At 42.0% G+C, this 115,343-nt stretch carries 100 protein-coding genes, 1 tRNA gene and 1 pseudogene (1 of these 102 cut by a window edge); 78 read left to right on the forward strand and 24 right to left on the reverse strand.

Features of this window, described 5'->3' with window-relative positions:
- The 3 genes in view from dnaB to AC1EKT_RS03155 are tightly spaced (at most 15 nt apart) and all read left to right on the forward strand, a layout consistent with a single transcriptional unit that may run on beyond the window.
- On the forward strand, positions 1-392 hold the final stretch of the coding sequence (gene dnaB, locus AC1EKT_RS03145; RefSeq protein ID WP_032835455.1) for a replicative DNA helicase. 1,069 nt of this gene lie to the left of the window's left edge; 392 of the gene's 1,461 nt are visible here — the last part of the coding sequence; its start codon lies beyond the left edge, outside the window; the stop codon is at positions 390-392.
- A 15-nt stretch (positions 393-407) separates the two neighbouring features.
- A complete protein-coding gene (locus tag AC1EKT_RS03150; protein WP_415688969.1) occupies positions 408-1,826 on the forward strand; it encodes a MurT ligase domain-containing protein in 1,419 nt (472 codons plus the stop codon).
- Between the two features lie 5 nt (positions 1,827-1,831).
- The gene (locus AC1EKT_RS03155) at positions 1,832-2,626 is read left to right on the forward strand and encodes a type 1 glutamine amidotransferase (RefSeq protein WP_415683176.1); all 795 of its coding nucleotides are present in this window, start codon (positions 1,832-1,834) and stop codon (positions 2,624-2,626) included.
- Positions 2,627-2,730: 104 nt separating this feature from the next.
- Here AC1EKT_RS03155 and upp read toward each other — a convergent pair whose 3' ends face one another.
- The 4 genes from upp to AC1EKT_RS03175 form a co-directional block, all read right to left on the reverse strand.
- Entirely contained in the window at positions 2,731-3,369 is a 639-nt protein-coding gene (gene upp, locus AC1EKT_RS03160) for a uracil phosphoribosyltransferase (RefSeq protein WP_004136544.1), read from the reverse strand.
- A gap of 313 nt (positions 3,370-3,682) precedes the next feature.
- On the reverse strand, positions 3,683-4,336 hold the full coding sequence (locus tag AC1EKT_RS03165) for a thymidine phosphorylase (protein ID WP_415683538.1): 654 nt from the start codon (positions 4,334-4,336) through the stop codon (positions 3,683-3,685).
- 46 nt (positions 4,337-4,382) lie between these two features.
- Positions 4,383-5,597, reverse strand: coding sequence for an NUDIX hydrolase (locus tag AC1EKT_RS03170; protein WP_415683177.1), 1,215 nt, complete (start codon positions 5,595-5,597; stop codon positions 4,383-4,385).
- A 298-nt stretch (positions 5,598-5,895) separates the two neighbouring features.
- Positions 5,896-8,133, reverse strand: a complete 2,238-nt coding sequence (locus AC1EKT_RS03175; RefSeq protein ID WP_004119572.1) for an RNA degradosome polyphosphate kinase — start codon at positions 8,131-8,133, stop codon at positions 5,896-5,898.
- Between the two features lie 640 nt (positions 8,134-8,773).
- Here AC1EKT_RS03175 and AC1EKT_RS03180 point away from each other — a divergent pair.
- The 3 genes from AC1EKT_RS03180 (at position 8,774) to AC1EKT_RS03190 (ending at position 11,566) form a co-directional block, all read left to right on the forward strand.
- Positions 8,774-9,505 (forward strand): MIP/aquaporin family protein, encoded by a 732-nt coding sequence (locus tag AC1EKT_RS03180; RefSeq protein WP_391496139.1) that lies wholly within the window; start codon positions 8,774-8,776, stop codon positions 9,503-9,505.
- A 175-nt stretch (positions 9,506-9,680) separates the two neighbouring features.
- The gene (locus AC1EKT_RS03185) at positions 9,681-10,730 is read left to right on the forward strand and encodes a glutamyl-Q tRNA(Asp) synthetase (protein ID WP_415689403.1); all 1,050 of its coding nucleotides are present in this window, start codon (positions 9,681-9,683) and stop codon (positions 10,728-10,730) included.
- 35 nt (positions 10,731-10,765) lie between these two features.
- Complete coding sequence (locus AC1EKT_RS03190; RefSeq protein ID WP_415688971.1) at positions 10,766-11,566, forward strand: YggS family pyridoxal phosphate-dependent enzyme; 801 nt, start codon at positions 10,766-10,768, stop codon at positions 11,564-11,566.
- Between the two features lie 25 nt (positions 11,567-11,591).
- Here the strand turns inward: AC1EKT_RS03190 and AC1EKT_RS03195 are convergent, their stop codons facing one another.
- Complete coding sequence (locus tag AC1EKT_RS03195; protein ID WP_415687075.1) at positions 11,592-12,407, reverse strand: fumarylacetoacetate hydrolase family protein; 816 nt, start codon at positions 12,405-12,407, stop codon at positions 11,592-11,594.
- 302 nt (positions 12,408-12,709) lie between these two features.
- Between AC1EKT_RS03195 and clpB the strand changes: the two genes are divergently transcribed.
- From clpB to AC1EKT_RS03225, 6 genes are all read left to right on the forward strand, one after another.
- Entirely contained in the window at positions 12,710-15,304 is a 2,595-nt protein-coding gene (gene clpB, locus AC1EKT_RS03200; protein ID WP_415688972.1) for an ATP-dependent chaperone ClpB, read from the forward strand.
- A 179-nt stretch (positions 15,305-15,483) separates the two neighbouring features.
- Positions 15,484-16,824 (forward strand): DNA recombination protein RmuC, encoded by a 1,341-nt coding sequence (locus AC1EKT_RS03205; RefSeq protein WP_415687077.1) that lies wholly within the window; start codon positions 15,484-15,486, stop codon positions 16,822-16,824.
- Between the two features lie 58 nt (positions 16,825-16,882).
- Complete coding sequence (locus tag AC1EKT_RS03210; RefSeq protein WP_103084431.1) at positions 16,883-17,731, forward strand: hypothetical protein; 849 nt, start codon at positions 16,883-16,885, stop codon at positions 17,729-17,731.
- Positions 17,732-17,788: 57 nt separating this feature from the next.
- Positions 17,789-18,595 carry a TrmH family RNA methyltransferase gene (locus tag AC1EKT_RS03215; protein ID WP_415687078.1) on the forward strand — a complete coding sequence of 269 codons (807 nt, stop codon included), beginning with the start codon at positions 17,789-17,791 and terminating at the stop codon, positions 18,593-18,595.
- A gap of 130 nt (positions 18,596-18,725) precedes the next feature.
- A complete protein-coding gene (locus AC1EKT_RS03220) occupies positions 18,726-19,718 on the forward strand; it encodes an ATP-binding cassette domain-containing protein (RefSeq protein ID WP_415687079.1) in 993 nt (330 codons plus the stop codon).
- Complete coding sequence (locus AC1EKT_RS03225; RefSeq protein WP_415687080.1) at positions 19,715-20,686, forward strand: ABC transporter permease subunit; 972 nt, start codon at positions 19,715-19,717, stop codon at positions 20,684-20,686. Before AC1EKT_RS03220 ends, AC1EKT_RS03225 begins: the two co-directional genes overlap by 4 nt.
- 203 nt (positions 20,687-20,889) lie before the next feature.
- Here AC1EKT_RS03225 and AC1EKT_RS03230 read toward each other — a convergent pair whose 3' ends face one another.
- From AC1EKT_RS03230 to vly, 4 genes are all read right to left on the reverse strand, one after another.
- Positions 20,890-23,208 carry an ATP-binding cassette domain-containing protein gene (locus AC1EKT_RS03230; RefSeq protein ID WP_415687081.1) on the reverse strand — a complete coding sequence of 773 codons (2,319 nt, stop codon included), beginning with the start codon at positions 23,206-23,208 and terminating at the stop codon, positions 20,890-20,892.
- Positions 23,209-23,354: 146 nt separating this feature from the next.
- On the reverse strand, positions 23,355-24,485 hold the full coding sequence (locus AC1EKT_RS03235; RefSeq protein WP_415687082.1) for a hypothetical protein: 1,131 nt from the start codon (positions 24,483-24,485) through the stop codon (positions 23,355-23,357).
- On the reverse strand, positions 24,482-25,660 hold the full coding sequence (locus AC1EKT_RS03240) for an ATP-binding cassette domain-containing protein (protein WP_481616222.1): 1,179 nt from the start codon (positions 25,658-25,660) through the stop codon (positions 24,482-24,484). Before AC1EKT_RS03240 ends, AC1EKT_RS03235 begins: the two co-directional genes overlap by 4 nt.
- Positions 25,661-25,824: 164 nt before the next feature.
- On the reverse strand, positions 25,825-27,375 hold the full coding sequence (vly, locus tag AC1EKT_RS03245; RefSeq protein ID WP_415683188.1) for a cholesterol-dependent cytolysin vaginolysin: 1,551 nt from the start codon (positions 27,373-27,375) through the stop codon (positions 25,825-25,827).
- A 497-nt stretch (positions 27,376-27,872) separates the two neighbouring features.
- Between vly and gatC the strand changes: the two genes are divergently transcribed.
- The 7 genes from gatC to rho all read left to right on the forward strand — a co-directional run bounded on the left by gatC (position 27,873) and on the right by rho (position 36,755).
- Positions 27,873-28,169, forward strand: coding sequence for an Asp-tRNA(Asn)/Glu-tRNA(Gln) amidotransferase subunit GatC (gene gatC / locus AC1EKT_RS03250; protein ID WP_391496148.1), 297 nt, complete (start codon positions 27,873-27,875; stop codon positions 28,167-28,169).
- 3 nt (positions 28,170-28,172) lie between these two features.
- Positions 28,173-29,714, forward strand: a complete 1,542-nt coding sequence (gatA, locus tag AC1EKT_RS03255; RefSeq protein WP_415683189.1) for an Asp-tRNA(Asn)/Glu-tRNA(Gln) amidotransferase subunit GatA — start codon at positions 28,173-28,175, stop codon at positions 29,712-29,714.
- A 33-nt stretch (positions 29,715-29,747) separates the two neighbouring features.
- A complete protein-coding gene (gene gatB, locus AC1EKT_RS03260; RefSeq protein ID WP_415683190.1) occupies positions 29,748-31,247 on the forward strand; it encodes an Asp-tRNA(Asn)/Glu-tRNA(Gln) amidotransferase subunit GatB in 1,500 nt (499 codons plus the stop codon).
- 256 nt (positions 31,248-31,503) lie between these two features.
- The gene (locus tag AC1EKT_RS03265) at positions 31,504-32,412 is read left to right on the forward strand and encodes a GNAT family N-acetyltransferase (RefSeq protein WP_391496150.1); all 909 of its coding nucleotides are present in this window, start codon (positions 31,504-31,506) and stop codon (positions 32,410-32,412) included.
- On the forward strand, positions 32,412-32,726 hold the full coding sequence (locus AC1EKT_RS03270) for a DUF2469 domain-containing protein (protein ID WP_004105898.1): 315 nt from the start codon (positions 32,412-32,414) through the stop codon (positions 32,724-32,726). The genes AC1EKT_RS03265 and AC1EKT_RS03270 overlap by 1 nt, the downstream gene beginning before the upstream one ends.
- Positions 32,727-32,817: 91 nt before the next feature.
- Positions 32,818-34,437 carry an NAD(P)/FAD-dependent oxidoreductase gene (locus AC1EKT_RS03275; RefSeq protein WP_032835339.1) on the forward strand — a complete coding sequence of 540 codons (1,620 nt, stop codon included), beginning with the start codon at positions 32,818-32,820 and terminating at the stop codon, positions 34,435-34,437.
- A gap of 338 nt (positions 34,438-34,775) precedes the next feature.
- Positions 34,776-36,755 (forward strand): transcription termination factor Rho, encoded by a 1,980-nt coding sequence (gene rho / locus AC1EKT_RS03280; protein ID WP_481616125.1) that lies wholly within the window; start codon positions 34,776-34,778, stop codon positions 36,753-36,755.
- A gap of 100 nt (positions 36,756-36,855) precedes the next feature.
- Here the strand turns inward: rho and AC1EKT_RS03285 are convergent, their stop codons facing one another.
- Entirely contained in the window at positions 36,856-38,061 is a 1,206-nt protein-coding gene (locus tag AC1EKT_RS03285) for a pyridoxal phosphate-dependent aminotransferase (RefSeq protein WP_415687534.1), read from the reverse strand.
- 299 nt (positions 38,062-38,360) lie between these two features.
- Between AC1EKT_RS03285 and AC1EKT_RS03290 the strand changes: the two genes are divergently transcribed.
- From AC1EKT_RS03290 to nucS, 24 genes are all read left to right on the forward strand, one after another.
- Positions 38,361-38,822, forward strand: coding sequence for an Lrp/AsnC family transcriptional regulator (locus AC1EKT_RS03290; protein WP_119527272.1), 462 nt, complete (start codon positions 38,361-38,363; stop codon positions 38,820-38,822).
- A 13-nt stretch (positions 38,823-38,835) separates the two neighbouring features.
- A complete protein-coding gene (locus AC1EKT_RS03295) occupies positions 38,836-39,177 on the forward strand; it encodes a chorismate mutase (RefSeq protein WP_415687089.1) in 342 nt (113 codons plus the stop codon).
- 147 nt (positions 39,178-39,324) lie between these two features.
- Positions 39,325-40,380, forward strand: coding sequence for a class II fructose-bisphosphate aldolase (fbaA, locus tag AC1EKT_RS03300; protein ID WP_415687090.1), 1,056 nt, complete (start codon positions 39,325-39,327; stop codon positions 40,378-40,380).
- A 117-nt stretch (positions 40,381-40,497) separates the two neighbouring features.
- Positions 40,498-41,799, forward strand: coding sequence for an adenylosuccinate synthase (locus AC1EKT_RS03305; protein WP_391496154.1), 1,302 nt, complete (start codon positions 40,498-40,500; stop codon positions 41,797-41,799).
- 95 nt (positions 41,800-41,894) lie between these two features.
- Entirely contained in the window at positions 41,895-42,398 is a 504-nt protein-coding gene (locus AC1EKT_RS03310) for a fluoride efflux transporter FluC (RefSeq protein WP_415687091.1), read from the forward strand.
- On the forward strand, positions 42,398-42,808 hold the full coding sequence (locus tag AC1EKT_RS03315) for a fluoride efflux transporter FluC (RefSeq protein ID WP_415687389.1): 411 nt from the start codon (positions 42,398-42,400) through the stop codon (positions 42,806-42,808). The genes AC1EKT_RS03310 and AC1EKT_RS03315 overlap by 1 nt, the downstream gene beginning before the upstream one ends.
- A 39-nt stretch (positions 42,809-42,847) precedes the next feature.
- Entirely contained in the window at positions 42,848-44,215 is a 1,368-nt protein-coding gene (locus tag AC1EKT_RS03320; protein ID WP_415687530.1) for a ClC family H(+)/Cl(-) exchange transporter, read from the forward strand.
- A gap of 122 nt (positions 44,216-44,337) precedes the next feature.
- Positions 44,338-45,513, forward strand: a complete 1,176-nt coding sequence (locus tag AC1EKT_RS03325) for a CpaE-like family protein (RefSeq protein WP_481616124.1) — start codon at positions 44,338-44,340, stop codon at positions 45,511-45,513.
- A complete protein-coding gene (locus AC1EKT_RS03330; RefSeq protein WP_415687094.1) occupies positions 45,500-46,576 on the forward strand; it encodes a TadA family conjugal transfer-associated ATPase in 1,077 nt (358 codons plus the stop codon). The genes AC1EKT_RS03325 and AC1EKT_RS03330 overlap by 14 nt, the downstream gene beginning before the upstream one ends.
- A gap of 29 nt (positions 46,577-46,605) precedes the next feature.
- Positions 46,606-47,181 (forward strand): type II secretion system F family protein, encoded by a 576-nt coding sequence (locus AC1EKT_RS03335; RefSeq protein WP_415687095.1) that lies wholly within the window; start codon positions 46,606-46,608, stop codon positions 47,179-47,181.
- A gap of 3 nt (positions 47,182-47,184) precedes the next feature.
- A complete protein-coding gene (locus AC1EKT_RS03340) occupies positions 47,185-47,832 on the forward strand; it encodes a type II secretion system F family protein (RefSeq protein ID WP_415687096.1) in 648 nt (215 codons plus the stop codon).
- Positions 47,833-47,970: 138 nt separating this feature from the next.
- On the forward strand, positions 47,971-48,246 hold the full coding sequence (locus AC1EKT_RS03345; protein WP_415687391.1) for a DUF4244 domain-containing protein: 276 nt from the start codon (positions 47,971-47,973) through the stop codon (positions 48,244-48,246).
- A 29-nt stretch (positions 48,247-48,275) separates the two neighbouring features.
- On the forward strand, positions 48,276-48,656 hold the full coding sequence (locus AC1EKT_RS03350) for a TadE/TadG family type IV pilus assembly protein (RefSeq protein ID WP_032835337.1): 381 nt from the start codon (positions 48,276-48,278) through the stop codon (positions 48,654-48,656).
- Positions 48,653-49,057, forward strand: a complete 405-nt coding sequence (locus AC1EKT_RS03355; protein WP_481616123.1) for an Rv3654c family TadE-like protein — start codon at positions 48,653-48,655, stop codon at positions 49,055-49,057. Before AC1EKT_RS03350 ends, AC1EKT_RS03355 begins: the two co-directional genes overlap by 4 nt.
- Before the next feature lie 105 nt (positions 49,058-49,162).
- Positions 49,163-51,568 carry a DNA polymerase III subunit gamma/tau gene (gene dnaX, locus AC1EKT_RS03360; protein WP_481616122.1) on the forward strand — a complete coding sequence of 802 codons (2,406 nt, stop codon included), beginning with the start codon at positions 49,163-49,165 and terminating at the stop codon, positions 51,566-51,568.
- Between the two features lie 6 nt (positions 51,569-51,574).
- A complete protein-coding gene (recR, locus tag AC1EKT_RS03365) occupies positions 51,575-52,183 on the forward strand; it encodes a recombination mediator RecR (RefSeq protein WP_391496164.1) in 609 nt (202 codons plus the stop codon).
- 128 nt (positions 52,184-52,311) lie between these two features.
- A complete protein-coding gene (locus AC1EKT_RS03370; protein WP_288230963.1) occupies positions 52,312-53,076 on the forward strand; it encodes an aspartate kinase in 765 nt (254 codons plus the stop codon).
- 63 nt (positions 53,077-53,139) lie between these two features.
- Positions 53,140-53,709, forward strand: coding sequence for an ACT domain-containing protein (locus tag AC1EKT_RS03375; protein ID WP_004105778.1), 570 nt, complete (start codon positions 53,140-53,142; stop codon positions 53,707-53,709).
- A gap of 100 nt (positions 53,710-53,809) precedes the next feature.
- Positions 53,810-54,877, forward strand: coding sequence for an aspartate-semialdehyde dehydrogenase (locus AC1EKT_RS03380; protein WP_421790361.1), 1,068 nt, complete (start codon positions 53,810-53,812; stop codon positions 54,875-54,877).
- Between the two features lie 52 nt (positions 54,878-54,929).
- Positions 54,930-55,550 (forward strand): DUF5701 family protein, encoded by a 621-nt coding sequence (locus tag AC1EKT_RS03385; protein ID WP_004574183.1) that lies wholly within the window; start codon positions 54,930-54,932, stop codon positions 55,548-55,550.
- 108 nt (positions 55,551-55,658) lie between these two features.
- Entirely contained in the window at positions 55,659-56,360 is a 702-nt protein-coding gene (locus AC1EKT_RS03390; RefSeq protein ID WP_116431974.1) for an ABC transporter ATP-binding protein, read from the forward strand.
- 85 nt (positions 56,361-56,445) lie between these two features.
- Positions 56,446-59,127: an ABC transporter permease gene (locus AC1EKT_RS03395; protein ID WP_415687393.1), complete on the forward strand. Its 2,682-nt coding sequence runs from the start codon at positions 56,446-56,448 to the stop codon at positions 59,125-59,127.
- A gap of 240 nt (positions 59,128-59,367) precedes the next feature.
- A complete protein-coding gene (locus tag AC1EKT_RS03400) occupies positions 59,368-60,801 on the forward strand; it encodes an amino acid permease (RefSeq protein ID WP_421790534.1) in 1,434 nt (477 codons plus the stop codon).
- Positions 60,802-60,837: 36 nt separating this feature from the next.
- Positions 60,838-61,545, forward strand: coding sequence for an endonuclease NucS (gene nucS, locus AC1EKT_RS03405; protein WP_415683203.1), 708 nt, complete (start codon positions 60,838-60,840; stop codon positions 61,543-61,545).
- 112 nt (positions 61,546-61,657) lie between these two features.
- Here the strand turns inward: nucS and AC1EKT_RS03410 are convergent, their stop codons facing one another.
- Positions 61,658-62,650: an FKBP-type peptidyl-prolyl cis-trans isomerase gene (locus AC1EKT_RS03410; protein ID WP_421784780.1), complete on the reverse strand. Its 993-nt coding sequence runs from the start codon at positions 62,648-62,650 to the stop codon at positions 61,658-61,660.
- A 79-nt stretch (positions 62,651-62,729) separates the two neighbouring features.
- Between AC1EKT_RS03410 and AC1EKT_RS03415 the strand changes: the two genes are divergently transcribed.
- From AC1EKT_RS03415 to AC1EKT_RS03425, 3 genes are read left to right on the forward strand one after another with little or no spacing between them, the layout of a single operon-like run.
- Positions 62,730-64,529: an amidase domain-containing protein gene (locus AC1EKT_RS03415; RefSeq protein WP_481616121.1), complete on the forward strand. Its 1,800-nt coding sequence runs from the start codon at positions 62,730-62,732 to the stop codon at positions 64,527-64,529.
- Positions 64,522-65,586 carry a DUF8094 domain-containing protein gene (locus AC1EKT_RS03420; RefSeq protein ID WP_481616120.1) on the forward strand — a complete coding sequence of 355 codons (1,065 nt, stop codon included), beginning with the start codon at positions 64,522-64,524 and terminating at the stop codon, positions 65,584-65,586. Before AC1EKT_RS03415 ends, AC1EKT_RS03420 begins: the two co-directional genes overlap by 8 nt.
- 41 nt (positions 65,587-65,627) lie before the next feature.
- The gene (locus AC1EKT_RS03425) at positions 65,628-66,653 is read left to right on the forward strand and encodes a tetratricopeptide repeat protein (protein WP_481616119.1); all 1,026 of its coding nucleotides are present in this window, start codon (positions 65,628-65,630) and stop codon (positions 66,651-66,653) included.
- Between the two features lie 100 nt (positions 66,654-66,753).
- Here the strand turns inward: AC1EKT_RS03425 and AC1EKT_RS03430 are convergent.
- Positions 66,754-66,827: transfer RNA gene (locus AC1EKT_RS03430), tRNA-Met, on the reverse strand.
- A gap of 155 nt (positions 66,828-66,982) precedes the next feature.
- On the opposite strand from AC1EKT_RS03430, the gene AC1EKT_RS03435 reads away from it, so the two are divergent.
- From AC1EKT_RS03435 to AC1EKT_RS03475, 9 genes are all read left to right on the forward strand, one after another.
- Positions 66,983-68,014 carry a homoserine O-succinyltransferase gene (locus AC1EKT_RS03435; RefSeq protein WP_481616118.1) on the forward strand — a complete coding sequence of 344 codons (1,032 nt, stop codon included), beginning with the start codon at positions 66,983-66,985 and terminating at the stop codon, positions 68,012-68,014.
- A gap of 223 nt (positions 68,015-68,237) precedes the next feature.
- The gene (gene atpB, locus AC1EKT_RS03440) at positions 68,238-69,092 is read left to right on the forward strand and encodes a F0F1 ATP synthase subunit A (protein WP_415683209.1); all 855 of its coding nucleotides are present in this window, start codon (positions 68,238-68,240) and stop codon (positions 69,090-69,092) included.
- Positions 69,093-69,169: 77 nt separating this feature from the next.
- Positions 69,170-69,403 carry an ATP synthase F0 subunit C gene (atpE, locus tag AC1EKT_RS03445; protein ID WP_004109950.1) on the forward strand — a complete coding sequence of 78 codons (234 nt, stop codon included), beginning with the start codon at positions 69,170-69,172 and terminating at the stop codon, positions 69,401-69,403.
- A gap of 55 nt (positions 69,404-69,458) precedes the next feature.
- Positions 69,459-70,001, forward strand: a complete 543-nt coding sequence (locus tag AC1EKT_RS03450; RefSeq protein WP_004109948.1) for a F0F1 ATP synthase subunit B — start codon at positions 69,459-69,461, stop codon at positions 69,999-70,001.
- Between the two features lie 98 nt (positions 70,002-70,099).
- Positions 70,100-70,681, forward strand: a complete 582-nt coding sequence (locus tag AC1EKT_RS03455; protein ID WP_415683547.1) for a F0F1 ATP synthase subunit delta — start codon at positions 70,100-70,102, stop codon at positions 70,679-70,681.
- A gap of 16 nt (positions 70,682-70,697) precedes the next feature.
- Positions 70,698-72,359: a F0F1 ATP synthase subunit alpha gene (atpA, locus tag AC1EKT_RS03460; protein WP_012913755.1), complete on the forward strand. Its 1,662-nt coding sequence runs from the start codon at positions 70,698-70,700 to the stop codon at positions 72,357-72,359.
- A gap of 3 nt (positions 72,360-72,362) precedes the next feature.
- Positions 72,363-73,367 carry a F0F1 ATP synthase subunit gamma gene (locus tag AC1EKT_RS03465; protein WP_004574170.1) on the forward strand — a complete coding sequence of 335 codons (1,005 nt, stop codon included), beginning with the start codon at positions 72,363-72,365 and terminating at the stop codon, positions 73,365-73,367.
- A 6-nt stretch (positions 73,368-73,373) separates the two neighbouring features.
- Complete coding sequence (gene atpD, locus AC1EKT_RS03470; RefSeq protein WP_415683210.1) at positions 73,374-74,861, forward strand: F0F1 ATP synthase subunit beta; 1,488 nt, start codon at positions 73,374-73,376, stop codon at positions 74,859-74,861.
- Between the two features lie 2 nt (positions 74,862-74,863).
- Complete coding sequence (locus AC1EKT_RS03475; RefSeq protein ID WP_032835331.1) at positions 74,864-75,178, forward strand: F0F1 ATP synthase subunit epsilon; 315 nt, start codon at positions 74,864-74,866, stop codon at positions 75,176-75,178.
- Positions 75,179-75,403: 225 nt separating this feature from the next.
- Here AC1EKT_RS03475 and AC1EKT_RS03480 read toward each other — a convergent pair whose 3' ends face one another.
- Both AC1EKT_RS03480 and AC1EKT_RS03485 read right to left on the reverse strand, forming a co-directional pair.
- A complete protein-coding gene (locus tag AC1EKT_RS03480; protein ID WP_481616223.1) occupies positions 75,404-75,673 on the reverse strand; it encodes a hypothetical protein in 270 nt (89 codons plus the stop codon).
- A gap of 209 nt (positions 75,674-75,882) precedes the next feature.
- A complete protein-coding gene (locus tag AC1EKT_RS03485; protein WP_415687492.1) occupies positions 75,883-77,166 on the reverse strand; it encodes an ATP-binding protein in 1,284 nt (427 codons plus the stop codon).
- Positions 77,167-77,507: 341 nt separating this feature from the next.
- On the opposite strand from AC1EKT_RS03485, the gene AC1EKT_RS03490 reads away from it, so the two are divergent.
- The 15 genes from AC1EKT_RS03490 to AC1EKT_RS03560 all read left to right on the forward strand — a co-directional run bounded on the left by AC1EKT_RS03490 (position 77,508) and on the right by AC1EKT_RS03560 (position 96,555).
- A complete protein-coding gene (locus tag AC1EKT_RS03490; RefSeq protein ID WP_481616117.1) occupies positions 77,508-77,864 on the forward strand; it encodes a hypothetical protein in 357 nt (118 codons plus the stop codon).
- A gap of 49 nt (positions 77,865-77,913) precedes the next feature.
- The gene (locus AC1EKT_RS03495; protein ID WP_481616116.1) at positions 77,914-78,798 is read left to right on the forward strand and encodes a hypothetical protein; all 885 of its coding nucleotides are present in this window, start codon (positions 77,914-77,916) and stop codon (positions 78,796-78,798) included.
- 395 nt (positions 78,799-79,193) lie between these two features.
- Positions 79,194-79,376 (forward strand): antitoxin VbhA family protein, encoded by a 183-nt coding sequence (locus AC1EKT_RS03500; protein ID WP_480033104.1) that lies wholly within the window; start codon positions 79,194-79,196, stop codon positions 79,374-79,376.
- 29 nt (positions 79,377-79,405) lie between these two features.
- Positions 79,406-80,128 (forward strand): Fic/DOC family protein, encoded by a 723-nt coding sequence (locus AC1EKT_RS03505; protein ID WP_415687395.1) that lies wholly within the window; start codon positions 79,406-79,408, stop codon positions 80,126-80,128.
- A gap of 323 nt (positions 80,129-80,451) precedes the next feature.
- The gene (locus tag AC1EKT_RS03510; RefSeq protein WP_415683215.1) at positions 80,452-81,555 is read left to right on the forward strand and encodes an FAD:protein FMN transferase; all 1,104 of its coding nucleotides are present in this window, start codon (positions 80,452-80,454) and stop codon (positions 81,553-81,555) included.
- A 537-nt stretch (positions 81,556-82,092) separates the two neighbouring features.
- On the forward strand, positions 82,093-83,697 hold the full coding sequence (locus AC1EKT_RS03515) for a type I restriction-modification system subunit M (protein WP_415683216.1): 1,605 nt from the start codon (positions 82,093-82,095) through the stop codon (positions 83,695-83,697).
- Positions 83,694-84,950, forward strand: coding sequence for a restriction endonuclease subunit S (locus AC1EKT_RS03520; RefSeq protein ID WP_415683217.1), 1,257 nt, complete (start codon positions 83,694-83,696; stop codon positions 84,948-84,950). The genes AC1EKT_RS03515 and AC1EKT_RS03520 overlap by 4 nt, the downstream gene beginning before the upstream one ends.
- Before the next feature lie 39 nt (positions 84,951-84,989).
- Complete coding sequence (locus AC1EKT_RS03525; protein ID WP_481616115.1) at positions 84,990-88,268, forward strand: type I restriction endonuclease subunit R; 3,279 nt, start codon at positions 84,990-84,992, stop codon at positions 88,266-88,268.
- A gap of 239 nt (positions 88,269-88,507) precedes the next feature.
- A complete protein-coding gene (locus tag AC1EKT_RS03530) occupies positions 88,508-90,226 on the forward strand; it encodes an FTR1 family iron permease (RefSeq protein ID WP_481616114.1) in 1,719 nt (572 codons plus the stop codon).
- A gap of 95 nt (positions 90,227-90,321) precedes the next feature.
- On the forward strand, positions 90,322-90,966 hold the full coding sequence (locus AC1EKT_RS03535; protein WP_415683220.1) for an iron transporter: 645 nt from the start codon (positions 90,322-90,324) through the stop codon (positions 90,964-90,966).
- Positions 90,967-91,038: 72 nt separating this feature from the next.
- Complete coding sequence (locus tag AC1EKT_RS03540) at positions 91,039-92,310, forward strand: Fe-S-containing protein (RefSeq protein ID WP_481616113.1); 1,272 nt, start codon at positions 91,039-91,041, stop codon at positions 92,308-92,310.
- A 12-nt stretch (positions 92,311-92,322) separates the two neighbouring features.
- On the forward strand, positions 92,323-93,657 hold the full coding sequence (locus tag AC1EKT_RS03545; protein WP_481616112.1) for an ABC transporter permease: 1,335 nt from the start codon (positions 92,323-92,325) through the stop codon (positions 93,655-93,657).
- Complete coding sequence (locus tag AC1EKT_RS03550) at positions 93,647-95,002, forward strand: ABC transporter permease (RefSeq protein WP_481616111.1); 1,356 nt, start codon at positions 93,647-93,649, stop codon at positions 95,000-95,002. Before AC1EKT_RS03545 ends, AC1EKT_RS03550 begins: the two co-directional genes overlap by 11 nt.
- A 63-nt stretch (positions 95,003-95,065) precedes the next feature.
- A complete protein-coding gene (locus AC1EKT_RS03555) occupies positions 95,066-95,911 on the forward strand; it encodes an ABC transporter ATP-binding protein (RefSeq protein WP_481616110.1) in 846 nt (281 codons plus the stop codon).
- Positions 95,912-95,955: 44 nt separating this feature from the next.
- Positions 95,956-96,555: an FMN-binding protein gene (locus tag AC1EKT_RS03560; protein ID WP_481616109.1), complete on the forward strand. Its 600-nt coding sequence runs from the start codon at positions 95,956-95,958 to the stop codon at positions 96,553-96,555.
- Between the two features lie 141 nt (positions 96,556-96,696).
- On the opposite strand, the gene AC1EKT_RS03565 is transcribed toward AC1EKT_RS03560, so the two are convergent.
- Positions 96,697-99,927 carry an InlB B-repeat-containing protein gene (locus AC1EKT_RS03565; RefSeq protein ID WP_481616108.1) on the reverse strand — a complete coding sequence of 1,077 codons (3,231 nt, stop codon included), beginning with the start codon at positions 99,925-99,927 and terminating at the stop codon, positions 96,697-96,699.
- Between the two features lie 297 nt (positions 99,928-100,224).
- Here AC1EKT_RS03565 and AC1EKT_RS03570 point away from each other — a divergent pair, with 297 nt between their 5' ends.
- Positions 100,225-100,995, forward strand: a complete 771-nt coding sequence (locus tag AC1EKT_RS03570; protein WP_481616107.1) for a DUF3800 domain-containing protein — start codon at positions 100,225-100,227, stop codon at positions 100,993-100,995.
- Between the two features lie 128 nt (positions 100,996-101,123).
- Here AC1EKT_RS03570 and AC1EKT_RS03575 read toward each other — a convergent pair.
- Positions 101,124-101,362 (reverse strand): annotated as a pseudogene (locus tag AC1EKT_RS03575) (hypothetical protein).
- A gap of 228 nt (positions 101,363-101,590) precedes the next feature.
- Between AC1EKT_RS03575 and AC1EKT_RS03580 the strand changes: the two are divergent.
- Positions 101,591-101,935: a hypothetical protein gene (locus AC1EKT_RS03580; protein WP_119527201.1), complete on the forward strand. Its 345-nt coding sequence runs from the start codon at positions 101,591-101,593 to the stop codon at positions 101,933-101,935.
- Positions 101,936-101,961: 26 nt separating this feature from the next.
- On the opposite strand, the gene AC1EKT_RS03585 is transcribed toward AC1EKT_RS03580, so the two are convergent.
- Entirely contained in the window at positions 101,962-102,465 is a 504-nt protein-coding gene (locus tag AC1EKT_RS03585) for a hypothetical protein (protein WP_481616106.1), read from the reverse strand.
- A gap of 193 nt (positions 102,466-102,658) precedes the next feature.
- Between AC1EKT_RS03585 and AC1EKT_RS03590 the strand changes: the two genes are divergently transcribed.
- Positions 102,659-103,399, forward strand: a complete 741-nt coding sequence (locus AC1EKT_RS03590) for a LuxR C-terminal-related transcriptional regulator (protein WP_481616105.1) — start codon at positions 102,659-102,661, stop codon at positions 103,397-103,399.
- Positions 103,393-104,616, forward strand: a complete 1,224-nt coding sequence (locus AC1EKT_RS03595) for a histidine kinase (RefSeq protein WP_415683230.1) — start codon at positions 103,393-103,395, stop codon at positions 104,614-104,616. The genes AC1EKT_RS03590 and AC1EKT_RS03595 overlap by 7 nt, the downstream gene beginning before the upstream one ends.
- A gap of 71 nt (positions 104,617-104,687) precedes the next feature.
- On the opposite strand, the gene AC1EKT_RS03600 is transcribed toward AC1EKT_RS03595, so the two are convergent.
- Entirely contained in the window at positions 104,688-104,975 is a 288-nt protein-coding gene (locus tag AC1EKT_RS03600) for an addiction module antidote protein (RefSeq protein WP_415689030.1), read from the reverse strand.
- Positions 104,969-105,280, reverse strand: a complete 312-nt coding sequence (locus AC1EKT_RS03605; RefSeq protein WP_415689031.1) for a type II toxin-antitoxin system RelE/ParE family toxin — start codon at positions 105,278-105,280, stop codon at positions 104,969-104,971. The genes AC1EKT_RS03600 and AC1EKT_RS03605 overlap by 7 nt, the downstream gene beginning before the upstream one ends.
- A 306-nt stretch (positions 105,281-105,586) precedes the next feature.
- Between AC1EKT_RS03605 and AC1EKT_RS03610 the strand changes: the two genes are divergently transcribed.
- The 4 genes from AC1EKT_RS03610 to AC1EKT_RS03625 all read left to right on the forward strand — a co-directional run bounded on the left by AC1EKT_RS03610 (position 105,587) and on the right by AC1EKT_RS03625 (position 109,750).
- On the forward strand, positions 105,587-106,048 hold the full coding sequence (locus AC1EKT_RS03610; RefSeq protein WP_415683232.1) for a hypothetical protein: 462 nt from the start codon (positions 105,587-105,589) through the stop codon (positions 106,046-106,048).
- A 34-nt stretch (positions 106,049-106,082) separates the two neighbouring features.
- Positions 106,083-106,736: a LuxR C-terminal-related transcriptional regulator gene (locus tag AC1EKT_RS03615; protein WP_481616104.1), complete on the forward strand. Its 654-nt coding sequence runs from the start codon at positions 106,083-106,085 to the stop codon at positions 106,734-106,736.
- A 34-nt stretch (positions 106,737-106,770) separates the two neighbouring features.
- Entirely contained in the window at positions 106,771-107,943 is a 1,173-nt protein-coding gene (locus tag AC1EKT_RS03620; RefSeq protein WP_481616103.1) for a sensor histidine kinase, read from the forward strand.
- Positions 107,944-108,298: 355 nt separating this feature from the next.
- Positions 108,299-109,750: an ATP-binding protein gene (locus tag AC1EKT_RS03625; protein WP_481616102.1), complete on the forward strand. Its 1,452-nt coding sequence runs from the start codon at positions 108,299-108,301 to the stop codon at positions 109,748-109,750.
- A gap of 252 nt (positions 109,751-110,002) precedes the next feature.
- Here AC1EKT_RS03625 and AC1EKT_RS03630 read toward each other — a convergent pair whose 3' ends face one another.
- The 5 genes from AC1EKT_RS03630 to nrdH all read right to left on the reverse strand — a co-directional run bounded on the left by AC1EKT_RS03630 (position 110,003) and on the right by nrdH (position 115,216).
- The gene (locus tag AC1EKT_RS03630) at positions 110,003-110,596 is read right to left on the reverse strand and encodes a hypothetical protein (RefSeq protein WP_415683236.1); all 594 of its coding nucleotides are present in this window, start codon (positions 110,594-110,596) and stop codon (positions 110,003-110,005) included.
- 351 nt (positions 110,597-110,947) lie between these two features.
- Complete coding sequence (nrdF, locus tag AC1EKT_RS03635; RefSeq protein WP_415683237.1) at positions 110,948-112,042, reverse strand: class 1b ribonucleoside-diphosphate reductase subunit beta; 1,095 nt, start codon at positions 112,040-112,042, stop codon at positions 110,948-110,950.
- A 95-nt stretch (positions 112,043-112,137) separates the two neighbouring features.
- Positions 112,138-114,375: a class 1b ribonucleoside-diphosphate reductase subunit alpha gene (gene nrdE / locus AC1EKT_RS03640; RefSeq protein ID WP_415683238.1), complete on the reverse strand. Its 2,238-nt coding sequence runs from the start codon at positions 114,373-114,375 to the stop codon at positions 112,138-112,140.
- Positions 114,376-114,451: 76 nt separating this feature from the next.
- Positions 114,452-114,952, reverse strand: coding sequence for a class Ib ribonucleoside-diphosphate reductase assembly flavoprotein NrdI (gene nrdI / locus AC1EKT_RS03645; protein WP_415683239.1), 501 nt, complete (start codon positions 114,950-114,952; stop codon positions 114,452-114,454).
- A 3-nt stretch (positions 114,953-114,955) separates the two neighbouring features.
- Entirely contained in the window at positions 114,956-115,216 is a 261-nt protein-coding gene (gene nrdH / locus AC1EKT_RS03650; protein ID WP_119527179.1) for a glutaredoxin-like protein NrdH, read from the reverse strand.
- Positions 115,217-115,343 lie beyond the last annotated feature (127 nt).

A 115,343-nucleotide genomic window follows, 5' to 3' on the forward strand; every position in this document is an offset into this window, starting at 1 on the left:
TGGTAGTTATTGATTACCTTCAGTTGATGAGTTCTGGCAAGCGCGTGGAAAGTCGTCAGCAGGAAGTTTCGGAATTCTCGCGTGCGCTGAAGCTTCTTGCTAAAGAGCTTGAAGTGCCAGTTGTGGCTTTAAGCCAGCTTAATCGTGGACCGGAAATGCGAAATGACAAGAAACCACAGCTTTCAGATTTGCGCGAATCTGGTTCTATTGAGCAGGATGCTGACGTGGTGTTCCTTGTGCATCGCCCTGATTTTTACAATAAGGAAGATCGCCCAGGCGAAGCCGATATTATTATGGCAAAGCATCGTAACGGCCCTACTGACACGTTTAATCTTGCCTTCTTGGGTGCAACTTCCAAGTTCATGGATATGCCGCAAGACTACCAGCAATAAGGGGTGTGATTTAGTATGTCAAGCCGCGACCATAAATCGCATAAAAAGTTGCGCCAAAATTTGCATAAGCATTGGTACAGTTTTGCAATGCCTGCTGTTGGTAAACTTGTTTGCGCGCTTTCTAGGCTGCTACATCATGGCGGAAGCGCATTGCCGGGTAAAGTTATTGAAAGCCTAGATTCCGGCTTTTTAGCACGCACTCTTGCCGCATTGCCGTACGGAATAGTTCTTATTTCCGGAACTAATGGCAAAACTACCACAACGCGTATGGTAACTTCTATGCTGCGCGACGCAGGGCTTAACGTATTTACTAATCCAACCGGTTCAAACTTTACTAGAGGAGTAGTGGCAGCTCTTGCAAAAACAATGCCGGCTTTTGGCACAAAACTAAATGCGGATATTGCAGTTTTAGAGCTCGACGAAGCGTACGCAGTACATTTTGTGAATCAAATCAAGCCTCGCTACTCTTTATTGCTAAACGTTATGCGAGATCAGCTTGACCGATTCGGCGAAATTGACACAACTGCAAAACTATTAAGCAATGTAGCTGCAGCAACTGAAGGAACGGTAGTGCTAAATCGCGAAGATCCACGTATTTGCGCGCTTGCGAAAGTTGTTCCTTCCGGGACTTGTGTGCGGTATTTTGGTTTGGATGACGCTGTAAAAAGCATGTTCCCAACGGATGATGATTTGCACAATACTGCCGAAAAAAGCGAAAATTGCGAAGATACTGCAGAAAGCAAGGCTAACAATCTTCCTAAAGCAGACGTTGTGCTTTCAAAAGTTGGAGACCATGAGGCTGAGCTTATACTTGATGGCAAGCGTAAAACCACATCTGTAAAACTCGACGGTGCTTACAACATTTTCAACGCTGCTGCTGCAGCAACAGTAGTTCGCGCTATCTTGGCGGACGCTAAAAAACAAAATTCTACGCTGCAAAAATTCGACGACGACGCGCTTATGGAAGCGATTTCGCACGTAACTCCTGCTTTTGGCAGAGGCGAAGTAATTGAAGTTAATGGCGTTCCTGTTGAGCTTGTTTTAGTGAAGAATCCTATTGGTTTTAGGCTTGCAATTGCTTCGGACCATCCGAAAAATCACGATACCATGATTGCAATTTGTGACGAATACGCGGACGGTAGAGACATGAGCTGGCTGTGGGACGTTGATTTTGCAAGCTTTAGCGGCACTGGAGTTGCGTGTGTTTCTGGTACTCGCGCATGGGATATGGCTTTGAGGCTGCAGTACGATAAAGTCTCGGCTCGCAATGTGAATACGGATTTAGAAGAAGATACTAAAGCTTTCGTAAACGGCGATTTTAGTGGCAATTCTAAAAACGCTAAGCGTATATATTGCACGTATACTGCAATGCTTCGCGTGCGCGCGGCTTTAGCGCAACTTGCGGAAGTTAAAGACGTTGGAGTTGGGAAGTAATAGTCATGAATGGTTCCAGTGATATTAGTAAAGCAAATGCTACTTTTGAAGAAAATCGCGTGCTAGATATTGTGTCGCTATATCCAAAAGACATGAATATTTACGGCGACTATGGCAATGTGCTTACGATTATGCGACGAGCGGAATTGTACGGTTACAAGCCTGTGCTACACGAGTACAATGTTGGCGATTTATGGCCAGAGCGCGTGGATATGATTCTTGGCGGCGGTGGTCAAGATCATGGTCAAAGCAGAGTCACGGAAGATTTATTTGCGCGCGCAGACGCGATTCGTGGGCTTGCAAAAGATGGTGTTCCAATGCTTATGATTTGTGGACTTTACCAGCTTTTTGGAGAGTATTTTGAAACCGTTGAGGGGCAAAAGCTTCAAGGAATTGGCGTGCTCGGCGAGCACACGGTTGGTCAAGACGTGCGTATGATTGGAAATCTTGTGGAGCATAGCGCCGATTTTGGCGATATTGTGGGATACGAGAACCATTCTGGGCGCACAAGCTTGGAAGATGGCACGCAGCCGCTTGGCTCGGTTAATAGTGAAAATTGCGGTAATAATGGCAAAGATCACACGGAAGGAGCGCGCAAATACAATGTTATTGGAACGTATATGCACGGCTCAGTTTTGCCGAAAAATCCGCGTCTGGCTGACTTTTTAATTCGTACTGCTGCGCAAAATCGTTACGGCGAATTTTCGCCAAGGCAAACTGATGCTCAACGCGCGGAGCTTGCGAAATTAGACGAATTGGCCGAGCGTGCTCGCGAAGTGGCCGTGACTCGTCCGCGCTAAACACAAAAGCCTGCTGAACTTGCAAAGTGTTGCAAATCAGCAGGCTTTTTGTAGTTTTGATTTTAGCTTTTATATTCTAGCTTTCGCTTGATTTGGTGAGTATATTAGTCAATCAAACCATACAAGCGATCGCCAGCGTCGCCAAGACCTGGCACGATATAAGCTTTGTCGTTCAAATGCTCGTCAACAGCGCAAACAACAACCTTAAAATCGATGGAAGGATCAAGTTCCTTCTCCAAGCGCTCTAAGCCTTCTGGGGCTGCCAAAATGTTAATAGCAGTAACATCCTTAGCGCCGCGCTCAGCTAAATAATGCGTAGCGGCAATAAGAGTGCCACCAGTGGCAAGCATTGGGTCAAGAAGGAAGCATTGACGACCGGTCAAATCTTCTGGCAAACGGTTGGCATAAGTGACAATGTCGAGCGTCTGCTCGTCGCGCTTCATGCCAAGGAATCCAACCTCAGCGGTTGGAAGAAGGCGAGTCATGCCATCGAGCATGCCAAGACCAGCGCGCAAAACCGGCACAACCATTGGGCGTGGGCGGTTTAAATGCTTGCCAGTCATCTTGCAAATAGGAGTTTCAATCTCGCGATCGCTAACTTCCAAATTGCGGGTTGCTTCGTATGCTTCGAGGGTTACCAATTCGGAAACCAACTCGCGGAAAATGTTAGAAGGTGTATTCTTATCACGCAAAACGGTGAGCTTGTGGTCCACCAGCGGATGATGTAAAACATGAAGATCCATACCTTCTAGGGTAATGCAAGCATGGCATGTTAAGCTATCGGCGTGCCGTTATTTTTGCGCGAAATATAAACAAATGTGAGTAAAAATATATATTTTATCTAAAATTAGCTAGCAAAATCTAAAATATAAAATCTAAAATATAAAATTCGAGATTCAGAGCAGAAACGATACTGACTTGCGAAAGCGCCTGTCGGCGCAAACGCCGCTCGCAGCGGCAAAAAATGGAGCCCGGGGCTTAAACACAAGCCAGCATCATTTTGAGTATACCTTGTTTTCTATTTTCACGCGCCGCACAATTTTAATCGCAAATAATTTATTCCAACTTTCCTGCGCGCCATAATTTCGCTCCATGAGCAAAAGATAACGAAAGTGCGTGCATATTTGCGGAGATATGCAAAACTTTTGCAATTTTCTGCGTGTGCATTGTATTTGCTTGTTCGTCTAATTTTTTTGCGTAAACTTGCATTCCGCGTGCAATAATCGAAGTAAAAGCTGAAGATCGGTAAAGCGCTACAGCAAAATCGCCTGTAAAAGCACCAGAAAGAATAGAATCTGCAAGTCGCGCAATATCCTCTCCTGTAGGAGCTTCGTCAATCCCTGTAATAGCGGATGCGCTTGTTGTTTCAGGTTCGCCAAGACTCCAATACTCAGCATAAGCTTCGCGCTGTTTTCGTAGCGACATTCGCAATAAATACAGTCGCCACAACATTCCAGGAATAGACTCTGCTTCCGCATGGCTCCACAAATCTGCAATAACTTCAATGCCCTCATTTTCAACCAAATTCAGCACGCGCTCAACGATTTCCGGCGACTGCGTTTTATGAACGCGGTTAAGCAGAACGGCAGCGGAAGTGTGACTAATTTCGTTTACAACCTGCGGATCTGTGCCGCCTTCAATCTGTGCGAGCATCGCAGGATCCATTTGTGCAGGCCGGCTTGGGCGGGCAGCTCCTGTAGGGCTTGGCATAAAAGCAGACCTGCTTGAATGAATAGAACTCGATTTTGAATTTAAACTAGTAGACACTTGGAAGAACCTTTTCAATATCGATAATGCGAGCACCTTTAGGTGTATTAATTATGTGCAAAACTATTGCGCTTCCTGTAGGCATGTATGGAGATTTTTGGCTGAGTATGCGCTTGTGTGCTCTAGGTTTTGTTATTTCGCGCAAATAATCGAAGAAAGTGCCAATAACAGGGCGATGTAGGCACATGATGGTTGCGTTGTTAATTGTGCTTACGTTGTTGGCTGTGCTTACATTGCTAGTTTCGCTTGCATTTTGTGCGTTGTGATCAAGATTTTGTATTTCTTTTGTAAGCACAGATAGCGTAGATTTTGGTTGTTTTTCGTGATGATCTTCAGTAAGTTCCGCAACCTGTTCTATTGGGAGTGAAGAGTCGTGCGCAAAAGCTGCAACCGTTTCTACGCAACGCTTCCAAGGAGACGATATGATTTTATTCGGCGCGTAGCAGGCAAGCTCGCGACCTAAAGCGTATGATGCAGCTGCTCCAAGGGGTGTGATTGGTCGAGTCGCTTCGCTTCCTTGCCAAGTTTTTCGAGACTCAGCTTTTCCGTGACGCACCAAAAGCAGCGTGCTATATTCTCCTTGACCCGCGTGGAGCTTCTCTAAGAAAGCATCTAGCACTTCGCGGTCGCTATCGTGCGTAAGTTTTTTGCGCGCTTGAGAAGGAGTAAGCCATAAAACATTTCCAATTTCAGTAGGCTTAGCTGGCTTAATTGGTCCGAAAGCTGGTAGACGCTTTGCTGCAGTTGGCTTGTCGATTAAGCGCATCATCCAGTAGTGGATTCGCTTTATTACTTCCGGCTGGGAATTGCGATTTTGGTTGCTATTTGATGAGCTGTTCTTGGAAGATTTTTTGCCTTCGCGCTCAAGCGGATACTCTATTTTGGCAATGTGTGGGCCTAGTGTGACTGAATATCCTGTTTCTTCTCCAACTTCGCGCACGGCCGTGTGGCGATGCGATTCTTTTGGCTCATTCTTTCCTTTTGGCCAGCTCCAATCGTCATATTTAGGACGGTAGACTAGGCAAAGCTCAAAATCATCGTCGCTAGACTTTATTGCGCTGATTGGCTTATTTGCATGGTTTGGATTTATTGCATTGCTGCCCGTTTTTGTATCTTCACCTGCGTTTGAGCTGTTTGTAGTATTGCGCTTGCGATAAATAATTCCGCCAGCTGCTTCAACGTATTGCGTCGTTACTGCACTCATATTCACTATTTTAGCGGTTTTCTTTCGCAAATTTTAGTTGTGCTGTAATCTTTTACTTTTGTCACAGTCATAGCATTAGCAAAAGAGCTGTTATTGTTTTATAATCCTTAAATTTGCTAAAACTGGCAAATTATGGCGTAAAAAACTTCCTAAAACTGGCAAACGGTGCTGTAGAAATTTCGGCTATTGCCGGCAACGCTTGAAATTTAGGCGGTTTAGAAGGAGTAATAAACACAACAAGAGCCAGAAACATGTTACTGAATCTGGCTCTTGCTTATTGTTTATTAGTTATTTGCGATTAATTCGCGCCGCGAGGCTTGCGCGTGTGAGTGTGAATCAAGTAAGCCTGGCTGTCCACGAGCGGACGGCCTTCCTTATCGCGAGAATGCAAGGTATACGTGCCGTCGCCATCCATCCACCACGAAACAGTAGAATCAGCCATTTGCAAATCAATGTACTGAATCAAAGCTTCAACCTGATCAGGCGCGCTGATACGAACCAGAGTTTCAACGCGGCGGTCAAGATTGCGGTGCATTAGATCAGCCGAGCCAATCCACACTTCTGGACCGCTTGCAGGACCGTCACCAATCTGCGGACCGCAAGAATTAGCGAACGCGTAAATACGGCTGTGTTCAAGGAATCGACCAAGAATAGAGCGCACGCGAATATTGTCGCTCAATCCCTCAATTCCAGGCTTAAGCGAGCAGATACCACGCTCAACAATATCAATCTTTACTCCAGCTTGAGAAGCTCGATACAAAGCGTCAATAGTCTGCTCGTCAACCACAGAATTGACCTTAATCTTAATCCAAGCTTCCTTGCCGGCAAGAGCTGCAGCTTCCTCGCGCTGAATTCGCGCAATAATACCAGTGCGAACTGTACGAGGAGCAACAAGCAGGCGGTGGAAACTAGACTTCGGTGCATAACCAGAAAGTTGATTAAACAAGCGAGTCAAATCCTGACCGACTACAGGATCGCAAGTAAGCAAACCCAAATCCGTGTAAAGGCGAGCAGTTTTAGGATTGTAATTACCTGTACCAACGTGGCAGTATCGGCGCAACCCTTCTGCTTCCTGACGAACCACAAGAGAAAGCTTACAGTGAGTCTTCAAACCAACAATGCCGTACACAACGTGAACGCCTGCGCGCTCAAGCTTACGAGCCCAAGCAATATTTGCGTCCTCGTCAAATCGTGCCTTAATCTCAACCAGCGCAAGCACCTGCTTGCCAGCGTGAGCCGCATCAACAAGAGCGTCAATAATTGGCGAATTGCTAGACGTACGATACAAAGTCTGCTTAATTGCAAGCACTTTTGGATCCGCAGCAGCCTGAGCAAGGAATGCCTGCACAGAAGTAGAGAACGAATCGTAAGGATGATGCAGCAAAATGTCATGCTCGCGAATCGAAGCGAAAATATCTTGCGCGTGGCTAGTTTCAACTTCCGCAATCTGACGGTTCGTAGTAGGAATGAACGGACGATACTTCAAATCTGGGCGGTCAAGCGCCTGCAATTCAAACAATACCGTCATATCAAGCGGCGAAGGCAAACGATAGACTTCCTCAGGGCTTACGCGAAGCTGATTTGCAAGCAACTGAGAAAGGAATGGGCTGGCCTCGTTAGAAATTTCCAAACGAATTGGAGGTCCAAAGCGGCGGCGAAGAAGTTCCTTCTCCATAGCATTGAGCAAGTTTTCTGCGTCATCTTCCTCAACATCAATATCCTCGTTACGTGTAACGCGGAAGGAGCGGGCTTCCTTAATAATCATGCCTGGGAAAAGCGATTCCAAGTGTGCTGCAATCAGCTTTTCCATTGTGATGAAGCCGTAGCGCTCTTCGCGACCTTCTTCGTCTGTTAAATCGTCAACTGGTACAAGGCGATTCAAATTATCTGGAATTTTTACGCGTGCAAAATGCGACTTTCCAGAATTTGGATTTTCGACGATAACAGCCAAGTTAATAGACTTGCCGGAAATGTATGGGAATGGGTGAGCAGGATCCACTGCAAGAGGCGTAAGAACAGGGAAAACTTGCTTTTTGTAGTAATCAGACAAACGCGCTTTTTCTGATTCTGTAAGCTTATCCCAGCTGAGCAAAACAATGCGCTGTTTGGCAAGCTCAGGAAGAATGTGCTCAATAACATAGTGAGCGTGCTCATCTTGGCGGCGGTGAGTTACCTCACTAATAGCGCGCAACTGCTGGCGAGGGCTTAAGCCGGATGCTGCAGTTACTGCTATTCCAGAATCTATTCTGCGCTTTAATCCTGCAACTCGAACCATAAAGAATTCGTCGAGATTTGACGCAAATATAGCAGCAAAATTAGCGCGTTCAAGAAGTGGCAAATCTGTATTCTGAGCCAACTCAAGCACGCGACGATTGAACTTCAACCAGCTTAATTCTCGGTCGAAGAAACGATCTTTTGGCAACGGTAGCTCACCCTCACGAGCTTCACGCTTTTCTGCCTTTTCATCTTCGGCGATATGCTCTGCAATTTGACCACGCAGAATCGCCTTTGAGGGAGCGTCAAAAATTTGTACCATATTCTGTAATTGTATGCGTTGCAAGGGAAGTGCGCGACTGAGTGTCGATTTTATTTGCTTGCTTTGCGCTCTAAAAATATCTTGCGACACGCCGGAGTATGTCTCATGCGAACGTAATTTAACATGACAACCTTTGCATGTTCACAAAATGCCGCAAGAGTTGCGATTTTTCGTGTGCAATTGAACAGTAGTGACAATATGTTAACAAAGGCTAATTTGCTCTTTACTATTAGGCAAAAAACGATGATAATAATAATTACAAAAACAAAAAAGAGATAGCGGTAACCCACAAAAGTGTATGGATATGAAATCCGTGGACGTTGGACGGGATATTTAAGACTTTAACCGTTGCAACGAGGATGTTGTGAAGATGAAACCGCAGATATTGTTTTTGTAGATAAGAGGCTCGCCAAAGTGGCGGGCCTCTTTTGATGTGAGTGCGATTTTACTGCTCACGCAGACTGTCGCGCGCATAAGGGAAACTATCAAAGAATAATTGTTGGAATTCATTTTCTTAGCTTCTTTGAAAATGAGAATATATTGTGTTCCATGCTGTGCTAATCGCAATTGCGAGTTGTGAATTTATTGACGCGTGATTACGTGTGTGGAGTTTGAAACAGGTAAGAAGGATCGAAGGACCATGCAACATTCGTTTATGGCAATGTTGGCTGCAGAATTTATTGGCACTGCTATTCTTATGATTTTTGGAAACGGTGCTGTGGCAAACGTTGAATTAAAAAATACTAAAGGACACCATGCAGGTTGGCTAAATATTGCTATGGGCTACGGTTTTGGCGTGATGTTCCCAGTGCTCATGTTTGGCGGAATTTCCGGCGCGCATATCAATCCTGCTATGACAATTGCGCAAGCTGTAAACGGCATGTTCCCGTGGAAGGATGTAGCTCCTTATATTGTCGCTCAGCTTTTGGGTGCGTTGGTTGGCCAGCTTATTGTGTACGTAACTTATTTGCCGCACTACAACGAAACTGAGGAGCCGGGAGCTATTCTTGGCACTTTCTGCACTACGGACGCTTATAACAACAAGCTTAATTACTTCCTTAACGAGTTCTTCGGCACGCTTGTGCTTGTTCTGGCTGCACTTTGCTGCCTAACTTCTCCATGGGGTGAGAAGAATTTGGCTGGCGCTTCAATCGTTGTTGGCTTTGTTGTGTGGGGCTTGGTAACTTCTATGGGTGGTCCAACTGGCCCTGCTTTGAATCCTGCTCGTGATCTTATGCCGCGTTTGCTTCACGCGATTTTGCCAATTCCGCACAAGGGCTCTTCTCGCTGGGGTGAAGCATGGATTCCAGTTATTGCTCCTATTGCCGGCGCAATCTTGGGCGTGGTTATGTACAAGTCGTTATTTGCATAAAACATTTGCTTTTAACCGCGATTGATTGCGGTTGATTGCGATTGTAAGAAGCGCGTAATGCTAGTATGAATGCGTTACGCGCTTTTTATTTTGCGAGCTTATGCTTTGCAAACTTGTGCTTATTAAGAAAGATATTGGAAAAGATATTAAGAAAAATTTTAAGAAAGACGAAATAATGTTTTCGAAGTCAACTATTGCAATTGGGCGTTTTGCGCCGACTCCTTCCGGGCGTATGCATATTGGCAATATGGTAGCAATGTTGGCTGCGTGGCTCTCTGCAAAATCGCAGGGCGGCCACATGCTTTTGCGTCTAGAAGATCTTGATATTGCGCGAATGCCGAAGGATGCTAGCGCGCGAGTTATTGAAGATTTGAAGTGGGCTGGTCTTGATTGGGGTGGCGAGCCAACTTATCAGCATGAGCGCACTGCAATCTACCAAGAAGCTCTTGATGCGCTAAAATCTTTGCAAGATGACGACGGAAATTCGTTAATCTACCCTTGTTTTTGCTCGCGTTCCGATATTCGTGCGATTGCAGCTCCGCAAGAAGGCGACGGTTTTATACGCTATCCGGGTACGTGCAGAAATCTTCGCAAAACTGCGCAAGGTTTGGCACAAATCGAAAAGCGTTTGCAAAATAATCAGCAACATTCTTTAAGGCTTGCTGTTCCCTCGGCTGATTCGCCGCAAGCAAATGTGAGTTTTGAAGACGCGATTTTTGGGGAGCAATCTTTTAATATTGACCGCGATTTGGGGGATATGGTGATTCGCCGAGCGGATGGCGTTTTTTCTTATCAGCTTGCTGTTGTTGTTGACGATGTTTTGAGCGGAGTAAATGATATTGTGCGCGGACGCGATTTGCTGCGTTCTGCAGCGCTTCAGATTTGGATTGGTGAGCTGCTTGAAAAATCGGGATTTTTTGCGGCTCACGGCGTGCGTTATGTGCGTCCGCAATTTGCGCATTTGCCGCTGATTGACAACGCACAAGGCGAGAGGCTTGCCAAAAGTAAGCACTCACTAGACGTCGGTGCGCTTCGTGAATCTGGCTGGAGCGCTGAGCGCATGATTGGCTATTGCATGTATCTTTTGGGATACAAAAAGCATGGTCAAAATCAGCCGGTAGATATGAGTGCTGCCGACGCGCTCGCGTTATTTAAAAGCCTTGACACGCCGTGGGATTCTGTTCGCGCAAACCTAGCTGACAAATCCGTGCCCTTCCTTGATTAAACTATGTAGTTAGGTTTGATAGATTGGGGCAATAAATGGCATATATGACGCAAAAAGATTTAGCGAATACTGAGGTCGATTGTGTTCGTGCGCGTCAAATTGCCGACGGCGTACACAGTGTGCAAGACGCCATTGTTCAAGCCGAATCGCATTATGGTCGCAAAGCTGAGTCGGTTACACTGCTTGCCGCAACTAAAACGCGAGATGTTGGCGAAATCATGGCAGCGCTCAGAGCAGGAGTGCGAGTAATTGGGGAAAATCGCCCACAAGAAATCGTTGCAAAAGCCGAGATTTTACGCGCACAAGCTGCTCGCGAGAATTTAAGCGTTGGTGTGAACGGCGAAATTCCGCTCTACTTAATAGGTCAGCTGCAAAGCAATAAAATAAACAAAGTTTTACCACTTGCAAATGGTATTCAGTCGGTTGACGGCATTGAACTTGCGCAAAAAATATCTGCTCGCGCGCAAAATTTGGGACTTTGCACAGACGTTATGTTGGAAGTGAACGTTTCGGGAGAATCTACAAAATCCGGGTGCGCTCCCGAACGTGCGATTGACGAAGCTCTCGCTATATCTAGCCTGCCTGCGCTTAATTTGCGCGGATTTATGACGCTTGGAGCGCGCGTGGATGATGAAAAAATAGTGAGAAGTGGTTTCGCAAAATTGCGAGAAATTAGAGATTGTGTGAGTGAACAACTCGCGCAGGATCATGATGGAAACTCTGCAAAACTAGAGCTTTCGATGGGAATGTCCGGCGATTTTGCGTGGGCGATTGCCGAAGGTTCAACAATGGTTAGAATCGGTTCGGCAATCTTTGGCCCACGCGCATTTGTGTAGTTTTAAGTCAAATTGATGATTTTAGTTACGCATGCACAATCACATTGCGCAGCGAGCCAATGCCATCTACGTGCACGATAGCTTCGTCACCAGCTCGCAAAGTTCCAGCCGGGTATGGAGTTCCTGTCAAAATCACATCTCCTGGAAGAAGCGTTGAGAAGCTTGAAATTGCGGCAATTTGCTCAGGAATACTGTGAATAAGTCGAGATGTAGTGCCGTCGGCTTCTGGCACATTTTCACCATTAAGCGTAAATGAAATATGTGCATCGCGCCAATTTAGCTCGGTTGTAATCCAAGGTCCAAGTGGGCAAGAAGTGTCGAAGCCCTTTGCGCGCGTCCACATTGGGTCGCTTCCTGCGCAATCTCGCAAAGTTACGTCGTTTACGCACGTAAAACCAAAAACGTAATTCATTGCGGTATCTGCCGTTACGTTTTTGGCGATTTTGCCCATAACGACTGCCACTTCTGGCTCAAAATTCATGTCGTTTGAGCAAGCAGGAATCACAATCGGATCGTCCGGACCAATCACAGAAGTACTCGGCTTTGTAAAAATCACCATGTCTGCAGCAGTATGCGAAGAAGCCGCAGAAGAGGTAGCGCGCTCGTCATCGGAACGAGTATCGTAATTTTTTGCCAATCCGTACACTTTTGACGGAATTACAGGCACAAGCAAGCGCACGCCATCGGCATCCAATGCGTAACGTTTACCAGTTGGCTTAACTCCTTGCGGGCTTAAAGGATGACCTTCAAGGGCTACTAAATAATCTTTACCGTCGGTTTCGTCTTTTTGAACGAAAGCGTATTGCGGAACTTCATTATACGAAAAACGTGCAATTCTCATGTTTTTAAGATTACGACATATTTGCTACTTAATTAAAACCTACTTACTCATTAACTAAACTTGATTGCTACTTAATTAAATTATCTGCGTAAATTATTTGCGATTGAAAGTTCTTGAAAACAAAACTTGAGTCTAGTACACTCAAGTTTTAGGAATAAAGTTATAGGAAAATCTGTTATACGTATCAGATACATGAAAGTGAAAGCTCGTTAGAACTCGAAAGTATTGTCAAAAAGCTTGAAGTTGCAGCGATTTGGCTTAACTGAAATGTGTTTTACAGCTTTCGTGGAAATGAGGTAGATATGGAACAAAAGTTTACAACCCTAGCACAAGACGCATTAAGCGACGCTGTGCAGAGCGCGGCGGCAGCTGGCAACGCGCAAGTTGACACCTTGCATTTGGCGGATGCTTTGCTTCGTCAAGAGCAGGGAGTGGTACGCGCGCTTATTGCGCAAACGGGGGCAGATGCGCAACAAATCGGTGCTGAAATTCGTAACGCATTAGTGGCATTGCCTTCATCTACTGGCTCAACTACAACTAAGCCAGATGCAAGTCGTCAGCTTTTGGCTGCGCTAAGCCAGGCAGAAAAAGAAATGCGCGCAATGGGAGACGAATACGTTTCTACGGAGCACATGCTTATTGGCATGGTTGCAAGCGAACCAAACGCTGTTGCGGATATTTTCAAAAAGCACAACGTTTCCGCAGATGCGTTGCGTAAGGCTGTGCCAACTGTGCGCGGTGGCGCAAAAGTGACAAGTCCGGATGCGGAAGGCAACTACAAAGCGCTCGAAAAGTATTCTGTTGATATGACTGCGCGCGCTCGCGAAGGAAAGCTCGACCCAGTAATTGGGCGCGATCAGGAAATTCGTCGCGTGATTCAGATTCTTTCTCGCCGCACGAAGAACAATCCTGTGCTAATTGGCGAGCCGGGCGTTGGTAAAACGGCAGTTGTAGAAGGATTGGCTCAGCGAATCGTTGCAGGGGATGTGCCTACGACTTTGCAAAACAAGCGTCTTATCAGTCTCGATTTGGCTTCGATGGTTGCAGGTTCGAAGTATCGCGGCGAGTTTGAGGAACGCTTAAAAGCAGTGTTGAAGGAAATTCAACAATCAGACGGTCAAATTATTACGTTTATTGATGAGATTCACACTGTTGTTGGCGCAGGATCTGCAGAAGGTTCAATGGATGCTGGCAATATGCTTAAGCCAATGCTTGCGCGCGGTGAGCTGCGCTTGGTTGGCGCAACTACGCTTAATGAGTATCGCGAGCATATTGAAAAGGATTCCGCGCTTGAACGCAGATTCCAGCAAGTGTTTGTTGGTGAACCGTCTGTTGAAGATACGGTGACGATTTTGCGCGGACTTAAACAGCGTTACGAAGCGCATCACAAGGTGACGATTAGTGACGATGCAATCGTAGCTGCAGCAACGCTTTCAAACCGCTATATTACTGGCAGACAGCTTCCAGATAAGGCGATTGATTTGGTGGATGAAGCGGCAGCTCACTTGCGTATGGAGCTTGATTCTCAGCCAGAAGAAATCGATGAATTGCAGCGCAAAGTTACGCGTCTTGAAATGGAAGAAATGCAATTAAAGAAAGCGGAAGATGCTGCTGCACGCGAACGCTTAGAAAAGTTGCAGGAAGAATTGGCAAACTCGCGCGAAAAGCTTGCTGGTTTGAAGGCGCGTTGGGATGCGGAAAAGGCTGGCCATAACAAGGTTGGTGATTTGCGAGCGCAACTCGACGCTAAGCGCGTAGAAGCCGACAAATTCACGCGTGAAGGCAACTTGGAGCAAGCAAGCCGTATTTTGTATGGCGAAATCCCAAGCATTCAAAAAGCTTTGGAAGAAGCGGAGTCTGAGGCTGCTAACGCTAAGAGTGAAGCGAAAGAGCCGATGGTTCCGGATCAGGTTGATGCTGATTCTATTGCTGGAGTCGTTAGCGAATGGACGGGTATTCCTGTTGGTCGCTTGATGCAAGGCGAAAATGAGAAGCTACTCAACATGGAAAAGGAGCTTTCTAAGCGTGTGGTTGGTCAAAGCGAAGCAATTCAGGCTATAGCGGATGCTGTGCGCAGAAGCCGTGCTGGAATTGCAGACCCGAATCGCCCGACTGGTTCGTTCCTATTCTTGGGTCCTACTGGCGTTGGTAAGACGGAGCTTGCGAAGGCTCTTGCTGACTTTTTGTTTGACGACGAGCGTGCAATGGTTCGAATTGATATGAGCGAGTACATGGAAAAGGCTTCCGTTTCGCGTCTAATCGGTGCTGCTCCTGGTTACATTGGCTATGAGGAAGGCGGCCAGCTTACTGAAGCTGTGCGTAGGCGTCCGTATTCTGTAGTGCTTTTTGACGAAGTTGAGAAGGCGCATCCAGAAGTATTCGACGTTTTGTTGCAGGTTTTGGATGATGGTCGTTTGACTGACGGTCAGGGTAGAACGGTTGATTTTACGAATACGATTTTGATTATGACATCAAACTTGGGTTCGCAATTCCTTGTGCAAGAAGGCTTGGACGATGCTGCTAAGCGTAAAGCTGTTATGAACGCTGTTCACGCTGAGTTTAAGCCAGAGTTCATTAACCGTTTGGATGAGCTTGTTATGTTCCATCCGCTTACTCGTGAAGAGCTTGGTGGAATTGTGGATATTCAAGTTCGTCAAGTGGCTGCACGCTTGAGTGACCGCCGTATTAGCTTGGATGTGAGTGACTCTGCTCGCGCTTGGCTTGCAGAGCATGGCTATGATCCAGTTTATGGCGCTCGTCCGTTGCGTAGATTGGTTCAAACGGAAATTGGCGATCAGCTTGCGCGATTGCTGCTTTCCGGCAAGGTGCATGATGGCGCTCGCGTAGTTGCGGATTGTGAGAATACTAGCGACCATGTGACACTAAAGATTGCGTAGTTCCTGCATTCTTCAATGTAGCCAAATAATGTAGTCAAATAAAACAAAGCGTGCTGTTTATTGGATTATTTTCCAGTATGCAGCGCGCTATTTTTGTTGCATAATGCTTATTTTTCTATGCAATAATGCGCGTGTTGAATTATGTTGATAAGTCAACTCAATAGTGTTTAATAGAACGTATGTTCGATAATATTGTGATGCTTGTTTTAATGGTGGTTGCTGTCGTAATAACCGCCATTGTTGTGCTGGCTATTGTTAAGCACAACTCTGGAACGCAAGGCGCTAATGGCGTAAACCAGCGCGAATTTAACGAATTGCGCTCGCAGTATGAACAAGCGCGCACTCAAGCGCAAGAAAATGGCAATCAGGCTATACGATATCGCACACAAGCAGAGCAGCTTGCTGAGCGATTGAAATTTGTGGAGTCTGAGCTGTTAAAAGCGCAGCAAGCAGAACAATTGCGAGTGAATCGCGAAGAACAATTGCGTGCAGAGCGAGAAGAACGCGAACGATTAAATCGTGAAAAAACTTTGAAAGAGCAAGGTAAAGTCTTGGAAGCTCTTGCTCCAGTAAAAGACAATCTTGAAGCTCTGAAGAATAAAGTTTCGCAGATTGAAGAAGGACGCAAACAAGAAATGGGTGTGCTGAGCACTCAGCTTAAAGGCTTAAGCGAGCAGCAAACAAGGCTTGACCGCGAAACAAGTTCGCTTTCTGCAGCATTGCGAAATAACAAGGTTCGCGGAGCTTGGGGCGAGGCTCAGCTAAAGAATATTGTGGAATCCGCAGGCTTGCTTGAACATGTTGATTTTGATACGCAGGTTGTTGTAACTGGAGTAAATGGCGAGCAGCAGAGGCCGGATATGGTTGTGCATCTGCCAGGAGGCAAAACAATTCCAGTTGATGCAAAAGTTCCGTATGCTGATTATCAACGCGCTTGTGAAATACCAGATAACGCAAGTGACGAAGAATTAGCTAGAAGAAGTGAGCTTCTAAAAGCGCACGCTAAGGCTTTGCGAGAGCACGTTAGAGTATTGGGAGCTAAAGCATATTGGCAGGCTTTTGAAACAGCACCAGATTTTGTAGTTGCATTTATTCCAAACGAAGCGTTGCTTCAGGCGGCTCTTGAAGCGGATCCAACGCTTATGGATGATGCTTTTGCGCAAAAAGTAGCACTCACTTCGCCAGTTACTTTGTGGGCCGTGCTTAAGTCTGTTGCGTACGCATGGCAGCAGCAAAGTCTTACAGATGATGCAAAAGAACTTTTCGATTTATCTCGAGAATTGTATGATCGCTTTGCAGTTCTTGGAGAAAATGCTTCAAAACTTGGCGTATCTTTGGCAAGAACAGTTGCAGCTTACAATAAGTTTGCTTCTTCGCTTGAGTCGCGAGTGTTGGTAACAGCGCGTAAACTTCAGAAGTTAGATCAAAGTAAAGTTATTGCTTCAATAGATCTTATAGATTCTGATAAAGCTGATGTTAAAGAGCTGAGCGCTCCGGAAGTATCAGTAGAAGATCGTTAAGCATAAAAACATCAAAGCATCAAAAATTGAAGAACTCTAAACGCTAAGGAGTGTAATAATGACGGAATTACAAGAGGAACGCGCGGAACTTAAGCGCATGCTTTGTGCGGATATGAGTGCGAAACCATTTAGTGAACTGTTTTCTGTTACATTTGTTCAGCGCGGCTCTAAGCTGGTTGGTGATGTTCTTTTTGATGCAATTGAGAAAGCTGGGTATTCGTTAGAACGCGATGTTGACGCTATTGGTGCGTTAACTGCTGCTGCAGTGCCTATGGTTTTTGCGCTTATTCATGCTGCAGAACGTAAAGGAATTGCACTCGACGGCTTCGTTATGGATTTTGTTTTTCCTGCAACAAAAGGTCCGTCAGTTAAAGGCAAGCGAGTATTGTTACTTGACTCTTGGCTTTCTGAAAAATCGTATGTTCAAACTTCTTCGCTTGTGACTTTACGACACGGCAATGAATTAAGTCTTGATTTTGGCATTGTTAATCAGCAAGGCGCGCAAATTCTTGCTATAGTTGCATTAATTGGTGGTGTTGACGCCGACGAACAAGGCACAAGGCATCTTCAATTAGTAAATCCAATAAGTGAGGAGAGTACTAAAATGGCATTTGTTCAAGCTTTCGATGAAGAAGAATTACGTGCAGATGCAGATCACGACGATTGCTGCAACGACAACTGCTGTGGCGGTCATTGCGAGGTTAAATGCACGGGTGATTGTGCTCATGATGGTTGCACTGAGCCTTGCTGTGAAGACAATTGCTGCGGTGGCCATTGCAAAGTAGAGTGCACTGGTGATTGTGCTAACGATGGTTGCACTGAGCCTTGCTGTGAAGATAACTGCTGTGGCGGTCACTGCAAGTCAGGTTGCACAGGCGATTGCGCAACTGACGGCTGCCAAGACTAGCTGCAATTACTAGCTGCCAATACTAAACAAAAGTATTAAACGGAGCAAAACTCACACATGCACGAACCGAATCCAATTACTTTGGCTGCAAAAGCTTCCGATGAGCCAGAATTCCGACCTATAGGAGTTGGCCCGTGGGAAGAAGAGCATCCAGGTGAACCTCGCCCAGATAATCCAGAATCGCCAAATTATGATGCGCGGTTTAGCACTGAATTACTAGACGAAGGCGACCAGCGTAACGTCCTAGACCGTTACCGGTACTGGAAAGTAGAATCCATAAAAGCGGATCTCGATTCTAAAGGCCGTCATGAGTTTGAAGTAGCTGTAGAAAATTGGACTCACGATTTCAACATAGGCTCTATGGTTCGTACTGCAAACGCGTTTACAGCGAAAAAAGTGTATATCGTAGGGCCTCATAAATGGAATCGCAAAGGCTCGTTAATGACCGAGCTTTACCAATACGTTGAGTGCTGTCCGACGATTGAAACTCTAGTAACTAATTGGCGCGAAAATATGCTTAAAGAAGCAGAAGAAGCGCATCAACTTTTGCTTAAAGCACAAGCAGAAGGCAATAAAGAAGCCGAAAAAATCGCAAATATTAAGGAACAAGACGCTAAAAACGCTCGCGTTATAGCGCTCGATATTATTCCAGGCGCTGTTGCTATGGAAAACTACAAGTTCCCTAAACGTTGCCTTATGCTTTTTGGTGCAGAAGGTCCAGGTCTTTCTAAAAAAGCGTTAGAAATGGCGGATGACGTTGTTTATATTTCGCAATTCGGCTCTGTTCGCTCGCTAAACGCAGGAGCTGCTGCGGCTGTTTCCATGCACGCGTGGATTGCGCAACATGCAGCACCAAATTGCTGATACAAGCTACAAACAGGCGAATATAAACAAACAATCGCAAACAAACAATCGTATTACAAAACGCAGCAGCCTGTACTCATAAACGCTTACATTTAATGTGTATTTTTTTTATTTGTGATACTGTTAAGCTATGTTAGAATTCCAACATATCACAAAGCGTTTCGGCGCAAAAACATCGCTTAACGACGTTTCTTTCGTCGCTGAAGACGGTAAAGTCACGGGCTTTTTAGGCCCTAATGGCGCTGGTAAATCTACTACCATGCGTTGCGCGTTAAATCTTATTCATGCCAATAGTGGCACTTCTCTTATTGACGGAAAACCTTACGCAAAAATCGCATCCCCAATGACAGAAGTTGGCGCAGTTCTTGACGCAAAGTCTGCCCACAGAGGTCGTTCTGCTTATAATCACTTGTATTCACTCGCTTTAACTCACGGAATATCAAAAAAGCGCGTTGACGAAGTGATTGATATTACTGGTTTAACTAGCGTAAAAACCCGCAAAGCGGGGTCCTTCTCGCTCGGTATGAGCCAGCGTCTTTCGATTGCGGCGGCACTTTTAGCAGATCCGCACAATCTTATTTTGGACGAGCCAATTAACGGTTTGGATCCAGAAGGCGTTAAGTGGGTTCGCGAATTGTGCAAGTATTACGCAAGCCAAGGTCGAGCAATACTACTTAGTTCGCACTTAATGAGCGAAGTTGCGCTTACTGCAGATAACTTGGTTATTATTGCGCATGGCGAAATTTTGAAGCGTACAACAGTACAAGATTTTGTTAATGCACATTCGCAGCACGCTGTGCGACTTGTGACTCCAGAAGGCGAAAAGCTAAAGTCTGTGCTTGCTCAAAATCATCCTGAATGCAAGATTTTGCAAGATGTTCGCACTCCTCAAGACGTTCAAGAAGGCGAGCTCCTCAGAATAACAGGATGCGAGCTTAATCAGCTTGCTCGCGAAATTGCAGATAATCAAATCATGGTTTATCAGCTGAATCAAGAGCATGCATCGCTTGAGGAAGCGTATTTGGCTCTTACACATGGCCAAGAGCAGTACGCAACAAAAGCATTGCCAAATGCTACTGCTGCGACTGAAACGCAATATGCAGATGGAGGAAGCGCAAAATGAGTGGGCAAATTAATCAATCTGTTAATCAAGAAACAAGCAGCTCTTACAAAACCGGCAGAAGCATGAACGCTCAGCACCTACGTCTTACATTTATGAACTCGCTTAAATCTGAGATGGTTAAGTTGCGCGGACTTGCATCAACATGGTGGTGCATGGCATTAACAGTTGTTTTGCCAGTAATTTTCAGCTTTATAATCGCGCTTGTGCAAAAAGCAATGTCTAAAGTTGACATTAAGAATGGAGCAAGTCAAAGTAAATCAAGCGCTGCAATTACTGTTGGGCCGAGCAATAAAAGTGACCTTATTGCATCTCAAGAAAGCATTTTCCGCTTGGTCATTAGCTTTGCTTCTGTATTTTTGATTGTTTTGTCGATTTTTGCAGTGCTCGCTGTAACCGCGGAGCATTCTACAACTTCGATTCAGGCTTCTCTTACTGCTGTACCTAGAAGGGGTATGTTTTTTACGGCTAAGTTTATTGCTGTTGCAATCTACGTTTTTGTGGTTCAACTTATTGCAATGGCAGTTTCGTTAGCTGCTGCAGAATTAGCTTTTATGGGAGATAACATTTCCGGATTATCGGGAAGCAACGTGTGGAAATTGCCGCTTACTCTGTTTCTTGGATCTCCTGCAATTATGGTTGTTGTAGCAGCAATGGCGTACGGTTTTGGCATGATTTGCAAGTCAACTGCTGGCGGAATTATGTGCGTTATTGGAGCCGTGATGATTTTGCCTAGTGTTCTTAGCATTATTATGTTTGCAAGCAATTTCGCGAAGTGGAATTCAATACTTATACAGCTTTTGCCAGCCACAGCGGTGGGGAAATTCTTGGGCGGCTCCCCTAATTCGGGTGCACAGCTTCCACCAAACGCATATGTTTTCACATGGTGGCAGTCCGGTTTAGTGGTTCTCGCTTGGGGCGTAGTTATGTACGTAATTGGCTACGTAATTGAAAAGCATCGCGATATTTAAACATAGTAAGTAAAATAAAAAATAATCCCCGTTCGATTGCAATCATTACTGAGCAAACGAGCGGGGTTTATTTATTGCAACTATTTGCTAATACTAGTTTTTCTAATTCTTCTTCTTGCTAGAAATAAAGCACCCAGCTGCAAATAGCACAATAGCCCAAGCAACCATAGCAATAATAGATGGCACTAATCCTGACACTAGACTTATTGCGCATTTCCATTAGCATCCTGATCATCTTGTTTCTTTTTAGCAAATTGAGGATGAGCATACTCTGGACCAATATATGAAGTATCAGGCAATGGCAGCTCGTTTGTAGGCTTAGCTTGCTGCGGTTGCGCATACTGAGGTTGTTGCGCGTATTGCTGCTCATAGTATGGTTGCTGACCGTATTGCTGATTGTAATATTGTGGTTGTGCGTACTGTTGTTGAGCGTACTGCTGACCGTATTGGATTTGTTGTGGTTGTTGTGCGTATTGCTGCTCATATTGTTGTTGCGCGTATGGTTGCTGAGCATACTGATTTTGTTGAGCGTACGGTTGCTGTGCATATTGCTGTTGCGCATACGGTTGCTGAGCATACTGATTTTGTTGTTCATACGGCTGTTGCGAGTACGACTGCTGAGCATACGGTTGCTGCTCGTATTGTTGTTGAGTGTATTGTTGTTGAGTGTACTGTTGTTGTGCGTACTGTTGTTGAGCGTACTGCTGACCGTATTGGATTTGTTGTGGTTGTTGAGCGTACGGTTGTTGCTCATATTGTTGCTGAGCGTACTGCTGTTGCGCGTACTGATTTTGTAAGTATTGTGGAGTCTCCTGCTGCGGTTGAATAGGTTGTGGCTTTTGAGCTGACAAGTCAGTTTGAGAGGCTTCTTCTATTACGTTGTCGTGTAGCACAGGTGCAGATTTGGCTTGAGGTTCAGGTTTTGCTTGTATCTCGGGTTCAGGTTGAGGTGCAGGTTGTGGCTCAGCTGGTGTCTCGGGTTCAGGCTCAGGTTCAGGCTCAGGTTCAGGCTCAGGCTCAGGTGTTACTCGCACAGCAGGCTCAGTATTTGCTTGCACTGCAGACTCAGGCGCTACATTTGTTTCATGCTCTGTCGTTGGCTGCGTATCAAGCTCAGGGGATACCTGTGCCTCAGGCTCAGTAGTCACATGCGTTTCAACCGCGATTGTTTCCTTAGGCTCAACTGCTTGAGGCTCAACTGCTTGAGGCTCTGCATATATATGAGATTCTTCCGTCAGCTGAGGCTCTACTTCTGCCTTTACTTCTGCCTCTACTTCTGCCTTTACAGTTGTATTTTCTGTTGTTAATTGAGTCTCAGGCTCAGGAGTTAATTGAGGCTCTGTTGTTAGTTGAGTCTCAGAAGTTAATTGAGTATCAGGCTCATTTTCAGGCATCAATTGAGTCTTAGGTTCAAGAGTTAATTGAGGCTCAGGCTCAGTTAATAATTGAGGCTCTACTGCCACATCTTGCGTTAATTGTTGTGCTGAATTTAGCTGAGTCGTTTCATTGTTGATATTATTAGGGATTTGTTCTTGAACATATACTCCTGTAGGATTCTGGTATTTTTGTTCATTGTTATAAACATATGGAGGTTTGGACACGTATGCTGCGTTGTCTCCTATTGTCGCCATATACGCATCTTCGAGTGAAACGCATTCTTTACTCAACTGATATGTAAGTAATTGTTTATCGTTAAAGAATTGCGCCAAATCTGCAATATTTGCATTATTTATAACGAAAGCTGCGCCTTCCTGCACGTCTTCGCTTTTGTGCTCAACTTGCATAATAGAGCATTCGCTATGCTGCGATTGCATAATGTCAAATAGCTTTTCTGGTTCAGGAGTAACAACTCGTACAGTGTTTTGAGAATATGCAGCAAGCAAATCTGCCACGCTTGTTTTTTGTAGAATTTTACCATGCGCAATAATAACAAGATCGTCTGCAATAAGAGAAAGCTCACTAATGTTATTAGTGCTGATAAGTACAGCACCACCGCGTTCTGCATAGTATTTGCAGATATCGCGCATCCATCTAACTCCTTCAACGTCTAAGCCATAGAATGGATTATCTAGTATAAGGTTATGAGGGTCTGCGAGAAGTGCTGTAGCAACCTCAAGTCGTTTGCGCATGCCGGTTGACATTTCTTTGATTTTCATATTCTGTATAGAGCTGATTCCAGCAATATCCAGAGCTTCTAATATGCGATTTTTTGGAATTTTACAATATTTCGCAACGAATGTGAGCTTTTTTATAGCACTAGTATTTCTGTAATTATCTTTTAAATCTAATACAGTGCCGACTGTTTCTATTGGGGACTTAAGCTTTTTGTATGGGACGCCGTCGAATAATGCTTCACCTTCATTGGATTTTATGAGTCCCAATGCGCAATATAGCGCAGTTGATTTTCCAGAACCGTTAGGTCCAACAAATCCTGTAACTTTACCATCTTCTGCTACAAAAGAAATATTATTTAGTACTTGCTGTTTTTTATAGTACTTGGATATATTTTGTATCTCTAACATAACTAAATCCTACTGCGTAATTTTAAATAAATCTATTATTATTGCTAAACCCCACCCGATTTTTTAGGTTCTTGTTGAACTCGCAACCGGATGGGGTTTATGCAATTAATGTTTTTAAATTTAATGTATTATCTAACTCATTAATATCATTTCATAATATTTCTCATTCTTTCTACGGTATGTCCGATTCCGTAGAATAATGCCGCCCAAATAATCATGTATAGAAGCGAAATCATGAAGTTTGGTATAAAAATAGTCCAATTACTTAAGTGTAATTCCGCATCTAATAAGAAATTACTTGCGGCATATGATGGCAACATTTGTAAAATATTCAAAGAACCTGTAACTGCAGGATTTGAAATAAGCAACATCAAAGGGTTGGACATGCCGTATGAACTGTATAAGGCATATGAATACATTGCAGAAAAATGTGTAACGCCATTAATTATGGTACTTATTAATGCGACAATAGTTATTAAAGCAATAGCCATCTGCGATAGTACAAGCCATAAAGTTCCAGCAGCTGCAGATTTGCATATTAAAGCTATTCCGTAGCCCATAATTGCAGACAAAACCATGCATATTGCTGAAAGAATCATCATTGCAATTGATACGCTAAATAGACATTTTCTTTGTGGGTCAAATGGCATATAAAAATCAGAGAACATAGCTGAAAGAGCTATATTTAATACAATCATAGAAATTATTTGCATAATGAATGCATAAAATACTACGACAGTTAATCTTGCAAATATAAGTAGGTTTCTTCGTGGGACTGCAATAACAGAGCTTCTTATCGATCCTCTTTTGCGATCTTGAGTTGCAGCTTTGCTTGCGAAAACAATGACGATTATAAGTGCAGATAGCGCGAGCGGAATGCAAAATAATGACGCGGCGTTTTTTACAGCGTCAATAAAATGTTGTTTTCCATTGCAGTCACTGGCAAGCATGAAACCATTTGATCTATACATTCCGCTGCATGATGGCGCAGATTGATATCCTTGAGCTAATAGTATAGACGGACTCATTCCTGCAGGAATAAACGCGTGAATAATAGATGACAGTAAGGATGCGGAAATAATTGGAAATATTATGAACAGTGCTGTGCACCACCATGTAAACTTTGCGTATGCTAACTTAATTGTTTCAGACTTAAGCACATTAGCAAAAGTTAAATGGTAGCGTGTGTTTCTTTTTAAAGATGCAGAAAATTGCATCTGTGCTTGCATTTGGTTCATATTTACTGCATTTTGGCTATTCATAGTTGATGCGTTCATCGTGCTTCTCCCTGAATGCTCTGTTGCGATTGTGGAATATATTGCGTTTTCTGTTCTTTTAGAGATTGCGCAAATTGTGGATGTGCATATTGTTGTTGATCGTATTGCGATTGCCTGTATTGTTGACTGTGTCGCGCTGTAGGTTGCGCAGGTTGCGCAGGTTGTGCAGGTTGCGTCTGAACATATTGCATCTGCTGTTGCTGCATATATTGAGTTTGAGCAGTCGCGCCGTTTTCCATACTCTTATATGCGCTAGTAGGAATGGATACGAATCTTGCATGCTTAGCAGTCATTGCTAAATAAGCGTCCTCTAAAGGAATGTGTTCATTATTTATTTGGTAAGTAATCAATTGTTTATTGGCAAAACTTTGAGATAAAGATGTAATATCTGCGTTATTTATAACAAAAGCCGTGCCTGCTTGAACATCATCGTTTTTGTGAACAACTTTAGTAACAGTGCACTCTCTATACTGTGACTGCATGATGTCAAGAAGCTTTTCAGGTTCTGGAGTTATAACTCTAACTGAAGCATATTGCGAATAAGATTCAATAAATTTTTTAGTAGTAGTTTGTTGCAAAATGTTGCCATGTGCAATAATAACCAAGTTGTCTGCTACGTTAGCAATTTCACTAATTGTGTTTGAACTTAGCAATACAGCTCCGCCGCGTCTTGCATAATATTTACACAAATCTCTCATCCATCTAACGCCGTCAGCATCTAACCCGTGGAAAGGCTCGTCTAGAATAAGGTTGTGAGGATCTGCTAATAACGCTGTCGCAACTGATAGTCGTTTACGCATGCCGGCTGACATTGATTTAATATCCATATTTTTTATAGAGCTGATTCCGGCAATATTCAGAACTTCTAATACGCGACTTTTTGGTATACCATAAACGGCTGCGAAAGCGTTGAGATGATTAATAGCGCTTCTGTTATAATCTTCAATCTTTATATCTAACACAGAACCGACTGTTTCAATTGGAGATTGAAGACCCTCATAAGGAATGCCATCAAAGTAGGCTCTGCCGCTATTGGTTTTCATTAGTCCCAATGCACAATACAGTGCAGTTGATTTTCCGGAACCGTTAGGTCCAACAAATCCTGTGACTTTACCATCTTCTGCTACAAAAGAAATATTATTTATTGCTAATTGTTCTCCGTAGCTTTTTGTCATATTTCTTATTTCTAACATAACTAAATTTTACTGCTAAAAATATAATAAAAAAATCCTATTTATATAAAAATTAAGGACTTTATCTTGTAACTGGCTACAGGATAAAGTCCTTAATTGTTTCATTTTTATTTATTTATTTATTTATGCTCAATTGCAATATGAGTTCAGTCATTCTTTACAGTCTCAGCAACGCGAGGCCACAAGGTTGTACCCCAGTTCTTGATTGTGCGCTGGCGAACCAACGGCAAATCGGTGCGGTTGTACACTGTACGCCATGGTTCCCATACCAAGCCGGTCTTTTCTTCCAACTTAATGCGAAGATTGCGCACATTGCCCTTGAACTGAATCGTTGTGCTGAAGTGAGCGGTACGATACTTGCCGTTTCCTTCCCAAGCGCGAGAACGTACGTATGGAGTTCCGTCGATATCAGTGCCGTACTCATCCCAGTAGACGTAGTAGCGAGCTACATAAGCTCCACGGTGATCCAAGGTCAAATAGCCGTCACGGTAAGAAGAAACCTTGGTTTCAACATAATCGCTGTTGCTCTGAAGAGTTGCTACTTCGTTATCTTTTACGAAGGAAGTAGTGTAAGCGATTGGAACAGCTGGGCTGGAGGTGCTCAAATTTGCACCTTCCTGAATCAAAGCCTTAAGCGTATCGATGTTGCCGGTAATAACCTTTGCTGCACCGTCAGCGCTGCCGCCGAGAATCACTGCAGTAACAGAAGTATTCTGGAGAATGCGATGGAACTCGGTGTTTGGCTTGATTTCTACGCCCTTAATTGCTGCTTCTACTGCAGCCTGGAAATCAGTGCTCTTGCTGGTGGTATCGAACTTTACATACATTGAGCGGCCATAAGCTACGTTTGACACGTAAACTGGTGGGCGCTTGCTGTCGACGCCGCGGTTCTTCAAGCTTTCTGGCGTAGTGCATGGAGCAAAGAAGTCTGCTGGGCTATCTGGAGCGTCAACGCTTACTGTGTAGTAAGTTTGCTTGAAGTTCACAATTTGAGTCTGCTTCTCACCCTTGTGTACTGCATCGAAATCAATCTTCAGCGGTACGCCAATCTTTGCAAAATCAGCACCAAACTTAGCTTTGAGCTGGTTCATGCTCTGTGCGCTTGCGGAATCATACTGCATACGAGCTGCCACATGATGGCTTGCTGCATATTGTGCATTCCACTTAGAAACTAAGCCGTTAACTGCTGAAGTAACGGAGCTCTTGGTTGGATGCTGCACAGTTACAGCACTCTCGCCGCCATGGAAGCCTGGCAAATCAATGCTCAAAGTTAATGGAGCACGATTTGCTGAAATCAAGCTTGGCATGTTATCCATCAAATTCTGGTCAGCGCGGAATAATGCACCAGGATATACGCGATCATTGTTGGCGGAAGTTACCGACAAGTTTGAAGTTGTATTTGTGATGTTCTTCTTCTGGTGTTCAACAACAACGAATTCGCCGTTATTGTTGAAGCTGTCGCTGGAGAATTTATTGTTAATTGTTTCGCCGTGACGTGCGAGAATATTTGTTTTATCGTAATGCAAATCCCACAAGTAGTTGTTCAGCGAGTCCTTGCTAGCTGCGCAAGATGCAGCTGGATCCGAAGGTTTTGCAGAAGAATCTGCCATTGCTGGAACTGCTAAGCATTGTGGAATAATAGTCGCGCCCGCGAGCAACAACATTGCTGCATTACGGTAGAACTTTGTGCTCTTCATATGTATCCTTCAATTTTTATTAGATTTTATTTCAAATTATTTTTTCAGTGAGATGCTGCAAATACGTGCTTCAGTGCATATATATGCTTCAGTGCATCAGCTTCAGCTTCTCACATCACATGATTATTACACACTTTTTATTTATGTGATAATTGTTTAAAATAATTTTTTAAGTTTCAAACAAAAGTTTAAATAATGCTGAAATACCAACACTTTTTGGTTACGTCAGTTTTGTCGTTTCGGCGTGTTGACAGGTAAAATGAGCGGATTTTACGTATTTTGATTTGTGATAATTTTGTGAAAATATAGGCAAAATATCTGTTCAAATATTATTTAGTGTTACGCATGAGCTTTTTAATTTCTGCAGTCTTAAAAAATTAATTCCTAACACTTTCTCAATAAAACAAAAATAATCAACAAATAACTCTAATAAAGCTTTTATCCACATTGCTTTTTTCTACTAACGAAGGTCACGTATCACACATATAGTTGAGGTTATGCCTACATTCACACGCGAAGAAATTGAGCATTTGGGCGTTTTGTCCCAGATTGCTTTAAGCGACGAAGAAATCAGTCGCTTGCAAGGCGAATTAAACGTCATTGCAGAATCTATTAATAAAGTGCAGGAAGTTGCTGGCGAAGATGTGCCGCCTACTGCAAATCCAGTTCCTTTGGAAGCTTATTTGCGCCCAGATGAGCCTGCTACACCTTTGACTCAAGAAGAAGCTCTTTCTGGTGCTCCTAAAAGTGAGTCTGGCATGTTTGTAGCGCCTCGAATTTTGGGGGAGGAATAAAACATGACTAATACTCAAGATTTAGTAAAACTTTCTGCTGCCGATATGGCAAAGGCTGTGAAAGCTAAAGAAGTTTCTAGCCGCGAACTTGTTGAAGCTCACTTGGCAGTCATTGAGTCTGCAGAGCCAGAAATTAAGGCATTCTTGCATGTTTCTGCAGATATTGCTCTTGAGCAGGCAGATGCTTTTGATGCCAAGAATGCTAAGGGCGAGACTGAAGGATTGCCTGAGTTGGCTGGTGTGCCAATTGCAATTAAGGACATGATTGTCACTAAGGGCATTCCTACTACTGCAGCATCTAAGATTCTCGAAGGCTGGGTTCCACCTTACGATGCTACTGTTATTGAAAAGCTCAAGGCAGCTGGTATGCCAATTCTTGGCAAGACTAATTTGGATGAGTTCGCTCAAGGTTCTTCTACAGAGCATTCGGCTTATCAAACTACTTGCAATCCTTGGGATACTGAGCGTGTTCCTGGCGGTTCTGGCGGCGGCTCTGCAGCTGCGGTTGCTGCATTCGAAGCTCCTATTGCTTTGGGTACAGATACTGGTGGCTCTATTCGTCAGCCAGGTGCTTTAACTGGTACAGTCGGCGCAAAGCCAACTTACGGTGGTGTTAGCCGTTTTGGTGCAATCGCTATGGCAAGCTCTCTCGACCAGATTGGACCTGTTTCTCGTACCGTTCTTGATTCTGCGCTTTTGCAGGAAATTATCGGCGGTAACGATAGGCGCGATTCCACTTCGATTCCAGCTCCTGTTCCTCCAATGGCTCAAGCTGCTCGTGAGGGCGCTCGCCGTGATTTGAAGGGCTTGAAGGTTGGTCTCGTTAAGGAGCTTAGTGGCGATGGTTTCCAGCCAGGCGTTGAAGCACGCTTTAATGAAGCTGTGCAATTGCTTAAGGATATGGGTGCAGAAGTAACAGAAGTTTCTTGCCCTCATTTCCCTTATTCTTTGGCTGCTTACTACATTATTATGCCTTCAGAAGTTAGCTCTAATTTGGCTCGCTATGACGGCATGCGCTACGGTTTGCGCGTGATGCCGCCAGCAGACAAGCCTCAGACGGCCGCAAATATGATGGCTGCAACTCGTGAAGCTGGTTTCGGTGACGAAGTAAAGCGTCGTATTATTCTCGGTACTTACGCGCTTTCTGCTGGCTATTACGACGCATGGTATGGTTCTGCACAAAAAGTTCGTACACTTATTATTCGCGATTTCGAAGAAGCGTTTAAGAAAGTAGATGTTCTTATTTCTCCAACAAGCCCTACAACGGCATTTAAGTTTGGTGAGAAGATGGATGATCCACTTTCTATGTACATGAACGATATTGCTACAATTCCTGCAAACATGGCTGGAGTTCCTGCTTTGAGCCTCCCTGCTGGCTTAAGCGACGACGGTTTGCCTGTTGGCATTCAGATTATTGCTCCGCAATGCCATGATGAAAAGATGTACAAGCCTGCAGCAGCGTTGGAAGCAGCGCTCGAAGAGCAGTGGGGCGGCCCAATCTGGAAGTCGCTTAAAGCTGGTTGGCTCGATTCATTGGCTAAGTAAAGTGAAGTAAAGCTTAAGTAAGAAGGATATCTAATGGCTGAAAAACTTATGAAATATGCCGATGCTGTTGAGCAATTCGATCCAGTATTCGGTTTGGAAACTCACGTTGAGCTTTGCACTCGTACGAAGCTGTTCTGCCCAGCAGAAGTATCTTTTGGTGGAGAGCCAAATACTCAGCTAACTTCTGTAAGCCTTGGTTTGCCAGGCTCTTTGCCGGTTTTAAACAAGACTGCGGTTGATTACGCTATTAAGCTCGGTTTGGCATTGCATTGCGAAATTGCCGAGTGGAGCCAGTTCGCTCGTAAGAACTACTTCTACCCAGATATGCCTCGCGATTACCAGATTTCCCAGTACGATAAGCCTACTAATGGCAACGGTTACTTGGATGTTGAGCTCGAAGATGGCACCGTGTTCCGCGTGCCGATTGAGCGTGCTCACATTGAGGATGACGCTGGTAAGAATACTCACGTTGGTGGTGCTGACGGTCGTATTGAAGGCGCAAATCATTCTTTGGTTGATTACAATCGCGCAGGCGTGCCTTTAATCGAGATTGTAACTAAGCCAATCGAAGGTGCAGGCAGCCGCGCTCCAGAAATTGCTGGCGCTTATATGCGTGCTATTCGCGATATTGTTCGCGCTCTCAACATTTCCCACGCTCGCATGGAGCAGGGCAATATGCGCGCTGACGTGAACGTTTCGCTTCGCAGAAAGCCAACCGATCCATTTGGTACGCGCTCTGAAACTAAGAATGTGAACACATTCCGTGGAATCGAAAAGACGCTCCAATATGAGATTCGTCGTCAGGCTGCTATTTTGAGCGAAGGCGGCGAGATTTTGCAGGAAACTCGTCACTGGGATGAGGCAACTCAGACTACTGCTGGCGGTCGTGTGAAGTCGGATGCTGACGATTATCGCTACTTCCCAGACCCTGATTTGGTTATGCTTCACATCACTAAAGAGCATATTGAGCGCATGAAGGCAGAAATGCCTGAAATGCCTCGCGAGCGCCGTAACCGTTTGCAAAGCGAATGGGGTGTTAGCGATCTTGAAATGCGCGATATTTTGAACGCGGATGCTCTTGATTTGGTTGAAGAAACCGTTAAGTCTGGCGCAACTGCAGCAGGTGCTAAGAAGTGGTGGCTTGGTGAGCTTGCTCGCGAAGCAAACACTCGTGGCGTGACTTTGGAAGAATTGCCTATTACTCCGCAAGATGTGGCTGAAGTTGAAAAGCTAATTGCAGACGGCAATCTTAACGATAAGCTCGCTAAGCAAACTGTTGCATGCGTTTTGGCTGGCGAGGGTAAGCCTGATGAAGTTGTTAAGAAGCACGGATTCAAGGTTATGAACGACGACGGTGCTTTGGAAGCTGCTGTTGACGCTGCTCTTGCTGCTGATCCTGAAGTTGCAGAAAAGCTTAAGGCTGGAAATATGAAGCCGATGGGTGCAATTATTGGTGCTGTTATGCGTGCAACTAAAGGTCAGGCTGATGCTAAGGCTGTTACTAAGATTGTGATGGCAAAAATCAAAGGCTGAAAAGTGCTGTAAAAGCTGAAAAATTTAATATTTGATAACGCCAATGTATAAATGCAAAAGCGTAATCAATATTCAAAAGTAAGTGCTGCGTACTTGCTACATATTCAAATCAAATTTGTTTGTGTAGCAGGTGCGCAGAATTTACTATTTATCGACATTGCAAGGCATTTTTCGTCTTCTGGATTATCATATATTATGCGACATGAGAATTATGCGAAGGGCTTAATTTTCAAAGGCACAATACAAGTAGGTGACTATGCAACAAACCAATGATGGTGTTATTAACTCTCGCGAGTTACCAAAATCTATAGTAATTCCTCAAATTCGTGGAGAGATGGCGCTCCTTCGTCCAGCTACGTGCGATGATTTGCAAAGAATGGATGATTTGTGCGCATTCGATGGTGCTGCAGTTATTACTGGAAAGGATGCTAATTCAGAGCGTTCTATGGTTCATTCGTGGGTTGAGAGATCAATGCAATGGACTAAAGATAATCTTATTGGCGAAAATCCTTCTGAATCTTGTCGTTTTGCTGGCGATGTTCAATTGCGTCACACTATTGCATGGGCGATTGTTCCTGATGTTTTGGATGATTCAAATAATGCTGCTGGTGACATTATTGGCATGATTTTCCTTATAGATATTGACGGATGGTCTCGCAGTGCTCGAATTCAAGTTGTTTTAGGCAAAAATTATCGAGGAAGAGGCTATTCGCGCGACGCAATGCCTAGAGTTATGACTTATGCTTTTGCATCAGAGCCGACTGGTCTAGGGTTGCATAGAATTTGGGTGGGAGTTCCGGCAACTAATACTCGCTCACTTTCTGTGTATCAATCTCTTGGATTTGTAAAAACAGGCACTGCGCGCGACGCATTATGGGATGCTCAAAATCAAAAATATCAAGATTTTGTTGTAATGGACACTCTTGTAGATGAGTATGATGCAATTCGCTCGCTAGATGCGTTTGGTCTACACGTTATTGAAGAAAATCCTGGTGTAGTTGAAGCTTTGAGCGCGCATGAGCATTCTGTGGCTATACCTGTGCATCGTGATAATCTTGATGAAGCATGGCCGTACAATGCAAACGTCTCTGAAGGAAGTTCATCAAAAAAAGCTTGGTGGCGCATTATAGGTCGTGGACGCAATCGTAATACGGAAGGTAAGTAATGAGCGCCGAAGATCTCGACAACTATGAAACCGATGCAGAACTTGCGTTATACAAAGAATACCGTGATGTTATTAAGCTTTTTACTTATGTTGTAGAAACAGAGCGACGATTTTATTTAGCCAATAAAGTCGATTTTAATGTGCGTTCAGCAGGTCAGGATGTTTATTTTGATGTTCAACTTACGGACGCTTGGGTATGGGATGTTTACCGCCCTTCGCGTTTTGTTAAAAATGTACGAATAGTGACTTTTAAAGATGTAAATGTTGAAGAAGTACAGAAAACAGACATTGACATTCCTGAATCTATCGCGTGATGCGCGTATGCTCAATAAGGATATATAGAAATTGCTTACCTAGCACGCAAAGTGTTTTCGTAAAAATTTGATGTATTAAGATGGAGGACAAGTGACGGATACACAATCCCCAAAGGAATCTGTGGTAATTATTGGTGGCGGTCCGGCAGGGTTGACGGCAGCCTGGGAACTCGTTAAGGATGGCGGATCTAGCCGCTACGACGTAACAGTACTCGAAGCCACGCGTGAATTTGGCGGTATTTCGCGTACTGTGAAGTATAACGGCAATCGTATGGACATCGGCGGTCATCGTTTCTTCTCAAAAGATGACCGTATTATGCAGTGGTGGCGTGAAATGCTGCCTCTACAGGGTGCGCCTTCATATGACGATAAAAAGCTTGGTCGTCATCACGATTTGGAAGCAGGTGGACCTGATCCTGAAGTTGAAGATGAAGTGATGTTGAAGCGTCATCGCGTTTCTCGTATTTTCTGGAATCATCATTTCTTTGATTATCCAATTTCTCTTTCTGCAGCAACCTTGCGCTCTATGGGCTTTATTTTGACAATGAAGGTTGGCTTCAGCTATTTGTGGTCTATGATTCACAAGTTGCCAGAAACTAATCTCGAGAACTTCTACATTAATCGTTTCGGCAAGAAGCTTTATTCCATGTTCTTTGAGGGTTATACCGAGAAGCTTTGGGGTAGGCATCCAAGCCAGATTTCTGCCGATTGGGGTGCTCAGCGCGTTAAGGGTTTGAGCATTGTGGAAGTGTTGAAGAACGCTTTTTCCAAGCTTTTCCCTAAGAAAAAAGGCAAGAAGAAGGAAGTAGAAACCTCATTAATTGAGGAATTCTGGTATCCAAAGCTTGGTCCTGGTCAGTTATGGGAAACTGTTGAGCGTCGTTGCCGCGAAAACGGTGCTACTGTGCGTACAGACGCAAAGGTAGTTGCTATTAAGCAAGCAGACGGAAAGATTTCCAGTGTTGTAGTTGAAGATGCAAATGGAGAGCGTTCAGAATTGCACGCCGACCAGTTTATATCTTCTATGCCAATTAAGGATTTGGTAGCTGCTCTTGAGCAGGGTGCAGATGGTGACGAAAAAGCTGAAGTTCCAGCAGAAATGCAGCGCGTTGCCAAAGGTTTGCCTTATCGCGATTTTGTGACTGTAGGCTTGCTTGTTAAGCGCGTGCGTCTGCGTAATACTACTACTATTCCAACGCTTGGTAATCCTCCTATTGTTCCTGATTGCTGGATTTACGTGCAGGATCCTGGATATAAAGTCGGACGTTTGCAAATCTTCAACAACTGGAGCCCATATCTCGTTAAGGATGTCGATAACACCGTTTGGATTGGTCTTGAGTACTTCTGCGAAGAAGGCGACGACTTCTGGAATATGAGTGATGATGATGCTCGCAAGATGGCTATTGACGAGTTGACTCGTATGCAGGTTATCAATGGTGAGGAAGACGTTCTTGATTCTCATCGTGAGCGAGTTCCAAAGGCATATCCTGCTTACTTTGACACATACGCTCAGATGCCTGAATTGATTGATTATCTTGATGGCTTCGGCAATTTGTATTGCGTTGGTCGTAATGGACAGCATCGTTACAATAACCAAGATCATTCAATGGCAACTGCTATTGAGGCTGTAGAAGATATCCGAACTGGAGAAACTTCTAAAAAGAACGTGTGGTCTGTTAATACTGAAAAGTCGTATCACGAAAAGAAGTAGTAATTAATTTTCGTATAAATTTGAGCGTTTGATTTTAAAGCGCAAATAATTTAGCGATATAGCGTCAATAATACTGGACATTGCCCATGTTATTGGCGCTTTTTGTTTATTCTAATATCGCTTTAAAAGCTTTATAAAAATTGTAATAAAAATACTAAATACTATGGCGCGCCGCGTTGTACAGCGTCGTATAGCTGTAGTAGCATACATAATGTTCGTTGTTATGTGCATATGAATTGTTATGAAATAGCAGCGAGTTCGTGACGGATTTTTCCGTAATCTTCCATGTAAAGACTTGCCGGGGCTCTATTCCGTGTGAGTTAAGGAAAGGTAAAATTGTGGCAACAGGCCAGAATCTTGAAAAAATGAAGCTTTCAGAATTGAAAGATCTTGCGAAACAAATGGGCTTGCGCGGAACATCTACAATGCGTAAGCCTGAGTTGGTGGCTACACTGACGGCTGCTCGTAATGGGGGAGAAGCGCCTGCAGGTGTAAGTGTTCGTGTTCCTCGTGATGTTGTGAATGCTAATAAAACTGCAGATATTAGTACAGATATAGAAGATGCTGAATCGTCGAAAGACAATAGTGATTTAGAAGCGTTAGAAGGTTTGGTTCCAAATACTACTTCAGATCGTCGCTATAGAGACGAAGAAGATTTTGGGAATAAAAATTATCGACGCGATGCGAATCGTAATAATACATTCCAGCGTCGCCGTTCTTCAGAAGATCGTGATGATAATCGCGATCGTAGAGAAGATGGCATGGATTCGCATGAGTTGGATCAAATTTTGGCAACATTGCCTGGCGAAGATTCTCATGCAGAGGGTGAACCGCGTCGTCAGCGTGTAGCTTCTCGTGACTTTGATAGAGAAGAACAGCAAAATCGTACTGATCGTTTCCAACGCCGTATGCGTGGTCGTGTGCGTGATTACGATGAGTCTCGTTCAGATTATTCAGATAGACAAAATCGTTCAGAACGCATGGATCGAGTAGAACGTGACGATCGTGATGAACGTCGTGCTGAGCGTGGAGAACGTCAAGATCGTAATGATCGTAATGATCGCAATGTTCGTCTTGATCGCGATGCCCGTGATGCGCGCGATGCTCGTGAAGAGCATGAGTTACGCGAGCCTCGTCGTGAAGAGCCTCAGGAAGAGCTCGTGCCAGTAGCTGGAATTGTTGATGTCTTAGAATCTTACGCATTCGTGCGCACTTCTGGTTATTTGCCTGGTCCTAACGATGTTTATGTTTCAATGAGCCAAATTAAAAAATATGGCTTACGCAAAGGTGATGCAGTTCAAGGCTCCATTCGTGCTCCTCGCGAAGGCGATCGTCGAAATCAGCGTCAAAAGTTTGTTCCTTTGCAAACAATCGATAGCATTAATGGAATGAGCGTTGAAGAAGCTCAATCTCGTCCGCAATTTGCTAAGTTGACGCCGTTATATCCGCAGGAGCGTTTAAAGCAAGAAACTACTCCGAATCGCATGTTGGGACGCGTTATTGATTTAGTTGCCCCAATTGGTAAAGGTCAGCGCGGTTTGATCGTGTCTCCGCCAAAGGCTGGTAAAACCATTACTCTTCAGAATATTGCAAATGCAATTACTACAAATAATCCTGAAGTGCATCTTATGGTTGTTCTTGTCGATGAGCGTCCAGAAGAAGTTACCGACATGGAACGCACTGTACAAGGTGAAGTGATTTCTTCTACATTTGATCGTCCTGCAACGGATCATACTACTGTTGCTGAGCTTGCTATTGAGCGTGCTAAGCGTTTGGTTGAGCTTGGCCAGGATGTTGTGGTTTTGCTTGATTCTATGACTCGTTTGGCTAGAGCCTACAATATTGCAGCTCCTGCTTCTGGTCGTATTCTTTCCGGTGGTGTTGATGCTCAAGCGTTGTACCCACCAAAGAAGTTCTTCGGTGCTGCTCGAAATATTGAAGACGGCGGCTCTTTGACGATTATTTCTTCTGCATTGGTTGAAACCGGCTCTAAGATGGATGAAGTAATCTTCGAAGAGTTTAAGGGCACTGGAAATATGGAATTGCGCTTGAGCAGAGATTTGGCTGATAAGCGTCTCTTCCCAGCAGTAGATATTAATGCTTCTGGAACTCGTCGCGAGGAGTTAATTACTCCAGCTGCAGATTTGCCAGTTATTTATCGTTTGCGCCGTCTTTTTGGTGGTCTTGAGGCAGAGCAAGCATATCAGACTTTGATTCCTCGATTGAAGAAAACTGCTTCAAATCGTGATTTCTTAACTGCTATAACTCAACAAACTGGCACTGCTACGAATAATTCTTCTTCTACGACTGTTGCGTAGTTTTTATTTCGTAAGGAATTAAAATTATTGCCCTTTGGATTATCTACCAAGGGGCAATAATTTTATTTATATTTATTAATATTTATTAATAACTAATACTTTATGCAGCATGTAAAGCTTGTTGCGCAAGTGCAAATTTGCTCATTCGAGCTACGCCTTCTTTAAGTTCTTCTGCTTTTCCAGCGTAAGATAGTCGCACGAATCCGCTTCCTTCTGCGCCAAATGCTTCTCCTGGCACAACAGCAACTTTTTCTTCATCTAAAAGTTTTTTGCTAAATTCTTCTGAACTTAAACCAGTTGGTCGAACGTCAACAAAAACGTAGAATGCACCTTGAGGCTCTATAAGACGCAATGCATTGCAATTTGCCAATCCGTCTATAACAAGCTGACGTTTTGCGCGATATTCTTCTCTCATTTCGCGCACGTGATCTTGCGGTCCTGTTAATGCAGTTACGCCGCCATATTGCGCGGTAGAATTTACAGAAGAATGCATCATTTCTGCAATTTTGCTGGTTTGCTCAATAACTTGGCTTGGTGCAAGAATATATCCAATTCTCCAGCCTGTCATTGCGTAAGTTTTCGATAAACTTTCTACAATAATTGTTCGTTCGTGCATCCCTTCAGCTGCTGCAATAGATGGCGCTACAGCATTTCCGCAAGGTTCAGTTTCTGGATTGCTTGCGAATACGAATGGATGGTAGACTTCGTCAGAAATTACCCAAAGATCAAATTCTTGGCATAATTTTGCAACTTCTTCGAGTTCTTCTGCGGTTGTTACAGCACCAGTTGGGTTGCATGGAGAATTGATAATGATGGCTTTAGTGCGCGGTGATATAGCTTTGCGTATTTCTTCCGCATTAATATGCATTCCATGTTCTGGCTTAAGTGCTACAGTTACTGGAATTCCTTCGCACATTAGAACTTCTGCATCGTACGACGTGAAGTATGGAGATGGAATAATGACCTCATCTCCAGGGTCTATTACTGATTTAATAGCTAAATATAATCCAATAGTAGCGCCGTCAACGGCTTGAATTTCTGTGTCTGCGTCGTAGTTTAGACCTTTTACTCTATTCGTATAATTTGCAGCTGCCTTGCGAAATTCTGGTATGCCTAAAACGTCTGTGTATTTTGTTTTTCCTTCTCGTAATGAGTTGCATGCAGCTTCAACAATGTGTGAGGAAGCAGTTTCGCCTGGCTCTCCTAGGCATAGTGAAATAGCGTCTGGTATTTGTTCTACACGGTCGAATACATCTCTAATACCTGAACGAGGTATTGAAATTGCATGTTTCGCTACTTTTGCCATGCTGTGCTCCTTTTTGATTGTTGGTTTTGATTATAGTTTTGCTTTGTTTTATAAGAATAATTTTTAAAGGTTATAGGTTTCGTTTATACGCTTATTATGCGAATTGTACAACACTATTCCTGATGATGTTAAAAGAAAAAATTATTTTTAACGTAATAATTTGTATTTTTTTATTATTTTTTGAATAAATTTGTTCTTTTTCTGTAAAAAATACTGTACCATAAAAGTGACTGCAATGTGGCGCTACATAGATTCGTTTTGGATTCTCGATTCAGCGTCGACTGGAGAATGGAGGACGTATGGCTGGAAATCCTCATAAAGCTGAAGCTAGTATAGCTATGGATTCAACTGATGCAATCATTGTTGATATTCTCGAACACGATGGTCGAGCGACGTTAACTCGTTTGGCGAAGGCCTCGGGTTTGTCTGTTTCTGCAGTTCAATCTCGAGTGCAAAAGCTTGAGCGTAAAGGTGTTATTACCGGTTATCGCGCATTAATTGATTATGAGCGCCGTGGTTTACCGGTAAGTGCATTTGTATCTGTTACACCGCTTGATTTTGGTCAGGAAGCTACAATACCTAATAAATTGCGTGATATTTCTGGTATTGAAGCTTGCTATTCGATTACTGGTAGTCCAAGTTTTATGCTGGTAGTGCGTGTTGCTACGCCAAGCAAATTAGAAGAACTTATTAATACCATTCATCGCATAGTTCCTGTCAGTACAGAAACAACTATGGTTTTGCAAACATATTTCGATTAAACGCCTTTTTGATATGTGTGATTTTTCTGAAACAACGGTTGACGCGCACGATACATCTCTTACAACATGTTGCAAAGTTGCTTCCGAAGAGATTATCGTGTTGCGTCAATCTGTTGATAATTTTGATAATGCAATAATTGCGCTGCTTGCTGAGCGGTTTAAAACTACGAAACGAATTGGTGAATTGAAGGCTAAAGCTGGATTTGCTCCTGAGGATTCTAAAAGAGAGCAGCAGCAAATAGAAAGTTTGCTAAATATTGCGAAAAATGCCGGATTAGATTCTTCGATTGCGTTGAAATATCATGAGTTTGTTGTTACTGAGGCTAAGAAGCGTCATAAGCAAATGCAATCTTGAGATTAGATATTTCTGTTATTTTAATTGCGTTGAAATATGGAATCACAATCAGTTTGTAGATTTTGAAGATAGATTTTCGCATACCAGTATGTAATGTTTTTGTGCATATGCGTGGCTATCTGAGTAATAAAGGCGGATAATACAAGTATGACTATTGCAACTGTTGAACGTTATGCGCATATGCTTGATGCTGCAAGTCGAGGTGGCTACGCATACCCTGCTATCAATGTTACTAGTACTCAAACTCTTAACGCAGCACTACAGGGATTTGCTCAAGCTGAATCTGATGGTATTATCCAAGTTTCTGTCGGTGGTTCTGCTTATTTTTCAGGTCAATCTCTTAATAATCGTGTTGTTGGTTCAATAGCATTTGCAAAGTTTGCGCACGAAGTGGCAGCTCAATATCCTAATATTACTATTGCGCTTCATACAGATCATTGCGCTGAGCAATATTTAGATGATTGGATTAAACCACTAATTTCTTATGAAGCAGAACAAGTCAAAAAAGGCGAAGAACCGTTATTCCAGTCGCACATGTGGGATGGTTCAACAGTGCCTTTGCAACATAATCTAGATGTTGCAGAACAGTTGCTTGAAGCTTCGCAAAAATCTCGCACAATTCTTGAAATTGAGATTGGTGCTGTTGGCGGAGAAGAAGACGGGCATCGTGCTGATATTGACGAAAGATTATATTCTACGCCTGAAGATGCTTTGCGCGTTGTAGATAAGCTTGGTTTGGGTGAGCGCGGTAGGTATATGGCAGCGTTTACTTTTGGCAACGTTCATGGAGCGTATAAACCTGGCGTTGTAAAATTGCATCCTAAATTATTGCAAGAAATTCAAAAAACCGTATATCAGAACTATCAAAATATTTGTGATACTCGCACCTTTGGTGCTTCTAAAAAGCCGTTCCTGCTTGTATTTCATGGCGGATCTGGTTCTACTGCTCAAGAGATTGCTGAAGCTGTGCGTTACGGCGTAATTAAAATGAATATAGATACCGACACTCAATACGCTTTTACTCGTGCAATTGCTGGTCACATGTTCAGCAATTATGATTCTGTTCTTAAAATAGACGGAGAAGTTGGCGAAAAGAAGTTATATGATCCTCGATCTTGGGGTCGTGAAGCCGAAAAAGCCATGGCTCAGCGTGTAGTAGAAGCCTGTGTGCAGTTAGGTTCTGCTGGTAAAGCACTGAAATAGTAAAATTTTTTAATTTTATATATTTCTTTTTCTTATTCGGTAGGGGCATAGAGATAGGCTTAACAGGTAAGAATTGTGCTTATTTGAGCAGCGTTAGCTCAAAAATGGAGGTGCGGCATGCCTGGTATTGTGCTTATTGGAGCTCAATGGGGTGACGAAGGTAAAGGCAAAGCAACAGATTTAATTGGTTCAAAGGTTGATATTGTCGCACGTTTTAATGGCGGTAATAATGCTGGACACACTGTTGTTGTTGGCGATAAATCTTATGCATTACATTTACTTCCAAGCGGAATTATCAGCCCTAATGTTACGCCTGTAATTGGTAATGGTGTTGTTGTTGACCCAGAGGTATTACTTGAAGAAATCGATGCTTTGGAATCTCGCGGTGTAGATTGCTCGCGCTTGCTTGTGAGCGAAGCTGCGCATGTTATTACTCCGTATCATCGAGTTATTGATAAAGTAACTGAGCGTTTTCTTGGCAAACACAAGATTGGCACGACTGGTCGTGGTATTGGACCTACTTACGCGGATAAAATTAATCGTGTTGGTATTCGAGTGCATGATTTATTTAATGCTGATCACTTGCGCGACAAAGTTGAAGCAAGTTTGCATCAAAAGAATCAAATGCTTGTAAAACTTTATAATCAACATCCTATTGATATTGATGCAGTTACTGCTCAACTTGTGGAGCTTGGCAAACGTTTGAAGAAATATGTTGCTGATACTTCATTAGTATTGAATAAAGCAATGGACGAGGGTAAGACTGTGCTGTTTGAAGGCGGACAAGCAACAATGCTTGACGTTGATCATGGCACTTATCCATTTGTAACTTCTTCAAACCCTACTGCTGGTGGCGCTTGCACGGGTACTGGTGTTGGTCCTACTCGTATTACGCGCGTAATTGGAGTAGCAAAAGCTTATATTACTCGTGTTGGTGAAGGTCCATTCCCAACTGAACTTTTGGATGAGCAGGGTGACTGGTTGCGTGAGCAAGGTCATGAATATGGTGTTACAACTGGTCGTCCTCGTCGTTGTGGATGGTTTGATTCTGTAGTAAGCCGTTATGCAACTCGCGTAAATGGTTTGACGGATATTGTTCTTACTAAGCTTGACGTTTTGACTGGTTTGAAGGAAATCCCAGTTTGCGTAGCTTATGATGTGACTTTGTCTGATGGCACAGTTCAGCGTATGGAAGAAATGCCTGTAGATCAAGCATTGTTTGCTTCTGCGAAACCAGTATACGAGATGCTTCCAGGCTGGAATGAGGATATTTCTCAAATTCATAAGTTTGAAGATTTGCCTCAAAATACGCAAAGTTATGTAAAGCGTTTGGAAGAGCTTTCTCATTGCCGTATTTCTGCTATTGGAACTGGTCCGCAGCGTGATCATATCATTAGTGTTCACTCACTAACTGACTGAAATCGTTTATTATTTTATGATCAAATTAGCAAAACGGCACTTCTCAATTGAGAGTGTCGTTTTGGTTTATGACGGTAATTTCAAAAAGAGTGAAAATGAGTAAAATAAGCGGAAAAAATAAAAAAAATAATTGCCGATTATACTTTTTAGTTTTTATTGGTGGTACATGTGGAGCTTTCGTGCGCGCAGTAATTTCTTCTTATGCGCACACTATTCACCAAGTAGACGGACAATCATTTATATTTGGTCAGCTTACTTTAGGCACTTTCTTGTCGAATATGATTGCGTGCTTTATTTTCGCTCTTGTTACTGCAATATCTGTTAAAGCGTTATCTAAAGAAAAGCAAACTTTGTATAAATATGCGCTAGGAACAGGATTTTGTGGCGGATTGTCTACTATGTCTACTTTCGCGTTTGAAAGTGCAATGTCTTTTATGGCTCCACGCATGACGCTTGTTGTTTTGGGCATGCTTTTTTCGCTGCTTTTTGGCGTTTTTATGGCTTTTGTTGGTAATTGGGTTGGAACAGGAATTGCGAATTGCATGAACAAAAAGCAAAGTCGATCTGTTGCGGAAGCTAATACTAAGGTGATGAAGTGATGAATTCTTTATACGTTTTTATTATGTTTATTTTGCCTTGCTTTTTTGGCGGTTTAGGTGCTGTTTTAAGATGCGCAATGACTAAAAAAATTTCAGCTGCCTACAAAAGCGAAGTTCCAGTTGCAACGCTATTTATCAATTGCATTGCTTCATTTGCTATAGGTGTTGTATCTAATGTTTTCATGGTTGCAGCTGCAATATGTGGAGTACGTTTTGCTTATTTGATGATTTTGGGATTTTTAGGTGGATTTTCCACGTTTTCTACTGCAATTTTTGAAGGTGTGGATCTTATTCAAAGAAAGCGCATAAAAGATGGAGTGTTCTTGCTTTTTGCAGAACTTATTGTCCCATTCTTTGCTGCTTCTGTTGGGTATATTGTTTCGCAAATATTGTTACTGTACGTAATTTAGTATTTAGAAGTTAAGTGTTGTGCGCAGAATCGAGTTGTAGTGAAGTTTAAGAATGCATTGAGCTTTTTGAGTAATAAGTTAAAGCAAATATCAAAAACTTTTTGCCAGCTTCGTTGGAAAGTAATATTAGCTGGAATATTTGTCGGCGCTGTTTCTGGTTCATTAGTAGCTTCTTACAGGCTTGGTATTGAACACGGTACGGATTTTGCGCGTTGGATGTATTTACAAATCCGGCATAACGTATGGTGGATTTTGCCATGCTTAATTTTTGCTGTAATTGCAGGTCTAATTATTGGCTGGATGAGTCGTAAAGAGAGTATGGCTTCTGGAAGTGGTATTCCTCAAGTCGTGGGCTATGTTAATCGCGGTTTGAATATGCGATGGCACACGATTCTGCCAGTGCGTTTTGTTGGCGGTTTACTTGGTTCTTTATTTGGATTGTCTCTTGGACGTGAAGGTCCATCTATTCAAATAGGTGCATGTGGTGCTCAGATGTTGTCTCGAATTTTACGTAAAGGTAGGCGTGACGATATTAAAGAGCATTATGTGGTAACTGCTGGAGCTGCAGCCGGTTTATCTGCTGCGTTTTCTGCGCCACTTTCTGGAGTTATGTTTGCTATGGAGGAGATTCAGCACGGCTTAACTTCAATTGTTCTTATAGGAGCTGCTGCAGCTGCTTTATGTGCTGATTTTGTTTCGCAAACTTGTTTCGGATTGCGTCCAGTTCTTGATTTTGGTCAGATTCCAGATTTGCCAATGAACTTGCATATTTGGCTTATTCCTCTTGGTATTTTTGCAGGTTTTGTAGGCTCGCTAATGAATCGTTCGTTACTTGGTTTGCAAACATTATACGGATATTTGCCAAAGTGGATTCCTGTTGCTGTTGCTTGCCTAATTGCAATACCAGTTGGCTTGTTCCTGCCTGAAGTTCTTGGTGGCGGATCTAATTTAGTGCAACTTTCTGAATATGGAAAAGCAAGTCTTGTAATGCTTTGTTTGCTATTTGTGGCAAAAATGTTGTTTACTTCTACGAGTTTTGGCTGTGGCGCTCCTGGTGGTATTTTTATGCCGATTCTTGCCGTAGGTGCGCTCGCAGGTGGTGTTGCTGCGCGCTGTATTACTAGCGTTTCAGCATTTGGCATTGATGCAAAATTTGTATCTGTGTTTGCAGTTTGCGTTATGGCTGGCACGTTGTCTGCATCTGTAAAAGCTCCACTCACTTCGATTTTGCTTACTGTTGAAATGTCTGGAACTATGATTCATACGCTCCCAGTTGCAGCTTCTGCATTTATTGCATTGCTTATTTCAGATATTCTAAAAACTAAGCCAATTTATGGTGAGTTACTTGAACGCTATATGAAAGTTAATAAAGATTTAGTATTGCCATCTGTAAATTCTGTAAAATAGATGTTTTTATAGATAATTTTGTGCAATATTTGCTTATTCTTAATATTTCCTGAGCTTTTAACCACATTGCATGAATATTGTTGAAAACTCATTGCTGTATGCGTTTCAATAGACGCATGAGTATGAATATGAGTGTAAGCAACAAATCAATTGGCGTTAAGCAGATTGATAAAAATTATAACAATGGCGAAGCTGTAGGCGCATTTAGAGATGTTAAACGTTATGTTTATCCTCCTCAAGTTGCAGATAAATCTATATACGAATCTGTATCTAATGGTGTAAAAAGCACGCCTTGTATAGCTGACGATCATACTGTTATGACTCTTTTGCCTAAGAGTTCTCAAGATGTGGAGAGTTTTCAAAATACTGAGCGCTCGCAAGATATTTCTATTAAGCATAAATCTCGTATGTTTAATAATGCTGAAGAAGATAATTTTATTGCGCGTGATTCTTTAGATCCGTTGCCTAAAAATATTTTGGTTGGAATGTCTGCTGCAGATGGCATTGGGCTAAGTACTTCGCTATCTATTCTTTCTCGCTATATAAGTGAACAAGGTCATAGTGTTGCTCTTGTAGATGCTGATTTGACTCATGGTGGTTTAGACGTTCTGCTTGGTTTGGAATCAGATGAAGGCCGCAGGTTGCAAGAAGTTGATGCTCCTTTAGGTAGATGTGATGGCTATGTGTTGCGCAATGAGCTATTGCATTGGGATAATGTGGATGTTTTAGCATTTTCTCCATGGCATGGTAAGTATCCTGAACCTTGGGTTTTAGAGGCTGCTATTAGAGGTTTAGCTGATGCTGTTGATGTAGTTATTGTAGATATAGGTTCTGGCGAGACTGCTATGAAGTCTTACCGTAATATTCCGCAATTTATTGACAGCGCAACTCTTGCTGCGGTTGAGCTATCTGTGCTCGATTTAGCAAGGCTTAGAGCGTTGCTACAAAAATTAGATACTTTGTGTGATTCTGGCGTAAAGTTTAATAAATTTGCTGTTGTTGGATTGTCTCCTCGCGGTTTAACGCAAAAATCTTATGTTTTAAGTATCGATGAAGCTTCTGAATATTTATCAACTACATTTCTTGGTTCTTTGCAACACGATGCTCGCATGTACACCGACATTATAGGGGGTTACGGTATTCGAAATGTGCCATTTTCAATGAAGGAAACTATGAAACGCATAAATAATTGGCTTATTGGAGATGTTATATCAAATACAAAAAATGCTGTAACTAAATATCGTCGTTCGCAATATCGTCGTTCGAAATATTCAAGAGGTAAATATGATCGTAAATAATATTCGTGATATTGATTTTGGCATTCTGCAGGAATTTGCCAATGATGTAAGAGTCACAGACATGGTTGTAAGTGAGTCCGGTCGTGTGTGGGTAGATTGTGGGCAAGGTCTTAAGGAACGCGCAACTCGAGTTCCGCTTAACAACCCTGCTTTGTTAAGAGAATATGCTGTATGGCTTTGTGCACAATTAGGCAAAAGACTGGATGATGCGTGTCCTATTGCTGATGCTTCAAGTACTTCTGGCATTCGCATACATGCTGTTTTAGCACCACTTGTATCTCAAGGAGCAGCATTGTCAATTCGTTTTCCTTCAATTAATCGTTATGATCTTGTTTCTTTAAGCGAGCAAGGCATGTTTCCAAAAGAATTGTCTTGTATTCTAAGCGTTTTAGTTAAAAAGCGAGCAAATATAATGATCACCGGAAGTACTGGATCCGGGAAAACTACACTTATGAAGGCTTTGTTGGCTGCTGCTGATTGCGAAGATCGTATTGTATCTGTTGAAGAAATTAGAGAGCTTGGCGAGTTGACACAAAATCATGTTTCGTTAAGTGCGCGAGAAGCAAATGTAGAAGGTGTAGGAGAAATTGGATTATCTCAATTAGTAAAAGCAACATTAAGAATGCGTCCGGATCGCATTATTCTTGGTGAATGTCGTGGGGAAGAAATTGCCGATTTATTGAGAGTATTTACTTCTGGTCATAAAGGTGGAATGACAACTCTTCATGCAGATGAAATAGAAAAAGTTCCCGCTCGTCTTATGGCATTAGGGTTATTGGCTGGGTTGGATCCTGCAGCTTTATGTGCTTTAGCTGCTGGAGCATTCGATGTCGTTATTCATGTAGAGAGATCTTCTAACGGGCGTCGAATGATCAAAGAACTCGGTATTTTGCAATACGCTTCTAGCACTTCGTTGCTGTGTGGCGTTCCAGTTTTGCAATTATCTTGTGGAATTGACGGCAGTATTGTAATGAAATTTTTGCCTGCATGGGTTAAGTTTTCAAAGTATTGGAATCTTCCCGAAAATATGGCAAGCGTATGTGTTGACAGTTCAAATAATTAGTAGTCGATTGTGTTGCTTGGAGCGTAAAAATGGATATTGAAGAAGTTCTTGCTGGAATGATTGCTGCATTACGTTCTGGTTCTACTTTTGCAATGATTGTTCACAGTGACTCTAAGTCTCAAAAATGTATTTGCAGTAGTGCAGTTAATACAAAAATTATTTATAAGTGGCTTTATGAACGTTGTTTTCCAAAGAACCGCAATATGAATAAGAATCAACGTCGTCAGCTTGAAAAACATATACATACTGTTTCTGAAAGTCTTATGGCTTCATATGAATTGAGTAATACTCTTGGTTGCGCTATGGCAGAATGTGTGGAAGCTACGGCAAAGTCATATCATGCTCAGAAGCGTGCAGAAGATTTACGTGCTGACGTAGCTGCAATGCCAAAAGCAACAATAAAATTACTTACTGCTCTGCCTATTTTGGCTCTTTTTGCTGGTGAATTACTAGGTGGGCATCCTATTTTGATGTTAATTACAACAGTAAATGGATGGATTTTATTAACAATAGGTGGAATATGTTATGGATTGGGTTTGGTATGGGTTAGTTCTATGTTGCAAATATCTCAGCATGCAATGGATGCTGCTTCGCTGGAAGGATGATTTATGGAATCCACAAAGCAGCTTTTGTTTATCGTTCCATTGTTCGTTGTAATTGTTTGGCAATGGGTGAGTTTGAGATTAGAGTGTGATTCATTAGATAATCGTATGCGTTTTAACAGCAAAATTATGCTAGTTAAATACGAATGGCGTAATTCCAAAGTTTCATATGTAGATCCTCTTCTTGGTTTACATATGATTATTGTTTCACTTCGTAGTGGTGTTGCTATTACTAGGGCTCTTAGTGCTGTTGGGCAAGTGTTTCCTTGTGGTCAAGGCATGTGGCTTTGCTCTGTTTCCAATGCTTTACTTGCAGGAGATACGTGGCATGAAGCATGGTCTTCTACTTATACTAAACAAGATAATTTTGAATTAGAAAATAAATCAAAATTTACTAATCGTAAAAACTTAGATTCTTCAGAAATATTAGCTAGATGGTTAATGACATCTTTAAAAGAATCATGGTGTTATGGTTCATCTCCAGTTCCTGTATTGTCTGCACTTGCTCAACATTATGAGAGAAATATGGCTAATATTGCGAGACAAGAAAGTTCTAGGTTGTCTGTGCGATTGCTGCTTCCTGTTGGATTATGTTTTTTGCCGTCTTTTATATGCATAGGAATTTTGCCAACAGTTATGTCGCTTATGCGCTAGCTTTTTAAAAATAAATTTCTAGAAAAATAAATTAGCTTTTATCCACAATGCAATTTTTTTATTTTCATTCGCAAAACAAGTTGTAATAATATTTCTATCCGAAAATTTCGGATAGTTTGAAGTGAAAGGTACAAGATGATGGTTGGGATAATGCAAAAACTTGTTGCACGATGCTCTGTGTCTATGCTTCAAGTAAATGAACAATTAGTGAATATTGAGTCATGTTTGTGTCAAAAAAGAAAGCTGTACGCTGAAGGTCTTAAAAATAAGGATTCTGGAGCTGTAACAGCTGAGTATGCAGTAGTTATTATTGCTGCCACTGGTTTCGCTGCGTTGCTAGTTGCTATTTTGAAATCAGATACGGTTCGCACAACGTTGACAAATTTAGTGCAAAAAGCATTGAAAATCGGCTAACGGCATGCTTTAGCAGATGAAATGAGCTTATGATGCGGAAAGTTATTGTGTGCAAAAGGTTGTTGCGCAAAATTAGTGATTATGACAGAGGGACGGTAACTGCTGAATTTTCTATTGTTTTGCCTTGCGCATTAATACTGTTATTTGTATTAATTGGCATAGGTAGAGCAGTTGTATGTACTATGAATTGTCATGATGCTGCTGCGCAAGTTGCGTATTATCTTGTGACTCATAAGGACGATAAAGCTGCCGCAAGTATTGTGCAGTCGGTCGCAGGTCAAGGAGCGTCGGTGAAAATAAGTCGTAGCAATAATATGGCGAATATTGTTGTTAAATGTCCTCTTATTCCTGATCCTCTTCATATTTTGCCGCCTCTAGTGGAAAGTCATGTAAGCCAGGTTTTAGTATGAGTAGGCGCAAGAATTTTGTGAAGCATTCAATAAATTTCATTCATAAGCGATGTAAGGGCATTGACTGCGGTTCTGGCACTATGCTTGGCATTATGCTAGTGATCGCAGTCTGCTCAATACTAGTGCTTTCTGCTATTTTATGTAATGTTCTCGGAGCTAAACATCAAGCTTATGCTGTTGCAACTTCCGCTGCTTTATCTGGTGCTTCTGCGTTGCAAAGGATGGAGGATAATGCGTGCGAGGCTGTTGCGCGTACTGTTGCTTCAAGCAATGCTTTTTTGAAATCTTGCAACTCTACTAGTAATGATGTAACTGTTCGTGTTTCTGTTGGGCTGAATATTCCATTTGCTTCTAACGTGGAAGTTTCTGCTAGAGCAGGGCTAGAAGATTGCAATAAGTAGTAAGTAGCAAAAACGAATATAAATATCAGCAGTCGGGTGGCGGCTGCTGATAGTCTTAACTAAGATATATCGGGGAAATAGTTAGGTCGCGGTAGGTTAGGAAACATGGCACTTGCACTGTATCGTAGATATCGTCCTGACACGTTTGATGGTGTTATTGGGCAGGATCAGGTTACCATACCTTTGTCTAGAGCATTAGACCAAGGAAAAATAACGCATGCATATTTATTTTCTGGTCCGCGTGGATGCGGTAAAACAAGTTCTGCGCGAATTTTAGCTCGCTGCATTAATTGCGAAAAAGGACCAACTTCGCACCCATGTGGAGAGTGCCAAAGCTGTAAAGATTTAGCTACTGGCGGTGCCGGTTCTATCGACGTTGTAGAGATTGATGCTGCAAGCCATAACGGTGTCGATGATGCTAGAGAGTTGCGTGAGCGTGCTGGCTTCGCTCCTGCTCGTGACCGTTATAAGATTTTTATTCTCGACGAAGCTCATATGGTTACACAGCAAGGTTTTAATGCTTTGCTTAAGATTGTAGAAGAGCCGCCTGAGCATGTAATGTTTATTTTTGCTACCACTGAGCCGGATAAAGTTATTGGCACTATTCGCTCACGTACACACCATTATCCTTTCAGACTTGTGCCTCCAGAAGTAATGTCTCCATATCTTGAAGATATTTGCAAAAAGGAAGGTATTCTGCCACAGCCGGGAGTTCTTCGTCTTGTTATGCGCGCTGGTGCAGGATCAATGCGAGATACGTTATCTGTGCTCGATCAGCTTATGGTGGGTGCTGTTGATGGTTCAATTTCTTTGGATTCTGCGGTTGCTTTATTAGGTTTTACGCCTAATTCATTGATTAGCGAATTCATTGACGATCTTATTAATCATGATGGCGCTTCGATATACGATGTAGTTCGTCGCGTTATTGTTGGGGGCTACGATACTCGCAAGTTTGTAGAAGATTTATTAGGTAGAGTTCGTGATTTGTTGCTTATGGTATCTGCAGGTCCTAAAGCGGCTTCAAGCTTACTTAATGATGTTTCTCTAGAAGATTTGGAAATATTGAATAAGCAATCTGCAAGCATGACATTGCATGATTTAGCACGTATGGCTCAAACAATTAATGATGCTTTAAGCGCAATGGCTAGTGCAATTTCTCCTCGAATGAATTTGGAAATTTTAGTTGCTCGTTTGCTTGCAGACAGCGAAACTTCAAATACTGTTGCAACTAATTTGCGCATTAATAACGTGCAACAACAAAATATTTCCACTTCTAAGCAGAATATTCAAAATAAAGTATCTTCTGGTGCTCATTTCGTAGGTTCTACAAGCAATAAGAAATATGTTTCTGCAGATAGTGAGAATAATATTACTTCAAATTCTTCGCTACCTTCTGAAACTACAGCATCTCCTATTGCTAAAGCAGAAACGCAATCTGCTACAAACACAAAAGAAATGGAATCTAAAAAAGCGTTTTTAAACGATGCACATAATGCTAATTCAAAGAATGATTCCGTGGATACCGATGCAATGTGGGATAAAGTAGTTTCAAAATTGCCTGATGACGTACGCGAGTATGTAACTCGTGAGTATGTTCCTACAGTGCAACTTACTTCAGCACAATCAGGTCGACAGCGTCTTATTTTGACTTTTAATGAGCCTATGAGTCAACATGCGTTTGCGCTCGCAGTATGCACTACTTCTCCATATGATGGACAAAAAGTGCCAAAAGTAGTAATGAATGAAGTGCATGAGGTGTTTGGAGCGCAAGTAATGATTGCTCCTGCACCAGTTGCTGCTAATGGTGAACAAGTAGAATCTGTTGCTCGAATGGATCCGCAAAAGCTTGCAAAAGTTAAGCGCGATATTTTATTGCGTAAAACTGGTATATCTGCTGGTTTTAGTAATAAAACTGATTCTGATAGCAACGGAATAAATAAAAATCCTATTAAAAAAGAATCTTCGGGTTTTAGTGGCGCTGATGGCTCCGCAGCATCAGTAGCTTCTGAAAATACTGCGGATGAATTAAGTGATATTGCAAATGCGGATGATGATGTTTGGGCAGACATGTCGTCTATGCCTATGTCGGATGTGATTGCAATGCCGGAAAACTCTTCTTCTGAAGAGTCTTCTTCTAAAGACTCTTATACTGAAGATGAGCCTGTGCCTCATGCAGCAGAGATTGCAATACAGAAGAGTTTGCATTCTCATAACCGAGATGAAGCTGTTTCTGGTGTCTTGGATCAAGCTAAACTACAGTCTCAAGTTCAGAATGCAACTAATACTTCAGAATTGTCTGCTGAATCAATTCAGACTACTGTTTCTCCTACGAATGGAGCTACTGCTGACGAATGTTCAATGGATGATGCTTCATTAGAATCAGCAACATCTGTAAGCACTGATGAGCTTAAACAAATTTTTGAAGTTAAATCTGTTGAAGAATTTGTTTCTAGTGATCCTAAAAATCCTAAAAATGCGATTATGAGCGTTAAGAAAAAGCAAGAGGAGTAGTTTACAGTGCATAATTCATCGTCATATGACGGAGCAATTGGTCGCTTAATTGAAGCATTTTCAAAGCTTCCAGGGATTGGACCTAAAGGCGCTCAGCGTATTGCGTTTTACTTACTTTCTTCCTCGGATAAAGATGTACAAGAGCTAATAGACGCAATTAATAACATGAAAGAAAGTGTGCGTTTTTGCGATGTATGCGGAAACGTATGTGAGCAGAGCCCTTGCATAGTATGCGCAGATCCTCGACGTGACCATAGCAAAATTTGCGTAGTTGAAGAACCTAAAGACATTATGAGCATTGAGCGCACTCATGAGTATTCAGGTGTTTATCATGTTCTTGGTGGTGCAATTAACCCAATGGCAAATGTTGGGCCGGGAGACTTAGCAATTACGCAATTACTTGAGCGTCTTAAAGATGAAAAAGTTCAAGAAATTATTCTTGCTCTTGATCCTGATATAGAAGGCGAAGCGACTGTTACGTATTTGGCTCGATTGCTCGATCCTCTAGGAATTAAAGTTACTCGCTTGGCAAGTGGATTGCCTGTTGGTGGAGATTTAGAGTATGCGGATGAGATCACTTTAGGTCGTGCATTTTCTGGTCGTCAATCTGTGTAATTTTGAATATTGTTTTTATGCGCGCATGTCATTATCAATAAATAGGGCATAGTTGGTAGTCTGATATTGAAGCCATTATTTGGCATATCCTGTGCGTTTATCAATTTGACATGAGCGAGGGGTAAAAATTGGCACTTATCGTACAGAAATACGGTGGTTCTTCTGTAGCAGATACAGATTCCATACAACGTGTTGCCAAACGCATTCTTTCTACAAAAGCAGCAGGAAATGATGTTGCTGTTGTAGTTTCAGCAATGGGCGATACAACTGACGATTTAATTGATCAAGCAATGAGTGTAAATACTCATCCTCCTGCTCGCGAAATGGATATGCTTATGACAGCAGGCGAACGAATTTCTATGAGTTTGCTTGCAATGGCTATTCACGCCCAAGGATCTCATGCTTATTCTTTTACTGGTTCTCAAGCTGGATTTATGACAGATACTCAGTTTGGAGCTGCGCATATTCGTGCGGTTAAGCCTGATCGTGTCAGAAGAGCTCTTAGCAAAGGCAGTGTTGCAATTGTTGCCGGGTTCCAAGGAATTAATGAAGTTGGAGATGACACAACTCTCGGTAGAGGCGGTTCGGATACTTCCGCTGTAGCGCTTGCGGTTGCTTTAGGTGCTGATGTATGTGAGATTTACACGGATGTAGATGGAGTATTTACTGCGGACCCACGTATTGTGCCAACTGCAAAACGTATTCCTGTAATCGATTATGATTCAATGCTTGAAATGTCATCTTGCGGTTCGCGCGTGCTTGCGTTGCGTTGTGTTGAGTACGCTCAGCGTTTTGGTATGCCTCTTCATGTTAGAAGTTCATTCTCGCATAGGAACGGAACGCTTATAGTTCCCAATAATATTAATCCGAACGATTTGCCTAATCTGAATTAGAAAATACAAAACTAAATATTAATAAATAATGTCAAATAATCTTCGAGCTTAAGGGCGGTAACAATGGTAAACCATGATATTCTTTCGACTATGGGCGATTTATTTCCTGATTTAGGTCCGGAAACTCCTGTTATTTCTGGCGTTGCTCATGATCGCAGTGAGGCAATGATTACTGTTCGCGGTATTCCAGATATTCCTGGCATGGCTGCGAAAGTATTTACAACTCTTGCAAAAGCAAATGTAAATATTGACATGATTGCGCAAGCAAGTGCTTCTACTGGTACAGCAGATATTTCTATTACTGCTCCAGGAGCGTCGATGGAAGCAGTGCGTAAAGTTCTAGAAGAAGCGCATGATGAATTGAAATTTACTTCTATGGATGTCGTTCCAGTAGTAGGAAAAGTAGCTGTTGTTGGCGTTGGTATGAAAACACATTCAGGATTGGCTGCTACCTTCTTCACTGCGCTAAGTGAGCATGGTATAAATACTTTGATGATTTCTACTTCGGAAATTCGTATTGCTGCCATGGTTCCTGTTGAACAAATTGATGAAGCTGTTCGCGCTTTGCATACTGCTTACGGTTTGGATGCAAGCCAAGTTGAAGCAGTAGTGTACGGCGGAAGCGGGCGCTGAAGCAATTTAAATTATTAAATTATTAAATTATTAAATTATTTGAATTGTAGAATTGTAAAAACTGTAGAAATTATACGTACTTACTTTTAAGGGAGTCTCGATGACAATTATCAACGAAAAAGGCGTGAACGTGGCAGTACTTGGCGCAACTGGCCAAGTTGGTATGGTAATGCGTCGAGTGCTTGACGAGCGCGATTTCCCAATAAAAGATTTACGGTTTATGGCTTCCGCTCATTCTGCTGGCACAGTTTTGCAATATCGTGGCAAAGACGTAGTCGTAGAAGATGTAGAAAAAGCAGATTTGCATGGAATTGACATAGCTATTTTTTCTGCAGGCGGCGGAACTTCAAAAATTTGGGCTCCGAAATTCGCTGAAGCCGGCGCAATTGTAGTAGATAATTCTTCGCAATGGCGTATGCATAACGACGTGCCTTTGGTGGTTGCGGAAGTAAACCCTGAAGATTTAGATACTATTCCAAGAGGAATAGTAGCAAATCCAAATTGCACAACTATGGCTTGCATGCCTGTATTAAAGCCGCTTGCTGATGCTTTTGGATTAAAACGTTTAATTGTTTCGTCTTATCAAGCTGTTTCTGGTGCCGGTCGAGCCGGTGCTTTGCAACTCATGAATGAGGCTCAAGCTGCATTAAACCAAGGAGCAGATAAACTCGTTTTCGACGGTAGTGCAATAGATTTCCCTGAACCTACAAAAGTTGCTCGTACTATTGCTTTTAATGTAGTGCCTTTTATCGGTTCAATAGTTGATGACGAATCTGAAGAAACTGACGAAGAACAAAAATTGCGCAATGAAAGCCGTAAGATTTTGCATTTGCCAAATCTTGCAGCCTCATGCACTTGTGTGCGCGTAGGTGTTTTCACTGGTCACGGCATGAGCGTAAACGCTGAGTTTGAGCACGATGTAACTCCAGACATGGCTCGCGAAGTATTGAGCAAGGCTCATGGAGTCGAGCTTAACGATATTCCTACTCCTCAGCTAGCATCCGGAAAATCTGCAAGTTATGTTGGAAGAATCAGGCAAGACCAAGCAGTCGATGGAAATAAGGGATTGGCACTTTTTATCACTAACGATAATTTGCGAAAAGGTGCTGCATTAAATGCTGTGCAATTGGCGGAAATTATTGCTAAAAAGCGTAATTTTCTAAATTAATTATGGTTATATTGCGCTCGCGATTATGTAAGATTTTGCGTAAACTGGAATTATGTCAATAGCGTCTGAAGAAATACAGCAGCAACTCGATCGTATAGTGGCACTTGGGTATCCAGATGTGGCTGATATGAGTGCCGATGCTTTTCGTAAGTTGGCAAATCCTATATTGTGTGCGCTTGAAAATAGTAGTTTAGGTGCGAATATTTTATTGGTTCCTACGCGTGAATTAGTTTCGCCTGAATCGTTGATTTCTCGTACTAGTATTAATCGCATGGCTGGATTCACCACTATGCCTCCGCGAGATATCATAAGTTTTCTTCCTAAAGACGGGTATGAGTTTCCTGAAGGCCCGTTCTATATAGTTGTCGATCCGCATACTGGCTCATCGTATTTGAATCGAGAGCCTGATGTTGCTCGTAAACTTATTGATTCTGATGAGCGTTTGCCTCTTACGCTGGAAGAAGGGCTTGCTATTGCAACACAACATCCAGATTGGCTTGAAAGCAAGAATGGATTTAATTTGCTTGGTTCGCAAAGCGCAGATGGGCGTGTGCCAAGTATATGGATGAGCCAATGTGCTCCTCGCTTAGGTGCTGTTTGGCCAAATTCTCGTCATACTTGGCTTGGTAATGCATATTGTATGGAAAGATGTGGAGTGTCGTCGCTGAAGTAAGTTAGCGAATTTTGCGCTCATTTAGTAAAATAGTACGAAATATAACGGTAGATAATACAAATAAATAGAAGTTGAATTTTATAGTTTCTCATATTGTGAAGGTGCGTTGTGGCATATATAACTTTTGATCATGTAGTGAAAGAATACCCATCAGGTTCTAGTGCTGTGCGAGCTTTAGATGATGCCAGTTTTACTGCGCAAAGTGGCGAGCTTACAGTAATTTTAGGTGCATCTGGCGCGGGAAAAACTACAGCATTAAATATTTTGGGCGGTATGGATACTGCAACAAGCGGTCGTGTTGTTGTTGGTGATTGCGATGTTACTAAGCTAAAAGGTCGTAATTTGGTGCGCTACCGCAGAGAAGACATTGGTTTTGTTTTCCAGTTTTATAATCTAGTTCCAAATTTAACTGCTCTTGAAAACGTAGAGTTAGCTTCGCAAATTTGTGCAGATCATTTTGACCCTGCTCAAACGCTTATTGATGTTGGCTTGAAAGAAAGGCTACATAATTTCCCAGCGCAACTTTCTGGCGGTGAGCAGCAACGCGTATCTATTGCGCGCGCTCTTGCTAAAAAACCTAAATTATTGCTATGTGACGAGCCTACTGGTGCTTTGGATTATGAAACAGGTAAGGCAGTATTGCAATTATTGCAAGACATTTGCCGAACTGAAGGCATGACAGTGCTGATTATTACTCATAATGCTGCAATTGCTCCTATGGCTCACAAAGTTGTTCGTTTCCGTTCTGGAAAAGTTGTAGACGAAACTGTGCAAGAACATCCTATGGCTATAGCCGATATTGAGTGGTGATTAGGTGGTTGTTATGCGGAAAGTAGCAGCAGTTTCAAAGCAATCTGATAATAAAAATGCCAATAATGGCAGTGAAGGTAAGCGCATGCATTCATTGCTGCCAATAGTATTTATTAGCGCAATTAGAATGTGGGTTCGCGAATGGCGCCGCTTTTGCGTTCTTGCGGTTATTGCAATGCTTGGCGTTGCTGTTATGACTGGTATTTATGCAGGATGCAACGACATGTTTCTTGCTACTAACGATATGTATGCGAAGTTGCATGCTTATGATTTGCAAATCGTATCTACTCTTGGTTTAACTAAAGACGATGTTGCAGCATTACGCGCGTTGCCAAGTGTGAGTGAAGTTGAAGCAGAGCGTTCTTGGAAAGCAACAGCGCACGCAACAGATGATACAAAGTCTTCATACGCAATGAATTTCGTGCATTATGTAGAATCGCAAAAAAATCTTAATCGTTTGCATTTGCTTAAGGGCAACATGCCTAAAAATAATAGTGAAGCTGTTGTAACTCAGCGATTTTTACACGATAGTGGCTTGAGCATTGGCAATGTGATAGTAGTCAATATGCGGCAAAATGCGGGCGTTGGAAGTCGTGATTCTTCCAATTCAAAGTCTAAAACTTATCGTTTGCGCATAACTGGTAGCGTGCTAGATAGCAACGATTTAAACAATCCTGATGGCTATCAATCTAAAGCATTTCGCAACTCTGTGACGTCTAGATATCCAATATTTACTTCTGCTGCTCCTGATAACGTGACTAGCTTGCCGTATACGGCAATATCGGTGCGTTTGAATGATGCTCAACATGTCAATGTTTTTTCTAAAGATTATCGTGGCATCGTCGACGATGCGTCTGAACAGATTCAAGAACGCGTGCAATCTAAACGCGAAAAAGCTCGACGTAATCAAATTATCGACAAACAAGTTAATTTAGAATTAAAAAATATTATTGCAAACGATCCCAGGCTTCAGCGCGCTCCAAATTTTGTTAAAGAGCAAGCAAAGGAGCAAATTCGTAAACAAATTAAGTCAGAGATTCAAAAACGTATTCCTCAAGCTCAATGGCATATATCTACTCGCATAGCTAACGACAGTTATGCTAGTTTGCGTTCTGACGTTGCTTCAATACAGTCACTTGGATACGCTTTCCCGGCAGTATTTCTTGTTGTAGCAATGATGATGAGTTTAACTGCTATGGCTCGTATGGTTGAAGAAGAGCGAGGGCTTATTGGAACTTACTTAAGTTTGGGATACGGTCGTTCTACTGCAGTAACAAGACATGCTTTCTTCGCAATATTCGCGTGCTTTGTTGGCGGCGGAATTGGCGATATTATGGGTTTTCTTGCAATCCCTTCACTTTTACTAAAAATCTTGCGTGGTTTATACGCTGTTCCAGACGTTAGTTTGAAGTATGACTGGCTATATGGCTCTTTGTGTGTGCTAGCATTTGTGATTCCTGTTGCAATATGCACAATAGTTGTTAGTTGGCGAGAAACAAAACAAGTTCCTGCAGCTTTGTTAAGGCCAAAAGCTCCAAAAGCTGGTTCTCGCGTTCTTCTTGAAAGGTTGCCTTGGATTTGGAAGCGAATGAGTTTCTTAAATAAGGTTACTGTTCGCAATTTGGCGCGATTCAAAGGCAGATTGTGCATGACTATCGGTGGAGTTGCCGGTTGCACAGCGCTTATTGTTTGCGGTCTTGCTTTGAACGATACTGTTGCTACCCTGGGTATTCGCCAATACGAGGGAATTTATCGATACGATATGATTTCTATCTCAGCTCCAGGATCTTTTCAAAATATGAAGAAAAGCGTTGAGCAAGACAAGTCAAATAATAAAGTAGAAACTATTCTTCCGGCTTATGTGGGCTCTGGAGAAATAGCTAAAAATCAATCAAATAAGTCGAATAGTCGTCATGTTGAGGATTCAGAAAGCGTTCAGTTGGTTGTTGTAAAAGACACGAAAACTTTGTCTCATCTTGTAAATTTGCAGGATGTGAACAATAATCTGCAAACTATTAAACTTACGGATGAAGGTCCGTTGCTTTCTCAAAGCGCTGCTGCATCTCTGGACATTACTCGTGGTAGCGAAATTAATGTGACGAATACTAGTTTTAAGCGTGCGAAGGTTAAAGTTAAAGCTATTGTTCGTAATCTTATTGGTTCTAATATTTACATGACTGAACGTTGCTACGATCGTTTGTTTAATGGTGAAAACAGTAAGCTTTTGAAACATAATGCGTTAATTTTGCGTTTGCGCGGTAGCGATAATAATAAAATTAAATATGCAGACAATGTTTCTGAACGTGACGGTGTGCTTGCTGTTATGAATATTACGCGTATGAAGCATGCTTTTAGTTTTGATCTTATGAATGCTGTTGTTGCTTTAATCGTAACTTTGGCTGCCGGCTTAGCTTTGGCTGTGCTTTTTACTCTTGCAAGTACTAATATTTCGGAACGTACTCGCGAAATGGCTACGCTGAAAGTTCTCGGTTTTTATCGTAGAGAAGTTCATTCCTATGTGCATAAAGAAATGCTTACTTTAACTGTTATCGGTATTGCTGTTGGATTGCCATTAGGAAGGCTTATTGCAGGATTGTTGACTAGTGCGCTTCGTATGCCATCGTTGTATTTTGAAGTTGAAGTAGCTCCTTTAAGCTATTGCATTTCTGGCGTTGCGACGCTAATTTTTGCGTTAATTGTGCAATGGGCTACCAACCCAGCTTTGGATCGCATAGATCCAGTAAGCTCGCTTAAAAGCGTGGAATAGTTGCGCGAATTGTGGAATGTGTAAATGAAATAGTTAAGGGTTCCCTATAAAATTGGAAATTCGTGGCTACTAAAGAACGGAGTTGTAATAATGAGTGAGACTGTGAATAGTGACATTAATGTAGATTCTAAACAAACAGAATCTGCAGAGACGCACAATAGCACATCTTCTCATAATCAATCTTCAAACCAAGCTTCTAGCGTATCTGCGCAAGAAAATGCAAGTAGCAATACAAACCAAATGGAGCGTAGTCTTACTAAGCGTCACGTGCAATTTATTGCTATCGGCGGCACAATTGGCACAGGTTTGTTCCTTGGTTCCGGAAAATCTATTAGCTTAACAGGTCCTAGTATCGTATTCGTTTACATTATTGTGGGCTTGATTATGTTCTTGCTGATGCGTGGCATTGGCGAACTTATGTATAAGGATCCGAACCAGCATACTTTTATTAGTTTTATTACCCGTTATCTTGGCAGAGGTTGGGGTAATTTTGCCGGATGGTCGTATTGGTTTGTGCTTGTACTTATTGGTATGAGCGAAATTACGGCAGTTAGTACGTATTGCGTCACATTCTTCCAAACTTTCGACATTGACGTAAGTCATTGGAAATGGCTGATAGAAGTAGCATTTTTAGCGGCTTTAGTGTGCATAAATTTGGTGGCTGTAAAGCTATTTGGGGAAACTGAGTTTTGGTTCTCAATGATTAAAATCACGCTAATTGTTGCTCTTATTGTTACAGCCGTAGTTATGGCTTTAATTGGTTACCATTACTCTGCAACTCCTTTGCATGGTGGCGTAATAAGTCCTGCTGGTCACGCTGGATTAGATAATATTTTCAACAATTTCTCGCTTATGCCAAACGGCTGGCTTTCTTTCTTAATGAGCTTCCAAATGGTGTTTTACGCGTACCAGCTTATTGAGTTTGTTGGCGTGACTGTTTCGGAAACTAAGAATCCTCGCCAGGTTTTGCCAAAGGCTGTTAACGAGATTATTGTACGCGTTCTTGTTTTCTATGTTGGTGCTCTCATAGCGATTATGCTTATTGTGCCATGGCAGCAGTTTAAGGCTACGAATGCAGAAGGCGTATTTATGTCACCATTCATTATGGTGTTCCAATACGCTGGATTGCATTGGGCTTCTGCGCTTGTGTTCTTTGTGGTTATTACGGCTGCATCTTCTGCGCTTAATTCTTTGCTGTATTCTGCAGGTCGCCACATGTATCAGATTGCTCTTGAGTCGCCTTCGCCTCTTTTGGGTAAGTTGCGTAAGGTTTCGCGCACTAAGGTTCCTGCTCGCGCGATTTTGTTCTCGTCTGCTTTAATTCTTCTTTCGCCAATTATTAATTCGATTCCTGGCGTTCATGGCGCGTTTATTTTGTTTGCTTCTGCTTCTTCTGCAGTGATAATCATGATTTACATTTTGATTATGGTTACGCATCGAAAGTATCGTGAATCCGCTGATTTTATGCCAGACGGCTTCGTTATGCCGCATTATAAGCTTTTGAATTCTATTACTATAGCGTTCTTTGCTTTTGTATATGTGACCTTGTTTATTAGCGACGATACGCGAGCTTCTGCAATTGGCGGACTAGTGTGGCTTGTATTGTTTGGCGGATACTGCGCTTTGCATCAACATTGGCAGAATCGCGATTTAGCTGAAGCATTGGGGAAGTAGAGTACTTCTTTACTTGATTTCTGTTATGCTTGCTGTGTGCGAATTATTGTTGCAGATTGCAGTGCAGAATATACAGGTAGATTAAATGCCACGCTTCCTTTAGCTAAGCGAGTGTTGCTTATTAAAGCAGATGGCAGCGTACTTATTTTTTCTGAGCTTGGTGCGTATAAACCACTTAATTGGATGGTAGCTCCTTGTACTATGCGTGTTCTGCGTAAAGAAGATAGCGATGAATCTGATGCTGGCATTGTTGTAGATGGCTGTATTTTGCGCGTTGCTGCCGCTAAAAGCGATGATTTGCTTATGATTTCGCTCGAGCATGTTTATAGCGATAATACTTACGATTTGGGTGAGGACCCTGGCTTGGTTAAAGATGGTGTTGAGGATCATTTGCAACGCTACTTGGCTGAGCAGATTGAGCGAATTGGCGATGGTGCTACGTTGGTGCGCCGCGAGTATCCTACGCCTATCGGACCAGTGGATATTATGGCTCAAGATGCGGATGGTGTACATGTTGCTATTGAGATTAAGCGACATGGTGGTATTGACGGTGTTGAGCAACTTACGCGTTATTGTGAGTTGCTGAATAGAGATCCGTTACTTAAGCCGGTTAGAGGTATTTTTGCAGCGCAAACTATTAGTCCGCAAGCTCGCGTTTTGGCTGAGGATCGTGGCTTTACTTGCTTAATATTGGATTACGATGAAATGCGTGGAGTTGAGTCCAACGATCTTCGTCTGTTCTAAATATGTGTTCTAAAATATGTGTTTTAAATATGTAAAAACCCCTCGGGAAGGAGGGGTTTGTTATTTATGAATCGCTAGTTAATTTTGCAACAGTTTGCAAAATTTACAAATCTCACGAAGCATAGAGAATATCGACTACAAAGTAAAGTGTTGCGTTTGCAGGAATAGTTACGTTTCCGCGCGCATCCTTCTTTTCTTCTTTACCGTAGCCATCTTCTGGTGGAATTACCAAAAGAACTTGGGAACCGACTTTCTTTCCAGTTAAGCCTTTAGTCCAACCAGGGATTACTCCTCCAGCAAGTTGGAAGTCTGCAGGTATGCCGCGAAGCCAAGAAGAATCAAACTGATGCAGTTTGCCGTCTTTATCGGTAGTCCAACCAGTGTAATGAGCGGAAACTGTGTCTTTTGCAGTTACTTCTTTTCCAGTTCCTTCAATCAAAGTTTGAGAAACAAGCTTTCCGTCTGGCACGTAGTTATTTTTATCTAAGCTTGGGGCTCCAGATTTATCAAGAGTTACTTTCGGCAAATTTGCAGGGATGTCCGTAACAGCTTTGCCTGTTGCTCTAGTTATAGCCTTTGATCGCGAAACCATTGTAAGAACCATAATATATGAAGGATTTTTGGCTCCTCCGCTTACGCCCAAAGCAATAGTAGAATTAATTTTCTTGCCTTTAATCAAAGCGTAATATGGGCGGCTTGTAGAATTTTTACTAATGTAAATTGAGCAATCAACTTTGCCTTTTTCCCAAGTATTCATAAGCTCTTTGCCGGTTTTGGAGTCGAACACAATGCCCTGAGAGCATACACGATCGCCTTCTTCAATTGCTTCTCCGTTGCCTCGCTGCAAAACGGCGTAAGTATTTTGATTTACTTTTACAGGCGTTTTCAGCGTTATTTTAGGCTTTTTCCCAAGCTCTCCAGATGCGCTTATGCCTTCCATCAACTGCATTCCAGCTTTTTGAGCGTTCTCATCAATTAAATTGTTTTTGTTGTTGTTGGAACTCTCTGCGCAGGAAGCGAGCACTACGCACATTGCTAGTGCGCTAATAGTTGCGAAAGTGCGAAGTAAAAGAGATTTTTGTCCTAAGGTTTTGATTTTTTTCATAGCCTCACATTACCGCCTGACGCTGATTTTTACATCAAAACATGCAAGTAATATTAAAAGATTGTAGAATAGTATCGTTATGACAAATATAGAAGATGCTTCTGATACAGAAGGACGACCAATGCGACGACCAATGCGACGGCTCACTTTGCGCAGTAAAATCATGCGTGGCGGTGTAGCTCCATTTTTTGCTTTGCTTGCAGTATTAAGTGTTGTTCTCGGTGTTGCTAACGCAACATTTTGGAAGCCTAGTAACGTGGTTATTGCGTACACTAAAGTGTCTGGAACTCGTTATATTGTCACTGATCCTGGTGTTTTGAATCTTGTAGATAACAGGGTTCGTATTAGTGTTGCGGCTTTGCATACGCGTAAGCCTATTTGTGTTGCAGTAGGTTTAACAAAAGACGTAAGAGGCTGGGTGGCAGGTTCTCCAGTACAAAGAATTACTGGTTTGCGCGATTGGAATAATCTTTCAGTTTCTGAAATGTCTGGTAAAACCTCTATGCAAGCGGAAGGCTCTGTTGACATTAAAGATCCTGACGTAAAATTCCAAGAATCTAATTTATGGCCTATAGTTACATGCCAGCTTGGTTTAGCGAAATTGGCAATAAATACTGCAGATTATGTTCAATCTTCTGGCTCTGCGTCGTATGATCATGCTGTTGCAAGCGGCACAATGCCTAAATCGGGCACTCGCTCTAGTAAGTCAAATAGTCATGATGCGTCTTCTTCTTCACTGCGCTCGCAAGCAGCTAGACGTGTTTTGTTAATTGATTTAGGAGATAATGTACCAGAAGCTTCAGTAGAATTTCGGTGGCGTCGTAATCAAATTCCAGATTTTGCAACGCCGTTATATTTTGTAGGAGCGCTTTTTGCAGTATTAGCTATACTTTCTGCAACTATTTTTGCAATGGCTCCGCATCGTCGTCGTAATAAGCAATTAATAGCTAGCCGTTCAGGAGCGTTGACAGTAAAGTCTGCGCAGCGTGACGAAGTTACCTTTGCTGAAGCAATTTCTGGAACTATGTCTGGTATTTTCGGCCACAAACGTCGTAAGAAGGATTCTGGAAGCCACGCAAGGCACGGGACTCATGCACGTCGTCGTAAAGATTCAATGCAAAGTGGCGACTCAAATGGTATGCAAATAACTCGTGTTGCGTCTGCTTCTACAGCAGTTGCATCTACTGATTCTTTGGCTGAAACTACCGTTATTGCGCAAGATGAAATGCTTGCGTTTGCTGCGCGCTTTATGCAGCAACATGACGATAATTCTTATTTAGATAACTTAGATAATTCTGATGATGAGTTTAATGATTTACAAAATCAGGATGATTCAGAAAACGCGGAAGATTCTGCAAACGCGGAAGATGCAGAAAATGCGAAATATTCTGAAAATTCAACAGAATCAGAAAATCCAGAGAATAAGCAGTATAAGCGCAATTCTCAAAATATTAAGACTCCGCGAAATAAGAAAAAATCTTATGCAAAAGCGTCAGATAGCGATAATCTGAACAATCATAAGGATAAGCGTCAGCAGCAAAATAAGTATGCTCAGCAGAATAACAAGAGACGTAACCGTCAGAATGATAGAAACAATGCTAATAATTCTGAAAAGTTTGCAAAGAAACGTTTGGAAACGGTTAAGCCTTCAGATATTAGTAGCAAGATTTCGCATGAATCTAGTAAGAAAAAGCCTAATGATCGCGAAAACTATCGCAACTCAGAATCAGATAAACGTCAAAATTCGTCTAAAAATAGCAACGATAAGCAGTCTCGCATAAAACGAAATGGGTTTAGTGGAGACGGCGGTAACGGTCGCTACAGAAAAAATGTGAAAGGCTACCGCGGTAATTCTTCAAGTGAGCGAGGAAATGAGTAAAATGCGTAATACTAATGTCGATATTCACCGCGTAAAAAGTAAAAATAGAGGCGTATTGCGCAACAATATAGTCACATTAATAGCATGTGTTGTATCAACGGTTATGGTAACTGGATTATCTGCTTGCGATGGGCAGGTGCCGAAACCTGCTGAAGTGCGCAGTAATCAAGAGTTACCTAATTTGACTATGCTTCAAGAAAAAGATATCCGCTTAGGTTTGCTTCGTGAGCTAGAAAAAGCAAACGACGAAAAAGATGTGGATTCATTATCTAAAGCAGTTTCTGGGCCTGCTCTTGACATTCGCACGAGCGAGCTCACTATTGCAAAGAAAACTGGGAACTTAGATCCTAAGACCACTATTCCGCGTGAAGCTGCACAAACCATTGTGCCAACTAATTCTGGTTGGCCAAGAGATTTAATGACTATTACAACTACTACTAAAGATCAGCAGTCAAAACGTTTGCTAGTTTTACGTCAACAGAGAGCGCGTTCGAATTATAAACTTTGGGCTGTCGCTCGCTTATTCCCTGGAGTGCATCTTCCTAAATTTGCTGTGCCAAGTATTGGTTCTTCAATGGGTAAAACTAACGATACTGGTTTGGTGATGACTCCAGACGAAGCAGTAGCTGCATACGCTGACGTTTTACAAAATGGTGAAAACAGCAAGTATGCAAAGCATTTTGCTGACGATTATTTGCGTAAAAAGTTAGTTGAACTTTCTAAAGCAGTGCAAGCTGGAATGGAGCGAAATAAAGGCTCCCAAGAACAAATCTTTACGCCAAATCTCAAACAGATAAGCATTATGCGTTCAAGTGATGGAAGCGATTTGGTTGTTGCTCGCATAGATTCTGTGTGGACTCGTAAAGCTGGCGAAGGGCGTGAATCTCGTCCTGCTTCTGATGAAGAAAAAGCATTATTTGGCGACGGTAAAGCAAAAGGTACTATGCGAGTAACTTACGTAAATGTTATTGCTCTAGTAGTTCCTCCAGCTAGTTCTCATATGAAGATTATTCCTGTTGGTGCTGAGCGTCAGCCTATTAAAGTAGAAGCTTTATAAATTTTGTAAGTACAATTTAGTGTGCTTGGAAAAGAGGAAAAATGGTGAGTAGCAAAGCGCAAGGCATGAATCCTGGCGGATTTTCGCTTGCTGGGGCTGTAGATTTAGAAGGTGTAAAGCGTCGCGTAGAAGCTCAAGCTAAGCAAGCTGCTAAAGCTGCATCGGGCTCTACTGGTTCTTCTGCTCCAAAAGCTGGCGGCTATGTAATCGATGTTAATGAGCAGTCTTTTCAAGCGATGGTGCAAACGTCCGTAAGTTTCCCAATTGTTATTTTGCTTTGGCAAGCTAGTGACGAAGCCTATTATGATGTTGCGCAGAAATTAGCGGATTCCGTTAACGCGCTTGACGGTAGCATGCAGTTAGCTCGTATTGACTCTGATGAAAGCCCAAGTATTGCTCAAGCTTTGCAAGCGCAGCAGCTTCCTGCAATTTACGGTTTAATTGGCGGACGTCCTATGCCTATTGTGCAAGGTTTACCTAGCGACGAGGAATTACAGCAGATTTGTAGCACTATTTTGCCGCAATTGGTTCAGGTTGCTGAACGCTCGGGCGTTGCTGGAACTGCTCCTTTTGTGGAGGCATCAGTTGAGGAAAAGTCTGAAGCATCTAAAGACGCAGATCAAGATAGTTCCGAGAATAATTCTGTTGAGAGTGTTCCGCCTGCTCATGAGCAAGCTCATTCGCTTGCTATGAAGGGTGATTATGAAGGTGCTGCACGCGAGTATGCAAAAGTAATGGAAGCAGATCCTCATGATGTGATTGCGTCGCGTGAGCATGCAAAGGCCTTGCTGCTTTCGCGTAATACTAATACTGATGTTGCTGCTGTTAGAAAGGCTGCTGGCGATAATCAGGATGATTTAGATTCGCAGCTTGCAGTAGCAGATGTAGATATGATTGACGGTCATATTGATGACGCTTTCGGGAGACTGCTTGACTTCCTTGCAGCTGGTCATAAGAGCGATGCGGATGCTATTCGTTCTCGTATGCTTGAGTATTTTGCAATGCTTCCTGCAGATGATGAGCGTCTTGCGCGCGCTCGTCGCCGTCTTGCAATTCTTCTTTATTGATTATTGTGCGATGGTGCGTTTTTGGCGACTTATGTAGTATTAAACAAAAAAGCCAAGAACCACAACAATCGTGAGAAATTTGTGTGATCCTTGGCTTTAGTAGCGGGGCATGGATTTGAACCATGGACCTCTGGGTTATGAGCCCAGCGAGCTACCGAGCTGCTCCACCCCGCGTCGGCTACTTTTAGCAGCTCTATCTACGATAGGTGCAAATTTAAATTTGTCAACTTTCGGGCGTGTCTTACTGTATTTAGTTAGAATTTTACGATTCGTGCACATGAGTGACGTATACACAATAAACATAAACAAGTGTGGGGTATAATAAACACATGCCTATTAAGATTCCTGAAGGATTGCCAGCGCGAAGCATATTAGATGCTGAGCGAATTTTTGCATTGGAACGCCCAGAAGCAGAACAGCAGGATGTTCGACCACTTCGTTTGTTGATTTTGAATCTTATGCCCAAAAAAATTGAGACAGAAACTCAGCTTTTGAGGCTCATCTCTAAGTCTCCTTTGCAAGTCGACGTCGATTTTATGAAAACTTCTACGCATGTATCAACGCATGTTAGCGCTGATCATTTAGTAAAATTCTATGAAAATCTTGACGCACTGCGTAACAACTATTACGACGGATTTGTTGTGACGGGCGCTCCTGTTGAGCATATGGAATTTGAGGATGTCGACTACTGGCACGAATTTACGCAAATTCTTGACTGGGCATCAACACACGTTTTCTCAACAATGTATTTGTGCTGGGGCGCAATGGGTGCGCTTTACTACCGATATGGCATAAAAAAGCATGTTCTCAGCAAAAAAGTTTTTGGCGTGTTCCCGCAATATTTGCAGGATGAGTACTGTTTTCTTACAAATGGTTTTGATGAAATCGCTTTACAACCGCACTCTAGAATAGCGAGTGTTGACGTTGACAGCATTTCTGCAGATCAGCGTTTACAAATTCTTACGTATGGTCCCGAATCTGGTCCGGGCTTAGTTGCTACGCGTGATTTTTCTGAAGTTTTTGCGCTCGGGCATTGGGAATACGGTAAAATGACTCTTGCGCAGGAATATGAGCGTGACATGTTAAAAGGTTTGAGCAACGTGCCATTCCCTTACAACTATTTCCCTAATGACGATCCAAAATTAGAGCCACTATTTTCTTGGCGTGCACACGCGAATTTGCTTTGGCGTAACTGGCTTAATTGGGTGTACGAAACTACGCCTTACGATCTTTGTGATATTCCTCATTTAAGAACTACTGGAAGGCTTGGAACTGAACGTTCTATAAGGCATGAGCCAGCTTCTCCGCGCTCCGATAATTTTTATCCATTTGACGGTGTTAAGTACGGTATGAACAAATAAATTTCGACATTGCGTAATTAGTTGCGTAATTAGTTGCGTAATTATGTACAAGCAAAGAGTACAATCAGCAGTTAGATATATTTTTCGTTTCGTGCCCCGCGCCTTACGAAATATGAAACATATGATCTAGTTGATATATATGCCGCAAGAATGATTGAATTGAGTATGTGAGTGAGCGGCACTGAATTGAGGCGTGTGAACGAATTGCTATAAGGAGGCACTTATGGATGTAATGGTTGATGTTTTACAGAAGGCCACAACTGTAGCTTCTACTGTAGCTTCGAATAAACCAGAGCTACCTAATATTAGTGAGTTTTTGCCTCCAGAAATTTTGTTCCAAGGCACTCCATTTGCCATGAATCGCATTATTTTAGTGCGTTTACTTATGACAGTAGTAGTGATGATTATTTTTGGAATTGGTGCAGCCCGCGCAAAGGTTGTTCCGGGCAGATTCCAAAGCGTGCTTGAAATTTTGATGGATTTTGTGCGCTACAACATTGTTTATGAAATGATTGGCGAGGAACGCGGTAAGCGCTATGTGCCAATGATGTCCACATTATTCCTCACTATTTTCTTCTTTAATCTTTGTTCTGTGATTCCAGGATTGAATATGGCTGCAACAGCAACTATTACTGGACCGCTTGTTTTTGCTTTGTGGGTTGTTTGCCAGTATCTTATTGCTGGCATTCGCGAAAAGGGTTTTTTGCGATTCTTCCGTGAAGCATTGTTCCCAGCGGGTGTGCCATGGCCTATTTACTTTATTCTTTCGCCATTGCAGCTCATAGAATTAATAATTGTGCGACCACTTTCGCTTACAATCCGTTTGTTTGCGAATATGATTGCTGGCCATTTGCTGGTGGCCACTTGTTTAGTATTCACCAATTTCTTCGTGGTGGATTCCAGCAATAAACTCCTTGCCTTAGGCGGTGCTTTGTGGCTGCTTGGTGGCATTCTGTTTACCCTATTCGAAATTATGGTAGCTGGCTTGCAGGCATTTATTTTTACAGTGCTTGCTTCAGTCTACATTTCGGAAAGTTATCCGGAAGAGGAAGAAAAGTCTGCTGTTGTAGCTGCTTAATAAAAGTAGTGTAGATTTTCAGATTTTACATATCTTACGGGTTTATACTGGTTACTGTTTCAACAGAAAGGAAACCAATGAATAGTATCATCGCTCTTGCAGGTTTGACCGGCAACCTGAGCATTCTTGGCTTTGCTGTAGCAACTATTTCCCCTGCACTCGGCATGGCAATAGTAGTGTCTAAGGCTATGGAATCTACTGCACGTCAGCCAGAAGTTGGCAACCGCATTCAGCTGTTTATGTTCGTCGGCTTGGCATTTATTGAGGTTTTGGGCTTGCTTGGCTTCGTTTCCTACATTATGGGAGCCTGAACAAAACTTACAATGCACAACACGAATAGTGTTGAAAGAATAGAAAGGACAAGCCATGGCATATGCAGCCGGAAGTAATAAGTTGGCGTTGTTCTTGCCTGAGCCTTATGACGTACTGTGGTCATTAGTAGTTTTGGTAGTTCTTGCAGCGTTTTTCTACAAGTTCGTTATGCCTAAATTCCAGGCAATTCTCGACGAGCGTGCAGAAAAAATTGAAGGCGGAATGGCTAAGGCTGCTAATGTGCAGCGTGAAGCAGACGAGTTGAAGAGCCAGATTGAAAACGAACTTTCTCAAGCTCAAACTGATGCTGCAAAGACTCGTGAAGAGGCTCGATCGGAAGCTTCAAAAATTATTGGCGAAGCTAGACAACGCGCTGAAAAGGATGCTGCGAAGATTATCAGTGAAGCGCAGCATTCTATTGAGGCTCAGCATAAGCATGCCATGTCCAGCCTCCAAGGAGAGGTGTCGGTTCTTGCAGCAGCTTTAGCTGGCAAGATTCTTGCATCCAAATTGGATGACGATACCGTCAGCTCCAAGATTATTGATCATGTGATCGATGAAGTTGGAGACACTAAAAATTCGGATCAAAGCAAGTAAAGTAATGTACGAAACTGAATAATCGCAAAATAAAATTACGGTTATTTCTTTTGTATTATTTGCATTACTTCGTTTTTTACAGAAACGAGGAGGTAAGAATGCCAGAAAAGGCATCGCGAGCAAACGATAGTTTGTCGCGTTCTTCGCTTGCTCAGGCCATCTTAGATGCGCACGATGAAGCGCAGCGCATTTCGGACGAGCTTTCGTCAATGATGGACATGATTGATAAGTATCCTGAGCTTTCTGATGCGATTACTGATCCGAATAGGTCTTCGGAAGATAAGTCTCGCCTTATTGACGAGCTTATTGGAGGTAAGGCGCACCCTGTTGTATTGCGCATTATGCATTATCTAGTAGGAACTTGGCACGGAGGTGCCGAAAGCGGTAAAACCGGTAGCTTCGGCGGCGCTTGGTCAGGATTTGAGCGTGAAGCTGGAGAAACATTGGTTACAGTCACTACTGCTCAGCCGCTTACAGATAAGCAAATTAAGCGTTTGATTGAAATCTACAGCGATAAGTTGGGTCATCGTGCATACATTAACCCAATTGTGGATCCAAACGTGCTTGGTGGTATGCGTATACAAATCGGTGATCAAATAACCGATCGCACCATGTTGATGCAGCTTAAGCAGTTGCAGCGTTCTGCGCGAAATGGTGCTTGGACACAGGCAGTGAAGTAGTAAATTAAGGAGAATTATGGCGGAACTATCTATTGATCCCGCCCTGATACGCAAGGCACTCGACGGGTTTGTTGACTCGTATAAGCCTACCGACATGCCAACGCAAGAAGTTGGCTATGTTGTTACGGCTGGTGACGGCATTGCGCACGTAGCTGGATTGTCCGGCTGCATGGCAAACGAGCTGCTCACATTCGAGAACGATACCTTGGGTCTTGCGTTCAACCTTGATGCACACGAAATCGGCGTCGTTATTCTCGGCGATTTTACAGGCATTGAGGAAGGGCAGGAAGTATACCGCACGGGCGAAGTGTTGTCTGTGCCGGTTGGTGACGCTTATCTTGGTCGTACTGTGGATCCGTTGGGTAATCCAATCGATGGTTTGGGTGCGATTGAGTGCAGTGAGCGTCGTATTCTTGAAGCCCAGGCTCCAGACGTTATTCACCGTCATCCAGTCGATGAACCATTGTCTACTGGTTTGAAGGCTATTGACGCAATGACGCCAATAGGTCGTGGTCAGCGCCAGTTGATTATTGGTGACCGTCAAACAGGTAAGACTGCAATCGCAATAGATACGATTATTAACCAGCGTGCTAACTGGGAAACTGGAGATCCAAAAAAGCAGGTTCGCTGCATTTATGTAGCAATCGGTCAAAAGGGTTCCACTATTGCTTCAGTGCGTCAAAGCCTTGAAGAAGCAGGAGCTATGAAGTACACCACAATCGTGGCAAGCCCAGCTTCTGATTCTGCAGGTTTTAAATACATTGCACCTTACACTGGTTCTGCAATCGGTCAGCACTGGATGTATAACGGTAAGCACGTTTTGATTGTTTTCGATGATTTGTCGAAGCAAGCAGAAGCATACCGTTCAATTTCCTTGCTTTTGCGTCGTCCACCTGGGCGTGAAGCTTACCCAGGCGACGTGTTCTACTTGCACTCTCGTCTGCTTGAACGTTGTGCTAAGCTTTCTGACGATTTGGGTGGCGGTTCTATGACCGGTCTTCCAATTATCGAAACCAAGGCAAACGATGTTTCTGCATACATTCCAACCAACGTGATTTCTATCACCGATGGTCAGATTTTCTTGCAGTCTGATTTGTTCAACGCGGGTCAGCGTCCAGCAGTAGACGTTGGTATTTCCGTGTCTCGTGTTGGTGGCGCAGCTCAGGCTAAGGCTTTGAAGAAAGTCTCCGGCATGTTGAAGATTTCCTTGGCTCGTTACAAGTCTTTGGAATCCTTCGCAATGTTTGCTTCTGATTTGGATGCAGCCTCAAAGGCGCAGCTTACTCGCGGTGCTCGTTTGACTGAGCTACTTAAGCAGAAGCAGTTCTCTCCTCGAGCAATGGAGCAAGAAGTTGTTTCCGTGTGGGCTGGTACTCATGGAAAGCTTGACGATATTCCTGTGAAGGATGTGTTGCGTTTCGAAAGCGAATTGTTGGATTACTTGGATAAAGGAACCGACATTTTGCAAGTAATTCGCGATACTGAAGACTTCACTAAGGAAACTGAAGCCAAGCTTGATGCAGCCATTGATGATTTCCGTAGGACGTTTAAGACATCTGCTGGCAAGCCTTTGATTGTAAAGGATTCTTTGCCGCCGGCTGAAAACCCTGCTCCTGTTGAGAAGGAACAGCTTGTAGCTAAGCCAAAAGCAGACAGTCGCGAGCCTGAGGGGAAGTAGCGTATGTCCTCCCAACTTGCATTGAAATCGAGAATTATTTCCACACAGTCTTTGGGTAAAATCTTTAAGGCTCAGGAAATGATTGCGTCTTCTCATATCGCTAAAGCGCGTGATATTGCGCTTAATGCTAAGCCTTATAGTGACGCAATTTTCGATGCCGTGCAGGCGTTGGTAGCTCATCACGAAGCAAATATTAAGCATCCTATTTTTGGTAAAGAGCATGCCGGCAATCGCGTAGCAGTTTTAGCTCTTACTTCTGATCGTGGTATGGCAGGTGCGTTTACGTCTTCGATTATTCGTGAGACTGAAGCACTTCTTGCAAAACTCGATGCAGAAGGTAAGCATGCAGAACTGTACGTGTACGGTCGACGCGGTGCAACTTACTACAAGTATCGCAATCGCGATGTGGCAGGTACTTGGGAAGGTTCTACTGACCATCCTGACGTTACTATTGCTGAAAAGATTTCCGATACTTTAATGGACGCTTATATGACGCCGGAAGCAGAAGGCGGAGTTTCGGAACTGTATATTGTGTTCACTGAATTTATAAATATGGTGAGGCAAAAAGTTCGTACGTTACGCATGCTGCCAGTTGAGCTGGTTCCTTTGAAGGACGGTGAAGAGTTTTCTATGCATCGTCCTGACTATGAAGCAGCTTCTGGTCCTTCAGCAGCATTGTCGTCTACGAGCGCAGTTTCGGCTCGTGAAGAAGCAGTGAGCCGCAGCAATCCAGAAGCTGTGGAGTATTGCTTCGAACCAAGCCCGGATGAAGTATTGGATGCTGTTTTGCCGAAGTATATTCAGTCTCGTATTCACGAGTGCTTACTTACTTCTGCTGCTTCCGAAACGGCAAGCAGACAGAACGCTATGCATACGGCTACAGATAACGCCCGCAATTTGGTGGATGATTTGACAAGAAAGCTTAATGCTTCTCGTCAGGCATCCATTACTCAAGAACTTACCGAGATTATCGGCAGCGCTGATGCGCTGAATAATGAGGAGGATTAGGAGCATATGGCTGAAAATCAGACCACAGCGCCTCCAGAAGCTGAGCAGGAGGTCGATCCAACAGCTGGTCGCGTAACCCGCGTTCAGGGTTCCGTGATTGACGTTGAATTCCCGGTCGGCTATCTGCCGGATATTTACAATGCTCTCAAAGTCGATATTGCTACCGTTGGTAACACGGAAGGTGATACCGTTCACGAGATCACGCTGGAAGTTGAGCAGCACCTTGGTGATTCGACTGTGCGTGCAGTTGCTTTAAAGCCTACTGACGGTTTGGTTCGTGGTGCTTTAGTGCGAGATACTGGCGGCCCAATTTCTGTACCTGTTGGTGACATTACTAAGGGTCACGTGTTCGATGTTACAGGCAACATTTTGAATGCTAAGCCTGGCGAGCACATTGAAGTAACTGAGCGTTGGCCAATTCACCGTAACCCACCTGCTTTTGATCAGCTTGAGTCTAAGACTCAGATGTTCGAAACTGGTATTAAGGTTATCGATTTGCTTACCCCTTACGTTCAGGGCGGTAAAATTGGTCTGTTCGGTGGTGCAGGCGTTGGTAAAACTGTGTTGATTCAGGAAATGATTCAGCGCGTTGCACAGAATCACGGTGGTGTGTCTGTGTTTGCTGGCGTTGGCGAACGTACCCGTGAAGGTAACGATTTGATTGGTGAAATGGCTGATGCTGGCGTTTTGGAGAAAACAGCGCTTGTCTTTGGTCAGATGGATGAGCCTCCTGGGACTCGTCTTCGTGTGCCTCTTACCGCTTTGACTATGGCTGAGTACTTCCGCGATGTGCAGAATCAGGATGTGTTGCTGTTCATCGATAACATATTCCGCTTTACTCAGGCTGGTTCTGAGGTTTCCACGCTGCTTGGTCGTATGCCTTCCGCAGTTGGCTACCAGCCAAACTTGGCAGATGAAATGGGCGCATTGCAGGAGCGTATTACTTCTACACGCGGCCATTCCATTACGTCACTTCAGGCTATTTACGTTCCTGCAGATGATTACACTGATCCTGCACCTGCAACTACCTTTACGCACTTGGACGCAACTACTGAGCTTTCACGTGATATTGCAGCTAAGGGTATTTACCCAGCTGTGGATCCTTTGACTTCTACTTCTAGAATTTTGGATCCGCGTTACGTTGGTCAGGCTCATTATGATTGCGCAAACCGCGTTAAGGCTATTTTGCAGCGTAACAAGGAGCTTCAGGACATCATCGCTTTGATTGGTATCGATGAGCTTGGTGAGGAAGATAAGACTACTGTGAGCCGCGCTCGTAAGATTGAGCAGTTCCTTGGTCAGAACTTCTATGTGGCTGAAAAGTTCACTGGTCGTCCAGGTTCTTATGTGCCAGCAGACGAAACCATTGAGGCATTCACTCGCATTTGCGATGGTGTTTACGATGAGATTCCTGAGCAGGCATTCTCTGGTATCGGTGGCATTGATGATCTTGAGCGTCGTTGGCACGATATGCAGCAAGAGTTTGGTGCGTGATTATGTCGGAGAAGCAAGTAAAATCGCTGCACGTTAGTGTGGTGGCAGCCAGGCATCCTGTTTGGGAAGGTGACGCCAAGTTTGTGGTTATTCCTTCTGTGAATGGCGCAATGGGCGTGCTTCCTGGACATGAGGCTGTGCTTGCGTTGATTGATCACGGTTTTGTGAAGGTTGACGATTTGAAGGGTGTGCGTCACGTTTTTAAAGTGACAGACGGCTTCTTCTCTGTTGATTCTGATCATATTACTATTGCTGTTGAGCATAGTTGTAACGTTGATAAAGACGGCAACGTGCTGCCTAACGCTAAGGTGATTTAGGCTTACGTATAAGTGAAGTAAGCGAAAAGGCAGGAGTTTGGGTATCCCGAGCTCCTGTCTTTTGTTTTTTGCGTGCGTTGTAAAGTTTCTGCCGTTTTTTGGCGTGTAGGCGACTTTTTCTTTACACGCGCGTAAAGTTTCTGCCGTTTTTCTGCTCTTTCGCGACCTTTTCTGTACACGCGCGTAAAATTTCTTCCGTTTTATCGCCTTAGCCCGACCTAAACTTTACAGCGTTGTAAAGTTTCTGCCGTGCAGGGGTGCAAGGTTTGTTAAGAGTTTTGGTTTGAGTCTTGGTTTGAGTCTTGGTTTGAGTCTTGGTTTTGGTTTGAGTTTTTGTTTAGGCTTATGTTTTGGGATTGTGTTGGCAGCACTAGCAGTATCGTGCTTCAATTTGTAATCATCGCTAATTTTGTCTTCAGAAGCGTAGTATGTAGTATTTTTCACTTTTGAAGGCAGATTCGCATTTTCACTTTCAAAACTGTAATATTTTTTCACTTTTGAAAGTGAGTGCCTATTTGCGCTCGCGTTTGCTTGTTTGTTTTCTTGCTTGCGTTCGCGTGCTAAGGCTCTTTCTTTTTGCTTAAGTTTTGCGAATCTTTACTTTTGAATATGCAAAATCGCAATTATCTTTACTTTTGATGGTTGTTATGTGTAAATAAGTAAAGATTTTAGTGCGTGAGTATTTAGATTCGTCATGATTTGTCTCAATTTGTTTCGAGCAGCCATTGCGCTATGTCTATTACGCGTATTCCGTCAATGTCATAAGAATCGTGACGCGTATTTGCAAGCAGGATTTTAGGGTAAGAGTCTTTTATTGCTTTTAGTGGCGAAAGTTCGCGCTCCAACGTTGCATCGTTACTAATATTGTCTGAAACTTGAATATAAATCTTTTTGCTCGCCTTTACTGCCACAAAATCTACTTCTTTTTGGTAAAGCTTGCCAACATAAATTGAGTATCCTCTTCGCATAAGCTCAAGTGCCACAATATTTTCGTATGCTCTTCCGTAATCCATGTTGCGAGTGCCCAGAATTGCGTAGCGTAGTGCGGTATCTGCTAAATAGTATTTTTCGTTTGTTTCTAAGTATTTTTTGCCGCGAATATCGTAGCGTTTTACTTTATAAAACATGAATGCATTGCATAAATATTTTAGATAATTGCCAACAGTTATGTGAGTTGTTTCAATCTGATTCTGCTTAAGTATTGAGCTTACATTGTTTGCGGTTGTGAGATTTGCAATATTATCCATTAAAAATTCGCATATTGAGTCAAGAAGTGACACTTCCGATATTGCGTATTTGTCTACTAAATCGCGTTTAACAAGAGTTGTATACACGTTTTTTATGTACGCTTCAGCATCGTCTTGGTTCGCGTAAACGTATGAGCCGGCAAGTCCGCCCTGTTGCAAATACCTTTGTAGAGCATCGTTAAAGTTGCTTGTTATTTCAAAGTATTCGCAATATTCTGCAAAGCTGAAAGGGAATATTGGTATTTCAATAAATCTTCCACTAAACAGTGTTGCAAGGTCCGAGCTAAGTAAGAATGCGTTGGATCCCGTTAAGTAAATATCGTATTTATTGCTATTGTGAAGGCTATTAATCGCAAGCTCAAATTTTGGGCACAATTGCACTTCGTCAATCGTAAGAACGTTGTAAGCGCCTGGTATATAACGGCTTTCAACGTATTCAAAAAGGCTTTTGTAATTTTTCAGATTTTCATAATTTAGGTTATTAAAGTCAATGTTGATTATGTTAAGTTTTTGGTTGTTTGAGTTATCTTGTTGTTGTAGTGCGTTTGGAAGTTGCGCATGCTTTGCTGACGCGTAAAGTTTGCTACTTTGATTGCTGTAGGTATTTTCTAAATACGTGCGGTAAGCGCGCAGCAACTCAGATTTTCCGCTGCGTCGAATGCCAGTGATGATTTTTATATCTGGTGTGCCTTTAAGTCGCTTTAGGCGATTTAAGTAATCTGTTCTCTCGATTAGTTTCATTTCAATCGCCTTTCGTCTTCAGAATAGTAGTATTTTTCACTTTTGAAAGCAGATTCGTATTTTCACTTTCAAAACTTTAATTTTATTTCACTTTTGAAAGTATTATATCATTTTCACTTTCAAAACTGTAATATTTTTTCACTTTTGAAAGTGGAAGCGTCTGTTTGCGTTCGCGCGAAGGCTCTTTCTTTTTGATTAATATTGTTGATTTTTGGCTACGGGGGGGGGGGGTATGCTTATATGCGATTGTTGATGAATTTCTGGCTTTACTTTTATCAATCTGCCAGTTGTTTCAACGTGTAATATTTGCGCTTTTTGCGCGAGAGAAGAAAGGATAAAGTATGCTAAAGAAAAAAGCGATAGGTGCTTTTGTTGCTGCTGCTACTTTGCTTAGTGGTTTTGCTTTTGCATCGCTTGCTCCAGTTGCCTTTGCAACTGATGGCAACAGTGGTAGTGATATAGAGAAAAATTGCGAAGTTCGTGAAAAATATGATGATGAAAGACTTGGCTTAGGCGTTTACACCCGTACTCTATATTGTAAAGATTCCAACGATTCTGAATATCATGAGGCATCGGCTGAAAAAAGAATACAATGGAGTAAAGCCGTTGCAAAGAAACTTAATATTCCAGGAGAACCTATTCAGGGTGCGCCATATTGGTGTGATAAAAAATTTTTGCCCATTAGGCTCTTTTATTGATTCTGATCGTGTGGACAATTATATTACAGAAAAACTGAAAACGAGCGATGTGTTTTGCTATTATGCAGCTCATGGCACAGGTCTTCGCAAAGATGAAAACGGCATAGAAAGACTTAATGTAACATTCGGCGGCCCTGACTACTGCGATAAACATGCATGTAAAAGCGCTAGTAGAGGTACCGAAGAATTTAAAGTATGCCAAGCGCATGGATATTTCAATGATGGCGAAGATCAGTCTGGTTCAGACCAAACTCCCGCTCCAGAAACTAATCCTACTAAGAACCAAAACAGTAAACCAGATGGCAGTTCACCTGCTAAGTCTGGTTCTACTGTAGGTACAGCTCCTAAGTTAAGTGAAGGATTAGTAACATCGTCTTCTTCTGATTCAACTCCTTCTTCTAATTCGGAAGCCAATGATCAGGTGAATGCTCCTGCTAGCGTTCCTACTGCTCCTAAGAGTGTTAATGATCTTAAGCCGGAAGTTGAGGGAAAGATTACTGTTGGCAACAATAATGTTGCTCAAGCTGGTGCGGCTAATAAGGTCACTCTTCATGTTGATGATGCTAAGTTTAATGCTGAGCTGAAGGAGAATGGTTCTGCTAAGGCTTATGCGTTCATTTACTCTACTCCTAAGCTTTTGCACAGTGTGAGTGGTAGTGATTATGTGACAGTTAAGCTTGGTGCTGATGGTGTTCCTTATTTTGACGCTCAATTCCCTGCAGGATATTCAGGTAAGCATACTGTTGTTCTTGTAGATAAAGAGGGCAAGCAGCTCGCTTGGACGAGTATTACTGTAGTGAATAATGCTGTTAAGACTGCTTTGGATGTTGCTGCTAGCAATTTGCCTGGCACTGGTGTAGGTGTTGGTATAACTGCAATTGTTATGACTGTTCTTGCTGGTGTCGGTGTTACTTTACGTAAAGTTCGCCGCTAGTTAATCAATTAGCTGGTTAACTGACTGGCTTGCTAGATAACCAGCTAATTGATTAATTAATATTGCTGTTATTAGCAGTAGCAAGAGTTTATTAAGGGCTTTCGCCGCGTTCGCTTGTGTTTGTTTTCTCGCTTGCGTTCGCGTGCGAAGGCTCTTTCTTTTTGCTTATAGTTTTGCGAAGTGGAATTTGCTCGGTTTTGCGAAGTGGGATTTGCTAGTTTTAAAGCGTGTAAATCATGTTACGCCGAAACGAGTGGCCGTGATGTTGCCGATGCTTTTTGCGTTTGTGTGGATTCGTCAAATTGCAAAATATTCTGTAATCAAAATGCATTGCGAATAGTAAAATAGTGCGTAGTTGTTTTTGATTTGGGTGCGTGTGTTGGTAGGTAGAAGAAATGATTGATAAAGAAACGCAAAAGTTCCGATTAGAAAACGTTGCAATAGCATTATCTTCAGCAAAGTTAGAAGGAGGCATGGTTTCTTCTGCATGCTTGGCTGATACAAGAAAATATATTCGAGGTTCTATAAGCGCTGATGAGCTTATATCTCTAACTCGTAAGCGTTATGGTCTGGAATAGTTAATCTTAATCTGTTTAAGGGTTAAATGATGGTTGATGAAGTTTTTGACCCGTATCTTATTCCTCATACGCGAGTGCTGAAGAACAAACTTAATGTACAAACTCAGGAAGATCTTGATTTCTTTGAAAACGATTTAGTTTCAGTCCGTAGCTATAAGTTGTACGAACACTTGCCGCATGCAGAAGGAACTGTTAAGCAGTTGCAGTGGATTCATCATTATCTTTTTCAAGATGTTTATGATTGGGCTGGTCAGATTCGCACTATAGACATGACTAAAGGCGGCGGCGAACCGTTTCATCCGCTTGAATACATGGGCGTTGGGATTCGTTACTGTGAGCAAACGCTTAAAAATGATAATTTATTGCAAGATTTATCTATTGATGAGTTTATTAGTAAGCTAAGTGTAAATTACAATAATTTTAATGTTTTACACCCATTTCGTGAGGGCAATGGTAGAACGCAACGCGTTTTTTGGGATATAGTTGCGCGAGATGCTGGATACCATTTCGATTGGGGATTAATAACGCAGCGTGTTAACGATGAAGCTTCAATCCAGGCTAAAGATGCTAACGATACAAAGCTTCTTGAAGATATGTTCCACATTATTACAAAGCCTTTGCAGGTTGAGCTTTTAGCGCAGCAGCAGTTTGCGCATCTTGTTGAAGAAGAATACGAATACGCGCCGAATGTGGCTAGTGTTTTGCAGGATAAGGATTACGCTGCGTATAAAACGCGTTACGGCATAGATTGAATTTAGCGATTGTGTATTGCTAATGCCGAAGCGAGTGACATGATGTTGCTGATGTTGCCAGTTCTGCCGATGTTTCTATAGTGCGTTTTTGCCAAAATGTAGGTATAGGCGAATATATTTTGCCTGCTATACCGCTGTTTTGCGAAAATGTCGGTATAGATGAATGTTTTTTACTCGCTATGCCTTCATTTTGCCAAAATGTAGGTATAGAACATGTTTTTCTGTAAACTATGACGACATTTTTCTATTTTGTGACTTTTGTGGGATATTGCTGCGGTTTTTGATGATTGATAGAGTGTTTGATGTTGGGAGTGAGGAAAGTGATGTTTAGGAATGTTGTTGCGATTGAGCGCGCGCTTGGAACGGGGATTATTATCTCTAGCAACGTGCCGATTTCGCAGCGCGTTGAGCAGCGGATTCGCGCTTTTGTTGATGAGTATGAATCGGTGCTTTCGCGCTTTCGTGAAGATTCGCTTGTTTCGCGCATGGCTCGTGCGGAGCATGGCGGCGATTTTGAGTTTCCAACGTGGGTGCAGCCGCTTTTTGCAATTTATGACGAGTTTTACGCTGCTACGCGCGGAGCTTTCGACGCGTGCGTTGGTGCGGATTTGCTTGCGCTTGGCTACGATAATTCTGTGCAATTCGTTCCGGAGTCGGTTGTCAGCGCGAGCAATGATAGCGTCAGTGTCAGTGGTAATTGGAGCAAATATCGCCGCGCTTTGCCAGTTAAGTGGGCAGATATTTCGCGAGATGACGACAGCACAACGCTTTGCACAAATCAACCAGTGCAGCTTGATTTTGGTGCAGCGGGTAAGGGCTATTTTGTAGATCTTGTAACGAATATTCTTAAAGACGAGCTTGGTGACGATTCGCCTGCGAATAGTGATTTGCCTTCGGATTGCGATTTTTTGGTAAATGCTGGCGGTGATATGCGCGCTTGTTTTAGCGATGAAGATTATCAAATAAAAGTTGCGCTGGAAAATCCTTTTGATACAACGCAAGCGGTAGGTGCGGCATCAATTGTAAGTGGAGCGTTGTGCGCTTCGTCTAATGCGAGAAGGCGATGGAAAGTAAAAGACGCAAATTGTCTTGCAGCTAATGCTTTTGAATCTAATTGTCACAAATCTAATGGTTGCGAATCCGATGCTTTTGAATCTAATCTAATTGCCACTCACTTAATCAACGCTTTAGACGGCATTCCTGCTTGCGATTTATGCGCAAGCTGGGCATATGTTCCTGCTAAAACTTGCGCTTTTCCAACGGCTTATGCCGATGCGCTCGCAACTGCGTTGTTTGTTTCGCAAGAAAACGATTTGCAAACAATCGTGCAAACTGTCGGCGCTGAGTTTGCTGTAATCTCGCCAAATTGCGCGGCTTGCCAAGTTCGCAAAACGTCCGCCTTTCCCGCGCACTTTTTTGCCGACTAATGCTGGCGATGCTAACTAATGCCTAATAATGACGATGCGAGCTAACTTGCTTGCGCAAATCGAAGCTCGTCGCAAACAATACGAGTCCTATCGCGATCAACTCCTAACTTTCAAGCGTGCGTAATTTAGTTATGCACAATTTATGTAAAACAAACTATAAAAGCGTATTTAGTATTACAATTTACATAAATTACATTTCTAGTGAGACTCGCAGAAGAGATTGAGGAGGTGAGAAATGTCTGATAGACTTGTTGATAACAGCAGCCCCCTAAGCCTACTAACAGTGCTCAAACCTGGGGGTTCTTTTTCTGACTAATCGCCTTATTGTTTAATGCATTGTTGCGTTGTGCTTTGTGTAACTCAAAGCTTGCATGCAGAAATCGAAGATCGTAAAAAGCGATGCGAATACTATCACTGATGATTGTGTGCGTTTACAGTAGAATATTAAAGAACGCTTATTTAATTATTGCGTAATTATTGCGTTTATTTAATTATGGCGCATACACGTGCACAAATTGCACAAATGGGGAGCAGCAAATGGACACTCGCAAAGAAGAAGAACGCGCGGAATTGCATCGCACGATTTGGAAGATTGCCGATGATTTGCGAGGTTCTGTTGATGGTTGGGACTTTAAAGCATACGTATTGTGCACAATGTTTTATCGCTATATTTCCGAGAATTTATGCGATTATATTAATAAAGATGAGCATGAATCTGAAGGCGGAGATCCAAACTTTGATTATGCAACAATAAGCGATGAAGATGCTGAGCCTCTTCGCGGTGACATGATTAGTGAAAAAGGCTTCTTTATACTTCCTAGCGAACTGTTTTGCAATGTGCTTAAGAACGCTCCTCAAGATAGCAATCTAAACGAAACATTGAGCTGCGTGTTCCGCAATATTGAAGCTTCTTCTCAAGGAACTGATTCGTCTGGCGATTTTAAGGGATTATTCTCCGATTACGATGTGAATAACATTAAGCTTGCAGACACTGTTGAAGGCAGAAATAAGCGTTTTGTTAAGTTATTGCAAGTGATTAGTGAGATGAAGCTTGGTAGCGTAAACAACAATGTGATTGAGGCTTTTGGTGACGCTTACGAGTATTTGATGGGCTTGTATGCTTCTAACGCTGGCAAGTCTGGCGGCGAATACTTTACGCCTGCAGAAGTCTCAATGCTGCTCACTCGCCTTGGAACAGTTGGAAAATCAAGCATTTCAGACGTGTACGACCCAGCATGCGGATCTGGCTCGCTTCTGCTAAAAGCGAAAAAAGTGCTAGGCATTGAAAATATTAATGGCGGTTTTTACGGTCAAGAAAAGAACGTTACTAGCTACAACTTGTGCCGCATGAACATGTTTTTGCACGATGTGAATTTTAACAAGTTTGAGATTACGTGCGGCGATACTCTTATAAATCCGCAAATCGATGCTAATAAAAAGTTTGAGCTAGTGGTTTCTAATCCGCCTTATTCCACAAGTTGGGAGGGGGATTCTAATCCTTTGATGATTAACGATCCTCGTTTTGCTCCAGCTGGAGTTCTTGCTCCAAAAAGCAAGGCGGATATGGCGTTTGTTTTGCACTGCTTGGCGCATCTAGCAGAAAATGGCGCTGCTGCAATTGTTTGCTTCCCAGGAATTATGTATCGAGGTGGAGCCGAGCAAAAGATTCGCCAATATTTAGTTGAGCATAATGCTGTCGATTGCGTGATTCAACTTCCGAGCAACTTATTCTTTGGTACTTCGATTGCTACATGCATTATGGTTTTGCGCAAAAACAAGAGGAATGATACTTCTGTACTGTTTGTTGATGCGAGCCGAGAGTTTGTAAAGTCAACGAATAGTAACAAGCTTTCGGACGAGAACATTGAGCAGATTGTTAACTGGTACACTTCTAGGCAAGATGTGGAGCATATTGCGCACGTTGCGTCTTTGGAAGAAGTGGAGTCAAATAAATACAATCTTTCCGTTTCTACATACGTTGAAGCAGAAGATACTCGCGAAAAGATTGATATTACAGAGCTTAATGCGCAATTAAAAACGATTTGCGCTCGCGAGCAAGAGTTGCGCGAACAAATTGAGAAGATTGTAAGCGAGATTGAAGCTGGCGGTGTTAACTCTGATAATAGCGAGGTGACTCAATGACTAGCAAACTTGAGGAGTTAATCGCTGAATTGTGCCCGAACGGTGTGGAGTATAAGAAGATTGGTGATATTGGCAAAGTTTCAATGTGTAAACGTATTCTAAAAAATCAAACCAATCCTGTTGGAGATATTCCGTTTTATAAAATTGGGACATTCGGCAAAAAAGCAGATTCTTTCATTTCAAATAAGCTTTTCCACGAATATAAGCAAAAATATAGTTTTCCAAATAAAGGCGATATCTTAATTTCTGCTGCTGGCACAATAGGAAGAGTGGTTGTCTATGACGGCGAGCCAGCGTATTTTCAAGATTCTAACATTGTTTGGGTTGCAAATGATGAAAAGAAAATTCTAAATAGTTTTTTGTATTATATTTATCAATTAGAACCTTGGAAAGTCTCAAGCGGAGGAACTATATCAAGGCTTTACAATGAGAATATTGCTGGAGCAACAATCCCAGTGCCGCCGCTTGAGGTTCAAGAGGAGATTGTGCGGATTTTAGATACGTTTACAGAGCTTACAGCAGAGCTTACAGCAGAGCTTACAGCTCGTAAAAAGCAATACGAATACTATCGAGATACACTGCTTACATTTGACGACAACAATCCTCTTCACTCGCTTATATCGCGCTGCTGCCCGAATGGTGTTGAGTATAAGAATCTTAAAGAATTAGGTTCATTCTTTGGTGGATTGACTGGTAAGAATAAGAATGATTTTGTTGATGGAAATGCTCGTTATATAACCTATAAAAATGTGTATTGTAATGCAGCTGTAGATTTCTCTACAAATGATTTTGTTAAGGTTTCTGATGGTGAAAAGCAAAATGTTTTACAATATGGTGATGTAATTTTTACCGGCTCATCTGAAACTCCTGATGAATGTGGTTTTTCGTCTGCTGTTACCTGTCGCCTAAATGAAGAAGTATATTTAAACAGTTTTTGTTTTGCTTTTCGATTCAACGATGTAAGCATGATGAATCCTGATTTTTCTAAATATCTGTTTCGTTCAAGTGCGTTGCGTTCTCAAATAAAGCGAACTGCTAACGGTGTTACGCGATTTAATGTATCTAAAGCATTAATGAGTAAAGTAACAATCCCCATCCCACCTCTAGAAGTACAGCATCAAATCGTACAAATTCTGGATCGCTTTGACGCGTTGTGCAATGATTTAACTCAAGGACTGCCTGCAGAAATCGAAGCTAGACGCAAGCAATACGAGTACTATCGCGATCAACTCCTTACCTTCAAGCGTGCATAATAGAAAAATGTGAGTAAGAGTAAGAAAGAAGGAAGCAAAATGAAAATTGTGTTAGAGAATCAAGATAGCACTGTAATGTCTACGTTCACGCCGAGTGAGCGAAACGACGGCAGCTATCAAAGCGAAGCACAACTCGAAGAAGAGTTCATTAACATTTTGCAATCCCAAGGCTACGAGTACGCTCACATTCACAACGAGAAAGATCTTATAGCAAATCTTCGAGTGCAAATCGAAAAGCTCAACGACTATCATTTTTCAGATGGCGAATGGGAAAGATTTTTCAAAGAAAATATTGCAAACAGCACTGACGATATAGTTAAGAAAACAGATACTATTCAGCGAGATAACGTTAAAATACTCAAAAAAGATAACGGCGAAGGTAAAAACATAAATATTATTGACAAAGAAAATATTCACAAGAATATTGTGCAAGTAATCAATCAGTATGCTGTTAATGCAAACGATAATGATGCAAATGGCCCTGCGCGTAGTAATCGTTACGATGTGACTGTTCTAGTAAACGGCTTGCCGATGGTTCATATTGAGCTAAAGCGCAGGGGTGTGCCTATTAGAGAAGCGTTCAATCAGATTAACCGTTATGCTCGCGACTCATTTTGGGCTGGAAGCGGGCTATTTGGATACGTGCAAATTTTTGTAATCTCAAACGGCTCTGAAACAAAGTATTACTCTAACTCAACTCGCAATAATGCTTACAATGAGCAGAAAAGTAAAGGATCTAGCAAAACAACAACAAGTAACAGTTTTGAATTTACAAACTATTGGTCCGATGCTCAAAACACTATAATCTCTGACTTATGCGATTTTGCTAAAACATTCTTTGCAAAGCACGTAATTCTTAACATTCTTACAAAATATTGCGTTTTTAATGCAGACAAATGCTTGATGGTTATGCGACCATACCAGATTACTGCAGCAGAAAACATAGTGAATCGCGTAAAATACATGTTTGCTAATGCAAGTAAAATGCCATCATCGGAGCGCCAAAAGGGTGGTTATGTTTGGCATACTACTGGATCGGGTAAAACGTTAACTAGCTTCAAAACCTCGCAGCTAGTAAAAACTTTGAAAGACGCAGAAGGCAATAATCTTGTTGACAAAGTTTTGTTTGTGGTAGATCGTAAAGATCTTGACTATCAAACAATGAGAGAATATAACGCGTTTGAAAAAGGGGTCGCAAATAGTAACACTTCAACAGCTGTACTTACAAAACAGCTAGAAGACAATACCGAAAAATGCAGGCTTATTATAACCACTATTCAAAAGCTTAGTAGATTTATAAGCAACAACCCAAGTCATGAAATTTACAAAAAGCGCATAGTGTTTATTTTTGACGAATGCCACCGAAGCCAGTTTGGAGGCATGCATGCGGATATTGTAAAACACTTTAAAAATAGCTTGCTTTTTGGGTTTACTGGCACGCCAATTTTTGAAGCGAACGCTGCTGGCTCCGACGCTACGCATCTTTCTACAACCGAGCAAACTTTTGGACCTTGCTTGCATACTTACACAATCATTAACGCGATTAACGATAAAAACGTGTTGCCATTCCGCGTAGAATACGTTGCTACTGTAAAAACGTCTAGCGAGTTGGAAAAAGCAACAGACGAATTGGTTGCAGATATTAATCGTCCCGAGGTAATTAAGCACAAAGATCGCGTGCATAATGTCGTTCAATACATTATTGAGCATTTTAGTCAAAAAACGTATCGCAACGAGAAAACTTACAAATACAAGCGCATTCTTAACGTTAAAGAACTTGCTGCTGATAAGCATAACTCTGTAGAACCTAAAAAATCTTCTGAAGCAGTTGACGTAAACGGCTTTAATTCAATCTTTGCTGTTGCGGACATTGAGCTTGCAAAATTGTATTACAACGAGTTCAAAAAGCAGCAGCAAAATCTGCCGCCAAGCGAACGCTTAAAAGTGGTAACTATTTTTAGCTATGCAGTAAACGAGGGTGAGTCAGATTCTTCGGAGTATAGCAACGGCATGGGTTCTCTTGGAGAAGAAAATTCTGAAAGCACTGCAAGACTTGACGCAAATTCGCAAGAATTCTTGGAAAGCGCTATAAACGACTACAATCAAATGTTTGGAATGCACTACGATACGTCAAACAGTGAGTTTCAGAGTTACTATAAGGATGTGTCAATGAGGATGAAGAATAAGGAAATTGACGTTTTGATTGTAGTCAACATGTTCCTAACTGGTTTCGATGCAACAACTTTGAACACGCTTTGGGTAGATAAAAATCTTCGCATGCATGGGCTTATTCAAGCGTTTTCGCGCACAAATCGAATATTGAACTCCGTTAAAACGTTCGGAAACATTGTGTGCTTTAGGGATTTGAGCTATCAAGTTGACAAAGCGGTAGCTCTTTTTGGAGATAAAGATGCGCAAGGTATTGTGCTTTGCCCTACCTTTGAGCAGATTTTCAACGGTTATGTTGATGCTAATGGATCTGAGCGCTGTGGATACAGTGATTTAGTAAATGAGCTTATGGAAAAGTATCCGCTACAAGGCTTCAACATTGTTGGAGAAGAGAATCAGAAAAAGTTCATATCGCTTTTTGGCAATATTTTGCGCTTGCGTAACATGCTGAAAGCTTTCGATCAATTTGAAGGCAACGAGATAATCAAAGAGCGCGATATGCAAGATTACTTGGGGCATTACCAAGATTTGCATGAAGAATGGAAGTGCAAAGAGCAAAAAGGCGAGATTGCAGACATTACGGACGATGTTGTGTTTGAGATGGAGCTTGTGCGCCAAGTAGAAGTAAATATTGACTACATTTTGATGTTAGTAGAACGCTACCATAGCAAGCATTGTAAAGATAAAAATGTTCTTGCTTCTATTAAGGTGGCGATTGACGCTAGCCCGCAGTTGCGTAGTAAAAAGAAGCTTATTGAAGGGTTTATTGCGCAGCTTAATGAGAAGGAGCTTGAAAAGCTTGTGGATTATGGCGGTACAACTACTGTTTACGATTCGAACGGCAACAAGGTGAGTATTGTTGATTGCTGGAGCGAGTATGTTGAGCAAAAGTATAATCATGACTTGGCGCAACTTGTGCAAAGCGAAGGATTAAACGATGATTTGACTCGCAAGTTTATGGAGAAATCTTTTAGCGCTGGCGAAGTGAGCGAGCTTGGTACAGATATTAATGATTTAATGCCTAGAATGAGCAGATTTGGCGCTGCGGCTCAAGCGCGCGCTGAGAAGAAAAGTCGCATTGTGGAAAGTATGAGAAAACTATTTAATGAGTTTGTTGGACTTGTCGGCTTTAGTAAAAACGAAAGATAATTATCGTTATCAATATCATTTTTGTAATATTTGCGTGTTTTTTGCGTCGAACTATATCAATCTACATGATATGTCGATATTATGTACCTGTGGGGCCTTTGTAATGGCAAGTTTTAGTTGGGTGCGCTCAATTTGGGGTAGAGCGCGTAGATATGCAGGAAATGCGTTAACGCAAAAGGCGTAAAACGCGTGAGAAGTGCGGAATCGCAAGAAGACGCGGAAGAACGCGAGGAGATGTTATGCGCGCGTGTGTAAAAGTGCGCCGAATTATTCGTGACTCGGCTGCACTGATTCTGGCTGTGTGCATGTTGGTAGGTTGCATAGTTAGCTCGTTTGCTACAACTATTCCAGCTTTTGCAACAGATGCAGATCGTTCTTATACTAGCTGGACAGAAGTTTCTAAAGCAATTAACAATGAATTGCTACAAGGTCAATCAGAATACAATAGTGGCAATAATTCTGGAGCTGCAACTCGATTTGAAGCAGCATACAATTCAGTTTACGTTGCTTCTAACATGATTACGGTTGTGCGAGATGCAATCGGGCAGAATAAAGTTCAAGCACAAACTGATCAATTCCAGCAGCTGCAAACGCTTGTATACCAGCAAAATCAAACTTCGCAAATAAGTACTGTTTCAACGGCTCTTGCAGCGGATGTTGCACAAACTGCATCTAGTCTCGATGCCAACTCAAAAGTGGATAAGCCAAATGTTTATGCGCAAAAGTTGCGTGCGCAAATTAAAGCAGAGCGCAAAAAGCTAGATGCTGCAAAAAAGAAAAACCTTGGACGCAATGGTCGTACGTGGGGTCAAGTTGCTCGAGAAATGAATGTTATTCTCGACAAATCTGTTGCAAAATACAAGTCTGCAAAAGGTAATAAAACTCAAGTAGCAGCCGCAGTTGATTTAATTAACGAAGCCTATTACCAGTATTACGAAAAGCTCGGTTTCGAGAAGAACGTGATGAATGCAATAAGCGGAAGTCGCGTTTCGACTGTCGAATATCAATTCAAAGAGTGCCGCCAAACAATGAACAATGGCGGAACTATTGAGCAAGCTAAAAAGTTCGTAACGGATCTTAAAGCGATGCTTATTGAAGACGCAGCAAAATTAGACAAAGGCGCATCTTCAAGCGCAAATCCATTTATGCAATTCATAACTAGCTCATTTGGTCAAGCTTTCGTAATTTTGCTTCGTGAAGGTTTGGAAGCGTTGCTGGTTGTTGCAGCAATTATTGCTTACCTTGTTAAATCCGGTCACAAGAATATGGTGAAGTACATTTACCTAGGTATTGCGGCTGGAATTGTGGCATCTCTCGCTGTAGCTGCACTATTCGGATTGCTGTTTAATGGCTCTGGTCCGCAGCAGGAGATTACAGAAGGCGTTGTTGCATTGTTCGCAATGCTTATGCTGCTTTACACGAGTAACTGGATGATTTCTAGATCTTCAGTGCAAGCATGGAATAAGTATATTAGTGAGCAAACAACGGCAGCAGTTTCTAAGGGAAGCTTGGTTTCTTTAGCGTTATTGAGTTTCCTTGCGGTGTTCCGCGAAGGTGCTGAAACTGTAATCTTCTATCAAGCAATCTTTGCAGTTTCAAACGGAGCTGACTCTATGATTTGGGGAGGCTTCATTTCCGCTGCTGCAGTTCTTGTAGTGATATTCTTGCTAATTCGTTTCGCATCTGTGCACATACCAATTCGCCCATTCTTTACTGGAACAAGTGCTCTTATGTCTGTTCTCGTAGTGATTTTTGCAGGCGGTGGTGTGCACGCGTTAATCGAGGGCGACGCTCTCGAAGGAATGTATATTCAAGGCTTGCCAACTAACGATTGGCTTGGGTTCTATCCGTATGTTGAGACGATTGTTGCTCAAATTGTGGCAGCAATTGTTGTGATTTCACTGCTTTGCGTATCTATTGCGCGAAGTCGTGTGAAACGCGCGGTAGAAAATAAATAAGCAAAACAACAAATAACCAACTAATAAATAATTAATAAACAACCAATAACAATAATTAAATAAAAATAACTAACAACAAACACAGAAGGTTAGATATGAAGAATAATAAAATGATGGCAATTGCAGCTTTGGCTCTTGCTGGACTGCTTGCGCTCGCTGGCTGCGGTTCTAATGGCAATTCCGCTAAAACTGATGCTAAGTCACAAGCAACCGAGCAGAAGGCTGACGACAAGGCTGATGACAAGGGCGGCGATAAGGGCTTTGAGGAGGTTCCAGTTGGTCCTCACCAAGATCAGAACATTGGACCTCTTACTATTGGTGCCGTGTACTTCCAGCCAGTGGACATGGTTCCAGCTGGCATGGGCTTGAAGGCAAGCGAAGCAAGCTTCCACCTTGAAGCCGATATCCACGCTAACCAAAAAGGTACAAAGCTTGGCTACGGTAAGGGCGAGTTCATTCCAGATTTGACTGTGAACTATGAGATTGTCGATAAGGCAAGCGGTGAATCTGTTGTTAAGGGTACTTTCATGCAGATGAATGCTTCCGATGGTCCTCACTACGGTGCAAACGTTAAGCTTGACAAGGCTGGAAATTACAAGCTCATGCTTTCAGTCGAATCCCCAGAAAAGAAGGGTTGGATGCTTCACGTCGATCCTGCTACCGGCGTAACCGGTCGCTTCTGGACTGAGCCAATTAAGGCAACCTTCGACGATTGGAAGTACACTCCTCGTCAGTGGTAGTGATAGCTAGTTAATAATTAGCGATTAATTAATAATTTTAGTAAATAATAAGTAATAGCAAAGGAGGGAGTTATGTTCAGACTGTTTGTGGCAGTTATGCCTGGGCTGCTCCCTCTTGCGCTACTCACAATGGGATTAAGCACATCGCTTACTGTTGGCGAGGGGCGAGATAAGCCTCTGAGCGCACGTTGGAGATTGTATGGGCTGTCTGCAGGCACAGTCACAGCTCTTATTTTTGCTATACTTCGCGCATCTGTAGTAATTAATCAGCGAAACTTTATTAATATGCCGGCGTTGTGCATTGCGGTTCCGCTTGATATCGCTGCAATTATTGTGGTTATTTTTTCACACAAAATAATAAAAAATTGGCGTAATTGCCCGCTTTTAATGCACATAAGTAACGTGATTGGCGCATGTTGCTTAGCGTTTACTGTGTTTTATGCTTTGCCAGATGTTATTTTGCAGCTTACTATTTTCGTAGATTCAAGCACTCCGCCTTTTACATCAGACATGTTGCTTCGAGCGCTTGGTTTTGTGCTTGGAGTTATTGCTGCTATTTGCTTAAGCCTTATGGTTCGTTCTTTGCGCACTACATCTAACGCGATTTCTTTCAAAATTGCTGTAGTTTTAAGCATGATTATTTTGCTAGTGCAGCACATAACTTCACTTTTGCAGATTATGCAAGGAAGCATTCTGCTTTATATGGATGACTTTTCTTTCAGCGTGCTTGTTTGGCTAATTAATAACGCTCCATTAATGATTATGGCGCAAATTAGCGTGTTCATGATTCCTGCTGCTGCATCCGTAATAATCGGCTTTAAAACGGCTGTAGTTGGTGAAAATGCTGCAGAAATTCGCACGAAGCGTGCATTTAAGCGCAAATCTCGAAAGTCTGCGCTCGCAGCTCTTTTGGCTGCTATCACAGTGATACTTACGCTTACTGTAGGCGTATCTATTATGAATATTAAACCAACTCTTACGCCTCCAGAACCGTATGAATTGCACGATGGTGTTGCAACTATTAATTACGTTCAAGTTTCAGATGGTCATTTGCATCGCTTCCAATACAAAGCAAAAGACGGCACTGTTATGCGCTTTATAATCATTAAAAAGAATGGTGGAGCGTATGGCGTCGGATTGGATGCTTGCGAAAACTGCGGTGATGCAGGCTACTATGAAAAAGACGGTAAGATTATTTGCCGTAAGTGCGATGTAGCAATTAATTTGGCAACTATCGGTTTTAAAGGTGGTTGCAATCCGATTCCGTTCCCGTATAAGGCTGGGCATGGCAAAATCACAATTCATACTGCTGATTTAGACGTGCTTAGTTCGCATTTTAAGTAAGGGAGAGTTGCTATGTTTATGATGCGCATGGTTGCTCGATCTCTTGTGCGGCAATTGAAAAAGCGTGTGTTGATTGCGCTCGTAGTGTGCTTAAGCGCGTGCGTTAGCGTATCAATGCTTAGCGTTGTGTATGACGTTGGAGACAAAATTAACGCAGAGCTGAGTTCATATGGTTCAAATATTGTGGTTCAGCCAAAATCTAGCGCTGTTGTAAATGATTTGTATGCTTCTCGAGAGCAGATTGATACTAATGGTTCTGGGAGTTTAAAGGCTGCGGAAAGCCATGAGTCTACTGCTTCGCTAAAAGAATCTGACGCTGCAAAAATAAAAATGATTTTCTGGGCGTTTAATATCACTAATTTTGCGCCGAAAATAACTGTTCATGCAAATCTTGAAGCAAAATCTTCTGGCGATTTGGTAGTGCCTATTGTTGGAACTTGGTTTAATCGCAAGCTTGCGCTCGCTTCTGGAGAAACAACGGTTGTTGGCGTTCAAGGTTTGCGCTCTTGGTGGAAGATTAATGCAGGTCGTTGGGCAAAAGATAATAAATCTGAAGCAATGGTAGGTGCGCAGTTAGCTGATCGTTTGCACTTAAAACTTGGTCAGCGTTTGCGTTTGATTCGTGACGGGCGCGAGGTTTCGTTGCGTTTGGTTGGCGTATACGATTCTGGCGACGACGACAATAACGCAATCTACGCAAGTTCTAGCGATGCTCAAAGCCTTGCAAATAAGCCGAATAAGGTTGATTCGATTGAAGTAAAGGCTCTTACTACTCCTGAAAATGATTTAGCGCGAAAGGCTGCTAAAAATCCGGCAGCGCTCAGCCAGGAAGAGTGGGAAACTTGGTATTGCACGGCTTACCCGAGTTCGATTACTTACCAAATTGAGGAGGTAATTCCTGGAGCTGTTGCAAAGCAGGTTCGTCAAGTTGCAGCGTTGCAGGGTAACGTATTAAATAAGACGCGCGCTGTTATGGTTTTGATGACTGCGTTGAGTTTAATTGCTGCGGCTGTTGCTGTGGCGAATCTTATGGCTGCTTCAATTTCTGAGCGTTCTGGCGAGCTTGCTTTACTCAAGGCGTTAGGTGCGCGTGGTGGCGCTGTTGCTCGTCTTATGCTTATGGAAACTGCGGTTATTGCGTTTGGTGGAGCGTTACTCGGCATGGCTTTGGGATTTGCAGTGGCGCAGATTATTGGTTTCACAGTGTTCGGCTCTGCGATTTTGTTCCGACCAATGGTATTTGTTCTGGTGTTCGTGCTGCTTGCGTTGACTGTGCTTGCGGCTGCAGGCTCGTCGATTCGTTCGATTTTGAGTGTGCGTCCTGCGGAGGTGCTTCATGGCAGGTAAATCTTATATGACTTCCAACAATTCTATGTTTGTAACCATGCTGTTTAGCGCGGTATTTCGTCGAAAATCGCGTGCTCTAATGGCTGTTATTGCAACGCTTGTTGGTGCTGCTACGCTGTTTTGTTTAGCTGCAATCTGCCTTGTTGTACCTCAACAGATGAGCGATGAAATGCGCGCGTATGGAGCGAATATTATCGTAACTCCAATTGAGGGCGAGTGGAAAAACGGTATTGATCGCGCAATGGTTTTGCACACAAACGATATGGTTCTTGCAAAAGGTGCCATGCGATCTGCTACATATCGTTACGAAAACGTGCGTATTAACGCAGCTCCGTATGTTTTAGCAGGAATAGATGTTAGTTCAGTAAAGTCTCTTAATAAGCATTGGAATGTAGACGGCTCTTGGCCTAACGGTGGAAATGTTATGGTTGGGCGAGATGTGGCTCTTGCGATGGGCTTAAAAATAGGCTCTCGAATTGCGATTGCGTATAGATCTTCGGATAATACTGCCGGCTCTCATAAGCCAGCAGAGAAGTCTACAAATCAGTCTGCAAGTGAATCTGCAAATAAGTCTACAAATCAGTCTGCAGATAAGCCAGCAGAGAATCAAGCACAAAATTCTGCTGCAAATTCTTCAGATCAGTCTGCGCAAAAATCTTCTCAACAAAAGCTCGTTGAAGGCAGAGTCTCAACGGATATTATGGATACTCACGGTACGACTTTCCGCGTTTGTGGCATTTTGGACACAGGCGGTGCAGAGGATTCTATGCTATATGCGCTAAACGCAGATGTAAATTCTCTTACGGGAGTTAAGCGTGGTGCGGATGTTATTGCTTACTCGTCTTCTGCGCCTAGCGTTGATGCTGTTGTGAGAAGCATTAACGATATGACTTCTATGCGTGTGCGCGCTCAGCAAGTTACTAAAGTTACTGCTGCTGACACTGGTATTATTACTATGCTTCGCAGCCTGTTCTGCATTGTATCGCTAGTTGTTTTGGTACTGATGATGGTTGGTGTGAGCACTACTATTTCTTCGATCGTGCAGCAGCGTCGAAATGAAATTGGTTTGCGCAAAGCTTTGGGTGCGAGCGCACGGAGTATTGGCGTGGAGTTTACTGCTGAAGCTGGATTATATGGCTTCGTTGGCGGTATTGCTGGTACTGCGGTAGGGTATGTGTTTGCTCGTTTGCTTGCTGCAATGGTGTTCTCGAGAGATTTGGGCGTGAACTGGTGGCTAGTCGTGTTCTCTATTGTATTTAGCGTTGCTGCGTCTTGCGTTGCTGCGTTGCCGCCTGTTTTGCGCGCTTCAAAAATTGACCCTGCGATTGTGCTTCGAGAAGAATAGTTTTAATCGTAAATTTAGAGATTGTTTAAGATTTGAGTTAAGGATTTGAGTTAAGGATTTAATATGACAGAGAATATAGAAAATAAGTTGGAAAGCACGGAGTCTAATCCAAAAATGCTGTTGACTTTGGATCATATTTCCAAGATTTACGGCTCTCTACGCGCGGTTGACGATTTGTCGCTTACTGTGCCAGAAGGCGAGTGGCTTTCAATCGTTGGCTCCAGTGGCTCTGGTAAAACCACGCTAATGAACATTATTGGCTGCATGGATTCGCCATCTAAGGGTTCCGTGTCTTTGCAAGGACGCAAACTTGAGGATTTGAACGCGGGTCAACTTGCTGACGTTCGTAAAAACGTAATCGGTTTAGTTTTTCAAAAGTTTTATCTTGTTCCGCATTTAACAGCTGTTGAAAATGTGATGGTTGCGCAATACTATCATTCTGTTGTTGACGAAGCTCAAGCAATGGACGCTTTGGATCGCGTGGGCTTGAAGGATCGCGCTCACCACCTGCCAAGCCAGCTTTCTGGCGGCGAGCAGCAGCGTGTGTGCGTTGCTCGTGCGCTTATCAACTGCCCTAAGTTGCTTCTTGCGGATGAGCCGACTGGTAATTTGGACGAAAAAAATGAGCAGATTGTGCTCGACTTGTTTAAGCAGCTGCACAAGCAAGGCACGACGATTATTGTTGTAACTCACGATTCTTTGGTAGCTCAGTGCGCGGATCGAGAAATTATGCTCAACCACGGTGTGCTTGTTGGGGAGCGTTGGAATAACGAGGATGCTCGCAAAGCATACGAGGCGATTGGCGGCAAGCCTGCGTTTACGAGTGCTCACGTTGATGAAAGTGTTGTGGAAGCTTTGCAAGATCATGAGCCTACTAAGTCTCCTAAATTAGCGAATTTAGATGATTAGTTGCGTGGGTTTTAAAATATACAAGATTTGAGGGCGATGATTTTATGATTTCAGATAATATGTTTCACGATGTTTCACGCGACGATTTGAAATCCAAAAAAGTTACGAAAACCGTTGCTGCGCTTGCGATTGTAGCTGCATCGTCCGCTATGTTTTCTGCTTGCGGCGAGCCGAGTGCTGTGCCAATGAACGATGAATTCGCTGGTAATTCTGGTCAAAGCGCGGATGATGCTGGTAATCCTTCAGGCAAGTACGATGCTGGTGCTCAGCAATCTAAGTCTTCTGCGCAAAGTGAGGATTCTGGGGATTCTAAAAACCAATCTAAAACTGATACTGGCAATTACAAAGATGGTGACTATAAAGTCAAAGCTACGTATGGTCCGGTTGCAGAAGACAGTTTCGATGTGCGCTTAAGCGTTGCAAATGGGAATGTTAGCGATGTGCAAATGACGCCTCATCCGTTTACGCCGATTTCAAGAGGTCATATGGATGCATTCTCAAAGGCTATTCCAGGAAAAATCGTTGGAAAGCCGTTGAAAGATTTGCATATTTCGGTTATTGCTGGAGCAAGTTGGACTAGCGACGCATTCAATAAAGCTCTTGACGTTGCTCGCCAAGAGGCTTCAATTCAATCCGCAAAATAATCTACAACCACCTTAATTTATTAATATAACCTTGATTATATTGTTGAATATTAGTCTGTAATTAATAGGGGCTAGTACTGCAGTTGCTACAGTACTAGCCCCTATTATTGTTTATTTTTTGCTTGTGAAATTATCGTTTATTTATTTTATGCGCTTTAACTTTGCGATTACTCCAGCAAGTCCGAACATTGCAATCGCAGCAAAGGCAGTTAGTAATATTTCGCTTCCTGTTTTTGGAAGTTGGTTATTATCTTGTTTGCGTTTTTCTACAATTTTATTATTCGGATTTTCTTTTGGTTGTGGCGCAGGGTTTGGTGTTTTTTCTGGCTTCGGCTTATGCTTTGGCCACGGTGTTGGCTCTGGAACGGGTGTTGGCTCTGGAGCTGGCGTTGGTGGTGTTGGTGGTGTTGGTGGTGTTGGCGGTGTTGGCGGATTATATTCTACTGTGAGAGAAATATCATTAGCGCCTGCTGCTGCGTCAGAGTTCTTCCCTTCGTTTGTTTGCGAGCCGTCCCAAGTAAAGTCAAATAATTTCGTTGTTTTATTAAATGTTGCAGCTGCATGGAAGTCGCCTGTCACCGTTCCAACAATTGTAGCTTTTCCGGAGAAATCTTGATTTATCTTTATTCCCGGAATAGTGATTTTCATTGCGTCGCCAAGATTTGTTTGTACTGCTGTCTGCAATTCCGCATACGTTTTAATACCAGATTTCAAATTAATAGTAACTGTTACAGTCTTGCCTTCAGCTTTCACATCCTGTATAGCAAAAGTATCTGAGAACCCATCGAGCTTAAGTGTATTTTTTGTGATATTTTCAGGCAGCGTTAAACCGTCTGGGATAGTAAATGTAGCCGTAAACGAAGATGTCATATCGCTTAGAGCAATATTGCTATAATCTGTCGCATTTACTGTGTTAAATTTATTTTCTATCGCTTTCATTTGGTCTTTTACTACTGCAGCTATGATTGTGCCAGTGAAATCAATAGTTTGTCCTGGTGTAACTTTGTATGCTGTAGTTGCTGTGTTATCGCCAGTTAATAAATCTGCAGGAAGATCAATATTCTCCTGCTGTATGTGTTCAATGCTTGGATCAATCTTCCACTTAAGGTAGAAGGTAAGATCATCGTCCACTTTTGGATCATTGTCAATAGTAGCTTTTTCTGTTCCATCCTTGTCTTTGAACCAGTAGTAGTAATCTGTGCTATACACATAGCCAAAGAGTGAGTTTTCTTTTTTCTCATTTATTAAATGATAATATTTGCGCGTGGCAAGATTCGTATAATTTGCATCTGAATCGGAACTTGCTTTGCCACTAATGCCAGGTGTGTCTATATTGACATTATCATCCAAACTTTTAATAAGATTGATTAGCGTCTTGTTTTCGCTAAATTTTGCTGTTTTCTTAACAACAGCAACATCTCCACCGCGCTTATCTTTTTTAATCTCAAATACTTTTGTATTTTTCTTAAAAATACTGCTATCGGAGAAAGTTCCGCCGTTTGCGGAGAATTTTACTGTAAATTCTTTTTCTTCCCAATTTGCATATAAGTCAATTAAGTTTTTATTCTTCGCTATAGCAATATTGCTACCTGCTTTTACAGTCTTGCCTTTGCCGTTTTTCTCTGTGGTCCAACCTTTGAAGACCATTCCTTCGCGGGCAAATTTTGCATTATTCTTAATAACTTCGTCGAATGAAAGAACTTTGCTGGTGCGTTTTGGGTTAGTCTCACTAACAAGGTATGTTGCATCATCTTGAGCGCAATTATGGTAGCGAACAGCATAAGATGAGGCATCTTTTTCCCATTTTGCATACACTGTTGTGTCGCTTGTTATAGGCATACTTTCAGTAAATTGTTGCTCTTTATTCTCAGCATTCTTGCAGAACCATCCGAGGAACTTATATCCAGGAGCAATTGGATTTGCTGGTACTTCAGTACTTCCTCCTGCCACTGTTTTTGCAAAGTTTAATGCGTAACCGCGTATAGCAAGGGATTCTTTTGCTTTAGTTGAAAAGTCAGAGAATATAGCTCCTTTAGCTTCCTCAGAATTTGCATCATTGAGTTCAAATGTCACTTTTGCTGCTGGAACCCATACGTGTTTTTCGTTATCTTTAGAAGCTTTTTTAACTGAGTATATGTATGTCTTTTTATTTTTATTGATTGGTTTTATCTCATTTACAGAACTATCGGAAAGAGTAAAAAGGCTTAGCTTTTCATTGCCATTTTCTTCACCGTTTACAGGAACAGTGCTTCCCATGTTGCTGTGATATTCAGGAGCATATGTAACCATGTGCGAGCCTCCAGTAACAACATAGCTATTTCCTGTTCCAGCTCCACTATCTGCATCTTTGCTTGCTGGGCTATCTATTAAGCAATCTCCTCTAAGTTCAATAGAGCCGTTTTCTTGAGCTCCAAAAAGCGCTCCACTATTTTTTCCATTACCTTTGATTGTAGAATCGGTGAGAATTACTTTTCCGGTATTTACATTTAGGCCGCCAGTGCCACCATTATTAAATTCAAGAGTAGAGTTGGTAACAGTTAATTTTCCGTTTGTTATTCCAACGGAAATGCCTGCGATAGATCCTGCATTCGCAACAATTCGTGAATTATTGGTAACAGTTGAGTTGCCTTGAATTGTTAAACCAGTTGAGTGCCTCCAACCAATTTTATTAATCACAAACTCCGAATTATTCATGTTTAATTTGTTTACGTAGTATGTCATCCCAAAGCCTGCTACAGTAAGTGAAGAATTCTTCAAAGTTAAATCTCTTGCATCAAACCATGTGCGAATTTGTGATTTAACGTTAATAGTAGCGTTTTCGAAAGTAATACCATTAGCATAAAAATTTGTATCACATTTGTCGTCAGCAGTAATTTTTAATTTATCTTTGCTTGTACCTTTTACTGTTCCAGCAAGGTAGATTCCGTTACTGTCTTCTACTCCGTTATCTTTGAAAGTGTATATGCCGTCAGTAATAAGAGAGCCTTTTTCTGCTGTAAGTGCTACCTTAAACGCAGTCATTTCCAATTTGCCATCACCGCGAAGTGTGGAGCCAGATTTCAACGTGATGCCATCGTTGGTATTATTCGAGCCTGTTATTGTGGCGCCGGATTTATCGATAGAAAGTGTAATGTCTTGTGGAATTTCTATAGGTGCATTAAGTGAAAAATTGCCTTTAATGGTGATATTTGCAGGTTTCTGTGTGGCTTTTTCAAGAGCTTTTTGAATAGTTTTTAATGGCTTACTTTCAGATCCATCGTTGGTATCTAAGCCGTTTGTGCCATCTACAACAAGTTGTGTTTTTGGAGCTGGGTTAGTTACTGTTACTTCTGTTGATGGGGGGGGGTGATAGCTAATGCACTTATTGGGCATACAGAAAGCAAGGACATTGCTGCAATGATAGTTGAAGTAGTAAGTATGTGTATGCCGTTATATTTATTATTTCTTCTCATTGTTAGCTCCATATTGTCTGCGGAAGTTTGACATTAGTTAATGCATCGTATCAATACAATTTCTACACTATACCAGTAGAAGATAAAAGTATACTCGTATTTGTATTAAACACAATAGTTCATAAATATTTGCAAATGCTCTAATTAATAGTGCAATATCATTTGTGCTGTGTGTTTATAGCAGCAAAATGTTGAATATTTCATATAAAATATTCCCATGCAAATTCTTTTTTTGGACGAGAGTGGAACTGCACCTAAATGTGATGCTGTAGAGCAAAATCCTTATTTTGTTTTGGGGGGATTAGTTATTCCGGAATCGCAATGGAAATCATTACAAAGTAATCTGCACGGATTAAAAAAGAAATATGGGATTGAAGGGGAAGTTAAGTGGCGTTATTTTATTAATCATCCATTAAGCAACAAGACCACGCCTCTTTCTAATTTAAGTGTTAATGAATTGAATGAATTGCGTAAGGATCTGTTTAAACTGATTTCGGAAAATGAAAATTTTAAAATTATTGCTGCTGTAGTGAACACTAAGGAGTATTACGATAAATATAAAGATGACAATGCTGAAAATATGTATCACACTGCATTTGAAAAAATATGTGAACGTTTTCAGTATTATCTTCAAGATTTAAGCAAAAATGCTGGTACAAAAGTTTATGGAATGATAGTTATTGATGCTCGTAATAGTAAGCAAAATAAGCAACTTGATGATTTCCATTTTGATTTACTTAATAATCATGACTCACATCGAGCTGATTATAACAATCTAATTGAAGGATTATTTATAGCAGCTTCGCATCATAGTGTAGGTGTGCAGTTTGCAGATTTAGTTGCAGGAGCAGTTTATAGAAAATGTTCTAAAGGAGATTCAACTTTTTATAATATGATAAGAAATAACGTTCGTAGAAATAGTCAAGGTAAAGCGGAAGGATTTGGAGTAGTAGCTGTACCTAGTGGTAGCCGTATTATTGAAAAGTGAAATAATAAAAATAGACGCCGTGTTGAAGATTAACCTCAAACCTGCAATATGGCGCAGTCACGACGTATGTAGATTATATCATAAATTGCTTATTGTTCGCAATAATGCGTTTTGGTACTACAATCACCTTAATCCTTGACTTCAAGAATAGTGCCTTCGTCGCGAATCATCGTTGCTGCCATAGCTCCGGTTGCTGCCATAAATGGAATAATCGCATTACTGTATTCGTCCATGAACTGTGCAAAATCATGATTCCAAGAAATAATCGCAACGTACAAAAGAAGGAACTCAACTGCTGTAAATACTGCCCACTTAAGAATCCAAATAAACGTTTTTTTTTAATAACTTTTATAGAGTCCTTGCTCATGAGTTGCCTTCTTTCTAATTTGTTGTTTTGTTCGTGCGCATTGTAGCTAATTCGCGTACATTGCCTCTAGTTCGTATGTATTTCTAGTATAAATGCCGCAAGTCTTCGAACAATACGATGTACTCAGAACTTAGTACTCAAGATTGCACGGAAAATGTTGGTAATTAGACTTAAAGCAACGCACAAATAAGTTGTGCAAATACGTTACAAATACAAGGAGATGCAAACATGAACAGCGCAGATATGGGTAGTGTAAGCAGTGATTTTGGTATAAACTCTTGGCTGCCAGAAGATAACGTAAACAAAATAGGAAACGCTAGTGAAAATAGCATTAATCAAATTCAAAATCAGGAAGATAAACTTGCGGAAAATAGTAGCGAAGAGCTTTCACAAGATGAAATTGATGAATTAGCTAAGCAATTAGAAGAATTCTTTACAAAATATATTGTGCTAGAAAATGGCTCTTTTGTTGTAAAAGAGGATGCTATTATTGCAGACGGTTATGGTGATCACATAGAATATTTTCGCAATGCTGCAAAAGGATTAAATCTTTCAATGGAAGATCAGCAATAAGCTTAAATCCTTAAAGTCTTAAATCTTTAAAAATCGCTTTCGTCAATAGGGTGGCCTTGTGGGCGCTTTATTACTCGCCACAGAATCACCAATGTTAAGACGCCGTTTGCAATTCCGTAGTAATAAATCCAAGGAACGTGAATAAGCCCACAAATAAAGCATGAAATAATATTTATTAAATTATTTGAGTAATTGTTGAGTATTTGCTTATTTTGTGATTCGACTTTTTTGCGCTCTCGCTCAAGAGTAATTATGTAATCTTTGTTGTTCTCTGTATTCTCAACGTCACTACTTATGCTGTTAGCGCCCGCGCCGCTAAGCTTAGATATATTATTTTTTATATACGCATTTTTTTCTTTAATAACGCTTTTGAGCAAGAAAAAATATGCATAAGAATACAATGCAACAGAAAGAAGTCCTAAAACAAGCCACAAAGCGAAAAGGTCAAAGCTACGCATAAAAGCAGCTGCTGAGGCGAACGCCATCGCAGCTACTTCTGCGGAGTGCAATACTACTAGTCGTTTTGTCATATAATCCTGCTGCAATCATTATTAAAGATGAATTTTCAACGCAACTAAAAGTCATATATTGTTACTTATTATAATCACATATGATTTACGTGTAGTACTTGTAATCATTTTTTACTACACAATTTGCTCTACTTTGCGCATGCTTATAAAGTAGAATATAAGAAAAGTAGCATAAGATTGCAAGAAAGCCATTATGCCAAAAACGTATGCAATAGTAGATAACGACCCATTAGTTTTAGCGGTTATGCGAAACGTGCTCAGCAAGCTTTTGCCAAGCGAGTACGCGTGCAAATGGTGCGTAAAATCAGGCGTGCAAGCTTTGAAATATTGCCAAGTAGCAAAAACTACTCCAGATTATATTCTGATAGATATGTCAATGAAAGACATGTCTGGAGTGGAAGTAATACGCGCAATCCGTGAGCAAAACAATAATATTGTTTTAATTGGCATGACTTCGTATGACTGCAGATCCTATGCTTCGTCAGTAGCGCAAGTTGGTGGGCAGGCAATGGTTGCTAAAGACAATTTCAAAGGACTAGCAGAAGCTTTGCAATATTGCGATAATCAAAATGTGTATGGCTGCCGTTGCGTTAACGATGTTGCTTACGATTTTGCTACTCCGCAAGAATCTTTTATTAGGCTTTCTAAATCAAGGTCGCGCAGCGTTTTGCCGCCGCAAGAGCTAAAAATCATGGAACTGCTTGCTAAAGGCTACACGACGAATCAGATTGCGGCTCAACTTGGTCTTATGCCAAACACTGTAAACACGCATATTCATAGGATTTACAAAAAATTGCATGTTTCTAATCGCGTACAAGCAATATCCGCATTTGCTGCAATGCAAAATCGTGAGCAAACTAGCAATATGCAATATGCTTATAATTTGCCGCAAAATCATCCGAATATTTTGCAAGAAACGGATAGCGCATGTTAATGAAAACATTTTCGCGCGTTATTGAGTTGGTTAAAAGCTGGAAAATTCAGCGAACTTTATTCATAATATTGGCGATTCTTGTAGTGTCAATGGATGTGCAATTTTGCCATACAGCTGGGTTGTGGAATAATCCATTACAATCTGCGTGTCAATACGTTTGGATGTTTGCAATATTTCTTTTGATTGCTTTTCCGCGTCAAATATCACTCGTAACTCCGATTTTGTATTGCGTAACGTTAGCAGTACCAGGCGTAAATGCAACTTGCGTGCTTTTTTCGTTGATTGCTAGCATGTTTGTTGCAGGCTTTTACGATTCGTGGAAGTATTTGCTTTGTGTGTACATAGTTTCGCTGAATATTATGTACTTTGCAAAAATGGCGTATATTCCGTTTACTTTTCCTTGTTTTATTCTTATTTCTATGATTTGCGGTTACGCTTTGCGCAAGTATTTGAACATGTTGGAAGAAAATAATCGCGCAAAAATGAATATTGTACGAAGCAAGTTCCAGTCTTATATTGCGTCTGTTGCGTTGCAATTGCACGACGATGTGAACAATGAGATTACTGATATTACGTTGCTTGCAACGGATGCTTTATATGCTGAGAACAATGAACATACAAAAGAATCGTTAGAGCAGATTATTGAACATTCGCGTAATGCACTTTCCAAAGCGAGACTTGTTATCAGCCTGCTTGAGCAAGCTGAGCATAAGTATGATGATTCTTTAGATTCAAATATTGCCAGCACGCAGTTCGTTTATGGTTCTAATAGCAATGATCGCATGAATTTGACTGATTTTTTATGCAATATTCGTGCGCGTTTACAGGCTGAACGGCAAATTTGTGAGCAGCTTGGGTACTATGGCTCTGTAATAGTGGTTGATAAAAGTTCGGGGAGTGGTGATTTTACTGCATCTGCAACTGTTAGTACTGAAAAGGCTCAATGTGCGATTAGCATGTGCAGCGAGTTGCTTACTAATATTCGCAAGCATTGCAATACTAGCGTTGATTTTTCTATGAATGTTACGGTTGATGAGCGCGAATGCAAAATAATGTGCATGAATTCGATTTCGACGTTGAATAAGTTTGGTGGAATACTCGTTTTTGGCAAAGGGCTGCTGTTTCACAAAAAATCTGTGGAATGTTTAGGTGGATCTTTAAGCGCGCAAAAAGATGATGACACTTGGCTGGTCAATGTTGTTATTCCGCTAAACTAGCAGCGCTCAAATCATGCGTTATCGTGGCAAAAATTGCAAATCTAGCAAAAACTGCCACGATAACTAGGCCGTCACGCATTTGCGGGTTCTATTGCAATGCGCCCACCTAACGCTTGAACAACCTTCGCAATAGTTTGAAAACTAGGATTGCCGTCTCGCCTTAGGCTTTTGTAAAGGCTTTCCCTTCCGACCTCAGCTTTTTGAGCAATCTCTTTCATTCCTCTAGCTTTTGCAATATCGCCTATAGCGGCTTGCAACAAGCGAGGATCGTTAAATTCTGCTGCAGCATTGAGATATGCAATAACATCATCATCGTCCTCAAGATACTCACTCGCATCCCATTTACTTATATTTACCATTTCTTCTCCTCAATTAACTGCGCAAGAAGTATCTTCGCTTGCTTAATATCTTTACTTTGACTACTTTTATCTCCACCAGCAAGTAATAGCATTAGTTTTGAGCCTTTTTGTGCAAAATACACACGATACCCTGGTCCAAAAGTGAAACGCAGTTCACTAATACCATTGCAAACTGGATGTAAATCACCTACTGGCTTGCCTGCAATTTCACATAATCTCAGCCTCGCGTTAATTCGAGCTTTAGATTGCGTATCGCGAAGTTTTTTCATCCAATCGCGATACTCATCTGTTTTAAGTATCTCCATAAAAATATTTTATCCTGTAGGATACAGTTTTGCAATATAAGTAAACAATCATATCAGTTATCACGGCAAAAATTGCAAAATCGGCAAAAACTGCCACGATAACTCCATAAGTGCGCCTTTATTTAAAAATAGTTCCAAAACGGAAATATTCTTAAATGTTGATTGTTGAGAACATGCAAACTGCTAATAGTAAAAGTTTTCTAAAAGCACTATCGTTAAAAATAAGTACGCCTATTTGTGTAGATAAAATTTGAACGTTAGTATGTTGGTAATTCACAAAACAAGAATCACAAGGAGGTGCTTATTATGACTAATCCTTTGCGCGGCATACGAGAAGAAGATATCGTCAAGTACTTTAAAGAGCATAATCTTTCGATTGATAAAACGTATGTATTTACAATGAAATACAACCCTTGGTGGAAAGATTTAATCAAACTATTTTTATTACCTAAATTATTCTATGTAGCGCAAAGCGTTGATGCGCGTATTGTCGCTGCCACTAATAATGAGTTTATTGTTGTTAATCCGAATGCCATTTTAGGCTCGGGTAATCTAGCTAAATTAGACGATAAGCATCTTCGTCGCATTCCGTGGAATCAACTCACTAATTTTGAAGTTATAAATAAGCCAACAACTCAAATAATTCGCTTTACTGTTAATGGTAAAACCGAAGAATGGAGTGTGCCAACGGAAAGTGCTAGCGTATGGCACTTTAATGTGTACAATCTTGATAATTTGAGAAAAACAATACAATCGCACATCTCTTGATAAGCGTATTCCAAAACAAGATACCATATATTGTATGAACACTACTTACGCAATTGTTGATAATGACACGCTTGTATTGCGATATATGCAACTTCTTTTAAAAAGTCGTTTGCCTGAAAACTTTGTTTGTTCATGGATGTGTTCTTCTGCAAAACAAGCTATTCATCGTTGCGTTACAGAAAATACTCCTGACGTACTTTTAGTAGATATGTCAATGAGAGAAATGAGTGGCGTTGATGTAATTAAAGCAATTCGCGAGCGCAATAGCAATATTGTTTTAATTGGCATTACTTCCTACATGCTGGATGAATACGTATTGCAAGTTGCTAAGTCTGGTGGTCAAGCGTTAGTGCATAAAGACAATTTAGCAGACGTAGTTGCAGCCATCCAATCGCGCACAACAAGCTACGGTTGCCCAGAATTGCCACAATATATTGACTATTTTCACACTCCGCAAGAATCATTTAATATGATTTCTCAACTTCCGAAGACTTCAGTTTTGTCTCCTCAAGAATCGGAAATTATGCGCTTGTGCAAACAGGGGTATTCGTCAAAAGAGATTGCAGATCAGCTTAATGTGAAAGTTTCAACAGTAAACACGCATTTACGTCGTATTTATGGAAAACTTCAAGTACGAAGTCGTATGCAGGCGCTTGCCGCGCTCGCAAAATATTCGCATGACATATAACGTATAAGAAATTAACGCGTAAAAGTAGGTAGTTATGAAATTATTAACGCGTATGATCAATTTTTTGCCGCATGATGCCTGGCAGAAAATTGGAATTGGTGTGATCATAAGTTGTACTTTGCTTCTTGAAATTTGTTCCTATAATAATCTTCATTACTACTCTAATTGGCATGCCATTACGGTTGAAATAGTATGGATTGTAATCTGCTTATGTATTGCAATATGGCCTCGTAAAGCATCTTTTATTGTACTTATTTGGATGCCGTTGGTAATTATTGCGCCCAATATCAACTACTCATCTATGATGCTTACCATATTGATTTGTTTGGCAATTGCTGTAATTACTCAACCTTGGTACACCGTGCTTTCTTCTTGCGGAGTATCTTCATGGTTCTTTATTATCTGCGATTTTCAAAACGCTTATGTGTTAGCGTGGTGGCTTCTTATTACTCTTATTTCTAGCGCAATCGTAAAATACTATATTTCTACTATTCACCAACAGCAGGAACAGTTATTTGCACAGCGTTACAACGTTTTTCAAAAATATGCCACTATTGCCGCAATTCGCATGCACGATGAAGTAACTAATGAGCTTTCCAGCATTATGATGATGGCTCAACAATCTATTGAACCTCAAACGACTCATGACCAAGAGCATGAAAATTCGCGAGAGATTCTTCAACGTGCTACTACAACTGTTCATAGAGCACGTAATATTATTTCTCTTCTTGACAATGCTACAACTGCAAGCACTGGCGATGTTATGCAATCGATTACATGTTATAAAGATTTTTGCACAGGATTACGCGTTTTATTTGATGGTGAACAAAAGTCATTTGAAAAGCTTGGCTATATTGGTTCCATTAACTTTAGTAGTAATTTAGCTGCTGAAGATTCGAGATCAGCGCATTTGCCTTTTGAAGAATGTGCTCAAATTGAGTATATTTGCCGAGAACTGCTTGCGAACGTAAAAAAGCATGCTGCAAAGCCTAAAGAATACGCCATGAATGTAATGCTTAATGACCATGAATGTCATATTACGTGTATAAATAGTGCGCAACGAGGTATTCTTGCTAACTTGCAATTAGGATATGGACTGCGTTTTCATAAGATGCTTGTGGAACGCGTTGGTGGAACTTTTAAAGTTATTGAAGATGGCGATTCGTGGATTATTAATGTACATGTTCCGCTTCATGCAGAGAAATAGCCATTGCGCAAGATGCTTATTGTGCTTTCTTGCGCTTCAATCGAGTATTTGGACGCTTTTCGACCGAGTATTTGGACGCGTCTGCTGCGCAGCAGATGCAAGTAGGCGGTTAATTTGCAATACAGAATGCTGTTTCGTTGTTATGTTATACAAAGTTATCATGGCAGTTTTTGCGAATTTTGCAATTTCTGCCACGATAACGCGCGGTTGCGTTGAATATATTGCAAAATAATATAATTTAGATTATTATAATTACGATTATAATAATCGCGATTATATTAGATAGAGCGCAGATTCAGCAGCTATAAGATGCGCTGAAAAATATTGCAATTATTAGCGTAGCGGCAGGTGGAATATGGTTTTTGTTGGCAGACAAGACGAGTTACAAGTACTGGAAAAACTGTATGAAAACAGCAAGCACTCGTTCCAGATGGCAATAGTTTATGGTCGTAGAAGAATAGGAAAAACTTCGCTTATTTCACAATTTTGTAAAAATAAGCGCGCAATACTTTTTACTGCTCGCGAACAAACTAATATTGAGAATTTGCGTGATTTCTCGCGCGCGGTGTACGATTTCTTCAATCTACCGTCAACTACAGGATCGTTTAACAATTGGAACGACGCTCTCGATTTTATTGCACAACAATCTAGCACCGCAAATCAAATTGCTTCTCAATCTCCACTTATTCTAGTTTTCGACGAATTTCCGTATGCAGCTCAAGCAGATAAATCCTTAGCGTCAACATTCCAAGTCGCAATAGATCATAAATTTAAGAACACGAACATGACTCTTATTTTGTGCGGCAGCAACGAAGGATTCATGGAAAGTGAAGTGCTTGGCAAAAAGAGTCCACTTTACGGAAGACGTACCGCACAGATTCGCTTGCAATCATTCAATCTTTTTGAAGCAGCTGAACTTATGCCAAATAATGCTACTTGGGAAGATAAAATCAACTATTTTGCATCTCTTGGAGGAACGCCATACTATATTGAACAGTTAGATAATAAGTTTTCGTTTGCGGAAAATCTTGAGCAGTTATGCTTTAATATTTCGGGAATTTTGTACGCTGAACCAGACATGCTTATGCGCCAGGAATTGCGCGATCCTTCAACGTACAATAGTGTGCTCAATGCTCTTGCAACGGGATGCAACACTCCAACTTTAATATCGGATCGTATTGGATTGCCGGCTACATCAGTGAACGTGTATTTGAAAACATTAGAAGGCCTTGGATTGATTGAAAGAAATATTCCATTCGGTATGAATCCGCTTCATTGCAAAAAAGGATTATGGCAGATTTGCGACCCATTTTTTGCGTATTGGTATAGGTTTGTAGCGCCTAATAAAGGATTGATTGAACGCGGACTTTCACACGCTGCTGCAAGTAGTGTTCTTGGTAGCGAGCATGAAGTGTTTAGCACTTTTGTGGGTCAACAGTTTGAGAAAATGTGCGAACAGTGGATTGTGCACCAATGCAAAATTGGCAGAATGGACTTTTTGCCAACTACGTTAGGTAAATGGTGGGGTGCCGATCCTATTGCGCGCGAACAAACTGATATTGATATTGTTGCGCAAGACGATATTAACAAGCAGCTTCTTATTGCAGAATGTAAGTGGCGTAATAATCTTAACGAAGCTGAAGCAGTGAGCAAGTTGTTGCAGCGAGCAACTTTAGTTGAGAATGCAAAAAATCGCGATTATAAGAAAATATTTATGCTTTTTACAAAGTATCCAACTTCTTACAATCCTCGTCATGCTAAAACAAGCATCAACTTTGTTGACGCGCAAACAATGTTTTTTAACTGATTACGGGACAATAGTTACGAGACTATATTGCGCAGCAATAATCACATGTTATCGTTGCAGAAATTGCAAAATTAGCAAAAACTGCCACGATAACTCGTATAACATAGCGACTGTGCAATTAAAGTTACGCGATACAGTCACGTAATCAGTTAAAAAAATATTGCCTGTTCATCAACCTAGTCGATGCACAGGCAATATTTTCAAAACAACAAAATTTGGCAAATAATCTAAATTATGTTGCTAAACCATTTACTATTTTGCTACGTCAAAAACTACTATACGTTGACCGCCATAAGTTCTGGCATCAAGACAAGTTTGGACAAAGTAAGCAGATTTAGGGAATTGCTTAATATACTCTTTGAATAGGTTTGACAATTTATCAGAGCTGCCGTTACCTTCAAAGTTTTTATAATCCGTAACTTTATAATCTTTGCCGTTTAATTTGACTGGTGTGCCCTTTTGAAGTTTCCTTAATAAAGCTCCTGAAGTGGTTAAACGGTCGGCGACCATATAATGACCGGTATTAACTTGGAACCATTTGTCATTAGGCGTCCAGTGATAAAAAGAATCTTTCACCTGAGACAAACTTTTAGGGTAAGCTTCCCAAATAACAGATTTGGTTTCGCCTAGAGCCTCAAAAGTTCCTTTTTCGCCTTCTACAAAAGCCTCAGGAACTTTCTTTTCTGAAGGTTTTTTGATTGATTTTGAATGTTCTTTAGTTGACTGACGGGTTATTTTCGTAGACGCTGTATTGTTTGCTTTTGTGTTACCGCATGCCGCTAGTCCTACCAACGAGCTGAATAGCACTACAAGACAAAGTAATTTTTTATAAGTCATTTTCCCCATACTTGTCCTTCTTTCTTCATACAGACGTGACTAATAGCTGCTAGGCGCACTTATCAATTTGGATTCCAAACTTGAACGCCAGCTCAGTTCAGCCCAAAAGTTTTTGGCTTAAACGTTAGGATGAGTGATAGCCACTGCTGATTTTTGCATAAAGGGATTAACAAAACCAGTTCATCTCACATAGTGTACCATAAGTGTGGAGGTAGTCTGTGCTACTTTCTAATTTTTCAGTTTTTGTGTATGCGATATTTTGGTTTAATAATTAACTTATATAAATTAAATTGGTTAACTAATTAAATCTAATTAGTTAACCAATCAAACTGCTAAATAGTCAAACAGTAGGCTATACGACTAGAAATCCCAATCATCGTCGTCAGTTTCAACGGACTTGCCCATAATGTAGCTGGAGCCAGAACCGGAGAAGAAGTCGTGATTTTCGTCGGCAGCAGGAGAAAGAGCCGCAAGAATTTCTGGGCTTACGTGAGTTTCTTCTTCGCTGTACTTCGCAGGATAGCCAAGATTCATCAAAGCTTTGTTAGCGTTGTAGCGCACGAAGTCAAAAACGTCATCGTGGAAGTCAAATCCTTCGTAAATCTGACCAGAATACTCAACTTCCAAATCGTACAAAGTATCGAGCAAGTTCATAGTGAACTTTTCAAGATTCTTCTTATCGTTCTCGCTTCTAAGCTCCAAACCGCGCTGGAACTTGTAGCCAGAATAATAGCCATGAATTGCTTTATCGCGCAAAATCAAACGAATCATATCTGCAGTGTTCATCATTTTACCGCGAGAAGCAAAGTAAAGCGGAAGGTAGAAGCCCGCGTAAAGAAGCAACGAAGAAAGCATAGTTGCAGCAATCTTGCGCTTAAGCGGATCTTCGCTCTCGTACTCGCAAAGCACAGTGGTGACGCGCTGCTGCAAAACGTCGTTTCCAACAGCCCAACGGTAAGCCTCATCAATTTCCTCGCTAGAGCAAAGAGTGGAGAAAATAGAGGAGTATGAGCGCGCGTGAATCGACTGCATAAAAGCAATATTCGTGTAAATAGCCTGCTCGTGCTCAGTGCGAGCGTGCTCAATCTGGCAAAGTTCGCCAATAGTTGCCTGGCTGGTATCAAGCAAAGTCAAGCCCGTAAAAACGCGAGTAGTGGTTTTACGCTCAAGGTCGGTGAGGGAACGCCAAGAAGGAATATCGTTGCTCAGCGGAACCTTTTCTGGAAGCCAGAAGTTAGCAATAAGGCGATTCCAAACGTCCAAATCCTTGTCATCAACAATATTGTTCCAATTAACTGGGCGCACGCGCGATCCGTGATGGTAGCGGTACTGAGATGGTGTGATAGAAGCTGCCATCATAGCGTCATCTGCGATTACACGATTTGTGCCGAAAGGCTTATCGAGGCTACTGCGCAGTGCTGTTGGGTCGAGCGCTGTTGGGTCGAGTTCTGTCATTATTACTCCTGATCTTGTGTTTACGTTTTATAAAATTTTTAAGTTTTGATTTAATCTTTAAAGATTTACGTCGCTGCGATTTTTAGCGCTGTGATTTACAGCGTGCAGCTTACGCAACCCTCGATTTCTGTACCTTCCAAAGCCTTCTGGCGAATACGAATGTAGTAAAGAGTCTTAATGCCCTTACGCCACGCATAAATCTGAGCTTTGTTCAAATCGCGAGTAGTAGTAGTGTCTGGGAAGAACAAAGTAAGTGACAATCCCTGATCCACATGCTGAGTTGCTTCAGCATAAGTGTCAATAATTGCCTTCCAACCAATCTCGTAAGCGTCCTTAAAGTACTGCATATTGTCATTCGTCATGTAAGCGGCAGGGTAGTAGACGCGACCAACTTTGCCCTCTTTGCGAATCTCAATGCGTGAAGCAATTGGGTGAATCGAGCTCGTGGAATGGTTGATGTAAGAGATTGAGCCGGTTGGAGGAACAGCTTGCAAATACTCGTTGTAAATTCCGTCGCGCAAAATCTCGTCGCGCAACTGCTCCCAGTCTGAAACAGTTGGAATCGCAACATTAAAACGAGCAAACAAATCGCGAACCGCTTGAGTGCGAGGCTCAAGAGAACGACTTCCATCAGTGTACTTATCGAAGTAGTTGCCTTTGCCTGCAGGCTTAGCGTAAGCGCTAGTCTTAAAGCTTGCAAAAGCGTGGCCGCGCTCTACAGCCAAAGCGTGAGAAGCTTTATAAGCGTGGTAAGCAACAGTCATAAAGTACATGTCTGTAAAGTCAAGAGCTTCTTCGCTTCCGTACTGCATATGCTCGCGAGCAAGGAAACCGTGCAAATTCATTTGACCCAAGCCAATAGCATGACCTTCTTCGTTTCCGCGACGAATCGAAGGAACGGAATCAATAGAAGTATGCTCCGAAACAGAAGTGAGAGCGCGCACAGCCAAATCAACGCTTGCACCCAAATCACCGTCCATTGCCTTAGCGATATTAAGAGAGCCAAGATTGCAAGAAATATCGCGACCAACGTGGCTATAAGACAAGTCGGCATTATAAGTACTTGCTTCTTGAGTTTGCAAAATCTCGGAGCACAAGTTGCTCATAGTAATGCGACCCTCAATAGGATTCGTGCGGTTCACAGTATCCTCAAACAAAATGTAAGGATAGCCGGATTCAAACTGAATTTCTGCAATCGTCATAAAGAATTCGCGAGCGTCGATGTACTTCTTGTGAATGCGAGGATTTGCAACCATCTCATCGTAATGCTCAGTAACAGAAATATCTGCAAAAGGCTTACCATACTCGCGCTCAACGTCGTAAGGGCTAAACAAAGCCATCTTTTCCTTGCGCTTAGCAAGCTCAAAAGTAATATCTGGAATCACAACGCCCAAAGAAAGCGACTTAATACGAATCTTTTCGTCAGCATTCTCGCGCTTAGTGTCGAGGAAACGCATAATATCTGGGTGGTGAGCGCTAATATACACGGCACCAGCACCCTGACGAGCACCAAGCTGATTAGCGTAAGAGAATGAATCTTCCAAAAGCTTCATAACAGGCACAACGCCACTCGACTGATTTTCAATGCGCTTAATAGGAGCGCCAAGTTCGCGCAAATTCGTAAGAAGCAGAGCCACGCCGCCGCCACGCTTAGAAAGTTGCAAAGCAGAATTAATTCCACGCGCAATAGACTCCATGTTATCTTCCAGGCGCACGAGGAAGCAGCTTACAGCCTCGCCGCGCTGTGCTTTACCAAGATTCAAGAACGTTGGTGTAGCTGGTTGGAAGCGACCTGCAAGCATCTCGTCCAAATAGTTGAGAGCTGCTTTTTCGTCGCCGTCTGCGAGTTCCAAAGCGACTGCAGCTGCGCGCTGAGCGAAGTTTTCCAAATACTGCTTGCCGTCGAAAGTCTTCAAAGCGTAAGAAGTGTAGAACTTAAAAGCACCCAAGAATGTGCCAAAAGTGTGGTGAGCGGCTTGCGCGTGCTCGTAGAATTTATCGAGGAACTCGTCGCTGTACTTTCCGAATACGTTGCCGTTGTAGTAATAGTTGTCAATCAGATAGTTCAAGCGCTCGCGAGTGGAAGCAAACTTCATGCTGTGCTCTTGCACGTAACCCGAAACGTAAAGCTTTTCTGCTTCCTGATCTTTATCAAACTGAATGCCCTTTTCTGGGTCAAAAAGACCGAGCATAGCGTTAAGAACGTGGTAGTCGCGGCTGTTGCGAATGCGCTCTGCTGTTGTGCTGGCAGTTGCGCTGGCTGTTGCGCTTGCAGAATCAGTGTGATCAAGATTAAGCGAAGTAGATTCGCTCATCGGATCCGTGCTATTCATGGGGTTTGTTCCTTTCTTCATGCGTTATTTTTGCTTTTTCAAACGCTTTTTGTTTTGTTTCTTTTACTTGTTTTGTTTATTTTGTTTCTTCTGTTTCTTTGAGTTGTTTTAAAAATCTCGGTATGCCCTGCGCTACTTTTTCTATATCTTCTTGAGTTCCCGTGAGCTCAAACGAGTACATATTTGGGATTCCGCACTTTCCTGCAATTTGACCGCCTGCAGCGCAATATGCTTCTCCAAAATTCGTATTTCCGGAAGAAATTACTCCGCGAATAAACGAACGATTTTCGCGATTATTTAAGAATTTGCGAACTTGCATCGGTATTGCTTTTGCAATATTTCCACCGCCGTAAGTTGGAACAATCAAAACATACGGTTCGCGCACGTTTAATTCCGGCTCTTTAGGGCGAAGTGGTATGCGATATACGTTCACGTTATTGCTTGGAAAATCGCAATTTTGCACAAATCTTAACGTGTTTTCGGAAACTGAGGAAAAGTAGACTACAGCTCCGATTGATTCGCCTTGTGCGCGTGATTCAGGCTCGCTTGGTTTTGTGATGCTTTCTTGTTCACACATTTCTTATGCTTCTTTTGCTGTCTCTGCGGAAGTTCCGAGTTTATCTGCAATTTGCGCAATTAAATCTGGACGGTACCCACTCCAGGATGCGTCGGGAGCAATGACTACTGGAGCTTGACGGTATCCTGCATTTCTTAACTGTTCGAGTGATTCAGGGCTTTTTGACAAGTCTACAGTTTCGAAGTTCACGCCAAGTTTTGTGAACTGTCGCTTAGTTGCATCACACTGTGGGCAATGAGGTTTAGTAAACACTGTGATAGTCATTTCAATCTCCTCTGGTGATGGGGAATTTTGCAATTCCTGGTTGTATCGACAAAAGCCAAGTAGTTAGCTTACTCCGAATAAGCACTATTTATAGTGGTGTGTCGACTGCGCAAACACTATATATAGT

This window comes from Bifidobacterium sp. C0047B3 (assembly GCF_056590535.1).

Bases quoted from the DNA above. Each gene is read 5' to 3' on its own strand.
- AC1EKT_RS03150 (WP_415688969.1), top strand. From the start codon at position 408: ATGTCAAGCCGCGACCATAAATCGCATAAAAAGTTGCGCCAAAATTTG.
- AC1EKT_RS03155 (WP_415683176.1), top strand. From the start codon at position 1,832: ATGAATGGTTCCAGTGATATTAGTAAAGCAAATGCTACTTTTGAAGAA.
- upp (WP_004136544.1), bottom strand. From the start codon at position 3,369: ATGGATCTTCATGTTTTACATCATCCGCTGGTGGACCACAAGCTCACC.
- AC1EKT_RS03165 (WP_415683538.1), bottom strand. From the start codon at position 4,336: ATGCCAAGCCCTACAGGAGCTGCCCGCCCAAGCCGGCCTGCACAAATG.
- AC1EKT_RS03170 (WP_415683177.1), bottom strand. From the start codon at position 5,597: ATGAGTGCAGTAACGACGCAATACGTTGAAGCAGCTGGCGGAATTATT.
- AC1EKT_RS03175 (WP_004119572.1), bottom strand. From the start codon at position 8,133: ATGGTACAAATTTTTGACGCTCCCTCAAAGGCGATTCTGCGTGGTCAA.
- AC1EKT_RS03180 (WP_391496139.1), top strand. From the start codon at position 8,774: ATGCAACATTCGTTTATGGCAATGTTGGCTGCAGAATTTATTGGCACT.
- AC1EKT_RS03185 (WP_415689403.1), top strand. From the start codon at position 9,681: ATGTTTTCGAAGTCAACTATTGCAATTGGGCGTTTTGCGCCGACTCCT.
- AC1EKT_RS03190 (WP_415688971.1), top strand. From the start codon at position 10,766: ATGGCATATATGACGCAAAAAGATTTAGCGAATACTGAGGTCGATTGT.
- AC1EKT_RS03195 (WP_415687075.1), bottom strand. From the start codon at position 12,407: ATGAGAATTGCACGTTTTTCGTATAATGAAGTTCCGCAATACGCTTTC.
- clpB (WP_415688972.1), top strand. From the start codon at position 12,710: ATGGAACAAAAGTTTACAACCCTAGCACAAGACGCATTAAGCGACGCT.
- AC1EKT_RS03205 (WP_415687077.1), top strand. From the start codon at position 15,484: ATGTTCGATAATATTGTGATGCTTGTTTTAATGGTGGTTGCTGTCGTA.
- AC1EKT_RS03210 (WP_103084431.1), top strand. From the start codon at position 16,883: ATGACGGAATTACAAGAGGAACGCGCGGAACTTAAGCGCATGCTTTGT.
- AC1EKT_RS03215 (WP_415687078.1), top strand. From the start codon at position 17,789: ATGCACGAACCGAATCCAATTACTTTGGCTGCAAAAGCTTCCGATGAG.
- AC1EKT_RS03220 (WP_415687079.1), top strand. From the start codon at position 18,726: ATGTTAGAATTCCAACATATCACAAAGCGTTTCGGCGCAAAAACATCG.
- AC1EKT_RS03225 (WP_415687080.1), top strand. From the start codon at position 19,715: ATGAGTGGGCAAATTAATCAATCTGTTAATCAAGAAACAAGCAGCTCT.
- AC1EKT_RS03230 (WP_415687081.1), bottom strand. From the start codon at position 23,208: ATGTTAGAGATACAAAATATATCCAAGTACTATAAAAAACAGCAAGTA.
- AC1EKT_RS03235 (WP_415687082.1), bottom strand. From the start codon at position 24,485: ATGAACGCATCAACTATGAATAGCCAAAATGCAGTAAATATGAACCAA.
- AC1EKT_RS03240 (WP_481616222.1), bottom strand. From the start codon at position 25,660: ATGACAAAAAGCTACGGAGAACAATTAGCAATAAATAATATTTCTTTT.
- vly (WP_415683188.1), bottom strand. From the start codon at position 27,375: ATGAAGAGCACAAAGTTCTACCGTAATGCAGCAATGTTGTTGCTCGCG.
- gatC (WP_391496148.1), top strand. From the start codon at position 27,873: ATGCCTACATTCACACGCGAAGAAATTGAGCATTTGGGCGTTTTGTCC.
- gatA (WP_415683189.1), top strand. From the start codon at position 28,173: ATGACTAATACTCAAGATTTAGTAAAACTTTCTGCTGCCGATATGGCA.
- gatB (WP_415683190.1), top strand. From the start codon at position 29,748: ATGGCTGAAAAACTTATGAAATATGCCGATGCTGTTGAGCAATTCGAT.
- AC1EKT_RS03265 (WP_391496150.1), top strand. From the start codon at position 31,504: ATGCAACAAACCAATGATGGTGTTATTAACTCTCGCGAGTTACCAAAA.
- AC1EKT_RS03270 (WP_004105898.1), top strand. From the start codon at position 32,412: ATGAGCGCCGAAGATCTCGACAACTATGAAACCGATGCAGAACTTGCG.
- AC1EKT_RS03285 (WP_415687534.1), bottom strand. From the start codon at position 38,061: ATGGCAAAAGTAGCGAAACATGCAATTTCAATACCTCGTTCAGGTATT.
- AC1EKT_RS03290 (WP_119527272.1), top strand. From the start codon at position 38,361: ATGGCTGGAAATCCTCATAAAGCTGAAGCTAGTATAGCTATGGATTCA.
- AC1EKT_RS03295 (WP_415687089.1), top strand. From the start codon at position 38,836: ATGTGTGATTTTTCTGAAACAACGGTTGACGCGCACGATACATCTCTT.
- fbaA (WP_415687090.1), top strand. From the start codon at position 39,325: ATGACTATTGCAACTGTTGAACGTTATGCGCATATGCTTGATGCTGCA.
- AC1EKT_RS03305 (WP_391496154.1), top strand. From the start codon at position 40,498: ATGCCTGGTATTGTGCTTATTGGAGCTCAATGGGGTGACGAAGGTAAA.
- AC1EKT_RS03310 (WP_415687091.1), top strand. From the start codon at position 41,895: ATGAGTAAAATAAGCGGAAAAAATAAAAAAAATAATTGCCGATTATAC.
- AC1EKT_RS03315 (WP_415687389.1), top strand. From the start codon at position 42,398: ATGAATTCTTTATACGTTTTTATTATGTTTATTTTGCCTTGCTTTTTT.
- AC1EKT_RS03325 (WP_481616124.1), top strand. From the start codon at position 44,338: ATGAATATGAGTGTAAGCAACAAATCAATTGGCGTTAAGCAGATTGAT.
- AC1EKT_RS03330 (WP_415687094.1), top strand. From the start codon at position 45,500: ATGATCGTAAATAATATTCGTGATATTGATTTTGGCATTCTGCAGGAA.
- AC1EKT_RS03335 (WP_415687095.1), top strand. From the start codon at position 46,606: ATGGATATTGAAGAAGTTCTTGCTGGAATGATTGCTGCATTACGTTCT.
- AC1EKT_RS03340 (WP_415687096.1), top strand. From the start codon at position 47,185: ATGGAATCCACAAAGCAGCTTTTGTTTATCGTTCCATTGTTCGTTGTA.
- AC1EKT_RS03345 (WP_415687391.1), top strand. From the start codon at position 47,971: ATGGTTGGGATAATGCAAAAACTTGTTGCACGATGCTCTGTGTCTATG.
- AC1EKT_RS03350 (WP_032835337.1), top strand. From the start codon at position 48,276: ATGATGCGGAAAGTTATTGTGTGCAAAAGGTTGTTGCGCAAAATTAGT.
- AC1EKT_RS03355 (WP_481616123.1), top strand. From the start codon at position 48,653: ATGAGTAGGCGCAAGAATTTTGTGAAGCATTCAATAAATTTCATTCAT.
- dnaX (WP_481616122.1), top strand. From the start codon at position 49,163: ATGGCACTTGCACTGTATCGTAGATATCGTCCTGACACGTTTGATGGT.
- AC1EKT_RS03375 (WP_004105778.1), top strand. From the start codon at position 53,140: ATGGTAAACCATGATATTCTTTCGACTATGGGCGATTTATTTCCTGAT.
- AC1EKT_RS03380 (WP_421790361.1), top strand. From the start codon at position 53,810: ATGACAATTATCAACGAAAAAGGCGTGAACGTGGCAGTACTTGGCGCA.
- AC1EKT_RS03385 (WP_004574183.1), top strand. From the start codon at position 54,930: ATGTCAATAGCGTCTGAAGAAATACAGCAGCAACTCGATCGTATAGTG.
- AC1EKT_RS03395 (WP_415687393.1), top strand. From the start codon at position 56,446: ATGCATTCATTGCTGCCAATAGTATTTATTAGCGCAATTAGAATGTGG.
- AC1EKT_RS03400 (WP_421790534.1), top strand. From the start codon at position 59,368: ATGGAGCGTAGTCTTACTAAGCGTCACGTGCAATTTATTGCTATCGGC.
- AC1EKT_RS03410 (WP_421784780.1), bottom strand. From the start codon at position 62,650: ATGAAAAAAATCAAAACCTTAGGACAAAAATCTCTTTTACTTCGCACT.
- AC1EKT_RS03415 (WP_481616121.1), top strand. From the start codon at position 62,730: ATGACAAATATAGAAGATGCTTCTGATACAGAAGGACGACCAATGCGA.
- AC1EKT_RS03420 (WP_481616120.1), top strand. From the start codon at position 64,522: ATGAGTAAAATGCGTAATACTAATGTCGATATTCACCGCGTAAAAAGT.
- AC1EKT_RS03425 (WP_481616119.1), top strand. From the start codon at position 65,628: ATGGTGAGTAGCAAAGCGCAAGGCATGAATCCTGGCGGATTTTCGCTT.
- AC1EKT_RS03435 (WP_481616118.1), top strand. From the start codon at position 66,983: ATGCCTATTAAGATTCCTGAAGGATTGCCAGCGCGAAGCATATTAGAT.
- atpB (WP_415683209.1), top strand. From the start codon at position 68,238: ATGGATGTAATGGTTGATGTTTTACAGAAGGCCACAACTGTAGCTTCT.
- atpE (WP_004109950.1), top strand. From the start codon at position 69,170: ATGAATAGTATCATCGCTCTTGCAGGTTTGACCGGCAACCTGAGCATT.
- AC1EKT_RS03450 (WP_004109948.1), top strand. From the start codon at position 69,459: ATGGCATATGCAGCCGGAAGTAATAAGTTGGCGTTGTTCTTGCCTGAG.
- AC1EKT_RS03455 (WP_415683547.1), top strand. From the start codon at position 70,100: ATGCCAGAAAAGGCATCGCGAGCAAACGATAGTTTGTCGCGTTCTTCG.
- atpA (WP_012913755.1), top strand. From the start codon at position 70,698: ATGGCGGAACTATCTATTGATCCCGCCCTGATACGCAAGGCACTCGAC.
- AC1EKT_RS03465 (WP_004574170.1), top strand. From the start codon at position 72,363: ATGTCCTCCCAACTTGCATTGAAATCGAGAATTATTTCCACACAGTCT.
- atpD (WP_415683210.1), top strand. From the start codon at position 73,374: ATGGCTGAAAATCAGACCACAGCGCCTCCAGAAGCTGAGCAGGAGGTC.
- AC1EKT_RS03475 (WP_032835331.1), top strand. From the start codon at position 74,864: ATGTCGGAGAAGCAAGTAAAATCGCTGCACGTTAGTGTGGTGGCAGCC.
- AC1EKT_RS03485 (WP_415687492.1), bottom strand. From the start codon at position 77,166: ATGAAACTAATCGAGAGAACAGATTACTTAAATCGCCTAAAGCGACTT.
- AC1EKT_RS03490 (WP_481616117.1), top strand. From the start codon at position 77,508: ATGCTAAAGAAAAAAGCGATAGGTGCTTTTGTTGCTGCTGCTACTTTG.
- AC1EKT_RS03500 (WP_480033104.1), top strand. From the start codon at position 79,194: ATGATTGATAAAGAAACGCAAAAGTTCCGATTAGAAAACGTTGCAATA.
- AC1EKT_RS03505 (WP_415687395.1), top strand. From the start codon at position 79,406: ATGGTTGATGAAGTTTTTGACCCGTATCTTATTCCTCATACGCGAGTG.
- AC1EKT_RS03510 (WP_415683215.1), top strand. From the start codon at position 80,452: ATGTTTAGGAATGTTGTTGCGATTGAGCGCGCGCTTGGAACGGGGATT.
- AC1EKT_RS03515 (WP_415683216.1), top strand. From the start codon at position 82,093: ATGGACACTCGCAAAGAAGAAGAACGCGCGGAATTGCATCGCACGATT.
- AC1EKT_RS03520 (WP_415683217.1), top strand. From the start codon at position 83,694: ATGACTAGCAAACTTGAGGAGTTAATCGCTGAATTGTGCCCGAACGGT.
- AC1EKT_RS03525 (WP_481616115.1), top strand. From the start codon at position 84,990: ATGAAAATTGTGTTAGAGAATCAAGATAGCACTGTAATGTCTACGTTC.
- AC1EKT_RS03530 (WP_481616114.1), top strand. From the start codon at position 88,508: ATGCGCGCGTGTGTAAAAGTGCGCCGAATTATTCGTGACTCGGCTGCA.
- AC1EKT_RS03535 (WP_415683220.1), top strand. From the start codon at position 90,322: ATGAAGAATAATAAAATGATGGCAATTGCAGCTTTGGCTCTTGCTGGA.
- AC1EKT_RS03540 (WP_481616113.1), top strand. From the start codon at position 91,039: ATGTTCAGACTGTTTGTGGCAGTTATGCCTGGGCTGCTCCCTCTTGCG.
- AC1EKT_RS03545 (WP_481616112.1), top strand. From the start codon at position 92,323: ATGTTTATGATGCGCATGGTTGCTCGATCTCTTGTGCGGCAATTGAAA.
- AC1EKT_RS03550 (WP_481616111.1), top strand. From the start codon at position 93,647: ATGGCAGGTAAATCTTATATGACTTCCAACAATTCTATGTTTGTAACC.
- AC1EKT_RS03555 (WP_481616110.1), top strand. From the start codon at position 95,066: ATGACAGAGAATATAGAAAATAAGTTGGAAAGCACGGAGTCTAATCCA.
- AC1EKT_RS03560 (WP_481616109.1), top strand. From the start codon at position 95,956: ATGATTTCAGATAATATGTTTCACGATGTTTCACGCGACGATTTGAAA.
- AC1EKT_RS03565 (WP_481616108.1), bottom strand. From the start codon at position 99,927: ATGCCCAATAAGTGCATTAGCTATCACCCCCCCCCATCAACAGAAGTA.
- AC1EKT_RS03570 (WP_481616107.1), top strand. From the start codon at position 100,225: ATGCAAATTCTTTTTTTGGACGAGAGTGGAACTGCACCTAAATGTGAT.
- AC1EKT_RS03580 (WP_119527201.1), top strand. From the start codon at position 101,591: ATGAACAGCGCAGATATGGGTAGTGTAAGCAGTGATTTTGGTATAAAC.
- AC1EKT_RS03585 (WP_481616106.1), bottom strand. From the start codon at position 102,465: ATGACAAAACGACTAGTAGTATTGCACTCCGCAGAAGTAGCTGCGATG.
- AC1EKT_RS03590 (WP_481616105.1), top strand. From the start codon at position 102,659: ATGCCAAAAACGTATGCAATAGTAGATAACGACCCATTAGTTTTAGCG.
- AC1EKT_RS03595 (WP_415683230.1), top strand. From the start codon at position 103,393: ATGTTAATGAAAACATTTTCGCGCGTTATTGAGTTGGTTAAAAGCTGG.
- AC1EKT_RS03600 (WP_415689030.1), bottom strand. From the start codon at position 104,975: ATGGTAAATATAAGTAAATGGGATGCGAGTGAGTATCTTGAGGACGAT.
- AC1EKT_RS03605 (WP_415689031.1), bottom strand. From the start codon at position 105,280: ATGGAGATACTTAAAACAGATGAGTATCGCGATTGGATGAAAAAACTT.
- AC1EKT_RS03610 (WP_415683232.1), top strand. From the start codon at position 105,587: ATGACTAATCCTTTGCGCGGCATACGAGAAGAAGATATCGTCAAGTAC.
- AC1EKT_RS03615 (WP_481616104.1), top strand. From the start codon at position 106,083: ATGAACACTACTTACGCAATTGTTGATAATGACACGCTTGTATTGCGA.
- AC1EKT_RS03620 (WP_481616103.1), top strand. From the start codon at position 106,771: ATGAAATTATTAACGCGTATGATCAATTTTTTGCCGCATGATGCCTGG.
- AC1EKT_RS03625 (WP_481616102.1), top strand. From the start codon at position 108,299: ATGGTTTTTGTTGGCAGACAAGACGAGTTACAAGTACTGGAAAAACTG.
- AC1EKT_RS03630 (WP_415683236.1), bottom strand. From the start codon at position 110,596: ATGGGGAAAATGACTTATAAAAAATTACTTTGTCTTGTAGTGCTATTC.
- nrdF (WP_415683237.1), bottom strand. From the start codon at position 112,042: ATGACAGAACTCGACCCAACAGCGCTCGACCCAACAGCACTGCGCAGT.
- nrdE (WP_415683238.1), bottom strand. From the start codon at position 114,375: ATGAATAGCACGGATCCGATGAGCGAATCTACTTCGCTTAATCTTGAT.
- nrdI (WP_415683239.1), bottom strand. From the start codon at position 114,952: ATGTGTGAACAAGAAAGCATCACAAAACCAAGCGAGCCTGAATCACGC.
- nrdH (WP_119527179.1), bottom strand. From the start codon at position 115,216: ATGACTATCACAGTGTTTACTAAACCTCATTGCCCACAGTGTGATGCA.